The following is a 111,702-nucleotide window of genomic DNA, read 5'->3' as shown; positions in this document are numbered from 1 at the left end:
TGGACGCAGGCCCGCGCGGAGTGCCACCGGTAACCCGTCACGCATCCCAACGGTCCGCAGCGCAGGCTCCGGCACTGCGGACCGTTGGGCGTTTTCCCTTCGGCGGGTGCGTCGCAGCCGGAAGCGAACACATGACCTCCGGTTCATATGGACATGGATTTCATTTTCATCTACGGTGGGGTCATACCGAAGCGGCGCCGGCCACAGGGGGTGATGCGCCATGGGCGGCCGGAGGACCCGGCAGCAGAAGGCGGTCCGGCAGATACTCGCGGGCTGTCAGGACTTCGTGTCGGCCCAGGAGTTGTACGCCCTTCTGATGGCCGACGGCCAGGCGATCGGCCTGACCACCGTCTACCGCGCCCTGCGCGAGCTGGAGGCGGACGGGGGGGTCGACGTCGTACGCGACGACAGCGGCGGGCGACTGTACCGGCTGCGCCCCGCCGAAGGACACCGCCACTACCTGATCTGCCGCGACTGCGGCCACAGCCGCCCGGTGGATTCCGAAGTCGTCGAGGAGTGGGCGGGCCGGATCGCCGCCGACGCCGGATTCGCCGAAGTGGAGCACACCGTCGAACTCACCGGTGTCTGCACCGACTGTCTGCCCCGCACAGATGGAGGCCGGCCGCCCGAGGACGAAGGAGAAAAACCGCCATGCCACTGGGATCGCGCCCGGGACCCCCGGGACCCGGCCCGCAGCTGCGCGAGCTGAAGGTCAGCGTGCGCGCCCTGCTCGGTCTCGACGACGACACCGCCGTCCTGATCCGCCAGCTCGCCTGCACCGAACCGGGCTGCCCGCCGCTGGAGACGGTCGTCGTCGTGCTGCCGATGGAGGGCCAGGCCCGCCGCTGGACTCTGCACCGCCCGGCCGACCACATCACCGAGGACGACCTGCGAGCCGTCCTCCTCGCCGCTGAACAGCACGACTAGGAGACTGACTTGACCACCCCCGAATCCAGCGAGCCGCGCGACGAGCGCGTTCCCGTCACCGTCCTGACCGGCTTCCTCGGCTCCGGCAAGACCACCCTGCTCAACCGCATCCTCACGGAGAACCACGGCCTGAGGATCGCCGTCATCGAGAACGAGTTCGGCGAGGTCGGCATCGACGACGCCCTCGTCCTCGACGCCGAGGAAGAGATCTTCGAGATGAACAACGGCTGCATCTGCTGCACCGTGCGCGGAGATCTCATCCGCATCCTCGGCGCGCTGATGCGCCGGCGCGAGAAGTTCGACCACATCCTCATCGAGACCACCGGTCTGGCCGACCCGGCGCCCGTCGCGCAGACCTTCTTCATGGACGACGAGATCGCCTCCCAGCTGCGTCTGGACGCCATCGTCACACTTGTCGACGCCGCGCATGTCCTCCAGCACCTGGACGAGGTCAAGCCGGCGGGCGTGGAGAACGAGGCCGTCGAGCAGATCGCCTTCGCCGACCGAATCGTCCTCAACAAGACCGACCTGGCCGACGAGAAGACGATCGCCGAGATCGAGACCCGTGTACGGTCGATCAACGCACCGGTGCAGATCCTGCGCGCCCAGCACGCCCGCATCGACCTGCACGAGGTGATGGACGTGGGCGCGTTCGACCTGGAGCGGGTGCTCGCCGACGACCCCGCCTTCCTCACCGAGACAGAGCACCAGCACGACACCACCGTCACCTCCGTCGGCATCGAGCTGGACGGCGAGCTCGACGAGGACCGACTCAACGCCTGGCTCGGCACCCTGCTGCGGACCAAGGGCGTCGACCTCTTCCGCTCCAAGGGCATCCTCGCCATCGCCGGGGCTCCCAGGCAGTACGTCTTCCAGGGCGTGCACATGCTGCTCGACGGCACCTTCGCACGCGACTGGCGCGAGGGCGAAACCCGCACGAACAAGCTGGTGTTCATCGGCCGCGACCTCGACCGTGAGGCCCTCGAACGCGGCTTCGCCGACTGCCTGGCCACGGCGGGAGCGGTCGCGTGAGCACGACGGTGGAGTCCCCGCTCGCCTGGGAAATCGGAGTCGACGACGCACCCGTCGCCATCAGTGCCCGGGGCGATCTGGTCGCGATCGCGGGGGCCGAGGGGACCGTGAAGGTCTTCGACGCGGCGATGGGTGCCGAGATCGGGTCGTTCGACCTTCCCGGAGGTGCACTCAAGGTCGCGCTCTCCCCGGATGCCGGGCACTTGGTGGCGACCGGCCCCACGGGATACGCGCTGTGGCGTCGTTCCGGCGGACGGACGACCGTACGGGAGACCGGTGCCTGGTCGGCCGCCACTGCCTGGGCGGACGGCGTGGGGGTCCCTCCGGCCGAGCGAAGCCGAGGCGGGGGGAGGGTCGCCGTCGCCTCCGGCCGTCGCGCGCTCGTACTCGACACGGACGGCGGCGAGTTGTGGCGCACGGAGCCCGCCGCGTCCACCGTCACCGACCTCGCCTGGATGCGGCAGGGGCGGCGCCTGGCCGTGGCGGCGTACGGAGCCGTGCGCTGTCACGAACGGCACACCGGGAAGCCGGTCGCCACCTACCCCTACGTCGGCTCGCACCTCGCCCTCGCCGTCGCGCCCACCGGCCGGTGGATCTGCAGCGGGAACCAGGACGCCTCCATCCACATCTGGAGAGCGCGCGACGGCGGTGAACTGACCATGTCCGGCTACCCGGAGAAGGTCTCCCGCCTCGCCTTCGACGACACCGGCTTCTGGCTGGCCGCCGACGGCGCACCCGACGTGACCGTGTGGGACTTCTCCGGAAAAGGCCCGGAGGGAACCGCCCCGCGCTCGCTGCGCTGCCACGAGACGGTCACCGCGCTCGCCTGGCGTCCCGGCGCCGCCGGGCACCTCGCCAGCGGCGGAGCGGACGGGACCGTAGCACTGTGGCACGCCACCGCCGGGCGGCCGCAGGCACGCCTGCGACCCGCACGCGAGCTGGCCGGCACCGGGGCTGCGGTCGCGGCACTGGCCTGGGCAGGCCCCCACCTGCTGGCTGTCGCCTGGCGGGACGGCCGGATCAGGACGTACGGCCTACCGTCCCGGACCGCACTGTGAACCGGTCCGTCGGGAACCGCTCGATGATCCAAGCGGCAGCGCCCCGGCCCTGCGCCCTGGTCGTGTGTCGGGGCTGCTGCTGCGGCAACCCGCGCAAGCACCCCGGCGCCGACCACGCCTGGCAGCTCGACCGGCTGCGCGCCGGCGCGGCGGAACACGGCTTCCAGGTCCGTACGACCGACTGCCTCGGCCCGTGCGACCAGGCCAACGTCATCGTCGTCCAGCCCTCCACCGCCGGTCGCCGGGCCGGGGCCCGCGCCGTCTGGGTCGGCTTCGCCATGGACGACGACTGCACCGATGAGCTGCTGCGCTGGGCGGCCGAGGGCGGCCCCGGCGTCGCCGCACCGCCGGCCACGCTGGAACTCCAGTTCATCCGCCCACCACGCGAGGCCCGCACCCGTGCACGCCGATGACGTCGAGACAGGCGGCGGCGTCCTCGCGGCCGCCTGCCTCGACGAGGCCACCGCCGCCTCCGTCGCCACCACTCTCCAGGCCCTCGCCACACCGTCGCGTCTGCTGATCCTCACCACTTTGCGGCAGCGCCCGTACCCGGTCGGCGAACTCGCCGCCGCCGTCGGCATGGAACAGTCCGCCGTCTCGCACCAACTGCGCCTGCTGCGCGCCCTCGGCCTGGTCACCGGTCGCCGCGACGGCCGCCGCATCGTCTACCGCCTCTACGACGACCACGTCGCCCAACTCCTCGACCAGGCCGTCCACCACATCGAGCACCTGCGCCTCGGCGTCCGCGACCTGAGCTGACGGCGCGTCCCGCCCGTCACGGAGGCCCCCTCCACGCCACACATGCAAGGATTGCTATATATTAACTTCGACGTGCATGGCCTGCGTCGCACTGACCGTAGGCCACCGACGAGCACACCCGGGAGCAGGACATGCCCACTGCCACCGAGCACCGCACGCACAACGACCACACCCACACCCACGGGGAGGGCTGCGGCCACGTCGCAGTCCCGCACGGCGACCACACCGACTACGTTCACGACGGCCACCTGCACAAGGTCCACGAGGGGCACGTCGACGAGTGCGCGAGCGCCGACCACGCCGCCCACGAGGGCCACGACCACCAGCACGGCGAAGGGTGCGGCCACGTGGCCGTGCCGCACGAGGGCCACGTCGACTACGTGCACGACGGCCACCGTCACGCCGCTCACGAGGGACACTGGGACGACCACTGACCCAGACCCCGCTGTACGGCTCCACGAAGCAGCTTCAGAAACCGACAATCATTTTCACATGCTAAGGTATGCATGTGACCATCCCTCCTCGCTCGGCGGCTTCGACGGACGAGCCGATGCACGCACTCCAGGCGGCTAGTGACCTTCTTCGGGCACTGGCCTCGCCCGTCCGTATCGGCATCGTGCGCGAGCTGTCCGAAGGCGGGAAGTACGTCCACGAACTGGTCGTCGCCCTCGGAGTGAGTCAGCCGCTCGTCTCCCAGCACCTCCGCGTCCTGCGCACCTCCCGCATCGTGACAGCGCGACGCAAGGCCCGGGAGATCCAGTACGTCCTCACCGACGACCACATCGCACACATCGCGCTGGACGCCATCCGGCACGCGCAGGAGTAGCCCGTCAGTTGAAGCCGGCGACCTGCCTGGCACGGAAGCCGCGCGGAGCGGGTCGGGCAGCGTACCGTCGTCGGGCATTCCGACCCGCGGCCGCGCCCCGACCACCTCGACATCAGCTTCGGTGACGAGCGGACCCAGGCCTGCGGCAGCCTCAGTGGCCCGCCTTCCCGGATACGGCTTCCTCACCCTCGCCGGGATCAGCGCCGCCGAGGCCACCCAGGCGGTCGGGTCCTTGCTCCTGCCCGGCCTGCTCGCCTCCCCCGCAGGCGCCGCGATCCGCCTGACCGACCGCCCGCACCGGGCATTCGCCCTCTCCGCCGGGCTGGCGGTACTGGAGATGTGGGCAGGGTTGCTGGTTTGGTAACGGAATTCGTTTTCATATAGCCTTCACTTCCGTTACCCCATCCAGGAGGACCCATGGCTGTTCCCAAGCGGAAGATGTCCCGCAGCAACACCCGCCACCGCCGCGCTCAGTGGAAGGCGGCCACGCCCACGCTTGTGCCGATCACCGTCGACGGAGTCTCGTACCTGGTGCCGCAGCACCTGGTGAAGGCGTACGAGCGCGGGCTGCTGCGCCCCAAGGGCTGACCGCCCATGTCGTACGCCCGATCCGACCGTCTGCCCGTCACCGTCCTGTCCGGATTCCTCGGCGCCGGCAAGACCACGCTCCTCAACCATGTCCTCGGCAACCGCGAGGGCCTGCGCGTCGCGGTCATCGTCAACGACATGAGCGAGGTCAACATCGACGCCGCCCTGGTGCGCGGCGGCGAGGCGGCCCTGTCGCGCACCGAGGAACGCCTGATCGAGATGACCAACGGCTGTATCTGCTGCACCCTCCGCGACGACCTGCTGGAAGAGGTCGACCGGCTGGCCCGCGAGGACCGCTTCGACTACCTGCTCATCGAGTCGTCCGGCATCTCCGAGCCCATGCCGGTGGCCGCGACCTTCGCGTTCGCCCGGGACGACGGGGCCACACTGGGCGATCTGGCCCGGCTGGACACCATGGTCACGGTCGTCGACGCGGCGAACTTTCTGACCGAGCTCGCGAGCGGGGACGAGCTGGTCGAGCGTGGCCTCGACCAGTACGAGGACGACGAACGCACGGTCAGTGACCTATTGATGGACCAGATCGAGTTCGCCGACGTCATCGTCCTCAACAAACTCGACCTGGTCGACGCGGTGGCCGCCGACCGGCTCCGGGCGACGCTCACCCGCCTCAACCCGGCCGCACGAATCGTCCCCGCCATCCACGGCCGCGTCCATGTCGGCGATGTCCTCGGCACCCGGCTCTTCGACCTGGAGCGGGCCCAACAGGCCCCGGGCTGGGTCATGGAGCTCAACGGCGACCACGTGCCCGAGACGGAGGAGTACGGCATCTCCTCCACCGTCTTCCGCTCCGACGTGCCCTTCCACCCCGGGAGGCTGTGGACCTTCGTGACCGAGCAGCTGGACAGTGGGGCCTACGGGCAGATCCTGCGCTCCAAGGGCTTCTTCACCCTGGCCAGCCGCCCGCACGTGACCGGCCTGTGGTCGCAGGCCGGGTCCGTGGCCCGCTTCGAACCGTCCGCCGCCCGCAACGCGGAGAGCCCCGACAGCCAGGAACTGGTCTTCATCGGAACTCACTTGCACGCGCACGCCTTGCAAACAGCCCTGAACGACTGCCTCATGGCGGACGGCGAAGACCGGCCTGCGACCGACCCGTTCCCCGCCTGGGACACCTACGGCGTCGACGACTCCTGCGAACACGAGCAGGCCACACTCGTGGCAGGGCCCTGAAGACCCCGGGTCGGGCGGTGGTCGCAGCCACGGCACCGCCCGGCCCGGTACGGGACCCAATCCGGGCGGCCGGCATCGCGAAGCACGATGTACAGCTGGCACGGTCCAGGAGACCGTGCTCATCCCGCTGTACGGGCGCGCGATGGAGAGCCGCAAGGAGCAGCCCGCTGCGCGATACCCGGGCCGGGGAGATCGTCGCGGCGATCGACAACGCCCGCGCCCGTTGGTTCGACCTCGACCTGCCCGAGGTGATCGGCCTGCGCAGAGCCGTTGTCCGGGAGCGCGAGGAGGACGTGCACCGGGCCCGACGAGCGGCGCAGGGAGAGCAGGTCCTGGCGCAGGATGACGACCGGATCGCCGGTCGCACCCTGCAACGCCCCGCCAGGCACCGCCGTCCCGGTGCCGGAGAGGCAGCGCTGGACGATGGGGTATCCCGTGTCCTGCGCCTGGATCGACACCGCGAGGACCACGGCACCTGGAGCAAGCCCCAGCAACTGGTCGACCACAGCACCGCGAACGCCGGGAGTGTTGCCGGTCACCACGCTCAGCAACCCCTTACTCACACCCTCAGTTGAGGTGGGCGACATGCCGCGGGGCCGGCGCCGACCGCAATCTGTCGGGCAGTGTGCCGTCGTCCGGCATTCCGGCCCGCAGCCACGCTCCGACCGCTGCGGCGTCGGCCACAGTGACAAGCGGCCCAAGACGCACGGCAGTTCCGGTGGGGCTTCGATCCGCCGTGCACGGCTGTACCGCAGCGCGCAGCCCGCGTCGGCCCGCGCAGTCGAGGACCTTCCGCAGGCATCCTGTGGAGATCATGACCCCATGGGGGCTGTCACGGACCACCCGGCGCAGCTCGTCCATCACCTGATCGGTGGCGGCCTCACACGAGGCGCAGACGGCAAGGGTGAAGGGATGGCCCCGACGGTTGCGTGCGGCGTCACTCATGCGTGCTCTCCTGCCGGATTTCGCGGTGGACGGCTTCCACTTCGGGCCCCATCTCTCGCATACGCACAGACGGCGTCCACGAGCACGCGGGGCTTTTGGGGCGTGGTCGTGCCGCCTTGAGCGAGGGGCACGGCTCAACGTGAGACGTGCCCCCCTGGCGCCCCTCCGTCAGCTCGGAGGCACTGGCGTCACCAGGACGACTTCGTGACACCGGGCAGGAAGCCCGCGTGCGCCTGCTCCCTCACTCGGACACGGGAAAGCCCGAACTTGCGCAGATGCCCCCGGGGGCGGCCGTCGACGCTGTCACGGTTGCGGACTCGGGTGGCGCTGGCGTCGCGCGGCTGCCGACGCAGTTCGGCGATCGCGGCACCGCGCTCCGCGTCCGTCGAAGAAGGACGTCGAATGATCTCCTTGAGTTCGGCACGCCGGGCGGCGTACCGCTCGACGACGGCCTTGCGCTTCTCGTTCTTCGCGATCTTGCTCCGCTTGGCCATCAGACCTTCCCTCCCCGGGCGCGGATGCGCGCGACAGCCCCTTCTACGCCGATGGTGTCGACGGTCTTGATTCCACGGGCGCTCAGCGTCAGCCGGACGTACCGGCCCTCGCTGGGCCGCCAGTACCGCTTGTGCTGGATGTTCGGGTTGAAGCGGCGAGAGGTGCGCCGGTGCGAGTGGGAGATGCGGTTGCCGAATACCGGTTGGGCGCCGGTCAGTTGACAGTGGCCGGACACGGGATGACCTGCCTCTCATGGAAGGGAGGTTATCGGTAATGGAAATCGTTCCTATATAGTAGCGCGTACGGCTCGTACCGACTCCCGACTCGGGACGCCAGCCAGGGACTCTCCGTGAGGATCTCCACTTGATCTGACTGTCCGTCAGTTACACTGGCGCCGTCACACACCGTGAGGGATCCTGTGATCAGCGTGAACGAATTCAATCGAAGGCCGCGACGTCACCTCGTGCTCGGTGCAGCACTGATCGCCGCGCTCGTCGTGCAGTCCTTTGCGCTCATCTCCGAGCAGGCGCAGATCGACGATCTGCAGGCTCATCAGATCGACGTCGGCCCCTCGGGACCGGCCGGCCCGACCGGGCCGGCCGGTCCCGAGGGCCTGCAGGGCAAGGACGGGAAAGACGGCAAGGACGGAAGAGACGGACACGACGGCCAGGACGGCCAGGACGGTCAGGACGGCCGAGAGGGCAGGGACGGAACGGCCGGCCGGGAGGGCAAGGACGGCACGGACGGCAAGGACGGGCAGAACGGGCAGAACGGCCAGAACGCCAGCGGCTCCCCGAGGCCGTCCGAGTCCCACAGACACCACAGGCACAGCTCCACCAGGGTGCTCCCGAACGACGTGCCGTCACCCCTGCCGTCTCCCTACCTCGACTCGGATCCCTTGCCGCCTGCCGCCACCCCGGCCGACGGCCCCCCTCCCCAGGGTCCCGACACCCCGCCGCCCGGCGGGACGCCGTGGGGCGACTTCGGGGCCCCGGGTGCGTGACGTCGAGGTGCGACGGGAGAGCCGGCGGGAGGCACGGGGCGCGTAGTCGTGGGGCGTCGCCCCGCGCCTCCCGCCTCCCCCGTCTCGCCCGCCTCCCCGCCTCCCCGTCCCGCCTGACCCGCCCGTCTCGCCCGTCTCGCCCGTCTCGCCCGTCTCGCCCCGGCAGCTTCCGCCCCAGCACCCGCGTCACCTCGCCCGCTGCCGCCCGGACGCCTTCTTTGCGGTCGTCTTCTTGGCTGCTGCATCCCTGCCCGCCAGTAGACCCCCCGGGCCCCACGGCCCGAGGGTGCGCGCGGGAGTGGGTGACGTCACACGGCGCGACCTTCGCCGAGCACGCTGATCCGCAAGGGACCTTGAGATTTGCCGGAGTCACGGGACGCGGGAGCCACTGGCGGGGACGGGTTGACACTCAAAAGTGTGAGTGGTTGAGTACTCACATGAGTAGCGCACGTCCCCGCCGGCTGTCCACCGCCGAAGAGCGCCGCGAGACGGTGCTGCGCACTGCGATCGGCGCCTTCGCCGCCCGGGGCTACTGGGGCACCACCACGACCGAGGTGGCGAAGGCGGCGGGCATCTCGCAGGCGTACGTCTACCGCCTGTTCCCGAACAAGGAGTTGCTGTTCACGGCGGTGGTCGAGCACTGCTTCGTACAGGTGAAGGCCGCCCTGGAGCGGGCCGCGGCCGACGCGAAGGGCAGTTCGGCGGAGGTGGTCCTGAAGGCCATGGGGGACGCGTACGCGAAGCTGATCAGCGACAACGACCTGATGCTGATCCAGCTCCACGCCCAGGCGGCGGCGGTGTCCGAGTCGGCGGTGCGCGAGGCGGTCCGCCAGGGGTACGCCCGACTGGTGGAGTACGTGCGCGGCGCCTCGGGCGGGACGGAGGCGCAGGTCCAGGAGTTCTTCGCGCGCGGCATGCTGTGCCACCTCATCGTCGCGATGGGCGCCGACGAGGTGGACGCCTCCTGGATCCGGACACTGTCGACCGGTATCAGGCACTACTGACGCCCGTCGCGACCGAGCGACCGGGCCGGCAGGCGGGGCGCACAGCCCCGCCGTACTTGGACCTTTGATGTGAATGGTTAACCACACAGGGAGCGCTGTGAAATCCACCGACGCCAGCTGCAGTCCCGGAGCCGCGCTCGTGGCCCTGGCCGGGGCGCAGTTCACCGTCATGCTGGCCACCTCGATCGTGAACGTGGCCCTGCCCCAGATCCGCGCCGGCTTGGGACTGTCGGACGGCGGCACCACCTGGGTCGTCAACGCCTACGGACTCGCCTTCGGGGCGCTGCTGCTGGCGGGCGGCCGGGCGGCGGACCTGCTGGGCCGCCGCAGAGTGCTGCTGGCCGGACTCGCGGTGTTCGGGGTCTCCTCGCTGATGGCGGGCCTGGCCACCTCGTCCACCGTGCTGATCGCGGCCCGGGCGGTACAGGGACTGGGCGCCGCGGCGATCGCCCCCGCCGCCCTGGCCCTGGTGATGGGACTGTTCCCGCCCGGTCCCGGCCGGGGCCGCGCACTGGGGGTGTGGGGGGCGGTGTCCGGGGCGGGAGGCGCGGCCGGAGTCCTCCTCTGCGGTGTCCTGACCCAGGCATGGGGCTGGTCGTGGATCTTCTACGTGGTCGCGATCGGTGCCTTCGCGGTCCTGGCCGCCGCTGCAGCGAGCGTGCCGAAGGCGGAGGTCACCGAGCGGGGGCGGTTCGACGCGCTGGGCACCGCCACCGTGACCCTGGCGCTCACCGCCCTGGTGTGGGGCCTGACGTCGGCCCGCAGCTCGGGCTGGACCGACACCAGGGTTCTCGGGGCCTTCGCCGTCACCGCTGTACTGCTGACCGGGTTCGTCCTGGTCGAGCGCCGCCACCCGAACCCGCTGCTGCCGCCCCGCCTGTTCCGCACCGGACGGGTCACCGTCGGCAACGTACTGATGGCGCTGCTGGGCTCGGTGTGGATCGCCCTGTTCTTCTTCCTGCCCCTCTACCAGCAACAGGTCCTCGGCCTGAGTCCGCTGGTCACCGGACTCGGCCAACTCCCGCTGGCCTTCGCCAACATGCTCGGCTCCACGCTGGCACCGCGGATCTCCCGTCGTATCGGCTCCACCGCGACCGTCACCGGCGCGCTGCTGACCGAGGGCGCCGGACTGCTCTGGCTAGCCGGCATCAGCGCTCACGGCAGCTACCTCACCGATGTACTCGGCCCCAGCGTCCTGATCGGCCTGGGCCTGAGCATCGCCTTCGTCCAGCTGACCGCCCTGTCCGTCGAGGGCGTCCCCCAGCAGGACGCCGGGCTGGCCGGCGGCCTGGTCAACACCACGCGGCAGGTCGGCGGCGCGATCGGACTGGCGGTGCTGGCCACCCTCGCCGGCACCACCACCGCCCATGCAGCCAACCACCACACGCACCTGGAAGCACTCACCGTTGGCTACCGCACCGCCTTCGGCATCTCCGCCGCCGTCCTCGTCGCCGCCGCCGCGCTCGCCCTGCTCCTCACCCGCCGCGCCGCGACCGGCCCTGCCGACGCAAGCCCGCGGCCGACCCCACAGCCCGCAGCCCGCGACCACCACTAACCGCCCGACCGAAACGCATCCGACAGCGCATCAACCAGCACAGCAACCGAGAGGAAACCCCGCCATGTTCACCATCGACGAGGCCGCCCCCGTCATCGTCCGTCTGTCCACCGTGATCGACGCCCCGCTGGAGCGGGTCTGGGCCCTGCACACCGACATCGACGCCTGGGCTGACTGGAACGCGGACGTCGAGCAGGCCAAGCTCGACGGCCCGCTGCTGCCCGGCACCTCCTTCCACTGGAAGACCCACGGCCTGGACATCACCTCCACCATCAGCGAGATCGTCCCCGGCGAGCGCCTGGTCTGGGGCGGCCCCGCGAACGGCATCGAGGGCGTCCACGTGTGGACCTTCGAGCGGACCGGCGACCAGGTCACCGTGCACACCGAGGAGTCCTGGAGCGGCGCCCCCGTCGAGGCCGCAGCCGCCGAACTCGGCCAGGCCCTGAACTCCTCCCTGACCACCTGGCTCGTCGCCCTCAAGTCCCGCGCCGAGCAGACCCACTGAATCCGCTCACCCTTCACGGAAACGAGGTTCCCGCCATGACCAGCACCGAGAAGCCCTACCTGATCGGCCACTACACCCCGGCCGTCGACGAGATCACCGCCACCGAGCTCACCGTCGAGGGCGCCCTGCCGCCGGAGCTGACCGGCCGGCTGATCCGCAACAGCCACAACCCCAAGCCCGGCGTCACCCCCACCCACTGGTTCAAGGGCAGCGGCATGGTCCACGGCATCCGCCTGTGCGAGGGCCGCGCCGAGTGGTACCGCAACCGCTGGGTGCGCACCCCCGCCCTGGACGGCGCCCCCTACATGACCGAGTACGGCCCGGACCTGACCGCCAGCACGGCCGGCACCCACGTCATCGAGCATGCCGGACGCCTGCTCGCCCTGTGCGAGGCAAACTTCCCCTTCGAGCTCACCCGGGACCTGGACACCGTCGGCGCCTACGACTTCGACGGCAAGCTGCGCAGCGCGATGACCGCGCACCCCAAGACCGATCCGGTCACCGGGGAGCTGCACTTCTTCGGCTCCTCGCCGTTCCCGCCGTACCTGATGTACTACGTCGCCGACGCCAAGGGCCAGGTCACGCACAGCGGCGAGGTGCCCGGGGCGACCGCCTCCCTCAAACACGACTTCGCCATCACGCGCCACTACGTGGTCTTCGTCGAGGGCACGGTCACCTTCGACCCGAACGAGCACTCCGGCATCCCCTACGGCTGGAACGACGCACAGCCCGCCCGGATCGGCGTGATGCCCCGCGCCCCGCAGGGCGCCGAGAAGATCCGCTGGTTCTCCATCGAGCCGGGCAACATGCTGCACGCCGGCAACGCCTACGAGGACGCCCAGGGCCGCATCGTCCTTGAGGGCCCTACCGTGGACAAGGAGGGCTTCCAGCTGTCCTGGAACTGGTGGGTCGGTGCCCCCGGCCGCGGCACCGAGCCCAACACCCGCTCCTACAACCGCCGTTGGGTCATCGACCTGAACTCCGGCAGCGTCGGGGAGCAGATCATCGACGACCTCGCCGTCGAATTCCCCACCCTCAACGAGGACTTCCTCGGCGCCGAGAACCGATACCAGTACGCGGTCTCCTTTCCCGACCAGGACGGCTACGGCGGCTACGGCATCGTCAAGTACGACCGCACGACCGGCACCCGCCGCATCCACCAGGCCGGCGACGCCCGCCTGCCCAGCGAAGCCGTGTTCGTGCCCGCCATCGGCGCCACCCGCGAGGACGACGGCTACCTGCTCACCGTCGTCTCCGACCTGAAGCAGGACGCCTCACAGCTTCTGGTCCTGGACGCCTCGGGCCTCGACCGGATCGCCACCGTCCACCTCCCGCGCCGCGTCACCGGCGGCATCCACGGCTCCTGGATCCCCGACGTCGACGCCGACGCCGCCAACAACTGAACCCCAGCGTCCGGGTACGGGGGACTCCACTCCCCCGGCCCGGCCGGCCCCGCACCGAACCATCTGCTCCCTGATATCACTGAAAGGCCAAGCGTCATGCGTTCGTTGACCGTGGCGAAGTTCGCCGCCACCACCACCGCCCTCCTCGTCTCCGTCGCCGTCTCCGTCTCCGTCTCCGTCTCCGCCACGGCCTACGCCCTCACCGACGACAAGCCCACCACCAAGGGCACCGTCCACGCCCTGCACACCGGCGATGTGCAGATCGACGAGACCGCGCCGGTCATCACCCGCGAGAACATCCTCATCCACGCCCCCCTGCACACCATCTGGAAGATCGAGACCGACGTCGAGAAGTGGCCCACCTGGCAGCCCGACGTCGAGACGGTCGTCAAGGACACCCCCGGCCCCCTGCGCCCCGGCTCCGTCTTCCGGTGGAGCACGGAGGGGCTGGACATCACCTCCACCGTCAGGCAGGTCGACCACGGCAGACGCCTGGCCTGGGGCGGCCCCGCCCAGGGAATCACCGCGATCCACGTGTGGACCTTCGCCCCGACCCGCGACGGCGTCCTCGTCCACACCGAGGAGTCCTGGACGGGAACGCCCGTCGTCGCCAACCAGGCCGCCCTACAGGCCGCCCTCGACAACTCCCTCCACAACTGGGTCAACAACCTCAAGGACCAGGCCGAGACCCAGGCCGCCAAGTAGCCCGCCCGGGTTCACCTGGCAGCAGGTCCGGAACCCGGACCTCCCCGGAAGGCAAGCACCCGATGTCGGTGGAAAAGGGCTCCTCACGGTCCGCGTCCTGGCTGTCCTGACGATGGTGGCCGGCCTGGCAACCGACTGGATCGGCGTCCTGCGCCTGCGCCACGCCACCAACCTCGCCGAGGCCCGCAGGGGCATCAACAGCCTCGAGACATCGGCCGCCTGACCGTACTGGCCACCGGACTACGGCTGGCCATCGACGCCCGGCCCTGGCGGGGCTGGATCGTCGCCGGCCTCGTCGACCGGACCGCGCTCGTCGCCCTCGGCGAACCTCTGACCGGCAAGGACCTCCGCAAGTTGGACGGTAGTACCTGTCTGGCTCCCCTCGACCGGTTCAGCAAAAGCGTGTTGCACCACTGCCTGGGCTTTTCGCCCACGCGGCGGTGCCGGATCGGTGTCCGACACCGCCGGGTTCGTCCTTCAGCCGCTGCTCTGGCCGCTTCCGCTCGCCTCGCTGATCTCGATGCGGCGCGGTTTCGTGACCTCTGCCTTGGGGACGGTGATCGTGAGGATGCCGTCCCGCATGTCGGCCGTGATCTTGTCCGTGTCGACCTCTCCGGGCAACTGGAGCCGGTATTCGAAGGATCCGGTGCGGCGGGTGCTGCGGCGCAGGACGCCCTTGCGTTCCTTTTCCTTGATCTCTCCGGTGACCACCAGTTCCTGGCCGTTGGCCTCGACGTCGACGTCCTTGCTCTTGATGCCCGGGAGTTCGATTTCGACGTGGAAGGCGTCGTCGGATTCCGTGACGTCCGCGAGGGGGGCCCACGCGGCGGCGGGCGCTGCGGTGCCGACCGTGGATTCGAGCAGCCCGCTCATCTCACCGAGCAGTTGGTCGAACTCGGTCAGGGGGTTGCGTGTCCAGCCGACGGGCCTGCCCTGTATCGCGCCACCGCCGTGACGCCGGACGGGCGTGGTCATGTCCATCGCCTCCTTCTCTCTTTTTGGCGATCTCATCGGCCGCCCTTTCAGGCGAGCCATGCGGACTCCTTGGGGCGGGTTCGAGGTGAACTGTCCGAGCCGCCGGGTGTGGCCGTGCGGCTCAGGTACCGGTGGACGAGGTGGATGGCCATCGCGCCCTCGCCGACCGCGGACGCCACCCGTTTAACCGAGCCGCTGCGGACGTCGCCGGCCGCGAAGACACCAGGCAGGCTGGTCTCCAGGGTCAGGCAGTTGCGGCCCTGGCTCTGCCACAGTCCCGGGACGGAGCAGGTCTGGGCCTCGGACCCGGTGAGCACGAATCCCTGCGCGTCAAGGCCGAGCGTGCCGGACAGCCACTTGGTGTTGGGGTCCGCCCCGGTGAAGACGAACAGGGCACGAGCTGGGATGCGGTCGTGCTCACCTGACCGGTGGTCGACCACCTCGACCGCGTCCAGCACCTGGTCGCCGATCGCCCGGGTGACCTCGCTGTGCAGCAGCACCTGCACTCGTGGGTGGCGCTCGATCTGGTCGATCAGGTAGCGGGACATGTGGATGGCGAGATCGGGCCCGCGCACGAGCAGGTACACCTTTGGCGCGTAACCGGCGAGGAACAGTACGGCCTGGCCCGCGGAGTTGCCGCCGCCGACCACCGCCACGGGGTCGGTGCGGCACTGCTGCGCTTCGTAGACGGTCGCCGAGTAGTGGACGCTTGTACCCTCCAGTCGTTCGATGCCAGGCGCGCGGAGGCGGCGGTAGCGGGCTCCGGTGGCCAGCAGGACGGTGCGGGCGGCGATCTCGGTGCCGTCGGCGAACGTCACCGTGTAGTGGCCGTCATGCGGCTCGAGCCGGGTCGCTTCCGCCGGTACGGTGATCCGGGCTCCGAACTTGTTCGCCTGAAGCACTCCGCGCTCGGTGAGTTCGGCGCCGGAGATACCCGAGGGGAAGCCGAAGCAGTTGTCGATGCGCGAGGACGTCCCGGCCTGGCCGCCGGTGGCGATCGCTTCGACCACGGTCGTGCTGAGGCCCTCGGAGGCGGCGTTCACCGCGGCGGCGAGGCCGGCGGGGCCGGAGCCGACGATGAGGAGGTCGCCGAAGCCCTTTTGGGCGGGCAACGGCGGCAGGCCGATGAGCCGGGCGAGTTCGGCGTTGCTGGGGTTGCGCAGCAGGGTGGTGTCCCGCCAGATGACCAGGGGTGTCTCCTCCGGTCCGATGCCGAAGCGGCGCAGCAGCGCCTCGGCCTCCTCGTCCGTCTCCAGGTCGATCCAGCGGTGCGGCAGCCGGTTGCGGGAGGCGAACTCGCGCAGCCGCCGGGTGTCGGCCGAGTAGCGCGAGCCGATGATGCGGAATCCGGCGCCTTGCCCGACGAGCAGGGCCCGGCGGCCCAGACAGGCACGCAGCACCAGATCGCCGATGGTGGAGTCCCGGGTCACCAGGTCGCGCAGCTGGTCCATGGACAGGACGAGGACTTCTCCGGGGTCCCTGACCACAGCCGTGTAGAAGGCCACCTGTCCGTGCAGGAGACCGAGTTCGCCGATGAAGCGGCCGGGGCCGTGCACGCGCAGCAGGTGTTCGTCGGGCGTGCCGTAGTCCTCGACGATGGCGACGGAGCCCGTGAGGACGACGTAGAACGTCTCGCAGCGTTCCCCTTCCCGGATCAGCACCTCATCGGATTCCACCGCACGCCGCCTGCCGCGCTCGGCCAGGCGGGCGATCTGGTCGTCCGACAGGCGGGGGTAGGCGCCGTAGACGTCCGGGCTCTCGAACGGGACGGCCTCTCCCGCATCGTCCGGCGCCGATGTGCCGCGCGGCCGTGTCTCGTCGCCGGACATCAGACGAACGCCTCGTGGACGAAGCACCACCGCCAGTCCTCGCCGGGCTCCATGGACGCCACGATCGGGTGGCCGTCGTCGCCGGCGTGGCGGCGTGCGTGGCGGTTGGGGGAGGAGTCGCAGCAGCCGACGTGCCCGCAGGTCAGGCAGAGTCTCAGGTGGACCCAGGGGGAGCCGAGGCGGAGGCACTCCTCGCAGCCCTCGAGGGTGTGCGGCCGGACGGGCCGTACGAGGGCGAGGTGGGGGTCGGCGCGCAGGGTCATCGGGCATCACCCTTCCCGGGCCGGCTCGCGGCCCGCGATCGACTGTTCCACCCACTGGCGCAGGACGGGGGCGGGCGCGGCCCCCGCCTGCCGGGCGACGGTCTCCCCGTGGTCGAGGACCAGCAGCGTCGGCACGGCCTGGACCTCGAATCTCCGTGCCAGCTGTGGGTTTCTGTCGATGTCGACCTTGGCCAGCTTGATCCGTCCGGCGAGGTCGGTGGCGACCTGCTCCAGGGCGGGGCTGACCATCCGGCAGGGTCCGCACCAGGTGGCCCAGAGGTCGACCACGACGGGCACGGAGGCCTTCTCGACCACGTCCGTGAAGTCGTTGTCCCCCGCGTCGACCACCCAGGGCAGGGGCTGCTTGCAGTGACCGCACCTCGGGCGGCCCTCGGCGGCCACGGGCACGCGGTTGGCGCGCCCGCAGTGAGGGCAGCTGACGGTCGTCGCTCGCGCGGTGCTCATGCGGCCCTCGCCTCTTCCACGACCGCGGGCTGGTCGTACGTGACGACCAGTTCGCCATCCCGGGCGTCGACACGGACGGTGGCGCCGTCCTGGACGTCACCGCGCAACAGGGCTCGTCCGACGAGGGTTTCGACCTCGTGGGAGATGTAGCGGCGCAGCGGGCGTGCCCCGTAGACCGGGTCGTAGCCCTGCCGGGCGATGAATTCCCGTGCGGCACCGGTGAGTTCCACGGTGATGCGGCGTTCGGCCAGCCGCCTGCGCAGCTCGTCGAACTGCAGCTCCACGATCCGCTCGATCTGGGCCTCGCCGAGCGGCTTGAACAGCACGATGTCGTCCACACGATTGAGGAACTCCGGCCGGAAGTGACTGCGCAGCTCGCCCATCACCAGTCCCCGGGCATCCGGCTTGATCTCCCCCTCGGCGGTCACGCCGTCCAGGAGGTACTGCGACCCGATGTTGGACGTCATGATGATCACGGTGTTGCGGAAGTCGACCGTACGGCCCTGGGCGTCGGTGATCCGTCCGTCGTCGAGGACCTGCAGCAGCGTGTTGAAGACATCGGTGTGCGCCTTCTCGATCTCGTCGAACAGCACGACCGAGTAGGGCTTGCGGCGCACGGCCTCGGTGAGCTGGCCGCCCTCCTCATAGCCGATATAACCGGGCGGCGCGCCGACCAGTCGGCTGACGGTGTGCCGCTCCTGGTACTCGCTCATGTCGAGGCGGATCATGTTCTCCTCGGAGTCGAAGAGGGCCGCCGCGAGCGTCTTGGCGAGCTCGGTCTTTCCGACGCCGGTGGGGCCGAGGAAGATGAACGAGCCGATCGGCCGGCGCGGGTCGCGGATTCCGGAGCGGGCGCGGATGATGGCGTCGGCGACCAGTTTGACCGCCTCGTCCTGGCCGATGACCCGTTCGCGCAGGATCTCGTCCAGGCGCAGCAGCTTCTCCCGCTCGCCTTCCTGGAGGCGGGCGACGGGGATGCCGGTCCACGCGGCGACGATCTCGGCGATCTCCTCCTCGGTGACGACTTCCCGCAGCAGCCGGTTCCCGCCCTGTTTGGCGGCCAGTTGCTCCTCCTCGGCCGTCAGTCGGCGCTCCAGTTCCTGGAGTTTGCCGTACCGCAGTTCGGCGGCCCGGTTCAGGTCGTAGCTGCGCTCGGCCTCGTCCGCCTCGTGGCGGACCTGCTCCAGTTCCTGGCGCAGTTCCTGCACGCGGCGGATGGCCTGGCGTTCGGCCTCCCACTGGGCGTGTTTGGCGTCGGCCTCGGCGCGCAGGTCGGCCAGTTCCTTGCGCAGTTCCTCCAAGCGGGCCTTGCTGGCGGGATCGGTCTCCTTGGACAGTGCCGCCTCCTCGATCTCCAGCCGGGTCACCCGGCGGGTGATCTCGTCGAGCTCGGCGGGCATGGAGTCGATCTCGGTGCGCAGCCGGGCGCATGCCTCGTCGACGAGGTCGATGGCCTTGTCGGGCAGGAAGCGGTCGGTGATGTAGCGGTGGGAGAGGGTCGCCGCGGCGACCAGCGCGGTGTCCTGGATCTTGACGCCGTGGAAGACCTCAAGGCGTTCGCGCAGGCCGCGCAGGATGGAGATGGTGTCCTCCACGGTGGGCTCGTCGACCAGGACCTGCTGGAAGCGGCGTTCGAGGGCGGCGTCCTTCTCGATGTGCTGCCGGTACTCGTCGAGGGTGGTCGCCCCGATCATGTGCAGTTCGCCACGCGCGAGCATGGGCTTGAGCATGTTGCCGGCGTCCATGGCGCCTTCGGCGGCGCCCGCGCCGACGACGGTGTGCAGTTCGTCGACGAAGAGCAGGATCCTGCCCTGGGCGGCCTTGACCTCGCCGAGGACGGCCTTGAGTCGTTCCTCGAACTCGCCGCGGTACTTGGCGCCGGCCACCAGCGAACCCATGTCGAGGGCGAACACCGTCTTGTCGCGCAGGCCCTCGGGTACGTCGCCGCGCACGATGCGCTGGGCCAGGCCCTCGACGATGGCGGTCTTGCCGACGCCGGGGTCGCCGATGAGGACGGGGTTGTTCTTGGTCTTGCGGCTGAGGATCTGGGTGACCCGGCGGATCTCGGCGTCCCGGCCGATGACCGGGTCGAGGCGGCCCGAACGCGCCTCGGCGACCAGGTCGCGGCCGTACTTCTCCAGCGCCTCGTAGGCCACCTCGGGGTTGGCAGAGGTGACGCGTTGATGGCCGCGGACCTGGGTGAGCGCGCTCAGGAAGGACTCACGGGTCACGCCGTGCTCCTTGAGCAGGCGCCCGGCGGTGGTCGCCGAGCCCTCCTCGGCCAGGGCGAGCAGCAGGTGCTCCACGGACACGTACTCGTCCTTGAGGCGTTTGGCCTCCCGCTCGGCCGCGTCCAGCAGCCGGGACAGGCGCTGGGTGACGAAGACCTGACCGGGCGCCGCGCCGGGTCCGGTGACCCGGGGCCGACGGGAGAGCTCCTCTCGTACGGCGGTACGCAGTTCCTCGGCCTCGGCGCCCGTCTGTTGCAGCAGCCGTGGGATCAGGCCCTCCTCCTGGTCGAGGAGGGCGAGCAGCAGATGTTCTCCGTCGACCTCGGTCTGGCCCATGCGGATGGCGGCGGTCTGGGCTTCCTGGAGTGCTTCCTGGGACTTCTGGGTCAGGCGGTTCATGTCCATGGTGGTGGATCACTCCTTGTGCCGGCGCGGCGCAGCGCGGCTTCGAGCAGGCTGATGCGGTCGAGCAGGTCGAGCACCAGGCCGATGGACGCGTAGTTGAGGCAGAGCCCGGTGCGCAGCCGCTGGACGCGGGCGAGGGCGGCCGGTGCCGTGGGAGCGAACACAAGTCGCCCCGCGGCGTCGCGTTCGGCGTCCACCAGTCCGAGGGCCACGAACCGGCGGACGAGATCGGGATGGAGGCCGGAGCGGCGTGCGACGGTGTCCAGGGACAGCCTGGGCACCGGCACGATCGCGTACTGGACGCGTGCCGCGGCCGGTGCCGTCCACGCGGGTGCCCGGCGCGTGTGGGGCGGTCGGTCGCTCATCATGTCCTCCTGGGGTCGAACGAGGAGACGGCGGCGAGTTCCTCGAACAGCCGTCGTTCCTGGTCACTGAGCCGGGGCGGCACCACGATGCGGAGCTCCGCGTAGAGGTCTCCGTTGTCGCCCCGCGGGCCCGGCATGCCCTCACCGCGCAGTCGCAGCCGACGCCCGCTGGAGGAACCGGCGGGCACGGTCACCTTCGCTGTGGCGCCGCTCGGGGTGGGTACGGGCACGGTCGCACCCAGCGCCGCCTCCCAGGGGGTGACCGGAAGCTGCACGTGCACGTCCCGGCCGTCGACGCGGAACACCGGGTGCGGCAGGATCCGCACCCGCAGGTACAGGTCCCCGGCGGGGGCGTCGCCGCTGCCGCGGCCGCCCTCGCCCGCCAGCCGGATACGCTGCCCGTCCGTGACGCCGGGCGGCACATCGACCTCGTAGCGCCGCTGCCCGGAGGGCCCGCCGAGGGTTACGGTGCGGCGGCCGCCGCGGTAGGCCTCCTCCACGGTGAGCGGCAGCTCGGCCTCCTGGTCCGCCCCGGGCACGCGCATACGCCCGGCACCGCCGAACAACGATCCGAACAGGTCCTCGAAGTCGACGCCCTCCCCGCCGAAGCCGGTGGTGGTGTAGCGCCCCCGGGGGCCGCCCTCCCCGGTGGACCAGCGGAAGCCGCCGCCGGCTCCCGCACCTGCGCCGACCCGTTCCTCCCAGTCCTCGGGAATCTTGCGGAAGTCCTCGCCGAAGCGGTCGTAGCGGGCCCGCTGGTCGGGATCCGACAGCACGCTGAAGGCCTCGTTGATCTCCTTGAACCGCTCCTCCGCCGCGGGGTCCTTGTTGACGTCGGGGTGGTACTTGCGGGCCAGGGAGCGGTAGGCCCGCTGGAGCTCGTCCCGGTCGGCGTTCCGCGGGACTCCGAGCACCTCGTAGAAGTCGCGTGCCATCGGCGGTCACTCCCGCTTGGCGACGGTGACGGCGGCCGGCCTCAACTGCCGCTCGCCTTCGCCGTAACCGGGGCGCAGCACTTGCACCACGGTGTTGGGTTCGGCGTCCGGATCCTGGACCACGCCGACGACCTCGTGCCGGGCGGGGTCGAACTTCACCCCGGTCTCGGCGTGGGGCGGATAGCCCAGGCCTTCCAGGATGTTCACGGCCTGGTCACGGACAGCCCGGACGCCCTCCACGATCGCGCCGGGATCGGCGCCCGCGTGGCTCAGGGCGAGTTCGAGGTTGTCGATGACGGGCAGGAAGGCCGCAGCCGTGCGGGCGCGTTGGGCCGACCGTTCCCGCTCCAGCTCCCTGCTGTGGCGCTTGCGCAGGTTGTCGAGATCGGCCAGAGCGCGCCGCCAGCGGTCCTCGACGTCCTTGAGCGCGTCCGTGTACTCGTCTTCCGCCGCAGCCGGGCCGGTCGCCGCGTCCGGCCCGGGTTCGGCCTCCGCCGTCGGCGAGCCGGGCTCGGGAAGGTGCCCGGACGGCGGCTGGACGGCGCCTTCCGGCGGCGGTTCGGGGACACGGTCCTGGGAAGGGACAGGCATTGCGGTTACCTCAGCCCTTGTCGAACTCGGCATCTATGACGTCGTCCCCGCCGCCGCCCGTGGCTGCACCACCCGGTGCTCCGGCGTCCGTCGGGCCACCGGTCGTGGCGCCGGCCTGGTGGGCCGCGAGTCCCGCGAGGATCTGCTGCAGCTCGGAGATCAGCGGCCGGACCTTGTCCAGGCCGGCCTCGTTCTTCACCGCCTCGCGGGCCTCGGTCACCAGCATCTCTGCGCGGGCCTTCTCGTGCGCGGGCGCGGCATCGCCCAGCTCGCCCAGTCGCTTTTCGACCTGGTAGGCAATCGCGTCCAGCTCGTTGCGGGCGTCGACGGCCTCGCGCAGCGCCTGGTCCTCGCTCCGGTGGCGTTCGGCCTCCTCAACCATGCGCTCGACCTCGCTCCGGTCGAGGTTGGAGGTGTCGCTGATGGTGATGCCCTGCTCCTTGCCGGTGTCCTTGTCACGCGCGGTGACGTGGAGGATGCCGTTGGCGTCGATGTCGAAGGTGACCTCGATCTGGGGCTCGCCGCGGGGCGCCTGGCGGATGTCGGTGAGCTGGAAGCGGCCGAGGACCCGGTTGTCGGCCGCGAGCTCACGCTCGCCCTGGAGGACGACGATGTCGACGGCGGGCTGGTTGTCGGCGGCCGTGGTGAAGGTCTCGGTACGGCGGACCGGGATGGTGGTGTTCCGCTCGATGATCTTCGTCATCACGCCACCGGCGGTTTCCACGCCGAGGGACAGCGGCGTGACGTCGAGCAGCAGGACGTCCTTGACCTCGCCCTTGAGGACCCCGGCCTGGATCGCGGCGCCCAACGCCACGACCTCGTCCGGGTTGACGGTCATGTTCGGGTCCTTGCCGCCGGTGAGCCGGCGCACCAGCGTCTGGACGGCGGGGATGCGGGTGGAGCCGCCGACGAGGATGACCTCGTCGATGTCGTTCTCGCCGACCTTGGCGTCCTCCATGGCCTGCTTGACCGGGCCGAGGCACCGCTCCACCAGGTCGCCGGTGATCTGCTCGAAGGTGGACCGCATGACCGTCGTCGTCAGGTGCTTGGGCCCGGAGGCATCGGCCGTGATGAACGGCAGGCTCACCTGCGTCTGCGTCACGGAGCTGAGCTCGGTCTTCGCCTTCTCCGCCGCCTCGAACAGACGCTGCAACGCCTGCGGGTCCTGGCGCAGGTCGATGCCGTTGTCCTTCTGGAAGCCGTCGGCGAGGTGGTCGACCAGTCGGCGGTCGAAGTCGTCGCCGCCCAGGTGGCTGTCCCCCGCCGTGGACCGTACCTCGACCACGCCGTCTCCGACGTCGAGGATGCTCACGTCGAAGGTGCCGCCGCCGAGATCGAAGACCAGCACCGTCTCGTGATTCTTCTTGTCCATGCCGTACGCGAGGGCGGCCGCGGTCGGCTCGTTGATGATCCGCAGCACCTCGAGGCCGGCGATCCGGCCGGCGTCGCGGGTGGCGGTGCGCTGAGCGTCGTTGAAGTAGGCGGGTACGGTGATGACGGCCTCGGTGACGCGCTCGCCCAGTTGTTTGGAGGCGTCGTCGGCGAGCTTGCGCAGCACGAGGGCGCTGATCTCCTCGGGCGAGTAGAGCTTGTCGCGCACCTTGAAGCGGGCGGCCCCGCCCTCCCCCTCTACGACGTCGTAGGCGACGGCCTTGGCCTCCTCGGAGATCTCGTCATAGCGCCGCCCGATGAACCGCTTGGCCGAGTAGATGGTGCCCTTGGGGTTGAGGATCGCCTGGCGCCGGGCCAGCTGGCCCACCAGGCGCTCTCCGGCGTCGGTGAAGGCCACCACGGACGGTGTCGTGCGGTTGCCCTCGCTGTTCGGCACCACCGTCGGCTCGCCCCCCTCCCACACCGCGATCACCGAGTTCGTGGTGCCCAGGTCGATTCCGACTGCCTTGGCCATGAGGGGACTCCTTTCGCAGCGCGGGCCGACGTTCGTCGGCGACCGTTCGTCCTCCGAGGGCTGTTCCGCGCTCGTTCAGGTGGGGGCGGGACCGTCGTGTGGCCGCCCGCTGCGCCAGGCCCCGCTCTGCGTGCGCGCCCCGACGCTCCTAAGCGGTCCGACGAGCAGCCGGGCCACCTCCTCCGTGACGTCTTCGTCCGTGACGAGGACGTACCTGCTGGGCTGCATGGACGGTACCGAAGCGAACTTTCGGCGGCCGCCCTGCGCTGCAAGAAGCAGCAGGCGAAGAAGGCGCCGACGACCGCTCCGAAGATCAGCCCGTACACGGCGACGAGGGCCCGAGGCCGCCGGGTTCGGCCAGTTCGGCGATCCGAAGAACCAACCGATGAGCACCTCGGGCACTGCACCGCTGGCCGCGCCTTGCAGCGCCGCCCTGCCATATCCCATCTGGCCGATCACCTGTGCGATCAGGCGGAGGTCCTGGCCAATAGGCGCCACCCTTTCCACGGGAAAGCCCTGGTCGGACAGGCGGTCTACGGCGTGTTCGGCTTCCTGACGGCTCAGGCACGAGGCGATGGTCCTGCTGGCCTGTTCGTTCATCGCCCAGTCCTTCGTGCCCCTCGGTCCGCCGAGCGGTTTCCCGCGTACCCACCATGGCCACCGGGCGGGGCGCCGCGCCTGCGCCCGGTGGAGTGAAAAGTCGTGTGCCTGGTCGATCCGCGAGGACGAGGGCGCGGCTGCGAGCCGGCGAGATGGGCTCCCATGCAGCGGGGTACTCGAGGACCGGGTCAGCTCGTTCTCCGACGCCGGTGCGAACGGAGTGATCTCATGGCCGACTATGCCGCGCATGGACGTCTCTCCGGCCGAGAGGAGAGCCGTTCCGCCGGTGGCGTTGCTCGCCGGGAAGACGAGCAGCACGAGTGTCGTCGGCTGCCCCGGGACCTCGACCCGCAGGGGCTGCTGGCGCTGTCCCTGCAGCTGTTCGGCAGCACGGACGGCAACCAGATCCTGTGCCTGGCCATGGCCCACGTCAGTTCCCTCGGCCCGTTCAGGGCCGAGGCCGGCTACCTCATGGCCGGTGACAAACTCGTCCGGACACCGTCGAACGATGAACAGGTCGGCGAGCCAGTCGACCGATCAGTGGGTGAGCTGGCCGAGCACGACGGCCCCGTGACGTTCCCCGAGCGCCGCTGGGGCTGGGCCTTCGGTCTGCGGGAAGCCGACGGTCTGCTCGGTTACCTGGTGCTGTCGTCCCGGCTGCGGCCCGGCCGACGGGACTGCCTGTTGATCACCACGCTGGTACGGCTCACCTCGGCGGCTCTGTCCCTGGCGGCCGCGCGGCGCCGACAGCACGAGGACGCCCGGGAACTGAGTCGGTTGCGGGACGAGCGTGCGGCGGTGCTGCGGGAGGCGCACTGCCTGCGATCCAAGCTGCACCAACAGCGATTCGTTCACGGCGCGCTCGGCGGGGGCGAGGACGCTCTCACCCGTGTCCTGCACGAGCTCACCGGTCTCCCGGCGCTGGTCGAGGACCGGTTCGGGAACCTGCGGTCCTGGGCCGGCCCGGGACGGCCGTGCCCCTATCCGAGGCCGACCCCGGAGCGCCGGGAGGAAATGCTGCGGCAGGTCGCTCGTGCGGCGGGGCCGGTCCGGGTCGGGGACCGCCTGGTGGTGCTGGCTCGGCCGCGTGGGGAGGTTCTCGGTGTGCTTTGCATCGTGGACCCTGACAAGACCGCGGACGAGCGCACCGAATTCGTGCTGGCCCACGCGGCGCGTTCGCTCGCCTCGGAGCTGGCTCATCAGCGCGACCTGACCGAGGTCGAGGTGCGGCTGCGCGGAGAGCTCCTCGACGACCTGCTGGTGTGCACCGATGAGGCCAGGGCCTACGCCAGGGCCGCGGCCGTCGGCCACGACCTGCACCGTGCGCACTACGTCGTGGTGGTGAGCCGGCGAAGCGGGGCAGCCGACTACTCCTTCACGCGGGTTGTCGAACGAGCGGCGACCACGGCGGGCCTGCGACCGCTGGTGACCTGCCGCGACGACCGGGTGGTGTTGCTGACGGAGGCCAGTCCGAACGGTGACGCTCTGTATGCGGCATTGACTCGAGAGCTTGGCACACCCTGTGGAGCGATCGGAGTGAGTCCGCGCTGCGATTCCCCGGGCAGCATTCCTCGCCGCTACCAGGAGGCGCTGCGGGCGCTCGAGGTGCGGCAGCACTCGCGAGAACGGGAGGGGACGACGTTCTTCGAGGATCTGGGGTTGTACCGGATCCTCGGGCCCGGCAGCGATTACCGGGAACTCGAAGGGTTCGTGCGGGAGTGGCTCGGCCGGCTCATCGACTACGACGCACGGCACGGTTCGGGCATGGTGGCGACGCTCGCGCAGTACTTCGACTGCGGCGGTAACTACGACGAGACCGCTGCCGCGTTGGCCGTCCACCGCAGCACCCTGCGCTACCGGCTCCAGCGCATCCGCGAGATCGGTGGCCGTGATCTCGCCGACGTGGACACTCGGCTCAACCTCCAAGTGGCAACACGGGTGTGGAAGATCATGCTGGGCGGGCAGAGGTGACTGCACACCGAAGGCCGACGGCCAGGTCGATGGCGCTGTCCATCCCGCTCGGATACATGTCTTCTCCTCGCCCAACGGGGCATGCTCACGGGGAGAGATGACGCTGGAACCACTCCACGCCGAGCGCGCCACCCCCTCCAGGGCGCCCGGCTCCTCGAACAGGTGCGTTGTCCCCGGCACCAACTCCAGCCGGGTCTCGCCGGGGATCCGCCGCATGGCCTCACCGTTCAGTTCGATCGCCTCCCGGCCCAGGGACTTGACAGATCAGCAGAGCAGATCTGTACCTTGAAGTCCGCCCACGAGACCGACCCGACGGAACTCTCCACGAATACCAACGTGCTGCTTGACCAGCCCAGATGATTAATCGGCAACCGCACTGCCGCCCACTTCCGGGCGGGCCCTACGGCCGTCCGGGCCTGCCACAGGCTGCGGAAGCCCCCGAAACGGGCCCGACCGAACACCGCCAGTCCGGTCGCCACTCACAGCAGGAGGTCGAAGACGGCTCGGGCCTCGTCCCAGTGCTGAGTCTGGGGGTTCTTCAGGTCGGGGTGGAGGATCTTGAAGCTTTGGGCAAGGGCCAGGCTGAGACCGCCGACGATGTCCGGATAGGCCGCCTCGGTCTCCTCGTCGGGTGTGCGGTCCAAAACGGGGTGGGTGGCGAGCTGTTCCAGGATCGGCTTGAGTTCTATTTCTTGGTCGATCTTCTGAAAGTGGTGAATGCTCTCCTGCAGGCCTTTCGTGATCGGTAGGTCGCAGGTCCGGATGATGTCGCGCCCGTTGGCCTTGGCTGTGGCCTGGGCGACAGTTAGCAGATCGTAGAGCTTGGTGTCGACGAAGTCGCTGTAGCGCTTGAGATCGTTCTTGTCGACATCTAGCCCCGCGGCTGCGCGGAAAAACCTCTCGAACCTGGCGATGGACATCACGGTCATGACGGCAACCTCCGACTGCGGGCGCCGGGGCGGCTCCCGGCCCCTTGGCTTCCCAGTCAGCCTGGCCGACGGGGCGCGGGAACGCATGGGGCCATTTAGCCCCCTTGTCAGCCCCTCAATTGCCCCTGCCAGGCCCAGGCGCCCGACGCCCGTGGGTCGGACGGGCGTGCGATCCGTCGATCCAGTCCGGCCCGGCCCGATAGAGCTGGACCCATACAGCGTTGCGGTCAGGCGCCGCTTGTGCCGCTGGGGAAGAAAAGTAAGGTATTACGCGTTCTTCGCCAAAATACCACTCACCCGTGCCCGCGGCGGCCCAATTGCCGTTTGTCTGTGCTGGCAGGCCAAGGCGGCGGGGTGAATTTAGGCCCGGCAGGCGCAGGCCGCATGAACCCTGGCGCCGTGACGCTGGACCGATCGGAGCGCTCAAAGGAAAGCCTGTCTCCACCCGTTCTGCTCCGGGCCGCCGGTCTGGCCATCGCTGCCGCGCGGCTCTGTGGGCCCATCCCTCGAGCCGTCGTCCGCACGTCGCAGGAGTTTCGGCGCAGGAGGACTTCTATGGCCAAGACAGTCGGAATCGCGACCGATTCCGTGATCGCCGCGTGCGAGGGCCGCGGTCCTCCCCAACCCCGAGGGCAGCCGTCCCCCGTCCGGCGTCGCCTTCACCGACAGTGGCGAACCGCTTGTCGGCCAACTCGCCCACCGGCAGGCGATCCCCAACTCCCAGGGGGACCGTCTACTCCGCCAGGCGTTTCATCCCCGACGCTTCGGCGAGATCCCCGACGAGGCCAAGGCCGTCGGCTTGGACGTCGCTCCCCACGACCGCGGCAACACCACTGCAAGATCTGCGGCAAGCTACGCGCCGGAGAAGATCAGCGGGCTGGACGAGCTTTCCGATCCTTTGGCGCACTATCACCTGGTGACGCCGCGTACCCCGAAGCGTTGCGAGGAGTGCCTCATGGAGCGTTCCCTGTGTGTGCACCTGCGGCTCTGCCTCACCGGCGGGCACGTCGGCTGCTGCAATTCCTCGCGCCTCAAGTTCGCCAGGCGGCAAGCGGGCAGCGCCGGCCACCCCCGCGTGCAGTCCTTCCAGCCGGGAGAGAGCTGGCGCTGGTGCTACGTCCACGAGGCCCTGGTCTGATGGACGCGGCCGAGCACGAGCAGAGTGCGGTCCGCGAGACACCCGACCGATACGGCGCGTTCCCGCGCCTGACGCCGGAGCAGATTGAGGACCTGATCGCACACGGTGAGCGCCGCGGGACCGCCGAGGGCGAGGTGCTGTACCGCGAGGGCGAACCGTTCCGGGATTTCCTTGCGATCCTCAGGGGGACCGTAGAGATCCTCCACGACCACGGCGGGCCCGACGAGCGCACGGTGGCAGTGCACGGACCCGGCAGGTTCCTCGGTGAGCTCGGGCTGTTGGAGGGCCAGGCGGCGTTCGACACCGCCGTGGTGCGCGAAGCGGGCGAGATCCTGGCTGTAGCGGTGGAGCGGCAACGCGCCCTGGTCGGCCGCGACCCCGTCCTCGGCGACCTGATCCTCCGTGCCTACCTGGGCCGCCGGTATCTGCTCATCGGCCTCGGCGCCGGCTTCCGGATCCTCGGGTCGTGCTATTCACCGGACACGCTGCGGCTGCGCGAGTTCGCCGCCCGCAACCGGTTGCCCCACCGCTGGGTGGACCTGGAGAAGGACAAGGAGGCGGAGGCGCTGCTGCGCCGGTTCTCCGTCGGCCCCGAGGAGACTCCGGTGGTCATCTGGAAGGGCGAGCGCGTGCTGCGCAATCCGAGCAACGCCGAACTCGCCCGGCTCATCGGGCTGCCCACCCCCTCGCCAGAGACCGAGCGGTGCGACGTGATGGTGGTAGGCGCGGGCCCCGCGGGACTCGCCGCCGCCGTCTACGGAGCCTCCGACGGCCTGACCACGGTCACGGTCGACGCTGTGGCTACCGGAGGCCAGGCCGGTACCTCGTCGCGCATCGAGAACTACCTTGGTTTCCCGTCGGGCATCTCCGGGGGCGAGCTCATCGAACGCGCGGTGCTTCAGGCCCACAAGTTCGGTGCCCGCCTCATGGTGCCGGCCGAGGTCAGCGAGCTGACTCCGCAGGACGATGGGTACCTCGTCTCCTTCTCGGACGGCTCCCGGGCCCGGGCCGGAGCCGTGGTGCTTGCCTCGGGCGTGCGGTACCGCAGGCTCGAGGTGCCCGGCATCGACCGCCTGGAGGGCAACAGCGTCTACTACGCGGCGACGGTCCACGAGGCCGGCCTCTGCGAGGCCGATCCGGTGGCCGTGGTCGGCGGCGGGAACTCCGCCGGGCAGGCGGCGCTGTTCCTCGCGGGCTTCGCGTCCAGAGTCCACCTCCTCGTCCGGAGCGGTGACCTCAACGCCAACATGTCTCGCTACCTGGTGGACCAGGTGGACCGGCACCCGAAGATCGAGGTGCTGCTCCACACCGAAGTTCGGGGCGTCTCCGGGGAGGAGACGTTGGAGTCGCTGACGGTGGAGGACAACGCAAGTGGTGAGCGGCGGGAGCTGCGGGCCGCGGCGCTGTTCGTGTTCATCGGAGCCCGGCCGCGCACGGAGTGGCTCAGGGGCGTGTTGGCCCTGGACGAGAAGGGCTTCGTCCTCACCGGCGCCGACGCCCAGGCGGCGGCCGACGAGACTCGGTGGGCCTCGCTCGGCCGTGGCCCGTTCCTGCTTGAGACCACCCTCCCCGGGGTCTTCGCCGCCGGCGACGTCAGGAGCGGCTCGGTCAAACGGGTGGCCTCGGCGACCGGTGAGGGAGCCATGGCGATCCGCCTCGTGCACGAGCACCGGGAGCAGCGGGGCAACCTGGTCCAGGCCGCGGGCCCCGAAGGGCGTTAGCCGGCGCCGAGCCAGTCCGTGTCCTGGCGCTGACCCTCCCCCCTGACGGACCCTGTAGGCGGCCGGCGAACCACATGGCCGCCGTCCTCCCAGCCGACGCCCAGCGCACCGCAGACGGTTCCCATGAACGTGATGAGCCAGGCGAGAGAGAGGCTTCTTAAGCCGCTGCGCGACCTCCGTCGCTCATCCGGAATCGGCTACGCGGACGGCGTCGAGGCGCGGCCGCTGGGGCTGTACAGGAGGCGCTGGGGTGTGGTCATCGATCGCCCTGTACGCGAGGGGTGTGGGCGTGTGAATGCAGGTCGGCCCCGAGGCCGCGCGCCCGCCGAGCGCGCCGCCGCCAGGTGGTGGTGGCGCGGCCGACGCGACCCGGCAGCGCGTTCCGCCTAGGCTCACACCCGTGACGTGGCTGCGGACCTTCGGAGAGGTCGTGCGATCCGGGCTCACGATCGAGGAGACGCGGCTGGAGCCCCTCCTCGCGCTGCGCACGGCCGCTGGAGTGGCGATCGTCATCGGGCCGGCGCTGTGGCTGGTCTCCCCCGCGTACGCCGCGTCCGCCGCCCTCGGCGCCTTCTCCGCGGGTGGGGCCACCTTCCAGCGCACCTGGCGTCCGCGCAAGGTGATCGCGCTCGGCGCGGGCGCGAGTCTGGCGCTCAGCACCTTCGTGGGCTACCTGGCGGCGGGGCGACTCGCGACGTTCCTCCCGCTGCTGGCCGTCTGGGCCTTTGCCGCGGGGATGGCGTGGGCCGTCGGGTCGACCGCCGGGATCGTCGCGGCGACGACGGTCGGCAGCATGCTGGTGACCATCACCCTGCCCACGAGCGTCGGGCGAGCCCTGGAGCACACCGGGGTCATCGCGCTCGGAGGCGTGGTGCAGGCCGTGCTGATCCTGCTGTTCCCGATTCGCCGTTGGGGGAGGCATCGTGACGCGCTCGCCGACGCCCTGGCCGCCGTGGCGGACTACGCCCGCCGGCTACGGCACGACCCCACCGCCCCGTTCGACCCGGAGCCGTTGATGACGGCCCGGGACGCGGCCGCCGTGACGCCGTCACAGGCCCGCACCCGTCCCCCCGTCCTCCACGGCCCCCGGGGCCTCGCCGAGCGCATCCGGCCGGTCGTCGCCGCCCTCGCCGACCCGGATGTCGGCGCCCCGGCGGAGGGACCCGGGCGGGACCGCGCGCGAGAGTTGCTCGCCGCGGCCGCCGACGTGCTGGACGCGGCCGCCCGTTCGATCCGCCGTGGTGCTCCCGCCGAGGTTCCGCCCCGCAGCGCGGATGTCCTGCGCGTCGACAAGGAGCACGAAGTGCTGGAGGGGCCCGCGTTGCAGTCCGCCGAGCGGCTCGTGGAACTGCTCGGAGAGGCGTTGGAGATCGCCGGGAGCGGCGGCGCGCGCAGGAAGACGCCCATGCCGCCCGGCCTCGCGGGCACCCAGTTCCTGGTGCGCCCGACAATGTTCCGGCTGATCCCGGTCGTTGTCGGGGCGGTCCGCCGTGAGCTTCGCCGGGACTCGCCCGTGTTCCGGCACGCCGTCCGTTTGGCGGCAGTGGCCACGCTCGGCTATCTGATCGCCGCCCGGCTACCCCTGGGCCACGGCTACTGGGCGCCCATCGCCTCGGTGATGGTGATGCGGCCGGACTTCCACCGGACGTTTGCGCGTGCGGTGGCCCGTCTCGCCGGGACCCTCGCGGGGGTCGCGCTCGCCACCGGGATGGTTCAGGCCCTGGGGCCGGACGCTTATGTGTCCGGCGCACTGGCGGTGGTCTCGGCGGGCCTGTCGTACACGCTCATCCGTACCGGCTACGCCTACTCCCAGTGCTTCACTGCGGCGTATGTCGTCTTCCTGCTCGGCATGGGCGGCCAGGCGTGGGAGCAGGCGGTCCCGGAGCGGGTGGTGCTCACCCTGCTCGGCGGGGCCCTGGCGATGCTGGCGTACATGGTGTACCCCGCGTGGGAGACGCCCCGGCTGCCGGACCGGCTCGCGGATTGGCTCACCGCCAGCGGCCGCTACGCGGCCGCTGTGCTCCGCAGCTACGCCGAACCGACCCGGGAACATCGCATCGACATGCGCAGGGCCTTGCTGGCGAGCAGGGAGGCGCGTGCCGCCTGGCAGGATGCCTACGACCGGGCAAGGCAGGAACCGGTCCGCCCCAGGGGCCTGACGTTGCGCGAGGCTGAGGAGGCGCAGGAGGCGCTCAAGGGATTCGGCCGGGCGACGATGCTCATGGAGAGCCATGTCCCGCAGGCCGACCACCCTTTCGTCCCCGAGGCGGAGCGGTTCGCCGAGGCTTTGGAGGCGGACACCGCGCAGGCGGCAGCCGACGTGCGCGAGCACAAGAATCCGAACTGGGGGCGCGTGGAAGGGGCGCTGAACGCGTGGCAGGGGGCCGCCGGGGACCGGAGCCCGGTGCTGCGGCGCGGGGCGGAACTGCAGAAGCGTGCCTTGGAGGACCTCACGGCGGCCGTGAGCCGCACACCTCTGGAACGGGACGTCGGATCCGTCCGCGAGGAGCAGCGGCTGTGCGGGGAGGTGGCGGATGGTGACGGATCAGGACCCACGCACCGAGGTGGGTGACGGCGTCGGCGCCGGGGGGCGCCGCTCCTCCTGGAGCGGGAAGTAGTCTCCCGGCCGCGTCGAGCGCCGCCACACGTACCCCGCTGTCGCCATCACGAGGATCAGCGCCGCCAGGATGAGCAGCTCGATCCCCTCGACGTTCCACCGGAAGGACTTCTCCGCCTCGGCCGTCACGATGAGCACCTTGCGGATGCCGGCAATCAGGCCGACGACGAGGAACGGCTCCGCATCGAGGGTCTGGTTTCTGATGGTGAGGCGGACGGTGTGGAGCAGCTCGGCCACGATGAACAGCACAAGGCCGTTGTCCAGGGCGGAGAGAACGACCGTCTCCTCGCGATACGGCCCCTGGGCCGACCTGATGACCTCGTGGAGGACCCCAGCGGTCAGGAACCCCGCGAGCAGTACGAGGAACGCCGCGACGACGAGGTGGATGCCGTCCTCGATGAACTGCAGGAGGCCCTGCACCCGGCCGCCCTCGATCTTCGGGAGAATGGGTCGCACATTCAGCATGCTAGGCGTGCCCCCGCCCGCGGGCGCGGCGTGCTGCCGAACGGGTGGACGGGCGCAGCCCAGGCGCAGTTGCAGGACCAGCATCACCAGTGCCGGTACGGCGGCCGCGCCGATCGCCGTCCGCCACGACACCGACTCGGTCGCGCCCACGAGCGTCGCGATGACGATGCCGACGCCGATGGCGAGCTGGAAGCAGAGCACTAGGCGCCCACGGATCCTCTTGGGGGCCAGCACTGCCATGTACATGGGCACGGTCTGGGTCGCGCCGCCGACGGCGAAGCCGAGCAGCACCCGGCACAGGGCCAGGGTGATCGCCGTAGGGGCGAGCGAGCAGGCACACTGCCGAGAATGAACACCGTGCAGATCAACAGGATCGTGCGGTGCCGGCCGATGCGCTCGGACAGCACGCTGCAGGTGAGCGCGCCGATCACGGCGCCCAGCAGGATACCGGCCGCGATGACCTGTTTCATGCCGTTCCCGATGTGGAATTCCCGGGAGATCTGCAGCAGCGCACCGGAGATGATGCCGGTGTCGTAGCCGTACAGCATTCCGCTGACCGCAGATACCACGGCCGTCATCAGCATCCGCCCGTTCAGCTCCTTGATCGGCGGCGCCTTCGCTGTGGCAAGAGCTGAGGACATAGTTCCCCCGGAGCGGCGAACGCCCCTCCTAGATCCTTGCACCTGGAGGAGCCGGGGGCCCAAGCGAAGGGCTCTCCCCGCCTGTGGCTGCCCCGTTCCGTCCCTCGGCAGCACGGTGGGGATGGCTGCGCGGCGCAACTTCAGCGCCGTCTTCCGGGCAGGTCTACGCCTGCTGCATCGCGACCAACCGCTGCCGGGTCTGCTGATGGCTCCGTCACCGCCGCGACCTGCACCGACCCGAACAGCGCCGCCGCCGCCGCCATCGTCACCGACACCACGCTCCGGCAGTACCGCCGGAACCCGTCCCGCCCGTCCCCACGCCCCACCGTGGCACCTTGGATGCTTGGCCTTGCATGCGGCCTGGTCGGTCGGCCAAGAGGCCGCGTACAGCGGGCAGGCCGCGTTGGAACCGCTTTAGGCTGAGAGGACGGCGTATACGCCCCTGGCGACGACGCTACGCCCATGGCGGGCAGCCGCTCGTTCGGCCGCCTGCCGACGAGGCGGGGGACGGCCCGGCTGTCTACACCATTCTGTCAGCGGCCTGTTCCTGGGCCGGCGGTTGCTGGCGAATCGGACTCCGAAGCCGGCGCTCAGCCCGCTTCCCGCGGCCCAGACGGTCGGCCCGTTCCTCCGTGCGCGCGGGCTGACGCAGAGGCGGCCAGTGCTGTGTCGGCGCTCCGACGCGGGCGCGTCCCTTTGATCGAGGCCGCTTCCTTCCTGGTTTGACCGCGTGGGCCTGGTGGCAGAGGAAGGATCATGAAGGCCGTGCCGACCACAGGCTGTCTGACACCCCTGGGGACGACGACGCAGCCACCGGGCAGTGCTTTGGCCGCGCCTGTCGTCGACTCCCCATCGCGGAGATGCACACGAGCAGCCCCGCATATCCGATGTGCCGGACGATGACGCCGCCGCCACCCGGCCCGCAACGTGTGGTCCTTGTAGCCGACCCCGGCGTGCCCTCAGAGGTCGCTCGGGCTCTGGCTCCCCGTCTGCCCCGACACCTCACCCGGGCCGTGAGCAGCCGGGTTGAGTGGGTGGTGGACGCCTTCACCACTCCGCTGGTCGGTGCCGAGCAGGTTGACGTCTCCGACATCGCGAACGCCGTCAGGCACCACCTACAAGGCATCAAGTGGGACATCGCCGTCTTCATCACGGACCTCCCACGGCAAGCGAGGCTGCACCCGATCAGCGTAGAAGTCGACCCTCGACACCGTGCCGCGGTGATCTCCCTACCCGCCCTGGGGTCTCGCCGGCTCCGTCGCCGGGTTCGGCAGGCGATCGTGGACATCATCCGGCAGCTCGTCACACAGGAAGACGCCCCGCAGCACCCGGAGGTCATCGGCCGCCTGCCTCAGCAGCCGAGCGCCGACACCGGTGACGCCACTGACACGCCAAGGCGCTACGTTGTACCCGGTCTGCGTGGGCACGTTCGCCTCGTCGCCGGGATGGTGCACGCGAACCGTCCCTGGCGGCTGTTCGGCTCCCTGTCACGCGGGCTGGCGGGTGTGTTTGCCACGGCGACGGTGCTGTTCATGAATACCGCCACCTGGAATCTCGCTACCGCGCTGGGTGCCTGGCAGCACGCAGTCGTCACGGCGCTGGCAGCGTTGGCACTCACCGCATGGATCATCATCGACCATGAACTGTGGGAGCGGGCCGGTGACCTGCCTGCCCGCCACCATCCTTTCTACCCCTACAATCTGGTCACTCTGATCACGATCGCCCTCGCGGTTGTCGTTTTGGCCACTGTCCTCTTCGGGGCTCTAGTCGCCGTATCGTTCCTGTTGCTGGACGCATCCGTCCTGCACAAATTCATCGGACGCCCAGTGGGTGCGGGCGATTACCTCTACTTGGCCTGGTTCATCACCGCCATCGCGATGGTCGGCGGCGCCTTCGGCACCAGTTTGGAAACGGACGACCAGGTACGTGACGCGGCCTACGGACGACGACAACTCGCCCGTCAGCGGCAGCTCAAGGAGATGGCGGCACGGCCGGACAAAGACGTGGACACGCCGCCGGGCAGCCCTGGTCGATAATGCCAACAGGCCTCGGCAGCGGTGACCTCCTCACCCGGAACGCCGCGGTCAGCCAAGTCAATCTGTGCTTGCTCTTCGGCGTCGGCCTCGTCATCTACTTGGCCGTCCGGGGGAGCGCCGTGGCCGTGCTGCCGTCGATGAAACACTGGCCCCATCCGCGCTCGGTGGCGTGCCCCATCCGCGCTCGGTGGCGTGCCGGCAGTCCTTGTGTGCGCCCACTTGGCCGCCATCTACCTCCACGGTGCACGTCTTCGGTCACAGTGGTGCTGTCGCCACGGAACCGGGCCCTCTGGCTGCGTTGTCACCGGGACCGTGAGCGTTGCAGGCATCTTCGTCCTGACGCGGGGCGCGCCCCTTCTGGCGAGATCGCTCAGTGCCTCTGCCTGCCCTCCCCAACCGTCAACGGCCCCAGCTTGACCCCGTCGAAGGCGGCGCTGAAGGTCTGGTCCGCGTCGAGCCGGTCGATGGAGTTGGCGTAGCAGGACTTACCGAGCACGGTCCGGGCCTCGTCCGGATCCACGGTGGTCGATCCGCCCGGGCGGCACAGTAGGCTCAGGCTCGGGGGTCACGGTCAGCTCCGCCCGCTCAGCATGATCCGCCACACCCTCGTCGCCACCTGGAGATTGAGCCGGGTGTCCACGTCCGCGAGGTCGCGGTCACTGATTTCACGGATCCGCTGGAGCCGGTAGCGCAGCGTGCTGCGGTGGATGGACAGTGCGCTGGCGGTCTCGTCATAGTTGCCACCGCAGTCGAAGTACTGCGCCAGTGTCTGGACCATGTCCGTGCCGTGCTCTGCGTCGTAGTCGAGGAGTCGGCCGAGCCATTCCCGCAGGAACGCCTCCAGCTCCCTGCGGTCCTGACCGGGTCCGAGGAGGCGGAACAGGCCCAGGTCGTCGTAGAAGGTCGTACCGTGCTGATCCTGCGAGTGTCGGCGCACTTCCAGGGCCCGTTGCGCCTCCTCGTAACAGCGGGGTATGCAGCGGGGAGAGGAGCAGCAGGTGCTCACGCCGATCGCCCCACCTTGCATTCCCAGTTCCCGGGCCAGCGCCGCATGCAGGGCGGAGCCCTGAGGTCGCTCCTCGGCCAGCAGTGCCATCCGGTCTCCGCGTCGGGTCACCAGCGGCCGTATGCCCAGCGTCGCCGCAGCTCGTTCCACGGCGTGGACGAACGAGTCGTCCGCCGGCCTGCCCTGCCAATGCACGACGATCACGTGGTGGGGACGGTGCAGGTCGTGGCCGACGGCCTCCGACCGGGCATAGGCGCTGGCCTCGTCCGTGCCCTCCAGCAGGTCGTCGACCAGCTGGCGGCGCAGCCGCAACTCGACCTCGGCCAGGCTGCGCAGATGCATCAGCTCCAGGGTGAGTGCCCGCACCGCGTGCTCCAGGGCGAAAACGTCACGCTCCCCGGCCCTGGCGTCGGGGTCCACCAGGGCCAGTACGCCGAGGACGTCACCGCGCGACCGCGCGAGAGCGACCAGCCGGTCTCTGATGCGCACCGGTTCCGGCGCTCGGGCGACCTGCCGCAGCATGTCCTCCTGCCGCGGTGGAGTCCGCATCGGATAGGAGTCCGGCCGGTCCGGCCCCGCCCAGGAGCGGAGGTTGCCGAACCGGTCCTCGACCAGCGCCGTAAGGCCGGTCAGCTCATGCAGGGCACGGGCGATGCCTGCTTCGCCGCCGCCCGAGGCTGCGACTTCCCCAAGCACTCCATGCACGCGCCGCCGGTAGTCGAGCTCGGATCTCAGAGCGCACTGCTCTCCGTGCGCGACGTCCTGTTCGCTGCGCAGTCGGTTCAGCTCACGGGTTTCGGCATACTGGCGGTGCTGTGCTGCGGCGAGGGACAGGGCCGCCGAGGTGAACCCAATGAGCGTTACGAGCAGCGACTGGTCCTCCTCGGTGGGCGCGGAGGAGGACGACACCACCAGCGCTCCCAGCAGGTGGCCGAACAGGCGCAGACCGAACGCCCGGCTCCACAGCCGCCCGGCCAGGGCTACGGGGCCGTCCGCCCCGCCGAGCTTCCGGACCTGGAGGTCGAGGGATGTCCCACTGCCGTCGCCCAACTGTGGCAATGTGCGGGTCAGATCATCCCCGACCATGAGATAGGCGCCTTCGGCGCGGAACGGTCCCAGCCCGCCGACGTGGGACATGGAGAGACGAAGGATCTCTTTCTCGTCCTCGGTGCCGAACAAGGTGCGGGACAGCGCGAGCAGCCCGAACGGATCCCGCGCGTCCTGGGCCGGAGCCGGCCCTGGGGGGGGGCAGCAGACCTTGTGGCGATGGGGGCGGTGCGCACATCCCCTGCGGCAATCGCCTACCCGATCGGGCAAGTGACGAGACACCTGCCGCTTCGGACTGTCCGCCACGAGATCGCTCCGTTCTCCCCAGCCCCGGAGTGGCGATCGAGCGAGCCTTGGAGGGCCCACACGAAACAATCCCCGAATCTCAAGTACCCGGCCAATCCGGTTTCACCCGGTTTACTCACAGTTACACCTCCTTCACCCGATAGACCAATCGGCACTCCTGCTTTTCGACCTGCCAGGCGCAGACGAGTCGCCCACTGAATCGCAAGGCTGGGCGTATTGGCATTGCTGGGCGAACCGCCGGCAGGAAGGACTGGCCGATGAACGCGCCGCCCCGGAGGGTCATGGCTTCGTACCCGACCTACCAGGACGCCGAACACGCGGTCGATCACCTGACCGGCAAGGGTTTCCCGGTCCAGAAGGTCGCCATCAGCGGCCAGAATGTCCAACCCGTCGAACGGGTGATCGACAGGATGGGATTCAGTGAGGCTGCGGTGCGTGGCGCGGCGAGCGGCGCGCTGCCCGGCGCTCTGATCGGGTGGATCTTCGGTTGCTGAACTGGGGGCGAGGAGATCACACAAGGAACAGGAGGCAGCGGCAATGACGACACCTGTTCGGCGTCACCCTGGTGGCCGAATCCAGGAGCGGCCCATCGGCTGGGCAAGCAACCCCCTGGCCGAGTTCGACGAGCTGCTCAACAACATGAGCGGGCTGCTCGAATCGACGGTGGGCAGCGCGGCGCCGGTGGCCGCGTGGATCCCCTCCGCGGACGTCACGGAATCCGATGACGCTTTCCACGTCGAGATCGAACTCCCCGGCGTAAAGGCCAATGACATCGGCATCGAGGCCAACGGACAGGAGCTGGTGGTCACCGGAGAGATCAAGGACAAGGAACGCAAGGGCGTCCTGCGCCGCAGCACGCGCCGCACCGGATCCTTCGAGTACCGGCTGCAGCTGCCCGGAGAAGTGGACACAGACAAGATCACAGCCGAAATGAAGGACGGCGTGCTCACCGTCGCCGTCCCCAAGGCCGAGGTCGCCAAGCCGCGCCACATCGAGATCAAGGAACACGGCGAGAGCAGCGGCTGAGGCTTGCCAGACCCGACCGGTGCCGGGCATATGTGTCCGGCACCGCGGCGAAGCGATACCGCGAGCGCCCACGGGATTGACACCCGTTGCGCGCCACCCCGCAGCACCCATGCCGGGCCCTCCGGGCCGCGATCGGCTCCGTCGAGAGCGCAAGGTGAGGCCATGAGCGACAGCCCACACGACACCTCAGTGCGCCGGAGGCTCGGCGGCAGGTTCCCTACCTGCTCCCTACGCCCGTCGCATGCGTCGGGCGCGCGGCATCCACAACGGAAACGTTCCCAGCGGCGCGCGCCGGCCCAGATCGTCCGGGTCCTCACGGTCGGCCTGCGTGCACGCGAGCGGGCGCAGCAGATCACCGACCGCACGGCCCACCGCGGGGAACGGGAGCGCTCCGGGCCCCGAAAGTACCGCCCCGGCACCGGCGCGGGCAGTCCCTTCCACTTCCTGGGCACCGTCGGCACCACGGGCACGGCGAGCCGTACGCCCGCGATGACTGAGCAGCGCCTGGACGACGAGATCGAACAGGTCGCCCAACCTCCCGAACACAATGGCCCCACAAGCCGTGACCGGCTGGAAACGACCGTCTGCGGCCCATCCTGGGGCCCGCTCGCCTCCGCCGGGAACTACGGGAGGCGGACAGGGAATCCCACGCGGGGCGCCTGCCGAACGATGGCTGCGCCCCGACAGACCAATCCCACGGATCCGGTTCCCGAGCGGGGAACGGAGGGAAGCGAAGGCGACCATGAAATACGACGAGTTCCTCGCCCGGGTACGCGAGCGCGGGGAGTACACCGACCAGGACGAGGCAGCGAATGTCACCGACGAGGTCCTGGGTGTGTTGGCGGGACGGATCAGCCCGGGGGAGGTCGACGACCTCGCCTCACAGATGCCCGGCCCGCTCCAGCAGGTCCTGACCAGCGCCAAACGGCAGCAGGCCGAAAGCTACGGAATAGAGGAGTTCTACCGCCGGGTTGCGGAGCGCACCGGCGCCCGGCCCCGTACCGCCCTGTGGGACGCCAGCGCCGTGCTGACCACCGTGGCCGACGCCGTCTCCGGCGGCGAGCTCAACCAGGTCATCAGCCAGCTCCCCTCCAGTTACGCCGTCCTGTTCGGCAAGGCCGACCTCGCCGACTGAGACACTGCGACGCCGAGCGCACAGGGAGCGAGCCGTGCGCACTCAGTGCGGGGATGGCTGCGCCGGTCTCGCCGATTGCGCGCGGCGCCACCGGCGAAGGCAACGATCATGGCGCGCCGGCTCTGGATCGCGCCCGCGCGCCCCGTTGCCGCACTGGTCGGGCGCCGTGCGGAGGGCTGTCACGGTCACCAGTAGTGGCGGCGGCCGGCGACTGCGTGGCCCATGGATCCCAAGATCCACAAGACGGCGCCGACCACGGCCAGGATGATGCCGATGGTCCACAAGATCGATATGCCGGTCAGGAAACCGACGATAAGCAGGATAATGCCGAGGGCGATCATGACATACCTCCTGGCGATGACGGCTATTTTCTGAGTACCCCGAAACATCCGCGTCACGCCGCCACAGGCACGTGCGACCTCCAGGGATGGGTTGCCAGTCCTGGCCCCCGGTGCCGCCTTCGGCCCGCGTCGTGTTCGTCGGTACGCGCTCGTCCTCATCCGGCCGTCGGGATGGTGGACCGGTCGGGCCGCCGGACCGGGCGCTCGACCACGGTGTGCCGGTACGGCAGCCCGGGAGCGCGGCGCCGATCGGCGCCGACAGGCTCCTCGGGGATGCGTGCGGGGCCGGTGAGCGACGCCCGCACCGCGCAATCAGCGGCCCGGCTGCGGGGAGCGGCGGGCAAGCACCACCTCCTCCGGTCCTCTTCACAGGTCGGCGTCTGCGTGGACAACCTGGACAAGTTACCCGCACCGCGCAATCAGCGGCCCGGCTGCGGGGAGCGGCGGGCAAGCACCACCTCCTCCGGTCCTCTTCACAGGTCGGCGTCTGCGTGGACGACCTGGACAAGTTCGGCGGCGACCTGATCATCCCGCTGGTCAAGGCATACCCGCGGGTCTGGCTCACCGGCATGGTTTGGAGAACCGGTACCGCCTGGAGCCGGGCGAGGTGGCCGGGGTACTCGGCCGGGGACCGCCCACATGAATTGAGCACGGCGGAGAAGGAGGCGGCGATGAGTCCCGCCCGGTCTTCCGACCCTTCCCGCTGGAGCGTCCTGGTCCTCGACGCCGGATCCTCCAGCCTGCGCATCACCCTCTTCTCGGCCGACGGCACCCCGATCGCGGACAGGGACTCGTCCGAGCCGCCCGGTCCCGAGTCCGCCAGGAACCTGCGGGACTTCCTGGCCACCGTGCCCCCGCCCACCGCCGTGGGACACCGTCTCGTCCACGGCGGGCCGTGTCTGACGCACCACACGATGATCGATGGACGGGTCCGCCAACTGCTGGAAGAGATCAGGAACCTGGCACCGCTGCACCTGCCGCCCGCTCTCGCCATGGTGGACACGGCTCGGGAGCTGCTGCCGGACGTGCCCCACGTGGCGTGCTTCGACACCGTATTCCACCGCGACCTGCCGGCCGCCGCGCGTGAGTACGCCGTGCCGGAACGGTGGCGTACCGAGCACGGGATACGACGCTACGGCTTCCACGGACTGTCCTACGCATGGTGCCTGGAACGGGCCGCCGAGGTGCTGGAACGGCCTGCCGACGGTCTCCAGGCCGTGCTTGTCCACCTGGGCGGCGGCTGCTCCGCGTGCGCCGTTCGTGAGGGCCGCAGCATGGACACCACCATGGGCTTTACTCCCCTGGAGGGACTCGTGATGAGCCGCCGCAGCGGCAGCGTCGATCCCGGAGCCCTGTTGTGGCTGCAGCGCCGCAACGGCCTGACCGCTCGTGAGTTGGAGGAGGATCTCCACCGGCGGTCCGGTCTTCTCGGCCTCTCCGGCACGTCCGGGGACACCCGGGACCTGGTGCGGGCACGCAAGCGGGGGGACGCCGCCGCCAAGGCAGCGCTCGCCGTGTTCGTGCACAGCTGCCGGCGCGGCATCGCCGCCATGGCGGCCTCGCTGGACCGCCTCGACGTGCTGGTTTTCACCGGCGAGATCAGCGAGGACCGGCCCGAGGTGCGCGAGGAGGTGTGCATGGGGCTTCGGGTTCTGGGCGTGCGGGCCGGTCTAGCCGTTCCCCCGCTGGAGGAGCTGTTCGAGGAGGGCGTACGCAGGATCGACGGCCCGGGCGCAGGCGTGCCTGTGGTCGTCGTCGCGACCGGTGAGACGCAGCAGATCGCCGTCGAGACCCGGCGCGTCCTCGAGTCGACGGACGTGTGATCCGGCGGCGTCGCACGGCTCGGCACGCTGTGACGAGCCGTCCCTGGGTGCCGTCGTGGAGGGTCCTGATTACGAACACCGAACAGCCCAAGATCGCCTCGCGCGACCGACCCGACACCTCACGAAGACCGTAGCGGCGCGAGGTCGGGCGTGAGCAGCAGGGCGGGCCGAGAAAGGCTCGGAAGCCACAGCACAAGAACAGTAAATGTCCTGCTCACCCGGACAACCGGTCTTGCGCACTACGGATGTTGGCCCTGGTGCAGGGCCCGGCCGACGCCGCCGAGGATGCAATCGCCTTTTACCCACCGCGACGTTGAAGGCGATGAACCCTGTCAACCATGGGTCCGGTTCTTCCGTCGCTTGGTTTCACAGGCCCACCCGGTACCTTTCGGGAACCTCGCCCTCCTCCCCTCGCCGTGCGCTCCAGCGACTCGACAGCCCGACTCTCGTCGACGTGGATGACCGCGTCGAACTCGGTCGGGCACCCGCGCCCGGAAGTAGTGGCTCGGCCATTCGGTGTCCGGACGGTAGATGAGTCCGATCGCCCGCTCCAGATGCGCCGAGCGCAGGTCCTCGGCGGCGCGCGGGGCATGCGCGAACAGGAGCAGGAACTCTTGCAGGCACACCTCGTGGAACAGTTCCTCGACGCTGTCGGCGAGCGTCGGGCGGACGCGCTTGCGTTCGCCGGCGCCTCCCCCAGTCGTCGGCCGCCGTGACCGTGCCGGTGCAGGTGGTGAAGCCGAGCAGACGGCAGTTGTCCGGGTATGCCTCGCGGACGCCAGCGTCGGACTTCCCGCGCCCCGCCCACTCGGTGGCCCGGACGTCCCCGAGGTGCGAGTTGTGCTCCCAAACGACGAACTTCGCCGGCTCACCCCGCTGCCGACCGAGGTGGTTCGTCGAGGGTCTCCACCATGCACCGGTCGCGCAGGTTCCAGGAGGAGACCTGCCCACCGAACATCGCGCGGTAGTACTCCGCCGCGTTCTTTACCGTGCGGGCGTTCTCGTGGGCGAAGAACTGCTCGTCCTCGGGCATCGCCCCGGCGCGGAGGACCGCGACGTTCGACGGGCCCCGGCGGCCGACGCGGTGGCTCACCGGGCCGCACGCAGCAAGTCGCGGACCTCCTCGTCCCTGGTCTGGGTGAAGTCCCCCGTAGGCCTCCCCCACGTCGAGGAACGGGGACGGCGTCGTGGCGCGGACGACCCGGTCCACTCCGGACTTCAGCTCCCGGCAAGTGGACTCGGGTGCCGCGGGGATGGCCACCACGACGCGCACGGGTCGCTGGCCCCGCAGCGCCTCAACGGCGGCGCGCATACTCGCACCGGTGGCGAGGCCGTCGTCCACCAGGATGACCGTTCTGCCCATCAGATCCGGGGACGGCCGCCCCTCCCGGTAGGCTGATTTCACCACGCAGTATGCCTGTTCGCGCCGCATCATCTCGCGGCTCTCGCGCTCAGCGACGCCCCGGAACACCTCGCTGAGGACGGTCAGGCCTCGGATGACATCCTCGTCGACAACCACCAGACCACCGTCGGCGATCGCCCCCGTGGCCACTTCGTCGCGGCCCGGCACCCCGAGCTTGCGGACGAGGAACACGCCGAGCCGGGCGCCGAGGTGCACGGCGACCTCGTTAGGCCACGGGAACGCCGCCGCGCGGCAGTCCTGGGTCTGCCCCCGCGCGGCAGACCCAGATCGATCACTCCCGGCGGTCCCAGTAGTGCTCGCGCATGCGGGCCAACACCCGTCCTGCATTCCCTCCGGTCTCGAAACCTTCGCCCGGCATCGTGCAGGCTCCTGCGCGCCGAACCGAACCCGCATTCCTCACGGGACTAATGCCCGCTGCAGCACAGCGAGAGCATCTCCGCGCGGGAGGGGGCCTCAGTTCCAGTGGCCCGCGGCGGCGGTCTCCCTGACGAAGGTCTCGAAAGCCCTCGGGGGTCGGCCAAGGGCTCGTTCCACGTCGTCGCAGATCGCGGCACCCGAGCCGTTGCCGACGGCCACCAGGAGGCCTGTGAGCAGTCGGGCGACGTCGGGTGAGGCGCCGGCGGCAACCTGTCGCTCGACAAAGGCCTGTGGATCGATGTCAACATGACGGATCGTACGGCCGGTCGCCCGGGCGATGAGGTCGGTCGCGTCGGCGAAACTGATCGCCCGTGGGCCGGTCAGGTCGTAGACCTGTCCGCTGTGGCGGTCATCGGTCAGCGCGGCCACGGCGACCTCGGCGATGTCCTGTGCGTCGATGAACGGCGTGCGCCCGTCACCGGTGGGCACGGCCAGGGCACCGGCGAGGATCCCGGCCCGCCAGGGGCCCTCGCTGAAGTTCTGCGCGAACCACTGCGGGCGCAGGATGGTCCAGTCGACGCCCGAGCCGCGTACGGCCTGTTCCGCGGCATGGAGAGGATGGCCGTCCTCGCCCGCTCGGGGGGCGGACAGCAGCACCAGGCGGCGTACGCCCGCGGCGACCGCCTCGGTCACCAACCGAGGAATGCGCGCGCGGTGGTCCGTGCTCGTGGACAGGCTGGGCTCCACGAGGTAGGCGGCCGTGACGCCGTCGAGCGCGGGCGTCCAGGTCGCCGGATCGTCCAGGTCGAAACGGCCGTCGCCGCCGGTGCGAGACGCCGTGCGGACCGGCAGACCTGAGGCTTGGAGGCACCGGACGATGCGGCTGCCGGTCTTGCCGGTACCGCCGAGGACAAGGATGGTTTTCATGCCGTCCAGACAAGCCGAAGAGTCCTGGACGAACCATAGGAGATCATCCCTACTTCCTTTGTGATCGTCTAGCCTGGCAGCGTGGACGTCCTCAGCGATCTGCTGCACCGGGCCCAGGCCAGGAACGCCTGGGTCAGACAACTGATTCAGCGGCCCCCGTGGTCGCTGACCTTCACCGATCCGCCACCGCTCACGGTCGTGACCACACTCGCCGGCCACGCCTGGGTGCGGATCGAGGACGCGGGCACCGCACCCGTACGAGTCGCGGCGGGCGACATCGCTCTCATCACCCTCCCCGGCGAGTACACGATCTCCGACGAGCCCAGCACCCCGGCTCAGGTCGTGATCCACGGGCATACGAAACGCGTCATCGACGGCTCCGCGGAAGCAGCAAACACGCAGCGGAACCTCGCTCCCCGCACCTACGGCGACGGCCTGCCCGGGGCCACGACCATGCTCCGCGGCGCCTATGACGTCCGCGGCGACGTCGGCGACCGCCTACTCGGCATGCTGCCGCCGCTGGCAGCCGTCCCCGCCGGGCCTGCGACCAAGTCGGCACTGGACCTGCTCGCCGCCGAGGCCACTCACGACGAACCCGGTCAAGATGCCGTTCTCGACCGGCTCCTCGACCTTGTGCTCGTGCTGGCGCTGCGGACCTGGTGTGCCGGAGCGGATACGGCGCCCGCCTGGTACCAGGCGCTGGCCGATCCGGCGATCGGCCAGGCAGTAAGACTTCTGCACGAGGAGCCCGGCCGTCGGTGGACGGTCGCCGAACTGGCCACCCACGTCGGCATGTCACGTGCGGCCTTCGCGGCCCGCTTCACCGCCCTGGTCGGCGAACCCCCGCTCACCTACCTGACCGGCTGGCGAATGACAATGGCAGCGGACCTGCTCCGGGACAGCGAGACGACCGTGACCGCCGTGGCCCATGAAGTCGGCTACGAAGACCCCTTCGCCTTCAGTGTGGCGTTCAAACGCGCCCGCGGCGTCAGCCCCTCGATCTGGCGCCGGCAAGCACACTGATCCCGCTGTGAAGAGGTCGCCGCCAAATAATGTCTCCACTGCGCTCATACGATTCCCGGGGAGGCGTCATCGTGCGTGCCGTGCGGTATGAACGGTTCGGTGGACCGGAGGTCCTGGAGACTAGCTCAGCATGATCACTTCGCCGCCGTCAGTCGGCCAGTGCGCACCACGCGGCGGTCCACCTTTCGCCAGATCGAGTTTCTACGGCTCGTCTGCCGTCGATCGTGGTCTCGTACGTGAGATGCACAACGCCTGGCGCCAAGGCAATGCCTTCATATCAGCAGGCACGTATTGCGGGCCGGCTTCGGCTCCACCCTGCATGTCCGGCAGCTCAGAGAGCATCGCCTGGCGGTCCCACCTGCGGCCGGAGGCGCCTACCTCCACGAACTGCGGATCGAGGAGTTGGTCTGCCGGCGCCCTCGATGTTCGCACGGCCGGACTCATCAACTGCAGCTCTCGAGTGATCACCTCGGCCGCGTAAAGCCCTTCCCCTCGGGTGCGTCATAAGTCTGCTGGCCGTCTTCTGGCCAACACTGCTCTTCACTGTCCTGATCGTTGCCCCGCACTTGTAGTCGAGCAAGATGGGGATTTTCACTGCGCGAGAGTGCCCACCGGGCCAGCCAACTCGTGCACCTCTGCCCGCGTTTCAGGGCAAACCTCGGCCAGCGCCTCCCAATCGGAGACATCCCGCCCCACGAGCACGAAACCAACTACTGAGCTCAGCACCAGCCCTGACCGGCGGCTGCAGTCAACGCATGGAGCTCCACCGATCCCGGAGGGCTTCACACAGTGCCCGGAGCGGCCACCGGACGACACACCCGCACGAACAACTGCCGCAGCGGCGCCACACCCAACCGAGACATGGCTTTCCAGATCGCCGCCGTCACTCAGCACCGCCCACGACGCACGCCGCCGCTCACCCTGCAAACCTACGGTGGGCAGCCGGGCGACCTCCTCATAGCTCTGCCCGGAGAACAGGCACATCGCCAACACGAAGTAGGTAGACCACCAACCCCGCGGCAGCAGTCGGTTCCGCTGCACGCGGCCCGGTCTCCGCCAGCACCTCGTCCACCAGCGACTGAGGAAACGCCTGTAGCGGCACCGCGAGCGCGACGCGATCCGACAGTCGCTCACCAGATGACTTCAGTTGATCCTGCTCTTGACACATCAACAACATACGACCGGATTGCCCCTAAGTTACTGGCATTGAGGCTAGTCCTGGGCGGTCCATCCGGATACTGTCCCGGGAGTACCTCCTGGATATCTTCGAGAGACCAGGCAGGGCAAATCTTCAGTAAGGCTTGTTAAGAGCAGGGGGTGCTTTTTCAGATTTTGGTAAGCCTCTTTAGGTAATTCCTTTAGATCTCAGCTCGATAAAGAAAAGCTCCCTGCGGACAGTCGGATGGAGCCGTTGGCGGTCCGGTGGGGGTGGACCGGCAGGACCTCGGCCATGTGCGGTGCATACGGCTGTGCCGGAAGCGCGGGAAGACACCCGCTGCGGTGTCCAGGACTCCCGCGGGCATGCAGGCCCCGGCGATCAGTGCGGGGGCGGCTTCCGGGCGAGGGCCGCGGAATATGCGCCGCACCACAGATTGTTTCGGAACCTGACTCGGCTTTTCCCCGTCTATCCTGACGGACATCACATCCCGTAGTTATGCGAGTGGCCTTGCGTCCAGTGCTTATCCGGACATCGGCCACATTGCGCACTCCAGGACGGTGTCTTGGGGAGTGAGGTTCACTCCCCAATCACAAAGCCGGTTCAAAACCGAAGGAAAGTCCGGGGCAAACCCGCGCGAAGGCGTGAGTGCGCTCCAGGGGACGGAAAGCGCAGTCAGGGAAAGAGCCCATGGGTCTCACAAGCAACAAAGTGCTGGTGCTGGCGCTGATGCTGGCCGTGCTGCTGTTCGTAGGCACGGTCTGGTACTGGCCGAAGCTGGCGCGGCGCAACTGGCAGGCCGTCGGCGGACGGGTCGGCCTGCTGTTCGCCACCCAGCTCACCGTTTTCGCGTCGGTCGGGCTGGCCGCCAACCAGGCCTTCGGGTTCTACGCCAGTTGGTCCGATCTGTTCGGTCAGGAGAACGGGCAGGGCGTGGTCGTCGACAACGGCGCCGCGGGATCGAGCGGCGGCCCCGTCCAGGTGGTCGGCACGCAGACGGTGAACGTCTCGGGCGGCGCGCAGCCGCAGATCGGCGGCCAGATTCAGAGAGTCACCATATTCGGACCGAAGACCCATATCGCCACGCCCGCGTACGTCTACCTGCCGCCGGAGTACTTCCAGCCGGCGTTCCGCACGCGGTCGTTCCCGGTGGGCGTCGTCCTCACCGGCTACCCCGGTACGGCAGCGGCGCTCGTCAAAGGGCTGAAATACCCGCAGACAGCGCATGAGCTGTCAAAGCAGGGCAAGATGCAGCCGATGATCCTGGTGATGCTGCGGCCGACCGTGGTGCCGCCACGGGACACGGAGTGCGTGGACGTGCCAGGCGGGCCGCAGGTGGAGACGTTCTTCACGAAGGACCTCCCCGACGCCGTCCGGTCCCACTACAGGAGGGTGGGCGTGAGTCCCGTCGGCTGGGGCGTCATCGGTGACTCCACGGGTGGCTACTGCGCGCTGAAGTTCGCGATGCACCACCCGGAGGTCTATGCCGCCGCGGTGGGTCTGTCGCCGTTCTACAAGGCGCCGATCGACCCGACCACAGGCGACCTCTTCCACGGGAACAAGCAGTTGAAGAACCGCGCCGACCTGATGTGGTACCTCAAGCACCTGCCGGCGCCCAACACCTCGCTGCTCGTCACGAGCAGCAAGCACGGCGAGTACCACTACAAGGACACGCTCAAGTTCATCCAGCAGGTGCGGGCCAACCAGGTGACCAGGATCTCGTCGCTCATCCTCGACAGCGGCGGTCACAACTTCAACACCTGGCTCCGGGAGATCCCGGGCGCGCTGCAGTGGATGAGCGGTCGGCTCAGCGACCGCTGAGCGGGCGAATACGCGGCGCCGCCGCACGGTCTCGGGGTGTGGCGGCGGCGAGCGTGGCGAAACCGAGCGGGGCGACCAGGCCGGTGCCGGCGCCGATGAGGCCAGCGGCTGGCAGGAGCCCGGCTAGCTGTTGCCCACGTCTAGGCCTTCTCTCGGATCACTGTCACGGGCCTCGGACTCGCAGAGCACGAGCCGTTCGGTCCTTGTCGGGGCAGGTGGCCAGGCGACGGGTCGAGTCCAGTCATGGCGGGCAACCTCGCTCATCAGGCCCTCGAATGCCTCCTGCCAGCGGGCAGGGTTTACGCTGTGACCTGCGGCCACCGCATGATCTTCAGTCTTCACACACCGATGATCAACGGTGGCCGCGCCCGTCTCCACAGCGCGTCAGGGTCGCGCAGCGTCTGTCTGACGGCTATGTCTGGAGGACTTGTGCAACGTGGCGAAGTCTGGTGGGTCCAGTTCGACGAGCGGAGGTTGGTCGTACTGCTGTCGGGAGACGACGCGTCCGGGATCCGGGTGATGCAGGTCGTCGCTCCGGCGGGCGTCGACATCAGCGGTCTGGGCATCGAAGTGATGGTGGGCGCCGGTGAAGGGGTGCCGTTCGAAGGCGTGCTACGGCTCGCGTTCCCGCGTCCAGGCTTCACTCCTTGCACGTGGCTGACCACTGTGTCACGCGACGACCTGATAGAGCGCGCGGCCGTCCTGTCCTCCGCGAAGCTCAGCGAGATCGACGATGCCCTCCGACTCACCGAACAAGCGCAGGAGCAGACCCCGGCGACGACCGCGAAGCTCAGCGAGATAAGGGACGCCCTCTGTCTCGGCGAACTCGGGTAGAGGGAGAAGGAGCCGACGCCCGCGACGTGGACGAGCCAGTGTGGGTCCTGCCAGGCGTGGAAACCGGGGGTGCGGCGGGTGACGTGCTCCAACCGAGGCCTGAGCGGCTCAGAGCGCGTTGATCGCAGAGGGCGCGCGCTCCGCTCGAGCCAAAGCGCGCAGCAACGCTGCTTGGCCGTGTCGGCGGGCGGCGAGTCTGGCCAGCAACGTCAGCACAGGATGAAATGCCGCAGCCGAGAGTTCCGGCGCAGCGATTCCCACGCTGACCGCCAGGTCGTCCATGTGAACGGCGAGCTCCATCATTCGCGTCACAAGGAAGTCGTCCAGGCTCAGCGCCCACCCCGTCTGGGGCATGAACACGACCCAGCCACCCCGAACCCTCGGAAGGGCAACGTTCTGTTCGGCAAGCGCCGCACGGGCGCGCTCCAGCAGCACTTGGGCCCCCTCGGACGCGATGTCCTCACCCTTCGCCCGAATGCCGGCGTTCACCTCACCGTCGAGTGGTGCATCGATCCAAGCGGCGCGGGCGTAGTGCTCGAGAAGCGGGATCGGCGCCTCGTGCGACGTGGGTTCCTGCAGGGCTGGAGTCACGCTGAAGACCTGGTACGCGAGATGACCAGCCAAGCCGCCGACCGTCATGTCCGTCAACGCGCTGGCCTTCTCCCAGGAGGCAGCGACTTCCGGCGCACCCAGCAATGCCACCGCCTGAGCCGCGCTATCCAGATACGCATCCGTGAGACTCATCAGACCCCCGTGATCGACTGGCCCCAGTATGCGGGCAGGCAACGGGGCGGCACAGCCCATGAGACGTCACCCCGACCGGAACCCGCGTCCCAGTTCGCCAAGATCTCCTTGGGGTCCCGATTCCGGCGCCCCTCGGCGGTCCGTCGTACGTCCCCTTCGGGTCACGTCCGTTTCAGAGAAAACCCAAGACGAGCGCCCGGGCGAGCGCTTGGTGATGAGCCGCGCGTCCTCCCGGCCCCGAGGCGAGGCGGTCCCGTGCAACGTGCGAAGGGAGCACGGGGCCGCCGGCCCACACTTGCCCGGTCTGAAGCGGGGCTTGCCACTGACGACCGTACGCGCCCGGCCGAGTGATTCCTGTATGCCGCTCGGGCTGCAGGCCAACGTGCCGCCCGAGAACGGTGGCGTCCGTTCACTACCGTCGAAGAACGCCGGCGGTTGCAGATACCGGTAGCGGTCCTGTCCGGGAAGCCGTGAGGAGTTGAGCGTCCATGGCCGTGTGTGAGGTCTGCGGCAACGACTACGAGATGTCATTCGAAGTGCACGCCAAGGGCGCGGTCCACACCTTCGACAGCCTTGAGTGTGCCGCCCAGAAGATGGCGCCGATCTGCGACAATTGCCAATGTCGCATCCTCGGTCACGGCCTTCAGGCCGATGGGCAGTTCTTCTGCTGTGCGCACTGCGCCCGCCAGCAGGGCAGGGCGGAGCTCGTCGACCACGCCTGACCTTGCACGAGCGGACCTGGCGTTCCCTGACCGCCACCTGAACCGAGCACACGGCGGGCCCCCGGCATCGGGTGCCTTCAGATGCCCGGCCGCCTGCTCCCGCTCTTTCCCACGCCTCACTTCGAGTTGCCCGTAGGGCAGACGTATGCGTCCTTCGGCGATGTCCTCGTAGAGCAGCCACGGCCGGCCCGCACCGCGCCGCTACGGCGGCCCAGCACCGCCGCCCCGGGTCTGGTGATGGAGGTTCTTCCCGGCGCCGGCAGCCGGGGGGCCCACCGGTCCTCCCACCAGCCGAGCCGGTGCTCGCACCCCTGAGGGAAGACCCACAGCGCCGTTTCCGTCACGCTCAGCCCCAAACGGAGCACGATGGCCCACCACTAACCGGCCGTGGGGCCGTCTACCGTAGAGGCATGGGCGCAATTGTTGTGGTGTACGAGCTCGACAGGCCGGTGGGCACGCGCACCTCCCCGGGCGGGGCACGGACGGTCCGCCGGGTGCATGCGGCGCCCACCGCCCCGGGGACGCCCACCGCGACGGGACCGCGGACTCTGTGCGGCAAGGACACCTTCGCCATGGAGACGGACTGCCGGAAGCCATCCGAGCACCCTGAGGCGCCTTGGTACCCCGCAGAGTACGCGTCCGTGATTTGCCCCGACTGCGATGCCGTGATGACGACCTGACGGTCGTCACCGGCTGCCCCGCCGACGATGCGTCGCCAGGGGGACCGCCGCGGCATGCCGTGGCACCCGGTCGCGGACGGCTACTTCGGCGGGGCCAGTTCACGGCCGCGGTAGAACCCTTCCCGCTCCTCGACGACGTACGGGGCCATGGCCGTACGCCGGCTGGCCTCCGGCTCGGAATTCCGCCAGGAGTCACATGCCTCTTGTGAGTCCCAGAAGGACACCCCGGTGATCTCCTGTCCGTCCTCGGACCAGTACGCGAAGGCGCGGCGCAGACCCCGCGGATAGGGGGCGGGACGCCATGCCCTCTCGAACTCCTCGAAGGTGCCCGGCTGAAGCCGGCGCGTCGTCACCCAGACGAAGTGCTCCTCCATCGCAGCCTCCTGCGCAACGCCAGTTCGGCTTGTCGGCCCCTGTCAGACCACCGTAGGTCCACAGCACTGCTTCTGCCTCGGCGGCGATCGCGGCGCAGCCGGGGGAGCTGGGCGCGGTTGCGGACCGCACCGGCCTGGTGTCGTGGGACGGCTTTCGATCGTGAGGCGCCGGACGGACCATGGAAGCGGGCCCCGGAGCGCGTTCGCGGCTTCGCCCCGTGTGTCGGTCAGGGGTAAGAGCGACGAAGGGTCCGATCCGTATCAGGAGTGTGCGCGGGGTGGCGGTGTGGGCGCACTGGAATGCGCCGTTGATCATGCTGTTGTTCGCATACGGTCTGGTCAGCCGGACACTGCCCGGGGACACGCCGGGCCTGGCGCCGGCCGCGTGCGCGATCGCCGGAGTGGCCGACGCTCTGCTGTGCTGGTGGGCTTGGACGGCACCTCGCTGGATGAGCTGGTCCCAGCGCCCTACGTCCCCTGGGCGAAGAAGGCCATGGCCCACTTCACGGGCCAGCCGGCAGCCCCGGCCAACGGTCCCCATCGGGCAACATCCCCATCGGGCAACACGCCCGCAGCACTGCCGTTGACCGGGCCCACGGTCGGGCCGACCATGCGATGCTCGGCATGCCTTTCCACGCGCGGCAGCGCGGCCTCGCGTTGCGCATACGAGAAAGGCGGCGTGCGCATCGAGGCTGCACAACCTGCCGAAGGCCCTGCGCAGACGAGTACTGAGAGCTGATGCGCCCCCGCTCCGTCTGCTGCGCACACCCGGATTGCCGCCGTGCGCAGTCCCGCAAGAGGAGCTGTCTCCGGTTGCGGACGCGATGCGTGGGCCCGGCAGCCTGGGAGGCATGCGCCGGCCAGTCCCGTCCGCGGCCGCGGATACAGGGCCGGGCAGCCGGCCTGTCGCCGCCCCATGGTGGGGCCCGCGGTCGGGCCGACCACGACCGCTGCCACCGGTTCCGTATCCCCGCCGCGAGCATGGTCAGGGCCTGACGGTCGATGGTCAGGTCGGGGCCCGCGGGTGTGGCGGCGAACGGGTACTCGTCGCGCTCCAGGCCGTCGGAGGGGGCGGGGGCGAATCTGCGTGCAGACGCTCTGCGTTACCAGGCGGTTGTTGCTGCGGTCGGTGGTGGTCCCGGCGTCGAGGATCTGCCGTGCCACCGCCCCGCTTCCGACACTGCTGGTCCTGGCCGGGGTGGAGGTCGCCCGATGGGACAGGGTCGAGACGCGTGATCACGGCCGGCGGCAAAGCCACTCATGCCGAACCACCACCAGCCAAACCCTGCTCGACCTGCGAATTCAGGATGGACGCTCCCCATTCAGGCTCATGGCGCGCTCCCTCTTGACAATCTATTCAGCATCAAGAACTCTGCATGCCGTTATGCAGACCCGGCAGCCCGAGGTCCGCAGACAACGGGACCGAGGAGGGACAACGGATCATGGCAGAGGCTCTTGTCGAGCAACGCTCCATCGACGTCGTGCCGGACGAGGAACGACACGGCACCGCCTTCTCACAGTTCACACTCTGGCTCGGTGCCAACCTCCAGATCACCGCCGTGGTGACCGGCGCACTCGCCGTCGTCTTCGGCGGGGACGTCCTCTGGTCGCTGGTCGGCCTGGTGGTGGGCAACGTGCTGGGCGGCGCTGTGATGGCACTGCACTCCGCGCAGGGCCCCAAGCTCGGCCTCCCGCAAATGATCCAGTCGCGCGCCCAGTTCGGCGTGCGCGGCGCGGTGGTCCCGCTGCTGCTCGTGATCCTGATGTACGTCGGGTTCTTCGCGAGCGGCTCCGTGCTCGCGGGCCAGGCGGTCGGCCAGCTCACCCACACCAGCCACACCACGGGCATCGTGGTCTTCGCCGTGGTCACGGCGGTCATGGCGGCCGTCGGCTACCGCGTCATCCACGCCCTCGGCCGGTTCGCGAGCGTCATCTGCGCGCTCGCCTTCGTCTACCTGGGCATACGCCTGCTCGACCACGCCGACCTGTCGACGCTGCTGAAGAACGCGCACTTCTCGCTGCCGATGTTCCTGCTCGCCATGTCGCTGTCGGCGTCCTGGCAGCTCGCGTTCGGGCCGTACGTCGCGGACTACTCCCGCTATCTGCCCCGCACCACCTCCGGCCGGGCCACCTTCTGGTGGACCCTGTCGGGCTCCGCGCTCGGCTCGCAGTGGTCGATGACGTTCGGCGTGCTGGTGGCGGCGACGGCGGGCGAAAAGTTCCTCGCGAACCAGGTCGGCTACGTCGTCGGCCTCGGTGGCGCGGGCCTGATCGCGTCGTTCCTCTACTTCGTGATCGCGCTCGGCAAGCTGACCGTCAACGTGCTCAACACCTACGGCGGCTTCATGTCGATGGTCACCAGCGTCAGCGGATTCCGCGGCCAGCGCGTACTCTCGCAGCGCGGCCGGGCCGCATACATCGCGCTGATCATGATTGCGGGCACGGCGGTCGCGCTCCTGGGCAAGGACAGCTTCCTGGCATCGTTCAAGGACTTCCTGCTCTTCCTGCTGACCTTCTTCACGCCGTGGTCGGCGATCAACCTCGTCGACTACTACCTGATCTCGAAGGAGCGGTACGACATCCCGGCGCTCTTCGACCCTCAGGGCCGCTACGGGGCCTGGCGCTGGGACGCGCTCGCGGTCTACGCAGTAGGTCTGCTCGCCCAACTGCCGTTCCTCGCCACGGCCTTCTACACGGGCCCGCTGGTCGCCCCGCTGGGCGGCGCGGACATCTCCTGGATCGTCGGGCTCGTGGCGACCGCGCTGCTGTACTGGCTGCTCGCCCGACGAAGCCCAGCACAGCCCGCAGGGACGGAACCCACCTCCAGGACCGGAGCCAGCCTCAAAGCCGAAGCCGACCACGTATGACACCACGTCCCACGCGGTGAAGCAGACGAAGCCCCTGCAGAAGCACAGCGCCACAGCACACCGACAAACGCAGCACAAGCTCTGTGGGCCGGCCCCCTGGCCGCCAGGGCTTGTCATCAGAGCCCCGCACACCGGCGCAACCGCGTCGCTGTGCCTACCCGCCGGTCATCGCAACAGGGACCACTTCCTCACCACTGCCCCATACGCCTCCCAAGACGCGCTGGCAGTGGGCCAGGGTGGCTGCGATGAGCGGAACGCACGAATCAAGTTGGGTGTGGTTCTCCGGAAGTGACCGCCCTGGTCCGCTCCGCACGATGGCCTGTCAGCAGCTCAGGGGCTCACTGGAGAAGAGCCGCACCCGACGGACATCCCACGACCTCACCGAAGCCCTGCCTTCGAACCCGTCGACCGAATCAGCCTGGTCTCCCCCGTGTCCGACGGGCATCACAACCTCCCCACCTTCCTCGCTTCCCGACTGGTCCGGCGGCTGTGCTCGTTCCGGCTGGTCGATCCGGACGAACTGATGCATCACCTGAAGCGGACCGAACAATCCCCGTCCGGCTGCCCGGACGTTCCCAGGCCCTGGCCAGACAATGGGCGGGGCTTCCTGGGCCACAGCGGTTCTCCCTCGCAGGCCGTTCATGCCGCCAGCGAGACGGGGATGTCTTGCTCGGTCCAGATGCATTTGCCGTCGCGGAGGTAGCGGGCGCCCCAACGTCTGGAAAGGGCGGCGACGAGTTGCAGGCCGCGGCCGCCCTCGTCGGTGTAGGCGGCATGGCGGATGCGCGGGGTGCTGAGGCTGCCGTCGTAGACCTCACAGGTCAGGGAGCGGCTGCGCAGCAGACGCAGACGGATGGGGCCCTTGGCGTGCCGGATCACGTTGCCGATCAGCTCGCTGGCCAGCAGCTCGGTGGTAGTCGCGAGATCGTCCAGTCCCCAGGCGGTGAGTTGCTCGCGGACGAATTCGCGGGCCTGTCCGGCCGCGCGGGGATCCTCCGGGAGAATGAAAGAGGCGACATCACCGGCGTCGCTGCCCCGCGTGTGGGCGATCAGCAGCGCTGCGTCGTCGTTCGTCCGGCCGTGTTCGGGCAGCAGGGCCGAGACCACCGTGTTGCACAGGTCGTCGAGGTGCCGGACGTCGTCGGCCTCGTCCCGCACCGTGAAGGTGGACGCCGCATGCTGGGCGAGGATCTGTTGCAGGCGGGCCAGTCCTTGGTCGATGTCCTGAGTGGCGGATTCGAGAAGCCCGTCGGTGCACAGGACCAGCAGGCTCTCCTCAGGCAGAAGCACTTGGTGCGTTTCGAACGGTGGCTCGGCGGCCCCGAGCGGCGGGTCGGCGACCAGGTCGGGCCTGTGGACGGTGCCATCGGGATGGACGATGACCGGCGGGGGATGACCGGCCAGGGAGAACGAGCAGATCCGGGTGATCGGGTCGAAGACGGCGTACAGACAGGTGGCGTAGCGGTCCTCGCCCAGCTCGCTGACCAGGTCATTGAGACGGCTGAGCAGCTCGGCCGGGGGTATGTCCAGGTCGGCAAGGGTACGCACCGCGGTGCGCAGCTGGCCCATGGTGGCGGCTTCGGGAATGCCGTGGCCCATGACGTCGCCGATCACCATGACGACCCTGTCCGCGGACAGCGGGATCACGTCGTACCAGTCGCCACCGACTTGCCCGCCCCGGCCCGCGGGCAGGTAGCGTGCGGCGGCGCAAGCGGCGGGCAGGCAGGGCAGCGTTCGGGGAAGCAAGCCACGCTGCAGTCCCTGTGCCCGGGCGTGCTCCACGTCGTACAACCGGGCCCGCGCCAGCGACTGGCCGGCCAGACCACTCACCGCGGTCAGTAGCGTGCGCTCCTCGTCGCTGAAGGAACGCGGCTGGACGAATGACACCAAACACATGCCGATGGAGTGCCCGGAGGCGATCAGGGGCAGGAACGCCCACGCGTTCTTCTGGGCCGGTGAGGGGATGTGCTCCAGCGCTGGATAGCGTCGACAGTACTCTGCGGCTGATTCGATGAACCGGGGAGTACCAGTCCCCAACACGTCGGCTGCCACGGGGTAGTCGGCTACCGGGATCCCGTCGAGCAGGCTGAGAAATTCCTGTGTGTATCCGGCGGAGCCGACCACACGCTGTCGACCGCCTTCGAAGACCCAGAATATGAGCCCGTCGGCGCCGAACGGGGGCAGGACGTGCGCCGCGACGGCCTGTACGACTTCCTGGGAGGTGACGGCCTCGGCGAGGGCCGAGGTCAACTTGCTCATCCGGACCGTCTGCTCAGAGCCGGCCGCCGAACCACAGACGGGCAGCCTGCCAGGCAAGTCCTCCAGGCACGCTGCGGCCCATCCCGCCACCGAATGCAGAAAGGATCGCTTCACCTCATCCGGTTCGCCGGCTCCTGCCATGATCACGGACAGCACACCTGTCGGGCCATCGGCGCCGAGGAGGGGCACCGCCGCCGTGCCGACTGCCCCAATGCCCAGGCTGTCCCCGCCCACCCAGGCATAGTTACCGCGCCGCATGGCGCGTACAGGCGCCACGTCCTGCTCATCGGAAAGATCCGCCCACGCCTCGGTGCTCTCCGCGGCCAACCCGCTGGCCGCAACCAGATGCAGTCGGCGAGCAGCAGGATCGCACCAGTGCAGGAACGCGCCCCGGCCGTCCAGGCACTCCGTGGCCCTGAGGGCCAGCGTCAGCATCTCCGCACCTCGCAGCGCTTTGTACGAGGCGGCCGGAATGCCCTGCCCTGGCTGCTGGGGGTGACTCCCGGCTTTGGCTGTCTCAGGTGCCAACTCGCCTCCTACCGACTCCTGAGCCACGGATCTGCACATACGATGACGGACGCTATGCAAATCGGACAAATACCCCCTAGATACACTACCTTGCCGTCGGTCCATAACCCTCTGGGCAACGGCACAGGCACGAGACCAGTGATCATCAGGGTGTATACGCCAGCTGCCCACATTGAGGTCCCGTGCCTGCCGCTCCGCCCTCCCGGATCCCTGCCGGCCTGGCGATACGACCCCCCACCAGCACGATGGCGGCCGTCCGTGTGACCGCCTCCGGGTATCCCCTGGCCGGCTTGCTGATCTACGCCCGCGCAGTCGCCTCCGGCGCCCGGACCGTCACCGAGATCACCGAGCGGGGACAGCGCGCCGGCACCGCGGCGCTGAGACAACTCGGCATCCGCCGCCACCTGCCCGAACGTCGCCGCGCCCCCCATGCCACCCTCGCCCGGCTCCTACCCGCCCTCGACGGCGATGCACTGGACGCCGCGATCGGGGCCTACCTGGCCGAACGCGGCCGCACCGACGTCACCACCACCGGCAGGCTTGCCCCAGCCAGTCCGTAAGTCTTAACTTACGTAAGTGGCGACTTACATAGATGCCTTGTCTGCACTTGCCGACCCGACCCGTCGGGCCATCTTCGAGCGTCTCGCTGACGGCCCCAAGGCGGTGGGCCAGCTGGCAGAGGGCCTGCCGGTGAGCCGCCCCGCGGTCTCCCAGCACCTGAGGGTGCTCAAGGAGGCCGGGCTGGTAGTGGACCGAGCCGTCGGTACGCGGCGCCTCTACCAACTCAATCCGGCCGGGCTGGGCGCCCTGCGCGCCTGGCTGGATCGGTTCTGGGACCAGACACTGGCCGCCTTCGCTGCGGCCGCCGAAAGCGAAAGTGAGCAAGCAGATGACTGATGCGTCCGTCCGCAGGAGCGTGACCGTCCAGGCGCCGATCGAGAAGGCGTTCGCCGTCTTCACCCAGGGCTTCGACGGCTGGTGGCCGCGTAACCACAAGATCGGAGAGAACGACCTGAAGCAGGCGGTGCTCGAAGGCAAGGAAGGTGGTCGCTGGTACGAGATCGACGCCGACGGCAGCGAGTGCGATTGGGGCCGCGTGCTGGCGTGGGAGCCACCCACGCGTCTGGTGCTGGCCTGGCAGATCGACGCCACCTGGAAATTCGACCCGGAGCTGGTGACCGAAGTGGAGATCCGCTTCGTCTCCGAGGGGCCGGGCCGCACCCGCGTGGAACTCGAACACCGTGACCTGGACCGCTTCGGCGAGGCCCAGGAGCAGGCCCGTGCCGCGTTCGACTCGCCGGGAGGCTGGGCCGGGCTGCTGGAGGCATTCGCCGAGGCAGCAGCGGCATAGTCCGGGGTTGTTGCAGACGTCTACGACGTCCGGTACCGCCGATGCGTCGCCGCCGTACCAGGCTTCGCCTCGGCGGCCCGCTCCCGGTCCCCCGGGCCCACCGCACCGACCGGGCGGATCGCGGCGGCGTGCTCTGGTGCGGGCCGGGCGGCTCCTTCGTTGTCCTTTCGGCCCAGCGTGTCGTCGGTCGGCCCAAAGCCCCGTGGTCGGGCATCCGCCGGGTGTGACAGGGCGAAGATCTCTCCCGGGCGTGGTTCCGAACAAGTTTCCGCGGGCCTGGTTACTCAGGAGTGTTTCACCGTCGCTGCATGTGCTGTACGGCTGCGACCGCGCCGCCGCCGCACCGTCGTCGCCCGACGTGGCGTCAGCACCGACGCACTGGTCTGAGTGGTGGAATCGCCGGGGACTCGAACATGCTGAACAGGCGGGTACTCCTTCGCTGGGGGAAGCTGAAAGCGTGAGCATCAGTAGCGAGCGCCCGGTAAGTGCTGACCAGATCTACGCAGCGCTGGCCGCTCTGGCGGCTGAGCCGGTGGCAGATCCGAAGAAGCGCCCCAGAGGGCCTCAGGAAGAGGACCGTCTGCAGTTGCTGGGCAGCCTGCTGGCGAAAACTGAGCTCGAGATCACCGCCGCAACCCGTCTGACCGAGGAAGGGGAGATCGAGGACGTCCTTGAGACGCTGCTCGGCTGGGGGGAACAGATAGGAGCGGATTCCGGCCTGGCGCTGGACGTCCTGACGAACCGGCTGCAGCGCACCGCGGTGCAGGTCTCCGAACCCGAGGCGGAAGAACTGCCACCGGGCCGGGAGGCCGCCTTCGCCGCCGTCATGACAGCGGTGTACGCGCTGGGCGCCCAGCTGCACGCCGAGCGCGGCGATACGGAGGGAACCCGAAGCGCTCTGAGCGGGGCGGAGGAGGCCCTCATCGACATCCTGCAAGGTATACATGACCTGCGCGTCTCCATCGGCGACGCGCCCGGGCCGGAGGCCGAAGCCGCCGGCTGACCGGCTCCACGCCCGACCTGCGAGCCCCGCAGGACGGCAGTCGGCACAAAACCACAGCCTCTCCCCGGCGGACTGCGACCGCCGAGGAGATCAGCTGCCGCAAAAACAAGTCAGCGAGCGTCGGCGAGTTCTTCGATCTGGTCGAGCCGATTGCCCATTGAGGTCACGACGGAGGCGCGCCCCTCCGTCTGCCGGTCCTGGCAGGAGCGCACGGCGTCGCGCAGGGCGATGGCTACGGCCTCGTATTCCCTGGCGTCGGCGCCGGACTCCGAGAGATCGACTGCCGCCCACGGGACGTCCCGAATTGGCGCATGCATGCGAGCAGGCGGACCGTCTCCGCAAACAACCAGTCCTGCGCTTGCCAACCGAAGCGCTCGGTCACACCTGACTGTGGCTGAGCACTCGAGTTGGCACCGTTCGCCAACCACGGCAGATACGGCAGCGGCGCGCGCCTACGAGCGCCCCGCCCGGCTGGCGGGCCGGGAGGCCTCGTCCTGAACGACCGTCCCCTTCGCGCTCGTGGGGGACGCCGCCCGAGTCACCTGCCATTCACGTCACCGGTCGCCCCTGGCGTCGGGCCAGCGACGCGCGCTGGGGTGGGGGTGAGCACGACGATGTCGTCCTCGTGGAGGCCGCCGGCAACCACCGTTCCGCGCTGCTCGGCGACGCTGGTTACGAAGCCATAGTTGGCTTCATCCGTGCGTAGGTCGTGGACGAGGCGGCCGGAGAGGTCGAAGGCCATGACCCAGGCGACGGGGGTGGGCTTGGGGCGTACGGCCTCGGGCAGGTTCCACAGCAGCACCCGCAGGAATCCCGGCAGGGGAAGCAGCTTGTCGAGAAGTGTGTTGCGGGGCGCGGCGATCGCCACCCACACCAGCCCGTCGCTGCCGAGACTCATGTTGTCCGGCAGGCCTGCGAGGTTCTCGGCGAACGGCTCGAACGTGCCGACCTTCGGGCCGCTCAGCCAGTAGCGGCTCACCCGGTACCCGGCGCTCTCGGCCACGAGCAGGTGCGAGGCGTCCGGCGCGAGCACGAGGCCGTTGGCGAACTTGAGACTGTCATGCAGTACGGTCACGGTGCCGTCGGGGTCGCGTCGGACGAGCATTCCGGTGCAGGAGTGCTCGACGATGTCGCCGAGATGGTGTTCAAGGTCCCAGCGGCGGGTGGACACGGTGAACCAGACGGTTCCGTCGTGGCTCTCCACCACGTTGCTGGCGAAGGTGAGCCGACGGCCCGCTACGGTGTCGACGAGCACCTCGACCGAACCGTCGGCGGACATGCGCAGCAGCCCGCGGTCGTGGTCGCAGACCAGGACGCTGCCGTCGCCGGACGGTTCGAGTCCCAGTGGTCGGCCGCCGGTGTTGCCCAGCACCGTGCGGGCGCCGCTGGCTAGGTCGAGGCGAATGACGTTGCCGTCGCCGAGACCGGCCAGTACACGGCCCTGCCGGTCGAAGATCACGTCTTCGGGACCGTGACCGCCGCTCGCGAACCGGCGGGCGATGGTGAAGCGGCCCGTGACAGGGCTGCGCCCTGCGTCGTCGGGGGCCGGGGGCGGGGTCCAGCGGCGGGGTGAGATGAGGCGGCGGGTCATAGTCACGGCACCAGTGTGCGCCAGCGTTCGCAAGTGTTGGCAGATTGCAGGACACCGCCGCAACGCACCTGTGGAAATCGGGGCATTCGCGCCTGCGGTTGCCGGGGAACCCGCGAGGCGTCGTCGTGGACGCGGCCGCTGTCGAGGAGGACAAGCGCCCTCTCCCGTCCCGGCGCGCCCACCTCGAAGACGCCCTAGGCGCACCCGTCACCGACACGGTCCCCCCCCCAGCGGCGGCTCCGGCCACCAACTCGCCGCGGCCCTCCGCCTGGCCGACGGCCGACGGGCCTTCGTCAAAGCGGTCCCGACGACGACCCGCTCACCGCTGCGAACGTCCACGAGGCCGCTGTCCTGGACGTGCTGCCGCCCGGCGCCCCGGCCCTGGAACTGCTGGACATCCACCGAGCCGCGGACTGGACCGGCGTCGTCATCGCCCACCTGGACGGCCCGCATCGCACCCCCACCTCTCCCCGGCCTCCGCCGACGCCGAACAGATCTGGGCCCTGCTGGACAAGCTCACCTCCAGCTCTGCCCCTGCCCCGTACGCCGCGGCGGTGAGCACCAAGCCGTCCACGGCGGCGGCCCTGCACGGCTGGGACGAGCTGCTCTCCGATCCGCCGGCCGACCTCGCCCCCGCCGCCCGCGACCGCCTGCCGCAGCTCGCCGAACGGGAGGTCTCCCGGACCAAACGGGTTTGTCCGTTGCCGACGCCACAACGGCGCGCCCGCGCCGTGCTGCTCCAGGAGCACGGCGCGGGCGGCGTCCGGAGCCGGCGGGGAGCGCAGGACGGCCGGCTACGGGCATCCCACCGGCGGCAGGGGCCGGCGGGCCGGAGGCCCGCCCCCGTCAGTAGCCGCGCGAACCGCAATGGGCATACTGTCCGCTGAGCGCTTGCTCGCCGCGCAGTCACCGTCCCGGGACCGGCGGGGGAGCGGCGGTCTCCGGAGACGCAGGGAGTGGGGGTTGTCGTGGGGCTGATGGACCGCATCCGCGGTGAGTTCATCGACATCATCGAGTGGACCGACGACGGCCGGGACACCATCGTGTGGCGCTTTCCGCGCCACGGCAACGAGATCAAGATGGGCGCCCGGCTCGTGGTGCGCGAGTCGCAGGTGGCCGTCTTCGTCAACGAGGGCCGGCTGGCCGACGTCTACCAGCCCGGCACGTACACCCTCACGACCCAGAACATGCCGGTCCTGTCCACACTGAAGGGCTGGAAGCACGGCTTCGAGTCGCCGTTCAAGGCCGAGGTCTACTTCGTCACCACCCGGCAGTTCACCGACTTCAAGTGGGGCACCCAGAACCCGGTGATCCTGCGGGACGCAGACTTCGGCATGGTCCGGGTCCGTGCCTTCGGCACCTTCGCCGCCCAGGTGGTGGACGCCGCCGCGCTGCTGCGCGAACTGGTCGGCACCGACCCGCAGTTCCGCACCGAGGAGGTCGGCGAGCACCTGCGGCAGCTGATCGTCTCCAAGCTGGGCTCCGCGCTGGGCTCGTCCGGCGTGCCGCTGCTGGACCTCGCCGCCCGGCAGGACGGCATCGGGCAGCAGCTGGCCAAGGCGCTGACCCTGGAGCTGTCCTCCACCGGCATCGCCATCCCCCGGTTCTACATCGAGAACATCAGCGTCCCACCGGAGATCGAGGCGGCGATCGACACCCGCTCCCGGATGACGATCACCGGCAACCTGGACGACTACGCCAAGCTCCAGGCGGCCGACGCGATCCCGATCGCCGCCGCCAACCCCGGCACCGGCGGCGACGCTCTCGGGCTGGGCGTGGGCATGGCACTGGGCCAGCGGATCGTGCAGAGCACGTCCGGTGCGGCTACTGCCTCGGTCCCGGTGACACAGGCCCCGGCACAGCCCGCCCCTGCCGACGTCCCGCCTCCGCTGCCGACCGCGCCGCGCTGGTTCCTCGCGGTCGGCGGACAGCAGCAGGGCCCGTACGACCAGAGCGCGCTGGCCGGGCAGGTGGCGGCCGGCAACCTGACCCGTACCACTCTGGTCTGGCGCAGCGGGCAGGCCGCCTGGCAGCCCGCGGACCAGGTCCCGGAGCTCACGCCGCTGCTCGCCGACGTCCCGCCGCCGCTGCCCCCTCAGGGCTGAGATCCGCCACCCGGAACCCCCGGCAACAGGTCATCAAGGAGAGTTGAGTTGACGGACAGGGACGTCGCGCCGGCGCCCGACCGGGCGTTCCAGTGCGAGGCGTGCGGCGGGGTCAGCGAGTACGCGCCCGGGACGTACGCGCTGCGCTGCCCGTACTGCAAGCACGAGCAGGACATCACGCCGATACCGCGGCAGGTGACCGAGCACCCCATCGAGGAGCTGGCCGTGCTGCCCCGCCGGGCATCCGCGCCGGACCGGGTGAAGGTGTACACCTGCCCCGGCTGCCACGCGGTGACCGAGAGCGACACGCTCAGTGACAAGTGCCAGTTCTGCGCCACCCCGCTGGTCGCGGACGCCTCCGGCACCGAGCGCGTGGTACCCGAGGCGGTACTTCCCTTCGGGGTGGGCCGCGAGCAGGCCCGCGACGCACTGGCGAAGTGGACCAGGTCTCGCTGGTTCGCGCCCAACGAGCTCAAGAACGTCACCGAGGCGGAGACCTTCCGGGGCAGCTACCTGCCGCACTGGACGTACGACGCGCAGACCACCACCCAGTACACCGGCGAACGCGGCGAGCACTACTGGGTGGAGGAGGAGGACTCCGAGGGCCGCACCCGGCAGGTGCGGCACACCCGCTGGCACCACACGTCCGGGACGGTCGGCCGGTTCTTCGACGACGTGCTGGTGCCCGGCAGCGGCCAGGTGCCGGCGAAGGAACTGGACAAGCTGGCCCCCTGGCCGCTGGAGGAGACGGTTCCCTACCAAGAGGAGTACCTGGCGGGCTTCCGCACCCTCCGTTACGACATCGAGCCGGAGGCCGGCCTGGAATCGGCGAAGGCACGGATGGCGCCGGTGATCCGCGCCGACTGCAAGCGGGACATCGGCGGCGACGAGCAGCGGGTGCACTCGATGTCCACCCTCTACAGCGGCCTCACCTACAAACTGGTGCTACTGCCCGTCTGGTTCCTGACCTACCTCCACGCCGGCAGGGCATGGCCGGTGATGGTCAACGCCCGCACCGGCGAAGTCATCGGCGAGCGGCCGTTCAGCGCAGTGAAGATCGCCCTGGCGTCGGTGGGCGGCGCACTGCTGATCGCCCTGATCGTGCTCCTCGTGGTGATGCTGCGCAACTGAGAACGCCGTCCCCGGTCGATACTCCGGACAGGCCCCCGTCGCCGAGCGTGCGGACAAGCCCCAGTCCACGACCCGTACCCCGCCACCGACAGAATCCGCCCCCGTTCCCGCCGTCACCACAGGCCAGAGGCAGCTGCCAGAATCGTCGACCACCCGCGGAGGCAGCGCCTTTGACCCTCCTTCTTGAGCGCAAGCCCGGGCGTTCATGCCCGGGTTGGCTCATTCTCGATTCGGAGTCGCGCAGCGGCGGAGAACGCTCCAGCGCCACATCACCGATGCAGGCGCAGTCCACGCCGTCGCGAGGGGCCGGCCCGCACCCACGAGTGCACCGTCGGAGTAGACAAAGCAGGCGAACATGCTGTTGCCGAACACCGTTGCCAGCGCCTCGGGAGACTTGTTGCCCAACGGCGCTATCCGGTAAAGATGCGCCAGCTCATCCAAGTCCACGTCATCGGCGCGGTGCACCCGGGAATAGTCACCCACTGCTCGATCCCCACCTCGGCCGAGCCCTCCGGTCCCGGCGTGCACGGACACCAACTGGCTCACCGGGGGCGGACTTCCGTCGGCCCTCCGGCCCGCCGCCCTGGCCACTCACTCGAAGCGCTGGTTGCCCGTCCGTTCCCGCTTCAGCTCGAAGAAGTCCGGGTGCGCCGAGAGGGTCCGCGCCGCGTCGAAGAGCCGCGCCGCCTCCTCGCCCCGCGGGATGCTGTTCATCACCGGGCCGAAGAAGGCCGTTCCGTCGATGTGCATCGTGGGCGTGCCCACGTAACCGCGCGACCTGCGCCCCGGCAGCCCCGATGTCTCGGCCTTCCCCACCGCCGCCTGGCTGCGCGCCACCCGGCGCGCGCTGGCCGGCGCGCCGCCCCACACCTACGGGTACGGTGACCCGCGCGGCCGACCGGAGCTGCCCACCGCGATCGCCGAGTACCTGGGACGGACACGTGGCGTCCTCGCGCGGCCGGAACAGGTCGTCATCACCACCGGATATGTCCAGGCCCTCGCCCTGGTCACCCGAGTGCTCGCCGAACTCGGCTCGCCCGCGACCGCAATGGAGGACCCCTGCCTCGGCTTCCACCGGGAAGTGGTCCGCCGCCACGGCTCCACGGTCGTTGCCCTGCCGGTCGACGAGCACGGCGCCCGCACGGGCCTGCTCTCCGACAGTGGATTTCCCACGGTCGGCGCAGCCGTAGTGACCCCGGCCCACCAGTACGCGACCGGGGTGACCCTCCACGCGGCACGCCGCCACTCCGTGCTCGACTGGGCGCGGTCAACGGGCGGCCTGATCATCGAGGACGACTACGACGGGGAGTTCCGCCACGACCGGCGGCCAGTGGGCGCCCTTCAGGGCATGGCACCCGGCCATGTCGCCTACGTGGGCACCGCGTCCAAGACCCTTGGTCCCGCCTTGCGGCTCGCCTGGCTGGTGCTGCCCCCGCACCTGGTGGATCCTGTGGTGGACCACAAGCGCCACAGCGACCACCATAGCGAGACCATCGGCCAGCTGACCCTCGCCGACCTGATCAGCGAGCACGAGTACGACCGGCACGTCCGCGCCTGCCGACTGCGCTACCAGCGCCGCCGCGACCTCCTGCTCACCCGGCTCCAACCCGCGCCAGGCCGGATCGCCTCCGGCTTCGCGATCCAGGGCATCGCCGCGGGACTCCATGCCCTGATCACCCTGCCCGCCGACCAACTGACGGAGCAGGACGTACTGCGTCGCGCCGCCGCCCACAGCCTGGCTTTGGAGCCCCTCGGCGACCACTGGCACACCGCCGGCGACCATCCGCAGGGCATCGTCGTCGGCTACACCACCCAACCCGAACACAGCTACCCCGCCGCGCTGGACGCTCTCGCACAGGCCGTCGACGGCGCAACCAGCCGCCAAAAGACTGAAGTTGAGCACCATCAGGTCCAGGACCTCGCGGGCCGACACGGAGCCGAATGAAGACTGCTGTCCGAGGACCTGACGGCCGCTGCTGCCAAATGTCGGCACTGCGGCAACGAGCAGCCGCCAGCGACCGGAACGCCACGCCCCTGATCGGGCAGGGAGACCACGACTGATTCCTCGTGCGGTCACAACCTGGAGCACTAGTTCGGAAGACGCCGTATGTGGATGACGGCTGACCTGGCAGCTCCCTGACCTGGGTCCGAGCGTGGTTGGCACCGCTGTTCCCCGTGAGTCCATGTCTCGCCGGAACGGGCACGGGTAAGGCGACGCCGATCAGCGGGGCGGGAAAGAGGCCAATCCAAGGTCCCACTGATCTGCCGCGTGAAGCAGTGCGGCCGTTTCGACTCGCACTTCCACGACGTACTGGTAAATATCCGTCTTGTCACCGCCCTGCCGCCATGGGGGCAACGCCTCGAGAGACAGGTGCACGCGAACCACTGCCCCGCCGTTGTTTCGGTCGGCGAGGCTGAAGGCCAGGACCGGCTCGACGAACCACGTGTCCGGGTCCAACCGGCCCTCGGCATCAGGCCCGGTCACGGCCACCGTTCCTGCGGCCACCGAACGCAGCCAAGAGCTGGCCTCGCGAGCTTCGTGGGTCAGCAGACTGGGGTCGGTGAAGCGCCAACTGCCCTCGGGAGTGGTCACCGCGCCACCGATAACCAGCCAGTTGTCGTCGTAGGAGTTGTCGCCGGCCGCAGGGCACTGATAGCCCACCGGCCAAAGCTCGACACTGCTCGCGTGGTCACTCAGAAGCACTACCGCAGGATGCCATAACGCCCGACCTGCGCAGATCGGCGAACGGCCACGGTACCAGCCCGTGTCCCCGTGGTCGGAAGGAGCACGTAGCAGGCGCGAGGCCTCTTCGTCCCGAAAGAACTTGGCCGGACGCTCGACCTTGGCCGACTGTCCCTCTCGCCTGCGGCGCTGGTGCACAGGCGTCCGCGCTTGTCCGCCGCTGTACGTCTGCGTTGTCACGCAGTTAGGCACTCATCCAGGATGCGATCTGCATTTAGAAGATGTGGGCACACCCCAAGAGCCTGGCCCCGCGGGCCCGCACCGCCTCTGGAAGGAGCTGCCGAGTGTCGTCGTCGATGCTCATTGCCATTAACGCCCCGTGCGTGGCTACTGCTTGCGCTGCGGAATCGCCGTCTGCGCAGGCAGCCATTCGGACCAACAGTGGGCGACTTCGCTCGGAAGCATCGAGGGTGAGTCCTAACTACTAGCTGCATCGCAGTTCCGCGATGGTTCTCACGGTCGCCAGGAGGACAAGCGTGGCACTCAGCGAGACGGATCTGCTCAAGACCGGCGATGCCGGGCTGGTAGAACTGTTCCGCAGCAGTCCGCCTGGTGAGATTCCGAAGGGGCGGCCGGAGGGTCTTCAACCGGATCGAGGAAGGCCGACACGTCGATGACCGCACCCGAACGGACGGTGGACCGGCGCGCCCAGGACCGTTACTGAGATTCCGGGCGTGATGTCGCGTGGCAGCATGGGACCTGAACTGCTGCCTTGTCTGACCGATCGGCGACACCACGTAAAGATCATCAGTAGAGGCCCTACAGGCCCGCCGTGCACGCCCATCCCCGCCGGATGGGGCGGCAGGCCGGTGACGCGCTCCGACGCAAGCTACGGCGGCTCGACCGTTCTCCGCTCGCATCGAGCGCGTCCCGCAGCCGACGTGCCGTACAGAGGGTGGCGAAGCCTTCACGGCTCCCGCAACACCGTGCCTGTCGCAGGCACGGTGCCGCCTCGTTGCACGATCAGGCAGGGGTGATGTTCTCCGCCTGCGGGCCCTTCTGCCCCTGGGTGATGTCGAAGGTGACCGCCTGGCCTTCCTGGAGCTCACGGAAGCCACTGGCGTTGATGTTGGAGTAGTGCGCGAAGACGTCGGGGCCGCCCCCGTCCTGCGCGATGAAGCCGAAGCCCTTTTCCGCGTTGAACCATTTGACGGTTCCGCTGGCCATGCTGGTGCCTCTCAGTCGATATCGGATCCGCACCGCGCGAATCCGGAGGTGATCGTCCTGGTTCACGGGCACCGCACAACAAAACGCCCGCACCACGGCGCGGGCGGGTACTGCGAACCACGACATCTGCCAGCGACGCTACACGGCGAATCCGCCCGTCACCAGAGAACAACACGTTGTGGTACCCCACAACGGGCGTGTGGTGCCCATCGCCGTCGCACCGGCGGGTCCCGCTCTCCTTCTGGCCGGTGTCCCGATTCCAGACCGTCCGCCTGCCCGCCGCCTGTGCGGCCGCAGTTGGTCTGCGGCCGTTAGGCGCGGGTGAGTTTGCCGACCGCGCCGAGGTCGGCCAGTGGCTGCCGCCAGGCGAAGCACTGCGGTAGGGCCAGGCATTGTCGGTCAGGACCCGCTCGACGCGGTCGATGCCGCAGGTGGCGAAGAACGCCGCGGTGCGGCGCAGGAAGCCGGCGCAGGTGGCTGCCTTCTCGTCGCCGTGGATCTCGCTGTAGGCCAGGCGGGAGTGGTCGTCGACGGCGGAGTGGACGTAGTCGAAGCCCACCCCGCTCCGGGTGGCTCGGCCGGCCTGGCGGCACAGGACCTTGTGGCCGCCGCCGTCGGGGATGCGGCCGAGCACTACCCGCCCAAGGTCCAGGTCTCCAAGCTGGTCAACTCCCTCAAGGGCGTCTCCGCCCGGCTGCTGCGCAAGGAGTACGACGCGCACGTGCACCGGCACCTGTGGGGCGGGCACTTCTGGTCGGGCCGGGCCGTACTTCGCCGGAAGCTGCGGCGGAGCGCCGCTGACCGTCGTACGCCAGTACATCGAGAACCAGCAGCGCCCCCTGTGATCGTGCCCGGCCTCAACAGCGCAGAGCCATGCACACAGCCCTGGACGGAGCAGCATTGAGGTGCGCTTCACCACCCCGGTGAACGGGGGTGCGCTGCGTAAGATCAGAGGTGGATGGACAGAGATGGGACAAGAGGTCAATCCGAGCGGTGCGAACGACCGGATGCGCCCTGTTTCGTATCCTGGCGACATGCGCATGCGCCCCACTCTGAGCTGGACCCCTACCGAGGATGTGCCGCCGGGCACCACGAATCTCGAGCCGGTCGCCGAGGCACTGAGCACCGGCGGTGTGCTGGTACTCAGCGGGGCGGGCATCTCCACGGAATCGGGCATCCCCGACTACCGGGGCAAGGGCGGGAGCCTGAGCCGGCACACCCCGATGACCTATCAGGACTTCACCGCCAGCGCCCAGGCCCGGCGCAGGTACTGGGCGCGTAGTCACCTCGGCTGGCGCACCTTCGGCCGCGCCCGCCCCAACGCCGGACACCGGGCCGTCGCCGCGTTCGGACGGCACGGCCTGCTCTCGGGTGTGATCACCCAGAACGTCGACGGCCTGCACCAGGCCGCCGGCAGCCAGGGCACCGTGGAACTCCACGGAAGCCTGGACCGGGTCGTCTGCCTTTCCTGCGGCGCCTTCAGCCAACGCCGCGAACTCGCCCGGCGGCTGGAGGAGGCCAACCCAGACTTCGAGCCGGTGGCCGCAGGAATCAACCCGGACGGTGACGCCGACATCACCGACGAACAGGCCGCGGACTTCCGCGTGCTGCCCTGCACCGTCTGCGGCGGCATCCTCAAACCGGACGTGGTGTTCTTCGGTGAAGCCGTTCCGCCGCAGCGGGTCGAGCACTGCCGCAGGCTGGTTCGTGCGGCGGCCTCGCTGCTGGTGCTGGGCTCCTCACTGACAGTGATGTCCGGGCTCCGATTCGTCCGCCAGGCGGCTCAGGCGGAAAAGCCGGTGCTGATCGTCAACCAGGATCCGACCCGAGGCGACCGGCACGCCCTCACCCGGGTCGCGCTCCCGCTGGGAACGGCCCTCACCACCGTGGCCGACCGGCTGCGCATCCCTATCGACGACGAGACGGCGGCCTCGGTGACGTCGTGACGGTAGTGGGGCATCACCGCAGGGTCATCCTCAACGACCGCATTGACCCGGGCTGTCATCGGAAAATGAGGCCCGGCCTCGCGACGGCCACTTGGTCCCGAGTGCCACGTCGCAGGGGTCAATCCGCCACAGTTCGCCTGCGTCTGGGGCGGCCGCTCCGGGTCGGCACGCCGTTCGGAACGGTCGGCGAGACCCGGTTCTCCCTCGGTCCGCCAGCGGCTGATCCTCTTGTGGGCCGTGGCGCGTGGCATACCCATTTCCGCGATCACACGAGCGACGGGGTGCCCGGCGCGGACACGTTCGACGAGCAGCCGTCTGCCATCAACGGTCAGCGTCGGCGTACGTCAACTGGCAGGTCGGTCCGCAGCCGACTCGGCTCCGCACCGAGCGTGCCGTCTGCTACACCTCTGGTTCGGCGGCCTATGCCTCCGCGACGACCTCGTCCGCCTGCATGCCCTTCTGGCCCTGCACCGCAATGAAGGTCACCTTCTGGCCTTCCTTGAGGCTCTTGAATCCTGAACCCTGGATCGCCCTGAAGTGCACGAAGAGGTCAGGGCCGCCTTACCGGGGTGATGAAGCCGAACCCCTTCTCTTCGTTGAGCCCCTTGACGGTACCGCTCCGTCGCTGAGACATATCCACTCGTCGATTCACATGGATCGGTCGGGCGTAGAGGGCGCCCAACGAGTTGATCATCTCTGCTGCGGAAAGACCGAGGGCGCCGGCGGGGTCCACCGGTGGGTGCGGGACACCGTGCTGGAGATGCCGTAGTCCTTCTTCAACGTGTCGGGGATCGCGTAGTGCATGACGCGTCCACGGGTGAGGGAGGACAGCTCGAAGACGGCGGTGAGGTGGCCGAGGCGGTCCAGGGCCCAGGCGCCGAGCGGGGAGCGGTCCTCGATGCTCTCCAGGACGCCGAGGAGGTGGGGAACGGCCTTGACCACGGCGTCCCACGGCGTGCGCGGCACATGGAGCCAGTCGGCGCAGGTGTCGCCGATGAGGTGGCGGATGAGGGCGGAGACAATCGGGTCGAAGAAGGTGCCGGGCACCACCTCCTCATAGAGGTCGATCAGCTGCCGGGTCAGGTGCGCGCCCTCCAGGGAAGGCCCCATGTGCCGGACCATGTACAGGTCGAGGAACCGGCGCGCCTCGTCGAGAGTCCTGGGGACGGCGTCCTGGTCGACGCCGAGCATGGCACCGACGACGCGCCACGCGTAGTAGTAGGCTTCCGCGCCCTCTGTCGACACGTGAATGCCGAGGCGATGCAGGCTGTCCAGCACGAGCAGGGAGAAGAACATCTGGCCGCCGATCATGTCCTCCTGGCAGATCGGCGTCCCATGGGCTTCGGGGTCCCAGCGGTTCTCGCGCCCCAAGTGGTGGCGGATGGAGGCGTGCAGGAGGCGGACCTTCTGAGCGGCGGGGATGAAACGGCTACCGGCCTCGAAGGCGTCGGGCTGCATCAGGTAGACGGTGAACTGGCCGGTCTCCGCCATCCGTTTGGAGGGGTACTTCAGCCCGTGGGTGGCCGACAGCAGCTTCGCCACGTGCGGAACGACGTAGCAGGCGGGCATGGAGGCGAAGGACAGCGCGGTGGAGATGTGCACGTTGTTGTCGATGAAGAACAGCCGGGCCTTCTCCATCTCCGACCAGTCCACCCAGGCCGGCGGGACGCGAGTGGCCTCCAGGTACTCGCGCGCGACGTCGGGCAGCCCGTCCGGCAGGGGAGCGCCGGCGGTGGAGACGTAGCGCATCAGGGTGTTGAACTTGCCCACCTCCCCGCGTTCGAAGAGTGCGGCGACGGTGGCGTCGGCGAGTTCGTCACCGGCCTGCCGCAGGGCGTCCATCGATGCCTCGGCGTAGATCATGGCAAGGCTCCTTGTCTTCCACGGGATCGTCCACGACAGGCGGCAGGGCCAGCTGCCCGGGAGCTGCGCCACCCCGGTGTGAGGGTCAGAACAGGCGGACCGCCGCCGAATGCGCCAGCGCGGTCAGAGCAGTGGTGGCGTGCGCTGGTACATCCAGCTCGTGGATGGCATCGAGGGCCTCCTCGACTCGTGCCCTGATCATGTCCTCGATGCGGTTGGGCGCCCCCAGTCGGCGCATCATCTCGCGCACCGCGTCCAGCCCCTTCCCGTCCAGGTCACCTCGGCCCAGCAGGGCGCTCAGCAGCTCCCGCTCGCCGTCGCCGGCGAGGCGCCACGTCTCTGCCAGCAGCGCCGTGGGCCGCCGGCCGCGCACATCGTCGGCGTTGTCCTTGCCGGTGCGCTCGGGGTCTCCGAACAGGCCGAGCAGGTCGTCCCGAAGCTGGAACGCCTCGCCCAGCGGCAGCCCGTACGCGGAGTAGCCCTCGCGCAGCCGCGCGCCCGCCCCGGCCAGAGCACCGCCGATCAGCAGGGGCTGCTCGGCGGTGTACTTGGCGGTCTTGTAGCGGATCACCTTCATCGACGCCTCAAGGTCCGGACCGGCTCCGGTACACAGGATCTCCAGGCACTCGCCTGCGATCAGCTCGCGAGCCATCACCGACCACAACGGGCGGGCCCGGACGAGATACGCGGCGGGCAGTCCGCTGGTGGCGAACAACTGCCCAGCCAGCGCCATCAGCAGGTCCCCGACCAGCATCGCCAGCGACCTCCCGGCAGCATCGGCGTCCGGGCGACGCCCTACAGCACCGCGCAGGACGACATGTGCAGTGGGGCGCCCGTGCCGCAGCGGGCTGTCGTCGATGAGGTCGTCGTGCACGACCGCGGCGGCGTGCACCAACTCCATGGAGGCCGCCGCCCGCACCAGCGCGTCGCTGTCCGGCTGTCCCGCCGCACGCCATCCCCAGTAGCAGAACGCCGCCCGCAGCCGCTTGCCGTCCGCGACCGCCGCCTCCAGCTGCTCGGTCACAGCACCCAAAATCGGATCGATCGCCGCGAACTCGTCGGCCTCCTGGGCGATGAACCGGTGCAGTACCTCATCGATGCGGGCCTTGAACGCGGCCGGCTCCCACCGGTCAGACGTCATCAGCGTCCCGCCGAGCCAGTGCGTGCCGGGCGAGGATCTCCAAGTGGGCCGGGGACACGGCCACGTACCGGTCCAGCACCAGGTGCCCACGCGCCATGAGGTCGTGCTCGGCCTCCGCAGCCAGCTCCGCGGCGTCCGAGCGGCGCAGCAGCCCCCGCACCGTCCCCAGAGCCGCCCCCAGAGTGCTCACCGCCAGATCGGCCAGCCCGGCCGCCAGCAGCAGCGCCTGTCCGTCCAGGCCCCCGCACCGTCCCACGTCTTGCGTCATGCCATCTCCCCCACCCGCTGCGCATCCAGGCTGCGCCGGTCACGCGCCGCCCTTCCGAGCATCGCGTCGCACCGGGCGCGAGTGCGGAAGAACTCACGATCGAGTGATCACATCGCTCGACCGTACGGGCAGAAGCCGGGTGACGTCCTCACACCGCACGTGGCGCGACGGTGCCTACCCCACCGCCGGTCACCTCGCCGCCTACGCCGGTCTCGCCCCGGCGATCCGGAGCCCGGGCTCCTCGATCCGCGGCGAACAGCCGTCCCGGAGGGGAAACAAGCAGCTCAAACGTGCCTTCTTCTTGTCCGTGTTCGCGGCGCTCGGCGACCTGCCCTCGCAGGCCTGCTACGGCAAGAAGATCGCGCAGGGAAGGCACCGCACCCAGGCCCTGCTCTGCCTCGCCCGGCGCCGGGCCGACGTCCTCTTCGCGATGCTCCGCGCCCGGACCTTCTACGAGTCCCGGCGTGCCACCTGACGCTGATCCGCATCAGGCACGCCGCACACCGGACAGTCCCATTCGTCGAGCGAGTCGATCACAACAGGGTGACTGCAAAAGACGCACGTCGCATGCCCTCCCCGACTGGCTCCTCCACACACGCTTCATCGCTCACGGCAGACAGAGTGCCAAGTGGCCTCGGCCCGGCAGCAACCCACCACCTTGACCAAAGAGACAGGGGCACCCTGCACTCATGGTCGAAGAAGCCCTTCACGTCATCCCACAGCAACTCAGCAACCTGGCAATGTTGACCGCACCTCGGACACAGCGCACCCGGATTTCCTTGACGAACCCATAGGGCACCCCCGACCACGCCCCCAGACCAGTGGTGGCCGGGGCAAACTACAGGGCGACGGGAAGACTCGCGCAACAGATGGCGCAACAGTAGACGCAACCGTTGGCGCAACGGACGTCGCTACCAGGCACTCCGGCAGAGCCGCGTCAGACGGTCTTGACGACGGTACCAGCGCCTTCCAACGCGGCCACCTCGTCGGTGGGCGCCGCGGTGTCGGTGACGAGGGTGTGCAGGACGGTGGAGGGGCCGACGTAGGCGTGGGCCGTGCGGCCTAGCTTGGTGCCGTCCGCGGCGACGATGATGCGACGGCTGGAAGCGATGCTCGCTTTCTTCACGGCGGCGTCCTCGAGGTCGTAGGCGGTCAGGCCCTGGGCCGCGCTGAGGCCGCAGCAGCCGATGACCGCGGTGTCGAAACGCAATGCCGCCAGAGAGGCGAGGGCGAGAGGGCCGGTGAGGGCTCCTTCGGCAGCGCGGGGCCGTCCGCCGGGCACCATCAGCGTGGCCGGGCCCGGGGGGTCGCTGAGCAGGTGGATGGCCTGCAGCGACAAGGGCATGACCGTGACTGGCCGCCGGCGCAGCAGATGGGCGACCTCCACGCAGGTGGTGCCGCTGTCCAGGAGGACGGTCTCGCCGTCGGCGATGAGCGAGGAGACCTCGGCCGCGATCCGGCGCTTGGCGTCGACGGCCTCGCGGGCGCGCAGCGCGAAGGGCGGTTCCTCGCCCCGGAGCAGCAGGGTGCGCGCGCCGCCGCGGACGCGTTCGAGGACGCCCTGGGCGGCGAGTGTGTCGAGGTCGCGGCGGATGGTCATCTCCGAGGCCCCGGTCAGCTCGGCGAGCTCTTGCACGGTGGCGCTGCCCGACTCCCTGACGGCCTGCGCGATCAGCCCGTGTCGGTCTGCGTTGCTCATGACGCGATTGAACACCACCCCGAAACGAACACGCAAGCCGTTCATAGAACGGCCTTTCAAACACTACTTTTGTTCGTTACGGTGTTCGGCATGGAACGTTCGCTTCGATCCGCCCGCGTGGCGACCTTCGTCTACTTCGTCCTGTGCGGCACCCTGATGGGCACCTGGGTGGTGAACATCCCCGCCATCGAGGAACGCGTCGGCATCAGCCACGCGACACTGGGCGGCCTCCTGGTCCTGCTCGGCTTGGGGGCTTTCACCGGTATGCAGGTGGCCGGCCGCCTGTCGGACCGCCTCGGGGCGCGCGTCGTGCTCCCGGCCTCCGGAGTTCTCTCCGGCACGGCCCTGGCGCTACCCGGCTTGCCTCGGGATGCCTGGTCGCTGGCCGGTGCCCTGCTGGTCTTCGGGTTCTTCAACGGCTGCCTCGACGTGACCATGAACGCCCATGCCGTGCACGTGGAGAAGGCATACGGCCGGCCCGTCATGTCCGCCTTCCACGCCACGTTCTCCGTCGGCGGAGTCATCGCCTCGCTCGTCGCAGCGGGCGCCGCGAGCGCCGGAATGAGCCCGGCCGTCACGCTCGGCGCCTCGGGAGCGGTGGGCATCGTGATCGCGCTGGTGTCCGCACGCAGTCTGCTGCCGGCCACCCCCGCGCCCGCCACCGTCGCGGAGGGCGAGGAGATGCAGGCCCCGAAACGACGGACAGCGACCGGACGTATCTGGATCCTCGCCGCCCTGGCCGCGATGGTCATGCTTGCCGAGGGAGCCGCCAACGACTGGAGCGCCCTGCACCTGAAGGACGTCCTCGGCACACCCGCGAGCACTGCCGCCTTCGGATACGGCACCTACGCGGCTGCCATGACCATCGGTCGGCTGCTCGCCGACCGCGTCTCCAGCCGATACGGACCCCTGGCCGTCCTGCGCTACGGCGCGATCACGGCCGCCGCCGGGATCACGATAGTGGCCGTCTCGCCGTGGGTGTGGGCCGCGTTCGCGGGCTGGGCGCTGTTCGGCCTGGGGCTGTCCGGGTGTGTCCCCCAGTTGTTCAGCGCGGCCGGGCACGCCGACGCCTCGACCGCCGGCGCGAACGTCTCCCGTGTCGCCGGGATCGGCTACCTCGGCATGCTCTCCGGCCCCGCCGTCATCGGCTGGATGACCCACCTCACGGCACTGAACCACACCTTCCTGCTCCTGACCCTGCTGTGCGTGATCGCCGCCGCGGCCGCCGGAGTCCTGCGCACCGGACCCGACCGCAGGCGCGCGGTGACACGCAGCAGTCACCGACAGCCTGTGCGGCACGACTCCTGACACCGTGCCGCGCAGGCCACCCGCCCGCCCCTCGCCGGCCGCCCGATCCGTGAGGCACCACCCGCCCCGCCAAGAGAGCCCCGATGCCCCAGACATCCGTCCCCGCCCGTGGAGAGGTGCGGCATCCGCCCCGTAGCGATACGAGACTCAACCGTCAGCCGGGCACAACACGATTCGGCCGCCTGCCATGAGCCCTGCTACGGCAACCGCCTGAGCCACAACACAGCAAGGCCGTAGGCGACAGCCGATACAGCTAGTCCCGCGAGGACCGTAGCCGTGTGCGCCCAGCCGGGTAGCGTCTGGCTGAAGAACCCGAACGTGACGTCGCCAGTGATGGCGAACGCTGCGACGGCGGCGAAGGTCGCACCCGCTGACTGCTTGGTCCACCGCCCCGTCTTCGAGGCGACGCGGCCGTCTGGGCGGGGAGCAAGAGGTTCTGTCACTCGTCACTTGTACCGGTAACCGATGCGACTCATCGATGGCCGCCGGCCCATCCAAGCCTGCACGCCGCAGAGCTTCGGTGTAGCTGCAAGATCACGAACCAGACATCATGCGACAACGCCGAAGCCCTGGCCATCGGGGTGCATCCGGGGGCAGCGGCGTCGCGGTCAGCACCGGGCAACCGCCGTTACCCGACGGCGCGATACAGTACGCCTTCCCCTCAAGTCATCTCAGGAACTCCGCGAGCGGGAACGAGCGGCGGTTCCGCGGTGGAATCAGGAAGTTCTGGCGGTGCGTGGTGTGAACCACCGAGTTCAGGCCGGCCTTGGGCGAGCGCGGAGAGACGTCAACTCTTTTGCCATGGGGATAGTAGCCGTCCATCGCCAGGCGAATACGGTTGAACGTCTCGGTCGTCGGCACGAAGATCAGGAAGTGCAACCCCGCGGCTTTCTGGGCGCTGTAGTGGTCACCGACCGGGTCAGAGGTGTAGTGGAACGGGTTGTCCAGCGTCGCAAAATCACCGCGATTGGACACAGGTGTACCAACCGGGTAGGTCTCGCCATAGTTACTGGTTGTCGCCTCCTGCAGGCGGTTCGTCGGCTGCATGCTTCCATTGTGACCGTAGCCACCGGTTTTCCCGACTCGCTGAAAGATGTCGTCCTGACTTTCGACAGGAGGGTCCACGGTCACCGTTCCCTCAGGGACCGAGAGTCCAGGCCGGTACATCGCGCGAAGTCGGTCGGCATACGCCGGAAAGTCCTGAGATCTCGTTCGTCCTTCCCCATACCAGGTGGCCAGGTCCGAGTACAGGTGCGACAGAGGCATGATGGTCCCGTACTTGAAGTAGCCATTGGGCCATTGGTCGGTCCAGCCGGGAAGCGTCTCCAGATTCGAAACGGGCGTGGAGCTCTCCGCGGACTTGATCGTGGTGGTGAAGCCGAGAAAGATGGGCGCATGCACGGGGATGGACTTCGCTCCGGGCAGGCCGGCCGCAAGGGCCAGTTTGCTGGCAAGTGACTGCTGCCCCGTGTGACCGCCACCCGTGAAGCCCCTTCGGATGCTGGTCACTTTGAAGAGGTCGCCGGCCTGGTCGCTTCCCGTCCCGAAGAGGACGTTGGTGGCCTCCATGATGTTGTCGAGCGAGTCACTGCGCAGGAGCACGGCCACATGGTTCTGCTCCAGTCGGACCGGTCCGAAGCCAGCAGGCGGTTGGTCACTGGGATACGTTCTGGCGTCCTGGAGCGCATAGACCGTGTGGCCCCGCTCTTTGGACGTCATCAGGTCCACCGGCAAGTAGTCCGGATAGCGCGTCCCCGCCTTGAAGAAGCCGGACCCTCTGCCGAGGCTGGGGATGTATTGCTGGAAGTAGGGAATTCCCCAGGCGATGACGACGCCCAGGCCGCCGGGAGGGGGAGGGAAGCGTTTCTCCAGGCTCTGGATGACAGACTCCAGATGGTGCTGTGCCTCCTGCAGAGCATTCGCGTTCGCCGGAACCTTCAACGTCGCGGTGATGACGTGATTGTGCAATGGTGGAATCAGAACGGGGATCGTGCCGTTGCTGCCCGCGACGCCTGTGCCGTTGTCCATGATGAGCCGCGGTGTGGGAATGGCATATTGTTCCGGCGGCAGGGGTTTGCCAGCGTCGCTGACTACTCGCTCGGGCGGAGTGACCAGCTTGTCGATGACCTCATAGACGCCTGCCGAAGCGAGAGCCACGCCAAGAGTTGCCCCTGCGACAAAGCCTCGCCTGCTCGGGTTCGCGAATCCCTCAGGGTCGGACAAGCCTTTTTCGGCTTCTCCGTTCATGGGCTCCATCCTCTCCACGTGACACACGCGTCCTTCGCCACCGTGACCAGGATCGCGGGATTCGACGCCCCTCGCCCCCAGTGACGGCCTCCGATCTCGGCTCCGGTCGTTCCAAGGCAGCAAGGTCACTTAATTCGCCCATGAAGGCCCACCGCCAGCCAGTCTTGGCGGGCCATTTGGGGTTCAGGCCGGTCTGGGTCCACATGACGTGATCGGGTGTGTGGGAAATGATCACGATGGTCGCGGGAAACGATCTTCACTGGCGGGGCCCCTGATCAGCGGCTCCGGCTTCGGGGCTCGTGCCCCCGGCAAATCCGAAGCCGATTTCGGCGACCGGAATGACGGTGATTTTCTGCTCGTTCGCCGCCTCGGCAAGCGCCGCCCTCGCTGAACAGCTGCACCGACGAACCAGCCATCAACTCACGTACCGCCCTCTCACGGCACAGGGTCTCGTAACCCAGCTGGTGGCGTACTTGAGATACAGCAGGCGCAACAGCGTCTCCACCGGCGCCGACGGCCGCCCCAGCCGCTCGGAGAACACCGCCCGCCATGGAGCGATGAATCGCTCGTCGCCCAAGAACGCATCCACCAGGGCCAGTTCGGCGGGTGGCCGTCGTGCTTGCTCCGGCAGCGCCACCCACCAGGCGCCCTGCACTGCAGCGACACGCAACACAGCCGCATCCCCCGGCCACAACGACCCGCCTCCGACGTCGCAGCCACGGCCCTGCCCTCACCGCCTCTCCCCAGAGGACGACCCAGAGGTAGTCCCGGACTTCTCCCGAGGCAAGTAGCTGGTGCTCTGACCGCATACGTTCGCCGGGTTGGTCGGGCTGTGGCGCGTTCTGCTCCAGTGGACGCGTTGCTCACCGCCTAATCTGGCTCCGTGACGCAGCAAATGGGCACGGTGGTGCTGATGTGTGGCCTTCCGGGAGCGGGCAAGACCACCTACGCGACGGAACTGGTGCGACGCGGTTACGTTCGACTTTCCATCGACGAGGCGGTCTGGCAACGACTCGGGCAGCGCGATGCCGGCCTGGTACTCGAGGCGGAAGCGTTCGACCGGCTCAAGGAAGAGGTCCGCCGCGAGCAGCGGCAGGAGCTGGTCGAGCTGATGCTGGCCGGGCGTGATGTGGTGGTGGACTACAGCTTCTGGAGCCGCGCCGCCCGCGATGACTACAAGGCCCTGATTGAGCGCCACGGCTGCCGGTGGGAGCTGGTCCACCTCAAGGCCGACCGGACCACGCTGGAGCATCGTCTCAAGGCCCGCAACGGCGAGGAAGGCGCCAACTCCGTCACCGTGGACGAGAAGCTGTTCCTCCGCTACCTGGCCAACTTCGAGGAACCGAACGGAGAGGGCGAGCAGGTCTTCATACAGTCCTCGACCTGAGGGCTTGGTGCGGCGTGGCGAAGGGCCGTCCGCCCCAGCGGATGCCCTTCTCGCTGCGGATGCGGGCACGTTCGCGGCGTTGGGCTGCGAGTACGTCGGAGTGGCGGGCGTTGGTGTTGCGCCAGCGCACGTATGCGTGCAGGGCCCGGGTCTGGACGGTGTGGTTGCGGTGGTTGGAGTTGGCGATGGTGAACTGCCGCAGCGGCCCGAAGTGGGCCTCGATCGGGTTGGCCCAGGAAGCGTAGGTCGGCGTGAAGCACAGATCGACCCGGTTCTTCTTCGCCCAGCTGCGGATCTGGGAGAACGCCGTTGCGCGGACCCGGCCGGGCAGGAGACGGTACGAAGCCATGCACTGTCCTCGCCGTCTGCCAGGAAGCACCTCATGAGCGAACCGATCCGTTGGACGTACGCCTTCGCCGACCGACCCGCCGAGCGGTTCGGCACGGCCTGTGAATTCTGGACAGCCGTCACAGGGACCAAGCTGTCCGAGCCCAGGGGCGAACGGGGCAAGTTCGTGACCCTGATGCCGGACGCGGGCGACGCGTGTGTGAAGGCGCAGGCCGTGCTCGCGGGCGGCGGCGCCCATCTCGACCTCGCCGTGGAGGACGTGGCCGCGCTCGTGGCCGCGGCTCGGCGGCTCGGCGCGGCCGTCATCGCCGACCACGCCGGATGGGCTGTGCTCCGCTCTCCCGGTGGCCAGTTGTTCTGCGCGGTTCCCTGGCAGGGAGAGTCGGTGCGGCCGCCCGTCGTCGATGGTCCCGACGGGGCGGCGAGCCGGCTCGACCAGCTGTGCCTCGATCTCGCCCCGGCCGTGTTCGACGCCGAGGTCACCTTCTGGAGCGATCTGACCGGTTGGGAGTCGCACCCCGGCTCCCGCCCAGAGTTCCATGTCGTCCGGCCGACAGCCGACCTGCCCGTCCGCATCCTGCTGCAACGCCTCGGGAGCGACCGCCCCGCTTCGGCCCACCTCGACGTCGCTTGCGCGGACGTCGACGCGACCCGGTCCTGGCACGAGCGGCACGGCGCCACGTTCATCGAGCGCGGCGCCCGCTGGACGGTGATGCGCGACCCGGCGGGCGGCACCTACTGTCTGACCGGCCGCGACCCTTGGACGGGCGGTCTGCCCCGACAGTCAGTCCCACTGCGCTAGTCTTCTGAGTCGGGAATCTGACCTTGCCGGAGCAGACGGTGGTGTGCGGCTTCGTCTCCACCGGGTCCTTCTTGCTGTCGATCCCGCCGCCCGGCCTGTGGCCCGGTTCGGCCGGGTCCACCCACAAGTTGCAGGCGGCGTCGTTCGGGTCACCTCGAGCTGCAGAGAAATCAGATGGTCGCACTCGGCGTCCCCGACGCTGCCCGTGTAGCCGTACGAGGCGTCGTTCACCCGCTTCTCCTTGCCGGTGACCGCCTCCGGCGGCCGAATGTTCTTGGTGTAGCCGCCCTTGCGGCATATCGTCGTGGCCAGGTTCACCTGCGTCACCGCCGGAGAGATCGTCCCTGGGTGCATGCCAGGTCCTCGAGGGGCTCGCCGTGCTCGTACCCGTAGTGACAACTGCCCGCGGGCGGCTGCCGCTGCACCGTGTATGTCGTCTGCGACCCCGCACCCGCCGGAATCTTCCCCATTCCTGCAGGCACGGCACCCCCCGACGGCCCCTGCGCTGACGCACCGCCCTTCCCCGAGGCAACCGCCCCGGACTGCGAACCGGACGAACAGCCCGCCAGCAGTCAGCGAGAGCAGCACCGACGGTGCCGCACGGCGAACGGAACCCATGACGACCCCTCACGAACGACGACTGCGCACATGCTCCCCCACACGGACGCCCTCCTGTCGCTCACCGCCGGGCGCACAAGTGCATGGCCGGCCACCCAAGCACCGAGGGGGAAGCCGTTTCGCGCCGATGCTGGAAGCGTTTGAGGCATGCCAGCAGCCAGGAACTCAGTGTGATGTCCGCGGGGCTGCACGTACCCGACGCCGCGGCGGGGTGCCAAGCCATCCGAGTGAAGCTGGCGGAGTTGCCTGTCCCATACAGTGATCTGCTGGATGACGGTCTGAAGTCAAACCCACTGGACCGTCGAGGGCTGATTAGGTATGGGTGTGGCGAGGCGTCCCCGCCCTCCAAAGAGAGGGTGCATAAAGTTGCTCTTTGGGTATAGGTCAGTTGTTGCGGAATCGGGGCGCGGATGGACCCACTCTCCACAAGGCGGCCCCGGTACTTCTCATTCATACCAAGCGCCCTGTTCATCATCGGGACCGTCTGGAACGCTTACTATCCGCGTGAATTTTGGGGCGATTACCTGCTGGGCGCCGCTGTCATGGTGGCGGCGGCACTCCTCTCGCTACGGCACACGATCGCGGTAGGAGCGGCCCTCGTTTCGGTCGATCTGGCGCTCTTGATCGAGGTCGGTTACCTCGGCTATATCGGCGGCACATTCGAACTGACCAGCGCTGTGTTCACCGCGCTCGTCGGCGTTGGGGTGAACCGGGTGGTCGCTCGCCATGAGCGGCGTCTGGAAGCAGTGCGTTCCATCGCGGCAGCCGCCCAACGGGCCGTACTGCCCTCGCCGCCAGCATGTCTCGGCCCGTTGGCCATTGCCGCCGTTTACAAGGCTGCGCACATCGAGGCGTTGATCGGCGGCGACGCATACGGCGTTCAGGACACGCCGTACGGCGTCAGGCTGCTGATCGCGGATGTACGGGGCAAGGGCCTGGGCGCGGTCGGCGTGGTGTCCGTACTGCTGGGCACGTTCCGGGAGGCGGCAGATCAGGCACCCAGCCTTGTGGTGCTGGCCGAGCGCCTGGAGCGCGCACTGGTCAAAGATGCCTCGTGGCGCGAGGAGGTCATCCGGACAGAGGGGTTTGTCACGGCGCTGCTAGGTGAGATCACACCGGGCGCGGACCATGTGCGGCTGTTGAACTGCGGCCACCCCTCGCCGTATCTGATCGAGGGGGACACGGTGTCCTCGCTGGATCCGGCCGAGCCGAGCCTTCCACTGGGCATGAGGGACCTGGGCGGACCGCAGGCGGAGCCCGGGGACTGGCCCTTCCCGGTCGGCGGCACGCTTTTGCTGGTCACCGATGGAGTGACAGAGGCCCGGGATCCTTCCGGGGCTTTCTACGAACCGGTGACCCGACTCGGCGGCCGGGGCCCCTTCCGGCGGCCGGACGAGGTGATTCAGGTCCTGGTACGCGATGTCGAGCACTGGAGCGGCGGTCCACGCGATGACGACATGGCGATCCTGGCGATCACGCGCTACGCCAGCAGACCGGTCAGCCCGTGAATCCGATTGCTACCGAGGGCGGCGCGGCCCCAGTGCACGCCGCCGCAACACCAGGCTTGGGCATCGCCAAACTTTCAGGTGCAACGAACGGCTCGGGAATTTCCGTTCAACCGTCTCCGCGCGTTCTACCAGTACCAGCCGTTCCGAGGTGACCGTCATGCCGACCGAGCCCCTGGAAGCCGGGCACGCTGCCCTCGGCTTGCCAGCCACCGCGAGCCCATTGTCGGGCAGCGGCCGTACCTGAAGCTTGCCCTGGCCGGCGTCCGTCAATGGCTCGACGACACCCCTACGCCGGACGGCATGTCCACCACCGACCTCGACCAGCAGCTACGCGAGCGCGGCATCACGCACCCCGGTCATCGCCGTGGTGGACGCACATCTGGTGATCGGCACCTCTACTCCGCAGCGGCTCTACCGCATCGTGCAGATGAACAACCGGCGCGATCGCGTCCACCCGCCACTGGAGTTCGACGCTCTCTACCGTCCGCGCGCGCTAGGCGTTTTGATCACGAGCGTTGTTGACACTGGCCGGGCTTGATCATGGCGAAGACCTTCGGTGTGGTGGAGCTGTCCAGGAACGCACCACACAGAGGTCTTCGTGTCCCACCGTAATGCCCGGCTGACCGTTCACGGCAGGCGGCTCAGGGCTGATGCGTTCTCAGGTGGCGAGATGAAGGGTCACCGGGTTCGGTTGGGACGGGGGCCAACCTCGTCGTGCCCAACCGGGGTCGCGCCCGCCCCGGAGCCAACAGAGAAGCAACCGTGTGCAGCTCGGCATCGAGGAGTGGATGGGCCCCACGTGTCACCCGCGGTGGGGCGGCCCCGCTTCTTCAGGAACTGCTCGGCGCGCAGCCGCTGGCCCTCCGCCGCCGTACCGTGAGCGCTGATACCGCCGCCGACCTCCTCGTCATTCGCCGGTCACGGCTACGCCCTCATCGGGCGGTTCGCTGCTGTCGAAGTAGACGACCAGTGTCTGCTCCGGTTGTTCGGCCAGGTGAAAAGCGGTGTACGCATAATCGATCGCTCCCCGTTGCGGGTGTCGTAGCCGTTTCCGACCGCTGTGCCGGGCCTGCACCTCGTACCGCGGCCACCAGTCCCGCACCTCCGGGCTGCCCTCGTTCAGGTCCTCGATCAATCGGGTGTACCGCGGGTCGCCGAAATGGCGTGTCGCTAGCGTGCGAAGTCGGCCGAGCAGGCCGCGTGCCTCGGTTTCCCAGTCGACTAGAACGTCCCGGGCCACCGGCTCGAGAAACACCCAGCGGACGAAGTTGGCGGGCCGGTCCGCCTCAGTGATGAGCCTCGGGAACAACTCGTCGGCTGCCTGGTTGTGACTGAGGACGTCATAGTTGCCGCCGATGATGTACGCCGGGTTCGGCTGGAGCAACAGGGGGACGGCGCCCGCCTCGGCCGTGAGCGGCTCGCGTTCCTCGGCTTCGGCTGCGGGCACGTGACCGGCAAGCTGGAGAAGATGATCGCGCTCGTGCCGGTCCAGCCGCAGCGCCGCGGCGAGGGCGTTGAGCACCTGTTCGGAGACGCCGATCCCCCGCCCCTGTTCCAGGTACGTGTACCAGGTGGCGCTGATCCCGGCCAGCAGTGCCAGTTCCTCTCGGCGAAGTCCCGGAGTCCGACGGCGGCCGGTCCTGGGCAGGCCCACCTCCTCAGGGGTCAGGCGCTCTCTCCGGCTGCGGAGGAATTCACTCAGCTGACGGCGTTGGTCCGACTGCGTGGGCATGACTGGTGGTGTCTCCAGTTCCAGAATAAAGACATTCTGGATGCCAGGCTAAACCGGGCGGAGACTGAGGTGCGAGCACGGGCCGAGGCACTGCCGACGGCCTCACACGGTCACACCGGCACCCGGCCGTCCGGTGCGCAACGGCTTCCGCCACGCTCCTCCAGGACCCGCTGCCGCTCGGCACCTCGGCCCCGGTGCCCAGGATGGAGAGGGCAACTCATGTCCGGAATCAAGGGCAAAGTGGTGGCGATCACGGGAGCCAGCAGCGGCATCGGCGAGGCGACGGCGCTGCTGCTCGCCGAACGCGGCGCGCGACTCGTCCTCGGCGCACGCCGGTCCGAGCGCCTGGCGGAACTGGTGGCCCGGATCGAGAAGGCAGGTGGCACGGCCGTGCAGATCCGCACCGACGTGATCCGGCGGCACGACCTGCAGGCCCTGGTCGCGCTGGCCAGTGAGTGCTTCGGCCGACTCGACGTACTCGTCAGCAACGCCGGAGTCGGCACCATCTCGCCTCTCGACGATCTGCGCGTCGACGAGTGGGACCACATGGTCGATGTCAACGTGAAGGGTGTCCTGCACGGGATCGGCGCCGCGCTGCCGGTCTTCCGGGCGCAGGGAACCGGCCACTTCATCACCACCGCCTCCACGGCCGCGTTTCGCATCGTGCCGACCATGGCCGTCTACGCCGGCACCAAGTTCGCGGTCCGGGCCATCTGCGAAGGGCTGCGCCAGGAAGCCGGCGACTCTCTTCGGGTGACCACCGTCTCACCTGGTGCGACTGCGACCGACTTCGCCGAGGCGTCAACCAACAGCCAGGTCAGAGCGGAGATCACAAAGATGCGGGACGACATCGCGATCCCGCCCGACGCGATCGCCCGGGCCATCGCTTTCGCGATCGAACAGCCTGCCGCGGTCGACGTGAACGAGATCGTCGTCCGGCCAACCGCCCAGAGCTGACCTCCCCCGCCCTTCCGATTCGGACACCCGCACCCGCCGGGCTGTTCCACAGGTCACATGGCAACACAGGCCCGCCGGCCGGTGGGGTGGGTGGCATGCCTGAGTGGAAACGACGGGCGCGACGCCAGATGACCAAGGTTGCTTGGACCGAAGATCGACCTGGAGCCGCGTCCGCGTGCGACCTTCCCTGATCAGCGTCCTCACGCGCCACTTCGAGGATGCAGCCGCGCCATGTCCACCCACGGGCCCCTCTGAACTGCCACGCCGACCGAGGTGTTCGAGCGTCTCCCAAGCCACGCCGGGTACGAGGACGCTCCTACCGGCTCGGCTCACTGCTGGGGCTGTGCCTGGTCGCCGTGCTCAGTGGCGCACGGTCGCTTGCACAGATCGCCCGCTTCGCGGCCGACGCGGCACCTGAGGTGCACGACCAGTTGGGGCTCAACCGGGCCACCCCGCACGCCTCCACCCTCGGACGCCTACGGGCGCGGCTGGACGGGGACACGGTCGACAATGCGGTGGGCGCCTGGCCGGCCCGCCACGCCACCGACCCGGTCGACGAACCCGACGGCTGACCGGGCTGGCCGTCGACGGCAAGACAGTCCGCGGATCGCGCACCGACGGCCACGCCGTGCACCTGCTGGCCGCAGCCCTCCACGACAGCCAGACCGTCATCGCCCAGCGCCAGGTCGCAGCCAAGAGGAACGAACTCCCCGCCTTCATCCCACTGCTGGAGAATCTGGACCTGCGCGGCGTCGTCGTCACCGCCGACGCCATGCACACCCAGGGCGTGAGAGCCGCCGGCTCAAGGCATGCACCATCGCGCCTGGACTGCGCTTCCCGCACGCCGTCCAGGCCATACAGATCAAACGCCGCCGCGTGAATCATCAGACCGGCAGGGTCCAGACGAAGACCGTCTACGCCGTCACCAGCCTCACCCCAGAGCAGGCAGGCCCCGCACGTCAGGCCGAACTCGTCCAGGACCACTGGGCGTGGAAGCTCTACACCACGTGCGAGACGTCACCTACGGCGAAGACGCCTCCCGGATCCGCACCGGCACAGCACCTCGCTCTCCCGGGCCCCGGTCTGACAGACGGATCAGCGCAGTCCGGCGAAGAGATCGTTCTCGGGTACGGCCGCGCCGGTGGCGTCCTGGACACGTACGAAGGTCTCCATGCCCATCAATTCGCCGAACCTCTCCTTGCCCATCTTGAGGAAGAAGATGTTCTCGCCCTGACTGGCGTGCGCGGCCAGCGCGTCGAACTTCTGACCGCTGAACGCGGTGGTGTCCACCCACGTGGTGACCTCCTCGTCGGGGAGGCCGATCTCGGCCATCGCGGCGGCCTCGGCAGGATCCGGCTCCGGCATGTCGTCATGAAACTCGCGCACGATCTCACCGAACCGCTGCATCATCGAGCGGGGCATCGTCGTCCAGTACACCTTCGGTGTCAGCGCGGTCATCTCCAGCGCCGCCATCGTGATGCGGTGGGCCTGGATGTGGTCGGGGTGACCGTAGAAGCCGTTCTCGTCATAGGTGACGACCACATCGGGACGGTAGTGCCGCATAAGTTCCGCAAGTCGGGCGGCGCCTTCATCCACGGGGGTCCGCCAGAAGGATCCGGGGGCGTCGTTGCTCGGCCAGCCCATCATCCCGGAGTCGGCATAGCCCAGCATCTCCAGATCGCTGACCTTCAGGACGTCACAGCTCGCCTCGAGTTCTTGACGGCGCATCAAAGCGACGGCCGCCGAATCGTGCCCGGGATCGCCCGGCTTGACACCTCCCGGTCCATCACCGCAACCGCCATCGGTACACGTCACGAGAACCGTACGGATGCCCTCCGCCGCGTAACGCGCGAGGACCCCTCCGGTTCCGGTGGCCTCGTCGTCGGGGTGGGCGTGCACAGCCATGAGCGTCAAGGGCCGGTCAATCATGAAACAGTCCTCCTGCAGAAATACGTCTCGGTCCGAGTGCGCGGCGGGCGTACCGCGATCCTGAGGGCTCGGATCCTGTCGGGGCGACGACCCTGTGGTCTCCGTGTTCCCCGCCCGTGCGGCGCCGGTCCCTCGGTCGATGCAACACTGCCGGCCGGACCGGCTGTTCCCGGCGCGCACCGAACACCTCGACACCTCGGGCCGCAGGGCGGTCCGGGGCACCGGGATCAGAGGGTGAGCTCCAGGCCGATGACGGGATGCCTGACATGGCGGTGAGCGAGCGCAAAGTACCAGACGCCGAGCCGGGACACCACGTACTTCCGGCGGCGCAGGGCGCCCGCCTTGCGAACGAGGTACAGGTGCGACCCGCATGTCTCTGCGCCATGTCGGATCCGACTTCCATCCGGCACCGGCCATGAGATTCCGATACGAAATTTGAGACCCTGCAAAGACGTCTGCTACATCTGGGCCATGTCGACGAAGCGGGAGTAGTACCCCTGAAAGGCGACCGTGATGGTTGCGGTGGGGCCGTTCCGGTGTTTGGCCACGATCAGGTCGGCTTCGCCGGCTCCGGGAGATTCTCGGTCTTATGCGTCGTCGCAGTGGATGAGGATGACGACGTCCGTGTCGTCCTCCACGGCACCGGAGTCGCGCAGGTCGCTGAGCATGGGCTTCTTGTCGAAGCGCCGTTCGGCTCCGCGGTTGAGGGTGGAGACGGCGATGACCGGGATCTCGAGTTCCTTGACCAAGAGCTTCAGGCAGCGGGAGATTCCGGAGATTTCCTCGTAGCGCGAGCCGAGCTGGCGGGTGGCGTAGTTGAGGCAGGTGCCGGGCGTCAACGACAATGAGCAGAGGCTCCGCCTGGCTCGCCGAAGAGACCGCCTGGGGACCATCCCCGCGGGTGCGGGGAGTAGGACAGGTGTGCTCACCCGGCCCTTCCGGTGTGCCGACCGAGGCCTACGACACCGTCCCCCGGCAGCTTCACGGTCGATCATCCAGGGAACCGGGAGGCGCTCTACCGGCGGACCGCCGAGATCAGTCCGCCGGGCCGCTCCTCGCGCTGCGGCGGGGTGCTGATCGGGCGGCCGTAGGCGGCAGCGCGCTCGCGCAGGGTGTGGCTGCTGGCCGCCCAGCCGTGCCCGGCCAGCCAATCCACCGGGTCGTCGGGCATCTCCGAAACCCACATGGATGCCGCCGATCCCGGCACGGCGTCCGCGCCGAAGCGCTCGATCACGCCGCGCGAGCCCAAGGTCAGCCCCATCCGACTGCCTGTCGCCGACTGCGCGCTGATCCGGGCCAGCAGCAGCTCCACCGCGTCCTCGGGCAGATAGATCAGCAGTCCTTCGGCGATCCACACGGTCGGCACGGCCGGGTCATGCCCTGCGGCGGCCAGCGCGCCTGGCCAGTCCTCACGCAGATCCACCGCGACGGTGATCCGCTCGCAGCGTGCGACGGCCCGCTCCTGGCGCAGCACAGAAGCTTTGAAGTCCAGTGGCGCGGCGGTGTCGACCTCGAACAGCCGGGTGCCCTCGGGCCAGTCCATCCGGAAGGCCCGGCTGTCCATGCCGGCACCGAGCAGCACGACCTGCCGGACCCCGGACGCGGAGGCCTGCTGCAACAGATCGTCGAGGAACTTCGTCCTGATGACGATGGAGTACGACACGGCCAGTCGGCGGCGTCGCGCGGCCTCGTCACCGGGCGGCGGCGAGGAGGGCCATAGGCCGCCGGCGGTGGCGAAGGCCTGTGCCAGTGGGTCGCGGAACAGCGCGCTCTCCCGCTCGGTCTCCAGCGCCCGTACCCTGGCCACCCCCACAGCCGTGGCCCACACTCCCGACGGCTGCACCCGCTCCTGCTCATCAGTCACCGCGCCAGCCTAGAGGATCGATTCCAAGGGGCCTGATGAGTGGATCCAGGTTCATGCGCGTAATTTGCGGCCGCTTTCCAACACCCTGCCCGCCGGGGGGCAGCGCACCGCCGTGGTGGTGAGCAAATCCACGGGCGCCACCCGTACCCGGGCTGCCAGGAAAGAGTTTCTGCAGGCCGAGCTTTGAGAACTCCCGCTTGTCGAAAGCAACACGGGAGGCCAGGTCCGCGCCCTTGTTGCACGTGTGCAGCGTCGCCGGCAGCCGCAGCGCCTCTTCGGCACTCGGCAGCAACTTGGCCTGCACGACCATCTTCACACGCAAACGCTAACCTCTCGAACCGACAACGCGGCCCGTCCTGGGCGGCAGTTGACAGCCTGCTCTCCGGGCCGTCGACGGCAATCACGTCCGCAGGCAATGCATGCCGCTGCGCGCCCGCGTATATGCACAGATCCCGGACGCTGCACGGCCGAGTGCTGAAGAGCCGGTCCCTCCCCGGGCTGAAGCCCGGGGCATCCTCGGCAGATAGAGGTGCGGCGATGTCCCAGGCGCTGCTGGAGCACGGCCGGGCCGGCCGATTCGCCTTCCCGCCGCCGATCGGGCGCTGCTGGACGTGGACCTCGATGGCGGCATCGCCTTGCGTGTCCACATGGACGGCTCGGTGCCGCCCGACTGGGAAGGCGGCCGCATCCCCGTCCTGGGCTCCGGAGTGGCGTCGGACCCGGGCGTGCTCTCCCGCTGCCCGCACGTGTACCGGGTGCGGTGCGAGAGCGACGGCGTCCGCCGCCGGGTCTGGATCGGCACCCAGAGCCTGGCCCGCCCCACCGAGTGGGTCCCCCTCGCCGACTGTTCCTGGACCGATGACAGTCTGATCACCCCAGCCGCTACCGAGATCCTGCGAAGGCGCCCCTCCGCCACGAGCTCTGCACCGACCGAGGCGGCGCCTCTCGGGATCTTTGCCTGGGAACGTCACCCGGTTCATCCGCGGACTGGAGGCAGCCCAGCGCGCCGGAACCGTCGAACACGTACGGCGCCTCTGCGCCGACAGCGGCCCCTTCTCGAAAGCCTGGACGCCGCAAGCCCGCACCGAAGCAGAACAGGCACTTGAGGAGGCCCGGGCATGGCTGACCGGCCATGAGGCCTACCAGCAGCGGGCCTTCACCGACCTCGCCAAGGCAGTCACCGAGAAGCGGGCCTGGGACGTCCGCGCCCAGCTGCAGACCGCCACGACACTCACCCGGCGCGGTGCCAGCGCCTCCGAACAGCGGGTCCTGGCCACGGCCTGTGCCTTCGTCCGCCAGCAGGACCACCTCCTCGCCGCCGGATCGGGCCGGATCGTACTCAACCCCCTCCCCCTGCCGCGGCGCCCCAAGCGCAAGCGCTCCAAGCCGCAGGAGACACCGAAGTGGTGGAAGCGGCTGGTGACTGGCTATCCGACAGTGAGCGGCAGGAGGCCAGGTTCTAGGTCAGGAAAATGTTCCGCCGGAAAACGTCCCAGTGGTGGCAGCAGTACGGCGGTTGGTACGAGCAGCAACAGACCAGCAGCTCGGGGTGGGCCCCGGTCGAGGAGCAGCGCAAGCCGGTCTTCGAGTTGGGGCATCCCCGCGGGCGAGGGGATGGTCCCGCTGGGGAGGCGCACTCGGGGCACAGGACGGGGTGCTCCCCGCGCGTGCGGGGATGGTCCCCCTCGACATTTCCGAGCGACTGTCTGTCCCATCAAGCCATGGCTCCGCCATGCGGGCGGGACGCTATAGCTTCCAGCTCCGCAATTGTTCGGCGACGTCCTGCACGCTGATGCGGGTGTCGCGGATCTTGCGGACCAGGTCGGAGAGGGCACCGTAGGGGGGATCGATGCCTTCGCCGGACTGGTCCATGTACTGGGCGGCGATGAACGCCGCGTACAGGCTGGTGCGGTGCGGGAGGGGCTCCAGTCGCACGATGGTGTGCATCAGGGCGGCCGCGCGCCAGGCGGTGTCCGGGTCGGCGGCGGCGAGGGTGGGAAGCCGGGTCTTGTGGCGGGCGACGGCGGCGACCAGGGCGGAATAGTCCAAGACCGTGAGGTCGTCGTGCCCGAGTGCAGCCTCCTGAACGTCGAGAAGCCAGGAGACGTCGATGTAGAGGTGCATCAGGCGGCAGCGGCTCCGTTGCCGCGCTGGGTGGGGGGCACCTCGTCGGGGAAGGCCTCGTCGAACTCCTCGCGCAGCCGGTCTGCCCATCCGGTGGCGCCGGCGATGAACTGCTTGCGCTGCATCTCGCGGACGCCAAGGTCGTGGAGGTACTGCTTGAGGCTCTTGCCCTCGGCAGCGGCCGCGGCCCGTACGCCCTCGAGCTCTTCGTCGGTGAAAGAAACGTTCAGGGATGGCATACGGTCGATGGTACCTACTAGGTGCCTACCATGCGAGCATCTTTCCGGTGATCTCGCGGTGGGCCGGCCACCGGAGTCGTCACAGCACGGGCGCACATCCGCACGTGGTCGCGACGGGCCGCCCTTGACGTTTGCTGCTTCCCACGTCCAGGAGGGGATCCTCCACCGCAGCAGGGTCTGTCCAGCAGGACGCGGGGTGCTCTCCGCTGGAGAGGCAAGGGCGGTGCTCCCCGCGCATGCGGAGATGGTCCAAGCCGCCGATGACCAAACGGCAGACGGACGACGTGCTCCCCGCGCATGCGGGGATGGTCCCCCATCTGCTGAGAGAGCGTCGTGAGCCTGGAGCTGCGCTCTCCGACGGCTCCCGGAGCCGTCCGCTGCTGCACGGCTGACGGGAGAGCGAGAAGACCCGCGCAGCGCGGGTGGTCCACCCACGTGGGTCAGGAGAACGGTGAAAGCCTCACCGCCGAACCGGTACCGCGCGCAGCGCCACCGGACGGCCGGACGAGCTGGACATCACCGCGGCACGCGCCCTGACCACCGGGCAACCGGCTTACCGAGTCGGCATCGGCCTCACCCATGAGCAGAGACTGAGCGGCACCCTCCGGCTCGGCGCAGAGGGTGGTTGTGCAGGTCTCAACCGGAGGCGTTTGTTGCCCACTTCGGCAGGCAGGCGCCGTCGAACCGGCCTATGCGTCCTCGGCGAACATGCGGTTCAGGAAGCGGTCAGGGTGGTTGACGAACGCGCGGGTCAAGGCGACAGGCTCGGCCTGTTCGTATGCCACCTGTTCGATGGTGCCGCCGGTCTCGATCTGCAGGATCCGTGCGCCGGGCATGGCCAGCAGGATCGGCGAATGCGTGGCCACCACGAACTGGCACCCTTGCTGGAGAAGCTCCCGGATCCGGACCATCATCGCCAGGCATCCCTGCACCGACAGGGCTGCCTCCGGTTCGTCCAGTATGTACAGACCGTTCGGGCCGAAACGGTGGTGTGCCAGGTCCAGGAACGACTGGCCGTGGGAGCGTTCGTGCGGGGACCGGCCGCCGTAGGCGCGCAGCAGTTCCCCCGAGCCTTCGTCGAGCCGCTCGATCTCGGTGGCCACGTTGTAGAAACTCTCCGCGCGCAGGAAGAATCCCGTGCGGGGTCTGCGGTTCCAGCACAATGTCAGGTGATCGCCCAGATCGGACTGGGAAGCCCGGCTGGCGAACCGGAAGGACCGCGAGCCGCCCTCGGCGTTGAAGCCGGCGGCCGTGGCCAGCGCCTCGATCAAGGTGGACTTGCCCGAGCCGTTGTCGCCGACCACGAACGTCACTGCGGGGTCGAGATCGAGCCGGTCCATGCCGGCGAGGTGGGTGACGACCGGCAGGCTGAAGGGATAGCGGTCAGTGTCCACGCACGAGTCGAGCTGGACATGCCGGACGAAGCCCTGGCTGCGGCGGGTCATCGGCCGCCCCTCCCGGTCCGGTCCGGTGCAGCGGCATCTGTCGCAGTCATGTCCTGACCATAGATCCGGGCACTGACATCGACAGGGCAGGCAGGTTTCGGTGGTGGTGGCTTCGGCACGGGCTCAAGGCCGTGCCGGACGCCGTCCCTTGAGGTGTCCTTGAGGTGTCCTTGTGCTGTCCGGTCGCCGGGGCTCGTGCTCGGGTGGGCCCTGCCCGTGCGACGTCCAAGGGCGGCACCCTTGCGGGTGCCGCCCTTGGTGGTCACGAGTGTGAAGAGGCCCGCGCCTGCCTCAGTACGCGCTGTTGACGTTGTCCATCGAACCGTAGCGGTGCCCGGCGTAGTTGCACGCGGCGGTGATGTTCGCGACCGGGTCGTAGATGTTCCACGAGGTGCCGGGCACGTGGTAGGCGCGGAAGGTCGGGTCGATCACCTGCAGCAGGCCCTTGGAGGGGATGCCGTTGACCGCGTTGACGTCCCACTTGTTGATGGCCATCGGGTTGCCCGAGGACTCACGCATCACGTTGCGGTAGATGCCGCTGTAGGAGCCCGGGATACCGTTCTGCTTCATGATCGCAAGGGACTGGCGGATCCAGCCGTCGAGGTTGCTGCCGGAGGCCTTGGCAGTGCTCTGCCGTACCTGCGGGCGCGCGGCGGACCGGCCGGCGGTCTGCGGCGCCTCGTGCTGCACGGCCTTGTGCACCCGGGCGGCCGAGGCGGCGGCGGGAGCGTCGTGGGCAGGGGTCTGCGCCTGGCTGGGAGCGGCGCTCAGCACCATCGCGCAGCAGCCGAAGGCGGCCACACCGGCGGTCGTGAGTTTCTGGGTCTTGGTCAGAGCACGAGCACGGGCACGAATGGTGGTGTTCTTGAGCATTGACTAAAGGGACCTCTTCGTAGAGCGCGGAATATCGCCCGGATGCCTTCGGCGGACTGGTGTTTCCAGCAACAAACGCCGTGATCCGAGGACCGCGGCGCCGAGCAACGAAAGCAATTCTTAGCGACCGCAAAAACCTCTGGCAAAGGTGTGACGTACTATCCCGGGTAGTCGCAACGGCCGGGGCAAGATGGGGTAAACCGTGACATCTGCCCGCTCACGGACACCGCACCCTGCCCTAAGCACCTTCGTATGTGACCTGCACCCTGTGCGGGCCCTCACACCAGGAGCGAAGAGATGTCACACTGAGTCGCGAACGCAAACCCCTCGTGAAGCGCTCTCCCAGGGAACCCCCACGCCGCAACCACCACCGGCCAGTGCCGACCCAACACTCACCCCTGGGCATCCCGGGCAGCACAAACACGGCAGCTGTAGTTCGTGATCGTGCCGGCCGTGTCACGCCGCAGCGGCGGCGGTGACGTTGTTCCAGCGGCGGTGTGCTTCGGCCGCGCTGTACTGGTGTTCGCGGCGCCAGGCGGACCGGTGCAGCAGGTGACCGCGGTCGCGGCGGGGCGAGGGCAGCACGGTGGCCCGCCGCAGGCGGCGCGGTTCGCGGGCGCTGACCGGGACGAGTCGGCCGTGGGTGGTCTGGGCGGTGGCGCGCAAGCGGGTGACGGCGAGGACGGCGGCGTCGGACATGCTGATGAAGGTCCAGCGCATCCAGGAGTTCCAGCAGGCGGTCTGGCCCTGGTCGAGGCCGCAGGCACTTTTGCCGAGCTGGAAGTCCTCTTCGATCGCCCAGCGGCAGCAGATCACGTCGACCGGTGTGGCCAGGGCGACGGAGCGGCGGAATGACAGCGGTAGGGGGAGCGTCCCCGGTGTAGCGGCGACGGCGGATGACCAGGTGGGAGTGCCCAACTGCGTGTCCGGCGGGGGTGTCGTCGGCGGGCACGTCGAGCAGGGCCCAGTCGTAGTGGCGGTCGCCCTTGAGCCCGTGCCGGTGCGCATGCGTGCCCGGGCATTCTTGGGAACCCGCCGGGCGAGTCCGGCGGAGGTGAAGGCGCCGGCGGCGGTGGTCACTCGGTGATCGGTCCTGACGGCTACGGCGTAGTCGAAGCCCAGGCGGCGGGCGGCCACCGCGCAGTTCACTTCCGTCGTACACCTCGTCGGCGGCCATCCAGCGGGCGTGGATGCCCAGGGCGCGGGCGCGCTCGAGCGTGCCGGCGGCCAGCTGAGGCTTGGTGGCGAACTCCCGTTCGCCGGGGACCTGGGTGAGCAGGCGCCGCTCTTCGCCGGCGGCCCAGGCGGCGGGCAGGTACGGCTCCCGGTCGATCATCGCGTGGCCGAGCCGAAAGGCATAGGTGAGGTGGACGGCGACCTGACATAGGGTCCACTCCGCTCAGGGCCCCGGCGTACTGGTGGGCCGCTCCGACGGCATCGGTGGAGGACTTCTCGTCGCCTGTCTCATACGCCACCAGCACGGCCTGGTCATCGGCGAGTTCACTCGTGATCCACTCAGTGAGGCGTTCGCGGGCCAGGTCATGTCGACGCGCGCGCGGGCGAGGTAGTGCTGCTGGCGGTGCGGACCGGAGTGGCTCAGGGCCTCGGCGAGCGTCCAGCAGTTGCGGGTGTCCGGCTCCATCAGCATCACCTCGCACATCTGCCCTGCCGACAGGCGGGGTTCACGCCGGGTGAAGCAGTCCGGCACCGCGGCCATCGCCGCCCCCACCGCGTCCGTCCACTCACGCTCGGCTATCGCGGCCTCCGCGGCCTCCTGGTCCTTGATCGTCGTTACAAACGCTCACGATCATGGTGGTCGCTCCTCTGCCCGCAGCGCCCCGACACTCGCCCTGACCACCCATCAACCGGCCGTCCCTGCCCGCAAGAACGGCTGCCCGGAGCGACCTCAATGCGCCGGCTGGGCAGGCCCATGCTCGGGGCTTCCAGCCGCAGGCTGCCGACGAGACCAACCAGCCCCAGGAGCCCTCACTCACGCGGCTCAGCCCCCAGAAGGGCTACGAAACCCGGCAACGCGCTGCGTCTGCACATGTCGCGGGCTGTGACAACGGTGGCTGGTAGGGGCGCCTGCGCTGCCCGCGGAAGGTTGCGAGGACACAGGATAACGACTGCGGGCGGCGCGAGGCCCTGTGTGTCCAGAAGGACGGTGGCCGCCACAACCGGGTTTGAGCTGGGCACACCGACAGCGCCATGATGGGGCCGTTCGAGTGACCCCGGTGCGGTGGAGCAAACGATGCGGCGAGACGGGAAGACGGCCCCGTCCGATCTCCAGCTGAAGATCGTGCTGCGCGGCACGAGACCGCCCCTGTGGCGGCGCCTCGTGCTGCCGTCCGACACCTCGCTCGGGACGCTGCACGACGCCATCCAGGTCGCCTTCGGATGGCACGGTGGCCATCTGCACCTTTTCACCGACGAGTTCGACCGAGGGTACGGCGATGCGGCCCGGCTCACCGGCATCGATCTCGGCTTCGGCCGCGAGGTCGGGGACGAGGACGCCACCGCGGTCGGCGACGTGCTGGACGAGGAGGGAGCACGGCTGCGCTACGTCTACGACTTCGGCGACGACTGGGAGCACGGGATCACGCTCGAGAAGACACTGCCGCGCCCGGTCGGCGCGGAGCGGGCGGTGCGCTGCGTCGGCGGGCGTCGCGCCGATGTACCCGCCGAGGACATCGGCGGCGTGTGGGGGCTGGCCGAGGTGCTGGAGTTCCTCGACCCCCCGGACGGGGCCGGGCATGGCCCGTACGGCGAGCTTGTCGCCGAGCTGCGGGCAGCCGGTTACGACCCGGCGGCCTTCGACCGGGACGGGATTACCACGCGGCTGGCCCAGTTGACGCCGGACACGGTGTCCGGTGGAGCGAAGCCGCCGACCGGTGATCGGGCCGGGCGCGGCGGTGTCGGTCGGCTGACCGCCGAGGACGTGGCGTTGTGTGCCTGCGGGCAGTGCGGGACGCGCGATCCGGTCGATGGCGGAGCCGACGGACCGGACGAGGATGTGCCTGTGCTGCGCCCGGTGACCCTGGCTCCGCAGGACGACCTTGTCGCCGCCGTGCACGGTGTTCCGCTCTTCGACGCGGCGCTGCGGCTCGCCATCTGGTGCCGCGAGGGACGCCAGGTCACCGCCGGCCGGGTGCTGCGGCCCGCGCTCGCCCGTGAGGCCGTCGAGGAGCTCCAGCTGTGGAAGCTGGCCGGCGACGACTCTCCGTATGCCGATGCCGTCGCGCGGGCTCGTACGTTGAAATCCCTGCGCAGCGCCAAGGACGTGGCCGTTCTCGACGATCCGTGGTGGCTCGCCGTGGACGGCGGGATGATCAAGATCACCGGGGGCCGCGCGTGGGGTGGCGCGGCAACCGACTTCACCGGTGAGGACCTTCTGGAGTTCTGGGCCGCCACGATCGGTGATCTGCTGGAGGAGATCGGTGAGACGGGAGTGCCGAACGGGTGGCACGGTGAGCTCGGCGAGCTGACGGCCGAGATCGCCGACGGACTGGTCGGCCTGCTGTACGACGCCCCGGACGACGCCTGGGTGGATGTCGACGACCTGCGTGCGAAGGCCCGTGAGATCGGCGAGGACGGGCCGGAGTTCGATCTCTTCCAGGCGCTGTTCGCGGCGTCCTTCCAGTGGCTCGGGGAAGAGCTCGCCCTGCTGGGCGCGGTGGAGTACGAGCCCGGCGACGGTTCGGCCGAGGAGACGCTGCACACGCTCCTGAACGCCATGGGCGGACAGGAGCCGGGCGTCGGTTCGGGAACCTCGTCGGCGGGGTCGGAGCAGTCGTGGGACGACAGGCGCGGCCACCGCATGCGGCTCACCCCACTCGGCCGCTACGGGCTCCGCGCCTACCTGATGGAGTGCGGTGTGCCCGCGCCCCTGCTCGGTGAGTTGGCCGAAGCGGACGCCGACGCTCTGCTCCAGGGGCTCCTGGGCTACTCCCCCGAGGAAATGCGCCGGGAGGTCCAAGGGTGGCTGGGACACCGCTCGGCGGCGGATGCCGCGGTAGGGCTGCTCGACGCATGCGCGGGAGACGGCCCCGAGGCAGCAGCGAAACGCGCCGTCGCCCAACTGGTGCTGGCCGACCTCGATGACCCCCGGGCACTGTGCGTGCTGCGCAAAGCAGCAGCCTCCGACGTCGAGGGGTGCCGCCAAGTGGCCACCACGACCCTGGTCGCACGCCTTGGGGCAGAAGCACGTGTGGACCCGGCGCAGACGGATGAGGCCGGCCTGTGGCTACTCATCGACGGACTGTCCATCCTCGCCGGTGCTCAGGAGAGCGAGGGGCTGACCCGGGGCTTCCTGAAGACCTGGAACACCGCGCCAGAGGCGCTCGAACAGCAGGTGGACGAGCTGTGGCGAGTGGAACACCCAGCCACCGCCCACGTGCTCGCCGAACTGGGTGAGGGCCTGCGGGGCGTCGACAAGCGGCTGGCCAAACGCATGCGTACCGCGGCGAACAAGGCCCACTCCCGCTGGTGACAGCAGGTGGACAAAGGCGCGGTGAAGACCGTCTGGACGACAGTAAGGCGAAAGAGTGGCACGAGTCCTCGTACGGGAGCAGGGCACGGGAAGCGTGCCGCCATTGGCCGTACCGGAGTCGGCTGCCTGGGCGCGGAGTCTGCTCAACGACGGCTGGGCGGCGGTGTTCCTGCCCGGCGAGCCTGCCCGCCTCGGCCGGCTGCTGCTATGGCAGCCCGACGGGGCAGCAGCCGCGGACGGCATGGTGCCTGCGGGCGTCTTGACCAAGGCGGTGGAGCTGGCGCTGCCGCACGGCCGCTGGGTCAGACGGCGCAAGGCTGAGGGTTACGCGCTGCCCGTCGCCCTCGCCGTTGCCGCCCTGGCCGGGGCACAGCCACCGAACCCGTCCGCCGCCGCCTGGCAGGCCGCCGCCCGCTTCGCGCTCCGGCTGCTCGCCGACGGCCGTCTCCACCCGGCCCTCACCCCCGCCGGCTACGACACCTGGCAGGCGGGCCCGTTCACCGCTGTCCAGCGGCAGACGCTGGATGCCCTCGCCGCTGCCTTCCCGCCCCACGCCCACTGCCTGCCGCAACCGGGTCCGGCCCCGCTGCGGATTGCGGAACCGGCCGCGCTGGTACGCCGGTTCTGCGACGCGGTGGCCGACGAACTGGTCCGCACCCCCGCCGCTCCGCTCGCCATGGGAGCCCTGCCGTACGCCTGGCGCGAGACGCGTCCCGTGCCCGACCTGCGCGAGTGGGCCGAGGAGACCGCCGACGCGTTCACCGCCGACGTCAGGATCTCGCTGCGGGTGGACGTACCCGCGGAGCGGCGTCGGCAGTTCCGGGCCGTACTGCAGTTGCACGCCGCGGCGGATCCGGCCCTCGTCGTGGAGGCCGCACGGCTGTGGAGCGAACCGGCCGAAGTGGAGCGGTTGCTCGGCCCGCGCGCCGAGACCGAGACACTGCTCGCCCTGCGCCGCGGAGCCCGCGTCTGGCCCCCACTCGACCGGCTGCTGAAGGATGCGGCTCCGGACCAGCTGCGGCTGACCGACGACGAGGCCCTCGACCTGCTGGGCGACGCCACCGACACACTGCGCGCTGCCGGTGTCGACGTGCACTGGCCGCGCGAGCTGGTCAAGGCACTCACCGCGACCGCGGAGATCGGGCAACGCACCGCGCCTGGCTCCAGCGCGGGCGGCATGCTCGACGCCGACAGCCTCCTCGACTTCCGCTGGCAACTCTCGCTGGGCGGCGACCCGCTCACCGAGGCCGAGATGGACGCCCTCGCCGAGGCGCGCCGCCCCCTCGTCCGGCTGCGCGACCAATGGGTGGTCGCCGACCCCAAGCTGGTGGCCCGCGCAAAGCGCCGCCGGATGGAGCCGCTCACTCCCATGGAGGCACTGGGCGCCGCGCTGACCGGCGAGGTGGAGCGGGACGGGGAAACTCTTCACTGTGCGGCGGTGGGGGCGCTCGGCGACCTCGTCGCCCGTATCCGCGACCCCGAATCCCGCACCCCCGCCGCCCAGCCCGCCGCACTGAAGGCCACGCTGCGCGACTACCAGAAGCGGGGCCTGGCCTGGCTGGCCGAGATGTGCGAGCTCGGTCTCGGCGGTTGTCTCGCCGACGACATGGGCCTGGGCAAGACCGTCACCCTGCTCGCTCTGCACCTCCACCGCCAGACCGACCCCGCCACCGCGGGCCCCACGCTCGTCGTCTGCCCCGCCTCACTGCTCGGCAACTGGCAACGCGAGGCGGCCCGGTTCGCGCCGGCCACGCCGGTGCGCCGCTACCACGGCGGCGACCGCCACCTGAAGGACCTGGCCATGGACGAGATCGTGCTGGTCACCTACGGAGTGCTGCGCCGCGACCGGGACGCCCTCGCCGAGAACGCCTGGTCGCTGATCGCCGCCGACGAGGCCCAGCACGTCAAGAACCCCTACGCCGTCACCGCCCGCGAGCTGCGCGCCCTGCCCGCCCGCGCCCGCGTCGCTCTCACCGGCACCCCCGTGGAGAACAACCTCTCCGAACTGTGGGCGCTACTCGACTGGACCACCCCCGGACTCCTCGGACCGCTCACCGCCTTCCGCGAGCGCCATGCGCGCGCGATCGAGTCCGGCGAAGACCCGGAGGTCGCCGAACGGCTGTCCCGGCTCGTCCGCCCGTTCCTGCTGCGCCGCAGGAAGTCCGATCCGGGCATCGCCCCCGAACTGCCCGCCAAGACCGAGACCGACCGTGTCGTTCCCCTGACGGCTGAGCAGGCAACCCTGTACGAGGCGGTGGTCCGCGAAACCATGGCGAAGATCGCAGAAGCCGAGGGCATCGCCCGACGCGGCCTGATCCTGAAGCTCCTCACCGCGCTGAAGCAGATCTGCAACCACCCCGCCCAGTACCTGCGCCAATCCACACCGTTGCAAGGCCGATCCGGCAAGCTCGACCTGCTCGACGAACTGATCGACACCATCACCGCCGAAGGCGAGTCGGTGCTGGTCTTCACCCAGTACAAACAGATGGCGACCCTGCTGGAGAAGCACCTCGCGCAACGAGGCGTCCCCACCCTCTTCCTGCACGGCGGCACCCCCGTCACCGCGCGCGAGGAGATGGTCGATCGCTTCCAGCGCGGCGAGGTGCCGGTGTTCCTGCTCTCCCTCAAAGCCGCAGGCACCGGCCTCAACCTCACCCGCGCCACCCACGTCGTGCACTACGACCGCTGGTGGAACCCGGCCGTCGAGGACCAGGCCACCGACCGCGCCTACCGCATCGGCCAGGACAAACCCGTCCAGATCCACAAACTCCTCGCCGAGGGAACCGTGGAGGACAAGGTGGCGAAGCTCCTCGAATCCAAGCGCGCGCTCGCCGACGCCGTGGTCGGCTCCGGGGAGGCCGCTCTCACCGAACTGTCCGACGACGATCTCGACGAACTCGTCGCCCTGGGGAGGCAGTCATGAGCTCCTCGGTCCCCGGCCCGCGCCGCGCGCCCACCCGCGGCAGGCGTGCTTTCGCCGCGACCTGGTGGGGCCAGGCATGGGTGACGGCCCTGGAGGACTCCACCCTGGACTCGGGGCGCCTGTCCCGCGGACGCACCTACGCCCGCCAGGGCATGGTCGGCCCTGTCACCATCGCCCCCGGCCTGATCAAAGCCGCCGTCCAGGGCAGCATGCCCCGCCCCTACCGCTCCGCGGTCCACCTGCCCGTTCTCACCGACGCCCAGTGGGACACCCTCCTCGACACCGTCGCGGCCCGGGCCGGGCATCTCGCCGCACTCCTCGACGGCGAGATGCCCGCCGAACTCGTGGACGACGCCCGCCACGCCAGCGTCCCCCTGCTCCCGCAGCCCACCGAGCTCGACCCCGAATGCTCCTGCCCCGACTGGGGCTACCCCTGCAAACACGCCGCCGCGCTCTGCTACGCCATCGCCTCCACCATCGACACCGACCCCTTCGCAGTGTTCGCCCTGCGCGGCCGGGGACGGGAGGAGGTCCTCGCCCAGCTGCGCACACGCCGTACAGCCGCCCAGGCGACCTCCGCCCCACCGACCCCAGCAGGCCTCCCGGCCGCCGACGCCTACGCAGCCTGGGCCGCCCTGGCCGAACACACTCCGCCCCTTCCCGAACTCCCCACCCCGGCCCCCCACACCGCCGCACTGTCCGTCGCCCCACCACGCGGCACCGGCCTGTCGGAAACGGACCTCGAACGCCTCATGGCGGACACCGCCGCACGCGCCGCCCGGCTGCTCACGGGCGACACCACCAGCCTGCACCTGTCCCAGTACGAGGACGCGGCACGGATCGCCGCGAGCAACTGCAGCCCCGAGTGGTTCCACGGCCTCATCCAGAACACCGGTGCCAAACCGACCGCGTTCGCCCGCCTCACCCGCGCCTGGCGGTATGGCGGCCCAACCGGCATCACCGTCGCCGAACACCCCCACGCCCCCGACCCGACGGCGATGACAGCCGCCCGCGCCGCCCTGACCGAGGCGCTCACCGAAATGACCCCCACCCCGGTCGCCCTCAGGGCCTGGCGCAACCGCCTCACCCTCACCGACCACCGCATCCAGCTGCGCCTGGGCCCCGACACCCGCTGGTACCCCTACCTCCAGCACGACGACGGCGACTGGTGGCCGGCAGCGCCGGCCGATTTCGACCCCGTCACGGCGCTCACCTCCGTCTGGCAACAGACCGAGAGGTGACACGTACGACAGACCCGAGGCCTGAGAGGCCGGGCCCCAACTCGGTCACGTCCCGGGGGCACAGCTCGTACAGGACCTCTTCGCCGACCTCGGTGATCCGTCGCACCGAGCCGCGCCGGGCCTCGGGCGCGGGCCGCGGAGTGCGAGTCGGCCAGGCCTCCTTGCACAGACACGCGTGGCATGACTGTTTCGCCCTGACGGTGAGGATGTCGTGGAGGACGGGCAACAGGCTTCCGGGCCCCCGGAACCCTCCCTACCCTCCCGGAATCATGGCAACAGAACACGCGCAGCAGCCCCAGCCCACCGCCGGACATTCCCGCAGACGGTTCCTCACGGCCGCCGGCGGCGCGGTCGGCGCGACCGCGTTACGGCCCGGAGCGCGGGCAGCCGCGGCCACGCCCTCCCGCCGGCGCGTCGCCGTCCTCGGCGGCGGCGTCTCCGGGCTCAGCGCCGCCCACGAACTCGCCGAACGCGGCTACGCCGTCACCGTCTACGAGTACCACGACACCCTCGGCGGCAAGGCCCGCTCGATGGACGTCCCCGGCACGGGCGCCGGCGGCCGCAAGCCCCTGCCCGGCGAGCACGGCTTCCGCTTCTTCCCCGGCTTCTACCGGAACCTGCCCGACACGATGCGCCGCATCCCCTTCCCCGGCAACGCCGACGGCGTCCACGGCAACCTCCGCAATGCCACCGAGGAACTGTTCGCCCGCAGCACGGGCCGCCCCGACCTGCACTTCCCGCTGCGCCGGATCACGACCCCGCCGGCGCCCGGCGACATCACCGCGTCCTGGATCCGCGACCAGATCCTGTCCGCCCTGGATGTGGGCACCCGCCTGCCCGCCGACGAGGTCGCCTACTTCGCCGACCGTCTCCTTGTCCACCTCACCAGTTGCGACGCACGCCGCGAGGGCCAGTGGGAGAAGGTCGCCTGGTGGGACTTCATCCGTGCCGGGGAGATGAGCAGGGAGTACCAGACACTCCTCGGCATCGGGCAGACCCGCAACCTCGTCGCCACCCGCGCCGAGGTGGCGTCGACCAGGACCGTCGGCCGCGTCATCATCGAGGCCCTGATCCTGTGGGGCCTGCTCGGCCGCGGGATGGACGGCGACGCCGACATCGACCGCGTCCTGAACGCTCCCACCAGCGAGGCCTGGATCGACCCCTGGGAGGCGCATCTACGCTCGCTCGGCGTCGACTTCGTAACCGGCACGCAGGTACTGGAGGTCGGGTACGAGGGCGGGCGGGTGGCCGGCGTCCGCGTCGGGGCCCGCGACGGCGGCCACGAGCGCACGGTGACCGCCGACCACTACGTCTCCGCAATGCCCGTCGAGCACGCCCGCGCCACCTGGGGCAGGGCCCTGCGCGCCGCCGACCCACAACTCGGCCGGTGCGACGCGCTCAAGACGGACTGGATGACCGGCGTGATGTTCTACCTGCGCACGCCCACACCCGTCGTGCACGGCCACATCAACTGCCTCGACTCACCCTGGTCGGTGACAGCCGTCGGCCAGGCGCAGTTCTGGGACGTACGGGACTTCCACCGCGACTACGGCGACGGGCGGGCCCACGACTGCCTCTCCGCGATCATCTCGGAGTGGGACAAGCCCGGCATCCTGTACGGCAAGACGGCCAAGGAGTGCACCAGGGACGAGATCGTCGCCGAGCTGTGGGCGCAGTTGAAGGACGGGCTGAACGACGCGGGCAAGACCACGCTCAGGGACGAGGACCGCCTCGGCTGGTTCATGGACCCGGCGGTGACGGGCCTGGGCGGCCCTGACCCGCACAACCGCGAACAGCTCCTCATCCACCCCACGGGCACGCTCTATCACCGTCCCTCGGCGCGGACGGCGATCCCGAACTTCTTCCTCGCGGGCGACTATGTCCGCACCGACGTCGACCTCGCGACCATGGAAGGCGCCAACGAGTCCGCACGGCGAGCCGTCAACGCCCTGCTCGACGCGGACCGTTCGAACGCCGAGCGGTGCCGTGTGTGGGAGCTGTATCGGCCGCCGGAGATGGAGCCCCTCAAGCGGATCGACGAGGTGCGCTACCGGCTGGGTCTGCCCAACACCTTCGACCTGGGGTGAGCCGGAAGGGCCGCTGCCCCGGCGAGAGCGGCGGGATCGAATCGACCATGCGAGGACCTCCGCGCTTCGGTGGGTTCTCTCCCCCGCGCCCTCTCCCCGTGCGTCAGCTTCGCGGTGTGTACCAGGGCACCGGACACCGGAGAAGGTCGAGGGTGTGGCGGACGGCTGTGCGGCCAGTCATCGCTGCCCCCGACCTGCCCGCTACACGCGCGCGGCAGCCGGTTCCGGTGCGGCGGCGGGCCCGTGCACACGCCGGACGTCCGCTTTGGTCACCCTCAGGTAGGCGACCACCAGGACGATCAGGGCAAGCAGGACCAGAGTCACGGGCCCGTCGCCGAGGCAGAGGCCTCCGACGGAGCGAGGCTTGCCCAGGCCGTCGGCGATCGACGCGCCGAGGGGACGGGTGATCACGAGATCAGCACCGCGAAAACGGCCGCGGAGGTGAAGTAGCCCAGGTGCGGGGTGAACGCGGTGAAGTCGCCCAGCGCCGTGCCCAGAGCGAAGGTGGCGACGACGGTCGCCCAGTAGAACGCCTCACCGCGGAGGGAGTCGATGGTGTGAATCGACAGGGTGCCCTCGGTTCACCGCCACAACCAGAACACAGCCAGCAGCAGCACCACCCGTGTCCGTGAACTGCTCTACTGGCTCGCGGTCCTGGTCACTTGCGCTCTCGGCACCGCGACCGGCGACTGGACCCTGGATCTGACCGGCCAGACCCCTGGTGTCTCCGTGCTGTTCGCGCCCGGGGTGATCGTCTCGATCGTCTTCGCATGGCGCCTCGGCGCCGACGCGGTGCTCTCCTTCTGGCTGGCCCACATCCTCACTCGCCCGCTCGGCGCCGATCTCGGCGACTGGCTCGGCTCGACCACCGGCGATGGCGGACTGGGCCTTGGTGCCGCGGTGACCAGCGTGATCTTCCTGGCCGCGATCCTCGCTACGGTTCTGTGGCTCACGTTCAGCCGCAGCGATGTCGTCGAGACCTCCGACCCGACCCCACGGGCGGTGCACCCGGCGCGCGAGCGGATCATGCTCGGTTACACGCCGTCGTAGCGGTCGCGACTGCGGCGCTTCTCGTCTGGGCACACCAGCGGCCCGACGCGGCGGCGGCCGGCAAGGACCACACCCCCGCGCCCACGACCGTCCATCTCACCCGAAGCAGGCAACGTCGTCGTTCGAGAGCGAGCCCTCTGGGGCGGGCTGCGCACCGTGGCATTGGACGGCACACATCGCCGGCTGCCGACGGACGCCCATGCCGGATTCCAGCCGCGCAGCTCAGGTACCGGATGCAGTCGGCGAGGAGCCCCGACCCTGGATCGACCATAGACTGAAATTCGAGGGGGTCGCGCTCGCGGACCCTGGAGAGCGCATATGTCACTAGACATCGATTTCACAGCCTTCAGTGACGCCGCGCCGAGCCCGTATCTGGTGCTGGACAAGGACCTGGTGATCCGCTACGTCAACCCGGCATGCCTGGAGATCACCGGGCGAACCAGGGAAGCGCTCATCGGGAAGTACTTCTTCGACGCCCTACCAGGAAACCCCGACGCCCCCGAGGAGGACGCAGAGTACCTGAAGGCATCATTGCTGAAGGTCCTGGAAACCGGGAAGGCGGACAGCGCGGCGCTGCAGCGGTACGACATGTCCGTCCCCGACCGGCCGGACAAGTTCGAGGAGCGGTGGTGGTCGGTAATCCACACCCCGATCCCCGGGCCGGACGGCAGCGTGAAGTGGATCATCCAACGGGCCGACGACGTCACCGCCTTCGTCCACTCGCCCAGGGCGCGTCAGCTCACTGCGCGCGAGAAAGGCATAGCCGCCGAGCTCTATGTGAGAGCGCGCGAGCTACAGCGGCTGAACCAGGAACTGCGCCAAGCCCACGCCCGCGAACGCCAGGTCGCCGTCACCTTGCAGGAAGCCATGCTCGACGACCCTGACCTGCTGCGATTCGAAAACATTGCCGTGCGGTACCTGCCCGCGACCACCTCACTCAACGTGTGCGGCGACTGGTACGACATCGTCGACCTGCCACCCGACCTCTACTCGGTGGCCGTCGGAGACGTCGTCGGCCATGGCCTGCACGCCGCGGCCGTCATGGGCATGCTCCGCAGCGCCCTGAGCGCAGCCATCCGGGCCCTCCCAAGCCCCGCCCAGGCCCTGGAGATCCTCGGTCTGTACGCCCGCTCCATCGAAGGCGCGACGGCCGCAACTGCGGTAAAGGTACTCATCGACCCCCGCACCAGACTGATCATCTACAGCAGCGCCGGGCACCCACCGCCCGTCCTGCTCCACCGCGACGGGACCTGCCACCTGCTGGACCAGGCCACCGATCCGCCGCTCGGCGCCCGCCCGCATCATGTCCCCCGCCCCCAGGCCAGCATGTCCTACACCCGGGGTGACACGCTCGTGCTCTACACCGACGGGCTCATCGAGCGCCGCGACGAGGACATCTATACCGGCCTGGCCCACCTGACCAAAGCCCTGGCCCAGGACACCACCCTCGCCCCTGACCAGCTGGCCGACTCCCTGCTGGCCCGCCTCGGCGTCGCCGACGGCGCCAGCGACGACATAGCCTTGATCGTCATCCGCCTTTAACTTTGAGCGACGAAACTCACGCCGTACGTCACCGTACCCCCTGCGTGCCCGATCGGATGGCGAGTGGCGGGGAGCGAGGGAGAACGTCGGCAATCGTTCCAGGAACGCGCAGGTCAGCGCCTCGCCAGCTCCGCCCTGATGCGCATACGCCGCCTTTCACACTGGTGCTGTGTGTCACCCCGAAGCCGTGTGCCCGGGCAGTCCGCGCAATTGACGTGCTCCCTGGCCTGAAGTCCGGAGACTCCGGCCTGGGGCGTCTGACCCTTCCGGGGGCTTACTGCCTCACCGCGCTGAGCAGGCACGTGTGCCCGTCTTACCAGCGCTCCACAGGCGTTTCGCGTCTCCACCCGTCCGGCGGCGACGATCCGGCGTCCCTCGAAGGGGATGTGGTCGCGGTCGTGCACGGTGCCGCGCTCCCCGCACATCCACTTCCGGACGTGGAGGGACTCGGGGCCGTCCCGGAGTCCGCAGGGCGAGCAGACCTGAGAGGACGGGAAAGCAGGGTCCACCTTGGCGAAGGTGCGGCCGTGCCTGACCCCCTCGTACTCCAGCATGCGACGCACGCGGACCGTCCCGCGTCCTGCACGGACTTGGCGAGCCCGGTGCAGCCGAGGCCGACACCGGGAGGTCTTCCACGTACACCGCATGGTTGTAGCGGATGAGGCGGTGCCCTGTTGCCGATCTCGCTCCGGGAGAGGGTCGGGTGCGAGAGGGGTCGGTCCCGGGTCCTGGGGTGTGGCCAGGGTGGCGGGGCGGGTGGCCCCGTTCTCTTGTGGCTACGACGAACGGACCTGTAGCAGCATCCACTCACTGACCTCACGGCCCGGGACCCGCCACAGACGTCAGACAAGCGCGGCCCGCCGCCACCCGTGGCTCCGGTCAGCGTGTGCTGCAGGACGCTTGAGGACCATCGCAGGGCGTGTCCCGCGGACGCATCTACTGCGTCAGCGCTGTGTAGCCCCGCCCCGTCCATGACGACGCCGGCGGTTTCCGCCGGGGCCGCGGCGCTTGAGCCCGGCGTCCGGCGCGTCGACGGATCCGAACGCCGACGGCGCGCTGAACCCGCCAGGAACCACGGACCTCACGACGGACGACTGCGCTTGCCCAGGCTCTCGCAGGTCTTTCTGCGCCGAGGCCGCGCCTGGAGCAGCATGGCCGACGATCCGGGCGTGCGTCATGAGCGACGCGCAGCAAGCGCAGACCTCGGACAAGGTCCACAGCTGTCCGACCGCCGGATTGTGACGCAGTACCAGGACGACATTGCCGGCGCAGGGGACCTGGGTGTCTTCGTGGGCGGTGCACTGCTGCTGCCGGCAGGCGCAGGCGGCGTCCGGTCGCACGCTGGCCGCGCGGGCGTGAGCGGTGGCGTGGGCTTCAGCGAAACGGCGCAACGCCGCCACGTCCCGCGAGCGGGACGGCATGCTGCACGAGGACGAGCAGGTCACGGACGCGGTGCGGTCACTGTGACCGGTCATCCGAATCGTCCAGATGCGGCCGGGGCGACGCGATGAGGGCACTTCCAGGTCCAACGAGTAATCCTTCAAAGTTGAGAGCGGCACGCATCTGCGCACGCCTCCAGTGTGTACCCCCTTCGGTCGTCCGGCGCGACCGGGAAATGCTGCGGCCGCGCCGGACGGGGCAGGAGCCGTCACCACGTGAGCCCAAAGCGCTTCCCCGTAAACGGAGGTGACGCGGTTCAGGTCGTCTGTGGGACAGCGCCGACAGTACCGAAGCGAGTGGCCCAGAGCACCGGTGAGAATGCGGGGGTGTCGCCACCATCAGACGTCGGGATACGGCACCCTTGCCGTGCCGCCCCTCGTTCGACATGGCCTACTCAGGCTGCGAGCCTGCTTGCGAACCCGGTGGCGTCGCGGGGCGTTACACGGAGACGCCTTGAATGTGAACGCCTGTGGCGATAGGCCGGTTCCTCCCGCTGACGCGGGAGGAACCCAAGGAGACAGTCGCCTCCGTCACCGGGCGGACCCCGCGCAACATCACCGGCACGGCGGCCGGGTCATGCCCTGCCGGGTCCCATCCATCGGCCGGTTCAACCTCAGCCGCCGCTCTTTCGTCGGAACGAGCGCTGGCTCGCAGCCGGGCCGTGCGCGCTGCGGACCTTCGACGCATCGGTGTTCGCCGCGCGGGCGGCGGCCTCCGCCTGCAGGCCGCGCTTGCGCGCCAGGGCCTCCCGGAACTTGCCCTTCAGGTCATACTGGCCCTCTTCGTCGGGTGCCAGTGCAGGACTTTCGGCGTCAGCCGACTCCGAACCTTCTTGCGATGGAGACTCTGCGGTCATGGTGACCTCCTGGGTTCGGGCAGTGGGAAGCACAGCTTGTCATGCCAGGCGCCCCGCGGGGCAGGCGCACACGTCCGGCGACGCGTGGCTGTCCGGCGCACCGAGGAGCACAACGGTCAGCCCAGGAGCGTGAGCGAAGCGGCAGGCCGGTGTTCAGGCGGACGGTGAGCTACTGATCGGCCAGGTGTCCGATGCGGCGCAAGCCGTTCA

At 69.5% G+C, this 111,702-nt stretch carries 105 protein-coding genes and 15 pseudogenes (1 of these 120 cut by a window edge); 58 read left to right on the top strand and 62 right to left on the bottom strand.

The window, feature by feature from the left end; genetic code table 11:
• The 12 genes from ACFY2Z_RS17665 to ACFY2Z_RS17610 form a co-directional block, all read left to right on the top strand.
• Window positions 1-33, top strand: the end of a protein-coding gene (locus tag ACFY2Z_RS17665; RefSeq protein WP_390745052.1) for a heavy metal translocating P-type ATPase. 1,947 nt of this gene lie to the left of the window's left edge; 33 of the gene's 1,980 nt are visible here — the last part of the coding sequence; the start codon falls outside the window, past its left edge; the stop codon is at window positions 31-33.
• Between the two features lie 187 nt (window positions 34-220).
• On the top strand, window positions 221-709 hold the full coding sequence (locus ACFY2Z_RS17660) for a Fur family transcriptional regulator (RefSeq protein ID WP_390745051.1): 489 nt from the start codon (window positions 221-223) through the stop codon (window positions 707-709).
• Window positions 652-927, top strand: a complete 276-nt coding sequence (locus ACFY2Z_RS17655; RefSeq protein WP_390745050.1) for a hypothetical protein — start codon at window positions 652-654, stop codon at window positions 925-927. The genes ACFY2Z_RS17660 and ACFY2Z_RS17655 overlap by 58 nt, the downstream gene beginning before the upstream one ends.
• A gap of 9 nt (window positions 928-936) precedes the next feature.
• Window positions 937-1,959, top strand: a complete 1,023-nt coding sequence (locus tag ACFY2Z_RS17650; protein ID WP_390745049.1) for a CobW family GTP-binding protein — start codon at window positions 937-939, stop codon at window positions 1,957-1,959.
• Window positions 1,956-3,017: a WD40 repeat domain-containing protein gene (locus ACFY2Z_RS17645; RefSeq protein ID WP_390745048.1), complete on the top strand. Its 1,062-nt coding sequence runs from the start codon at window positions 1,956-1,958 to the stop codon at window positions 3,015-3,017. The genes ACFY2Z_RS17650 and ACFY2Z_RS17645 overlap by 4 nt, the downstream gene beginning before the upstream one ends.
• 23 nt (window positions 3,018-3,040) lie before the next feature.
• Window positions 3,041-3,430, top strand: coding sequence for a (2Fe-2S) ferredoxin domain-containing protein (locus tag ACFY2Z_RS17640; protein ID WP_390745047.1), 390 nt, complete (start codon window positions 3,041-3,043; stop codon window positions 3,428-3,430).
• Window positions 3,417-3,776, top strand: coding sequence for an ArsR/SmtB family transcription factor (locus ACFY2Z_RS17635; RefSeq protein ID WP_390745046.1), 360 nt, complete (start codon window positions 3,417-3,419; stop codon window positions 3,774-3,776). Before ACFY2Z_RS17640 ends, ACFY2Z_RS17635 begins: the two co-directional genes overlap by 14 nt.
• A 131-nt stretch (window positions 3,777-3,907) precedes the next feature.
• Entirely contained in the window at window positions 3,908-4,210 is a 303-nt protein-coding gene (locus tag ACFY2Z_RS17630; RefSeq protein ID WP_390745045.1) for a hypothetical protein, read from the top strand.
• Window positions 4,211-4,278: 68 nt separating this feature from the next.
• Window positions 4,279-4,602, top strand: a complete 324-nt coding sequence (locus ACFY2Z_RS17625) for an ArsR/SmtB family transcription factor (protein WP_390745044.1) — start codon at window positions 4,279-4,281, stop codon at window positions 4,600-4,602.
• A gap of 154 nt (window positions 4,603-4,756) precedes the next feature.
• Window positions 4,757-4,966 (top strand): metal ABC transporter permease, encoded by a 210-nt coding sequence (locus ACFY2Z_RS17620; RefSeq protein WP_390745043.1) that lies wholly within the window; start codon window positions 4,757-4,759, stop codon window positions 4,964-4,966.
• A gap of 53 nt (window positions 4,967-5,019) precedes the next feature.
• Window positions 5,020-5,190: a 50S ribosomal protein L32 gene (gene rpmF / locus ACFY2Z_RS17615; protein WP_390745042.1), complete on the top strand. Its 171-nt coding sequence runs from the start codon at window positions 5,020-5,022 to the stop codon at window positions 5,188-5,190.
• Between the two features lie 6 nt (window positions 5,191-5,196).
• Entirely contained in the window at window positions 5,197-6,378 is a 1,182-nt protein-coding gene (locus tag ACFY2Z_RS17610; protein WP_390745041.1) for a GTP-binding protein, read from the top strand.
• Window positions 6,379-6,497: 119 nt separating this feature from the next.
• Here ACFY2Z_RS17610 and ACFY2Z_RS17605 read toward each other — a convergent pair whose 3' ends face one another.
• From ACFY2Z_RS17605 to rpmB, 3 genes are all read right to left on the bottom strand, one after another.
• The gene (locus tag ACFY2Z_RS17605; protein WP_390745040.1) at window positions 6,498-6,920 is read right to left on the bottom strand and encodes a hypothetical protein; all 423 of its coding nucleotides are present in this window, start codon (window positions 6,918-6,920) and stop codon (window positions 6,498-6,500) included.
• Between the two features lie 591 nt (window positions 6,921-7,511).
• A complete protein-coding gene (rpsN, locus tag ACFY2Z_RS17600; RefSeq protein WP_390745039.1) occupies window positions 7,512-7,817 on the bottom strand; it encodes a 30S ribosomal protein S14 in 306 nt (101 codons plus the stop codon).
• Window positions 7,817-8,053, bottom strand: a complete 237-nt coding sequence (rpmB, locus tag ACFY2Z_RS17595; RefSeq protein ID WP_390745038.1) for a 50S ribosomal protein L28 — start codon at window positions 8,051-8,053, stop codon at window positions 7,817-7,819. The genes rpsN and rpmB overlap by 1 nt, the downstream gene beginning before the upstream one ends.
• Before the next feature lie 228 nt (window positions 8,054-8,281).
• Between rpmB and ACFY2Z_RS17590 the strand changes: the two genes are divergently transcribed.
• From ACFY2Z_RS17590 to ACFY2Z_RS17565, 6 genes are all read left to right on the top strand, one after another.
• The gene (locus ACFY2Z_RS17590) at window positions 8,282-8,821 is read left to right on the top strand and encodes a hypothetical protein (protein ID WP_390745037.1); all 540 of its coding nucleotides are present in this window, start codon (window positions 8,282-8,284) and stop codon (window positions 8,819-8,821) included.
• 437 nt (window positions 8,822-9,258) lie between these two features.
• Entirely contained in the window at window positions 9,259-9,825 is a 567-nt protein-coding gene (locus ACFY2Z_RS17585) for a TetR/AcrR family transcriptional regulator (RefSeq protein ID WP_390745036.1), read from the top strand.
• Window positions 9,826-9,922: 97 nt separating this feature from the next.
• Window positions 9,923-11,380: a DHA2 family efflux MFS transporter permease subunit gene (locus ACFY2Z_RS17580; RefSeq protein WP_390745035.1), complete on the top strand. Its 1,458-nt coding sequence runs from the start codon at window positions 9,923-9,925 to the stop codon at window positions 11,378-11,380.
• A 64-nt stretch (window positions 11,381-11,444) separates the two neighbouring features.
• Window positions 11,445-11,885, top strand: a complete 441-nt coding sequence (locus tag ACFY2Z_RS17575; RefSeq protein WP_390745034.1) for an SRPBCC family protein — start codon at window positions 11,445-11,447, stop codon at window positions 11,883-11,885.
• Window positions 11,886-11,920: 35 nt separating this feature from the next.
• Window positions 11,921-13,288: a carotenoid oxygenase family protein gene (locus tag ACFY2Z_RS17570; RefSeq protein WP_390745033.1), complete on the top strand. Its 1,368-nt coding sequence runs from the start codon at window positions 11,921-11,923 to the stop codon at window positions 13,286-13,288.
• 96 nt (window positions 13,289-13,384) lie between these two features.
• Window positions 13,385-13,993, top strand: coding sequence for an SRPBCC family protein (locus ACFY2Z_RS17565; RefSeq protein WP_390745032.1), 609 nt, complete (start codon window positions 13,385-13,387; stop codon window positions 13,991-13,993).
• A gap of 477 nt (window positions 13,994-14,470) precedes the next feature.
• Here ACFY2Z_RS17565 and ACFY2Z_RS17560 read toward each other — a convergent pair whose 3' ends face one another.
• From ACFY2Z_RS17560 to ACFY2Z_RS17515, 10 genes are all read right to left on the bottom strand, one after another.
• Window positions 14,471-14,968: an Hsp20/alpha crystallin family protein gene (locus tag ACFY2Z_RS17560; protein WP_390745031.1), complete on the bottom strand. Its 498-nt coding sequence runs from the start codon at window positions 14,966-14,968 to the stop codon at window positions 14,471-14,473.
• A 47-nt stretch (window positions 14,969-15,015) separates the two neighbouring features.
• The gene (locus ACFY2Z_RS17555; protein ID WP_390745030.1) at window positions 15,016-16,797 is read right to left on the bottom strand and encodes an FAD-dependent oxidoreductase; all 1,782 of its coding nucleotides are present in this window, start codon (window positions 16,795-16,797) and stop codon (window positions 15,016-15,018) included.
• Window positions 16,797-17,060, bottom strand: coding sequence for a UBP-type zinc finger domain-containing protein (locus ACFY2Z_RS17550; protein WP_390745029.1), 264 nt, complete (start codon window positions 17,058-17,060; stop codon window positions 16,797-16,799). The genes ACFY2Z_RS17555 and ACFY2Z_RS17550 overlap by 1 nt, the downstream gene beginning before the upstream one ends.
• 6 nt (window positions 17,061-17,066) lie before the next feature.
• Window positions 17,067-17,525, bottom strand: coding sequence for a thioredoxin (gene trxA / locus ACFY2Z_RS17545; RefSeq protein ID WP_390745028.1), 459 nt, complete (start codon window positions 17,523-17,525; stop codon window positions 17,067-17,069).
• Entirely contained in the window at window positions 17,522-20,161 is a 2,640-nt protein-coding gene (gene clpB, locus ACFY2Z_RS17540; RefSeq protein WP_390745027.1) for an ATP-dependent chaperone ClpB, read from the bottom strand. Before clpB ends, trxA begins: the two co-directional genes overlap by 4 nt.
• Window positions 20,152-20,526 carry a chaperone modulator CbpM gene (locus ACFY2Z_RS17535; protein ID WP_390745026.1) on the bottom strand — a complete coding sequence of 125 codons (375 nt, stop codon included), beginning with the start codon at window positions 20,524-20,526 and terminating at the stop codon, window positions 20,152-20,154. The genes clpB and ACFY2Z_RS17535 overlap by 10 nt, the downstream gene beginning before the upstream one ends.
• Window positions 20,526-21,461 (bottom strand): DnaJ C-terminal domain-containing protein, encoded by a 936-nt coding sequence (locus ACFY2Z_RS17530; protein WP_390745025.1) that lies wholly within the window; start codon window positions 21,459-21,461, stop codon window positions 20,526-20,528. Before ACFY2Z_RS17530 ends, ACFY2Z_RS17535 begins: the two co-directional genes overlap by 1 nt.
• 6 nt (window positions 21,462-21,467) lie before the next feature.
• Window positions 21,468-22,052, bottom strand: a complete 585-nt coding sequence (gene grpE, locus ACFY2Z_RS17525; RefSeq protein WP_390745024.1) for a nucleotide exchange factor GrpE — start codon at window positions 22,050-22,052, stop codon at window positions 21,468-21,470.
• 10 nt (window positions 22,053-22,062) lie between these two features.
• Entirely contained in the window at window positions 22,063-23,958 is a 1,896-nt protein-coding gene (gene dnaK / locus ACFY2Z_RS17520) for a molecular chaperone DnaK (RefSeq protein ID WP_390745023.1), read from the bottom strand.
• Between the two features lie 75 nt (window positions 23,959-24,033).
• Entirely contained in the window at window positions 24,034-24,558 is a 525-nt protein-coding gene (locus tag ACFY2Z_RS17515) for a general stress protein (RefSeq protein WP_390745022.1), read from the bottom strand.
• A 228-nt stretch (window positions 24,559-24,786) separates the two neighbouring features.
• Between ACFY2Z_RS17515 and ACFY2Z_RS17510 the strand changes: the two genes are divergently transcribed.
• Window positions 24,787-26,529 carry a PucR family transcriptional regulator gene (locus ACFY2Z_RS17510; RefSeq protein ID WP_390745021.1) on the top strand — a complete coding sequence of 581 codons (1,743 nt, stop codon included), beginning with the start codon at window positions 24,787-24,789 and terminating at the stop codon, window positions 26,527-26,529.
• Window positions 26,530-27,008: 479 nt separating this feature from the next.
• On the opposite strand, the gene ACFY2Z_RS17505 is transcribed toward ACFY2Z_RS17510, so the two are convergent.
• Window positions 27,009-27,458 carry a DUF1931 family protein gene (locus tag ACFY2Z_RS17505; RefSeq protein WP_390745020.1) on the bottom strand — a complete coding sequence of 150 codons (450 nt, stop codon included), beginning with the start codon at window positions 27,456-27,458 and terminating at the stop codon, window positions 27,009-27,011.
• A 664-nt stretch (window positions 27,459-28,122) separates the two neighbouring features.
• Here ACFY2Z_RS17505 and ACFY2Z_RS17500 point away from each other — a divergent pair.
• From ACFY2Z_RS17500 to ACFY2Z_RS17485, 4 genes and pseudogenes are all read left to right on the top strand, one after another.
• Window positions 28,123-28,275: pseudogene (locus ACFY2Z_RS17500) on the top strand (hypothetical protein); the annotation flags it as partial.
• 60 nt (window positions 28,276-28,335) lie between these two features.
• Window positions 28,336-28,596: a UBP-type zinc finger domain-containing protein gene (locus ACFY2Z_RS17495; RefSeq protein ID WP_390745118.1), complete on the top strand. Its 261-nt coding sequence runs from the start codon at window positions 28,336-28,338 to the stop codon at window positions 28,594-28,596.
• A complete protein-coding gene (locus ACFY2Z_RS17490) occupies window positions 28,596-30,317 on the top strand; it encodes an FAD-dependent oxidoreductase (RefSeq protein WP_390745019.1) in 1,722 nt (573 codons plus the stop codon). Before ACFY2Z_RS17495 ends, ACFY2Z_RS17490 begins: the two co-directional genes overlap by 1 nt.
• Window positions 30,318-30,717: 400 nt before the next feature.
• A complete protein-coding gene (locus ACFY2Z_RS17485) occupies window positions 30,718-32,889 on the top strand; it encodes an FUSC family protein (RefSeq protein WP_390745018.1) in 2,172 nt (723 codons plus the stop codon).
• Here ACFY2Z_RS17485 and ACFY2Z_RS17480 read toward each other — a convergent pair.
• Both ACFY2Z_RS17480 and ACFY2Z_RS17475 read right to left on the bottom strand, forming a co-directional pair.
• Window positions 32,863-33,690, bottom strand: a complete 828-nt coding sequence (locus tag ACFY2Z_RS17480; protein WP_390745017.1) for a phosphate-starvation-inducible PsiE family protein — start codon at window positions 33,688-33,690, stop codon at window positions 32,863-32,865. The genes ACFY2Z_RS17485 and ACFY2Z_RS17480 overlap by 27 nt on opposite strands.
• Complete coding sequence (locus ACFY2Z_RS17475; RefSeq protein ID WP_390745117.1) at window positions 33,600-33,947, bottom strand: MFS transporter; 348 nt, start codon at window positions 33,945-33,947, stop codon at window positions 33,600-33,602. Before ACFY2Z_RS17475 ends, ACFY2Z_RS17480 begins: the two co-directional genes overlap by 91 nt.
• 1,130 nt (window positions 33,948-35,077) lie before the next feature.
• Between ACFY2Z_RS17475 and ACFY2Z_RS17470 the strand changes: the two genes are divergently transcribed.
• Window positions 35,078-36,076 (top strand): hypothetical protein, encoded by a 999-nt coding sequence (locus ACFY2Z_RS17470; RefSeq protein WP_390745016.1) that lies wholly within the window; start codon window positions 35,078-35,080, stop codon window positions 36,074-36,076.
• A gap of 370 nt (window positions 36,077-36,446) precedes the next feature.
• Here ACFY2Z_RS17470 and ACFY2Z_RS17465 read toward each other — a convergent pair whose 3' ends face one another.
• Together ACFY2Z_RS17465 and ACFY2Z_RS17460 are read right to left on the bottom strand one after the other, a co-directional pair.
• Window positions 36,447-36,596, bottom strand: coding sequence for a hypothetical protein (locus ACFY2Z_RS17465; RefSeq protein WP_390745015.1), 150 nt, complete (start codon window positions 36,594-36,596; stop codon window positions 36,447-36,449).
• Window positions 36,597-36,647: 51 nt separating this feature from the next.
• Window positions 36,648-38,219, bottom strand: coding sequence for a PucR family transcriptional regulator (locus tag ACFY2Z_RS17460; protein WP_390745014.1), 1,572 nt, complete (start codon window positions 38,217-38,219; stop codon window positions 36,648-36,650).
• A gap of 473 nt (window positions 38,220-38,692) precedes the next feature.
• Between ACFY2Z_RS17460 and ACFY2Z_RS17455 the strand changes: the two genes are divergently transcribed.
• From ACFY2Z_RS17455 to ACFY2Z_RS17445, 3 genes are all read left to right on the top strand, one after another.
• Window positions 38,693-38,929 carry a general stress protein gene (locus ACFY2Z_RS17455; RefSeq protein WP_390745013.1) on the top strand — a complete coding sequence of 79 codons (237 nt, stop codon included), beginning with the start codon at window positions 38,693-38,695 and terminating at the stop codon, window positions 38,927-38,929.
• Window positions 38,930-38,972: 43 nt separating this feature from the next.
• The gene (locus ACFY2Z_RS17450; RefSeq protein WP_390745012.1) at window positions 38,973-39,461 is read left to right on the top strand and encodes an Hsp20/alpha crystallin family protein; all 489 of its coding nucleotides are present in this window, start codon (window positions 38,973-38,975) and stop codon (window positions 39,459-39,461) included.
• A gap of 742 nt (window positions 39,462-40,203) precedes the next feature.
• Window positions 40,204-40,596, top strand: coding sequence for a DUF2267 domain-containing protein (locus ACFY2Z_RS17445; protein WP_390745011.1), 393 nt, complete (start codon window positions 40,204-40,206; stop codon window positions 40,594-40,596).
• Between the two features lie 185 nt (window positions 40,597-40,781).
• On the opposite strand, the gene ACFY2Z_RS17440 is transcribed toward ACFY2Z_RS17445, so the two are convergent.
• Window positions 40,782-40,937 carry a DUF6131 family protein gene (locus tag ACFY2Z_RS17440; protein WP_390745010.1) on the bottom strand — a complete coding sequence of 52 codons (156 nt, stop codon included), beginning with the start codon at window positions 40,935-40,937 and terminating at the stop codon, window positions 40,782-40,784.
• 155 nt (window positions 40,938-41,092) lie between these two features.
• Window positions 41,093-41,281, bottom strand: a complete 189-nt coding sequence (locus ACFY2Z_RS17435) for a hypothetical protein (protein WP_390745009.1) — start codon at window positions 41,279-41,281, stop codon at window positions 41,093-41,095.
• A gap of 147 nt (window positions 41,282-41,428) precedes the next feature.
• Between ACFY2Z_RS17435 and ACFY2Z_RS17430 the strand changes: the two genes are divergently transcribed.
• Complete coding sequence (locus ACFY2Z_RS17430; protein ID WP_390745008.1) at window positions 41,429-42,760, top strand: acetate/propionate family kinase; 1,332 nt, start codon at window positions 41,429-41,431, stop codon at window positions 42,758-42,760.
• A 332-nt stretch (window positions 42,761-43,092) separates the two neighbouring features.
• Here the strand turns inward: ACFY2Z_RS17430 and ACFY2Z_RS17425 are convergent, their stop codons facing one another.
• The 4 genes and pseudogenes from ACFY2Z_RS17425 to ACFY2Z_RS17410 form a co-directional block, all read right to left on the bottom strand.
• The gene (locus ACFY2Z_RS17425) at window positions 43,093-43,398 is read right to left on the bottom strand and encodes an erythromycin esterase family protein (RefSeq protein ID WP_390745116.1); all 306 of its coding nucleotides are present in this window, start codon (window positions 43,396-43,398) and stop codon (window positions 43,093-43,095) included.
• 121 nt (window positions 43,399-43,519) lie between these two features.
• Window positions 43,520-43,711: pseudogene (locus tag ACFY2Z_RS17420) on the bottom strand (erythromycin esterase family protein); the annotation flags it as partial.
• Window positions 43,629-44,378: an erythromycin esterase family protein gene (locus ACFY2Z_RS17415; protein WP_390745007.1), complete on the bottom strand. Its 750-nt coding sequence runs from the start codon at window positions 44,376-44,378 to the stop codon at window positions 43,629-43,631. The gene ACFY2Z_RS17415 and the pseudogene ACFY2Z_RS17420, both read right to left, overlap by 83 nt.
• Window positions 44,379-44,636: 258 nt before the next feature.
• Entirely contained in the window at window positions 44,637-45,467 is an 831-nt protein-coding gene (locus ACFY2Z_RS17410; RefSeq protein WP_390745006.1) for an NAD(P)H-binding protein, read from the bottom strand.
• A gap of 81 nt (window positions 45,468-45,548) precedes the next feature.
• Between ACFY2Z_RS17410 and ACFY2Z_RS17405 the strand changes: the two genes are divergently transcribed.
• The gene (locus tag ACFY2Z_RS17405) at window positions 45,549-46,490 is read left to right on the top strand and encodes an AraC family transcriptional regulator (RefSeq protein WP_390745005.1); all 942 of its coding nucleotides are present in this window, start codon (window positions 45,549-45,551) and stop codon (window positions 46,488-46,490) included.
• 201 nt (window positions 46,491-46,691) lie between these two features.
• On the opposite strand, the gene ACFY2Z_RS17400 is transcribed toward ACFY2Z_RS17405, so the two are convergent.
• Window positions 46,692-46,934: a hypothetical protein gene (locus tag ACFY2Z_RS17400; protein ID WP_390745115.1), complete on the bottom strand. Its 243-nt coding sequence runs from the start codon at window positions 46,932-46,934 to the stop codon at window positions 46,692-46,694.
• A gap of 147 nt (window positions 46,935-47,081) precedes the next feature.
• A complete protein-coding gene (locus ACFY2Z_RS17395) occupies window positions 47,082-47,474 on the bottom strand; it encodes a hypothetical protein (protein WP_390745004.1) in 393 nt (130 codons plus the stop codon).
• 862 nt (window positions 47,475-48,336) lie between these two features.
• Between ACFY2Z_RS17395 and ACFY2Z_RS17390 the strand changes: the two genes are divergently transcribed.
• On the top strand, window positions 48,337-49,467 hold the full coding sequence (locus tag ACFY2Z_RS17390; protein ID WP_390745003.1) for an alpha/beta hydrolase: 1,131 nt from the start codon (window positions 48,337-48,339) through the stop codon (window positions 49,465-49,467).
• Between the two features lie 162 nt (window positions 49,468-49,629).
• On the opposite strand, the pseudogene ACFY2Z_RS17385 reads toward ACFY2Z_RS17390, so the two are convergent.
• Window positions 49,630-49,712: pseudogene (locus tag ACFY2Z_RS17385) on the bottom strand (GNAT family N-acetyltransferase); the annotation flags it as partial.
• Window positions 49,713-49,896: 184 nt separating this feature from the next.
• Here ACFY2Z_RS17385 and ACFY2Z_RS17380 point away from each other — a divergent pair.
• Complete coding sequence (locus ACFY2Z_RS17380; RefSeq protein WP_390745002.1) at window positions 49,897-50,301, top strand: type II toxin-antitoxin system PemK/MazF family toxin; 405 nt, start codon at window positions 49,897-49,899, stop codon at window positions 50,299-50,301.
• 108 nt (window positions 50,302-50,409) lie between these two features.
• Here ACFY2Z_RS17380 and ACFY2Z_RS17375 read toward each other — a convergent pair whose 3' ends face one another.
• Entirely contained in the window at window positions 50,410-51,045 is a 636-nt protein-coding gene (locus ACFY2Z_RS17375) for a maleylpyruvate isomerase N-terminal domain-containing protein (RefSeq protein WP_390745001.1), read from the bottom strand.
• Between the two features lie 488 nt (window positions 51,046-51,533).
• Here ACFY2Z_RS17375 and ACFY2Z_RS17370 point away from each other — a divergent pair, with 488 nt between their 5' ends.
• Window positions 51,534-51,767, top strand: coding sequence for a hypothetical protein (locus tag ACFY2Z_RS17370; RefSeq protein ID WP_365779166.1), 234 nt, complete (start codon window positions 51,534-51,536; stop codon window positions 51,765-51,767).
• A 760-nt stretch (window positions 51,768-52,527) separates the two neighbouring features.
• On the opposite strand, the gene ACFY2Z_RS17365 is transcribed toward ACFY2Z_RS17370, so the two are convergent.
• Window positions 52,528-52,821, bottom strand: coding sequence for a hypothetical protein (locus ACFY2Z_RS17365; protein WP_390745000.1), 294 nt, complete (start codon window positions 52,819-52,821; stop codon window positions 52,528-52,530).
• 1,442 nt (window positions 52,822-54,263) lie between these two features.
• Here ACFY2Z_RS17365 and ACFY2Z_RS17360 point away from each other — a divergent pair.
• Complete coding sequence (locus ACFY2Z_RS17360) at window positions 54,264-55,688, top strand: purine-cytosine permease family protein (RefSeq protein WP_390744999.1); 1,425 nt, start codon at window positions 54,264-54,266, stop codon at window positions 55,686-55,688.
• A 639-nt stretch (window positions 55,689-56,327) separates the two neighbouring features.
• Here the strand turns inward: ACFY2Z_RS17360 and ACFY2Z_RS17355 are convergent.
• Window positions 56,328-58,382 carry a SpoIIE family protein phosphatase gene (locus ACFY2Z_RS17355; RefSeq protein WP_390744998.1) on the bottom strand — a complete coding sequence of 685 codons (2,055 nt, stop codon included), beginning with the start codon at window positions 58,380-58,382 and terminating at the stop codon, window positions 56,328-56,330.
• A 353-nt stretch (window positions 58,383-58,735) separates the two neighbouring features.
• Here ACFY2Z_RS17355 and ACFY2Z_RS17350 point away from each other — a divergent pair, with 353 nt between their 5' ends.
• The 4 genes from ACFY2Z_RS17350 to ACFY2Z_RS17335 all read left to right on the top strand — a co-directional run bounded on the left by ACFY2Z_RS17350 (window position 58,736) and on the right by ACFY2Z_RS17335 (window position 60,829).
• The gene (locus tag ACFY2Z_RS17350; protein WP_390744997.1) at window positions 58,736-59,035 is read left to right on the top strand and encodes a hypothetical protein; all 300 of its coding nucleotides are present in this window, start codon (window positions 58,736-58,738) and stop codon (window positions 59,033-59,035) included.
• A 16-nt stretch (window positions 59,036-59,051) separates the two neighbouring features.
• On the top strand, window positions 59,052-59,372 hold the full coding sequence (locus ACFY2Z_RS17345; RefSeq protein ID WP_390744996.1) for an ArsR/SmtB family transcription factor: 321 nt from the start codon (window positions 59,052-59,054) through the stop codon (window positions 59,370-59,372).
• A complete protein-coding gene (locus ACFY2Z_RS17340; protein WP_390744995.1) occupies window positions 59,365-59,826 on the top strand; it encodes an SRPBCC family protein in 462 nt (153 codons plus the stop codon). Before ACFY2Z_RS17345 ends, ACFY2Z_RS17340 begins: the two co-directional genes overlap by 8 nt.
• Before the next feature lie 457 nt (window positions 59,827-60,283).
• The gene (locus tag ACFY2Z_RS17335) at window positions 60,284-60,829 is read left to right on the top strand and encodes a hypothetical protein (protein WP_390744994.1); all 546 of its coding nucleotides are present in this window, start codon (window positions 60,284-60,286) and stop codon (window positions 60,827-60,829) included.
• Between the two features lie 110 nt (window positions 60,830-60,939).
• On the opposite strand, the gene ACFY2Z_RS17330 is transcribed toward ACFY2Z_RS17335, so the two are convergent.
• Window positions 60,940-61,146, bottom strand: a complete 207-nt coding sequence (locus tag ACFY2Z_RS17330) for a hypothetical protein (RefSeq protein WP_390744993.1) — start codon at window positions 61,144-61,146, stop codon at window positions 60,940-60,942.
• Between the two features lie 221 nt (window positions 61,147-61,367).
• Entirely contained in the window at window positions 61,368-62,420 is a 1,053-nt protein-coding gene (locus ACFY2Z_RS17325) for an SMP-30/gluconolactonase/LRE family protein (protein ID WP_390745114.1), read from the bottom strand.
• A gap of 554 nt (window positions 62,421-62,974) precedes the next feature.
• On the opposite strand from ACFY2Z_RS17325, the gene ACFY2Z_RS17320 reads away from it, so the two are divergent.
• The 3 genes from ACFY2Z_RS17320 to ACFY2Z_RS17310 all read left to right on the top strand — a co-directional run bounded on the left by ACFY2Z_RS17320 (window position 62,975) and on the right by ACFY2Z_RS17310 (window position 65,656).
• Window positions 62,975-63,307: a hypothetical protein gene (locus tag ACFY2Z_RS17320; RefSeq protein ID WP_390744992.1), complete on the top strand. Its 333-nt coding sequence runs from the start codon at window positions 62,975-62,977 to the stop codon at window positions 63,305-63,307.
• A gap of 90 nt (window positions 63,308-63,397) precedes the next feature.
• Window positions 63,398-64,525, top strand: a complete 1,128-nt coding sequence (locus ACFY2Z_RS17315) for an SPFH domain-containing protein (protein ID WP_390745113.1) — start codon at window positions 63,398-63,400, stop codon at window positions 64,523-64,525.
• A gap of 48 nt (window positions 64,526-64,573) precedes the next feature.
• A complete protein-coding gene (locus tag ACFY2Z_RS17310; RefSeq protein ID WP_390744991.1) occupies window positions 64,574-65,656 on the top strand; it encodes a hypothetical protein in 1,083 nt (360 codons plus the stop codon).
• Window positions 65,657-65,875: 219 nt separating this feature from the next.
• On the opposite strand, the gene ACFY2Z_RS17305 is transcribed toward ACFY2Z_RS17310, so the two are convergent.
• Both ACFY2Z_RS17305 and ACFY2Z_RS17300 read right to left on the bottom strand, forming a co-directional pair.
• Window positions 65,876-66,139 carry a hypothetical protein gene (locus ACFY2Z_RS17305; RefSeq protein WP_390744990.1) on the bottom strand — a complete coding sequence of 88 codons (264 nt, stop codon included), beginning with the start codon at window positions 66,137-66,139 and terminating at the stop codon, window positions 65,876-65,878.
• 108 nt (window positions 66,140-66,247) lie between these two features.
• Window positions 66,248-66,427, bottom strand: a pseudogene (locus tag ACFY2Z_RS17300) (disulfide bond formation protein DsbA); the annotation flags it as partial.
• Window positions 66,428-66,431: 4 nt separating this feature from the next.
• Between ACFY2Z_RS17300 and ACFY2Z_RS17295 the strand changes: the two are divergent.
• Window positions 66,432-67,601: pseudogene (locus tag ACFY2Z_RS17295) on the top strand (PLP-dependent aminotransferase family protein); the annotation flags it as partial.
• Between the two features lie 276 nt (window positions 67,602-67,877).
• Here ACFY2Z_RS17295 and ACFY2Z_RS17290 read toward each other — a convergent pair.
• From ACFY2Z_RS17290 to ACFY2Z_RS17280, 3 genes and pseudogenes are all read right to left on the bottom strand, one after another.
• Window positions 67,878-68,360 (bottom strand): hypothetical protein, encoded by a 483-nt coding sequence (locus tag ACFY2Z_RS17290; protein WP_390744989.1) that lies wholly within the window; start codon window positions 68,358-68,360, stop codon window positions 67,878-67,880.
• Between the two features lie 1,002 nt (window positions 68,361-69,362).
• Window positions 69,363-69,566 carry a cold-shock protein gene (locus ACFY2Z_RS17285; RefSeq protein ID WP_037751662.1) on the bottom strand — a complete coding sequence of 68 codons (204 nt, stop codon included), beginning with the start codon at window positions 69,564-69,566 and terminating at the stop codon, window positions 69,363-69,365.
• Between the two features lie 376 nt (window positions 69,567-69,942).
• Window positions 69,943-70,197, bottom strand: a pseudogene (locus ACFY2Z_RS17280) (IS481 family transposase); the annotation flags it as partial.
• A gap of 3 nt (window positions 70,198-70,200) precedes the next feature.
• On the opposite strand from ACFY2Z_RS17280, the pseudogene tnpA reads away from it, so the two are divergent.
• A pseudogene (gene tnpA, locus ACFY2Z_RS17275) lies at window positions 70,201-70,411 on the top strand (IS200/IS605 family transposase); the annotation flags it as partial.
• 189 nt (window positions 70,412-70,600) lie between these two features.
• Window positions 70,601-71,512 carry an NAD-dependent protein deacetylase gene (locus ACFY2Z_RS17270; protein ID WP_390744988.1) on the top strand — a complete coding sequence of 304 codons (912 nt, stop codon included), beginning with the start codon at window positions 70,601-70,603 and terminating at the stop codon, window positions 71,510-71,512.
• Between the two features lie 170 nt (window positions 71,513-71,682).
• Here the strand turns inward: ACFY2Z_RS17270 and ACFY2Z_RS17265 are convergent.
• From ACFY2Z_RS17265 to ACFY2Z_RS17245, 5 genes and pseudogenes are all read right to left on the bottom strand, one after another.
• A pseudogene (locus ACFY2Z_RS17265) lies at window positions 71,683-71,844 on the bottom strand (helix-turn-helix domain-containing protein); the annotation flags it as partial.
• Window positions 71,845-71,932: 88 nt separating this feature from the next.
• Window positions 71,933-72,146, bottom strand: a pseudogene (locus ACFY2Z_RS17260) (cold-shock protein).
• Between the two features lie 56 nt (window positions 72,147-72,202).
• Complete coding sequence (locus ACFY2Z_RS17255; protein WP_390744987.1) at window positions 72,203-73,375, bottom strand: oxygenase MpaB family protein; 1,173 nt, start codon at window positions 73,373-73,375, stop codon at window positions 72,203-72,205.
• A gap of 85 nt (window positions 73,376-73,460) precedes the next feature.
• The gene (locus tag ACFY2Z_RS17250) at window positions 73,461-74,516 is read right to left on the bottom strand and encodes a polyprenyl synthetase family protein (RefSeq protein ID WP_390744986.1); all 1,056 of its coding nucleotides are present in this window, start codon (window positions 74,514-74,516) and stop codon (window positions 73,461-73,463) included.
• The gene (locus ACFY2Z_RS17245; protein WP_390744985.1) at window positions 74,506-74,784 is read right to left on the bottom strand and encodes a polyprenyl synthetase; all 279 of its coding nucleotides are present in this window, start codon (window positions 74,782-74,784) and stop codon (window positions 74,506-74,508) included. The genes ACFY2Z_RS17250 and ACFY2Z_RS17245 overlap by 11 nt, the downstream gene beginning before the upstream one ends.
• Before the next feature lie 172 nt (window positions 74,785-74,956).
• On the opposite strand from ACFY2Z_RS17245, the pseudogene ACFY2Z_RS17240 reads away from it, so the two are divergent.
• Window positions 74,957-75,259: pseudogene (locus ACFY2Z_RS17240) on the top strand (transposase); the annotation flags it as partial.
• Between the two features lie 462 nt (window positions 75,260-75,721).
• Here ACFY2Z_RS17240 and ACFY2Z_RS17235 read toward each other — a convergent pair.
• Window positions 75,722-76,483, bottom strand: coding sequence for a DeoR/GlpR family DNA-binding transcription regulator (locus ACFY2Z_RS17235; protein WP_390744984.1), 762 nt, complete (start codon window positions 76,481-76,483; stop codon window positions 75,722-75,724).
• A 90-nt stretch (window positions 76,484-76,573) separates the two neighbouring features.
• On the opposite strand from ACFY2Z_RS17235, the gene ACFY2Z_RS17230 reads away from it, so the two are divergent.
• Window positions 76,574-77,791 (top strand): MFS transporter, encoded by a 1,218-nt coding sequence (locus tag ACFY2Z_RS17230; RefSeq protein ID WP_390744983.1) that lies wholly within the window; start codon window positions 76,574-76,576, stop codon window positions 77,789-77,791.
• Between the two features lie 666 nt (window positions 77,792-78,457).
• Here ACFY2Z_RS17230 and ACFY2Z_RS17225 read toward each other — a convergent pair.
• Complete coding sequence (locus ACFY2Z_RS17225; protein ID WP_390744982.1) at window positions 78,458-80,038, bottom strand: hypothetical protein; 1,581 nt, start codon at window positions 80,036-80,038, stop codon at window positions 78,458-78,460.
• A gap of 428 nt (window positions 80,039-80,466) precedes the next feature.
• Window positions 80,467-80,711: pseudogene (locus ACFY2Z_RS17220) on the bottom strand (ISNCY family transposase); the annotation flags it as partial.
• 210 nt (window positions 80,712-80,921) lie between these two features.
• Between ACFY2Z_RS17220 and ACFY2Z_RS17215 the strand changes: the two are divergent.
• Window positions 80,922-81,425, top strand: a complete 504-nt coding sequence (locus ACFY2Z_RS17215) for an AAA family ATPase (protein WP_390744981.1) — start codon at window positions 80,922-80,924, stop codon at window positions 81,423-81,425.
• Here the strand turns inward: ACFY2Z_RS17215 and ACFY2Z_RS17210 are convergent.
• Window positions 81,406-81,723: pseudogene (locus tag ACFY2Z_RS17210) on the bottom strand (hypothetical protein); the annotation flags it as partial. The gene ACFY2Z_RS17215 and the pseudogene ACFY2Z_RS17210 sit on opposite strands and share 20 nt — an antisense overlap.
• Before the next feature lie 84 nt (window positions 81,724-81,807).
• On the opposite strand from ACFY2Z_RS17210, the gene ACFY2Z_RS17205 reads away from it, so the two are divergent.
• The 3 genes from ACFY2Z_RS17205 to ACFY2Z_RS17195 all read left to right on the top strand — a co-directional run bounded on the left by ACFY2Z_RS17205 (window position 81,808) and on the right by ACFY2Z_RS17195 (window position 85,239).
• Window positions 81,808-82,575 carry a VOC family protein gene (locus tag ACFY2Z_RS17205; RefSeq protein ID WP_390744980.1) on the top strand — a complete coding sequence of 256 codons (768 nt, stop codon included), beginning with the start codon at window positions 81,808-81,810 and terminating at the stop codon, window positions 82,573-82,575.
• A 1,028-nt stretch (window positions 82,576-83,603) separates the two neighbouring features.
• Window positions 83,604-84,701, top strand: a complete 1,098-nt coding sequence (locus ACFY2Z_RS17200) for a PP2C family protein-serine/threonine phosphatase (RefSeq protein ID WP_390744979.1) — start codon at window positions 83,604-83,606, stop codon at window positions 84,699-84,701.
• A 367-nt stretch (window positions 84,702-85,068) separates the two neighbouring features.
• Window positions 85,069-85,239 carry a hypothetical protein gene (locus ACFY2Z_RS17195; protein WP_390744978.1) on the top strand — a complete coding sequence of 57 codons (171 nt, stop codon included), beginning with the start codon at window positions 85,069-85,071 and terminating at the stop codon, window positions 85,237-85,239.
• 369 nt (window positions 85,240-85,608) lie between these two features.
• Here the strand turns inward: ACFY2Z_RS17195 and ACFY2Z_RS17190 are convergent, their stop codons facing one another.
• The gene (locus ACFY2Z_RS17190) at window positions 85,609-86,433 is read right to left on the bottom strand and encodes a helix-turn-helix transcriptional regulator (RefSeq protein ID WP_390744977.1); all 825 of its coding nucleotides are present in this window, start codon (window positions 86,431-86,433) and stop codon (window positions 85,609-85,611) included.
• Window positions 86,434-86,652: 219 nt separating this feature from the next.
• Here ACFY2Z_RS17190 and ACFY2Z_RS17185 point away from each other — a divergent pair, with 219 nt between their 5' ends.
• From ACFY2Z_RS17185 to ACFY2Z_RS17175, 3 genes are all read left to right on the top strand, one after another.
• Window positions 86,653-87,390: an SDR family oxidoreductase gene (locus ACFY2Z_RS17185; RefSeq protein ID WP_390744976.1), complete on the top strand. Its 738-nt coding sequence runs from the start codon at window positions 86,653-86,655 to the stop codon at window positions 87,388-87,390.
• A gap of 218 nt (window positions 87,391-87,608) precedes the next feature.
• Window positions 87,609-87,962 carry a transposase family protein gene (locus ACFY2Z_RS17180; RefSeq protein WP_390744975.1) on the top strand — a complete coding sequence of 118 codons (354 nt, stop codon included), beginning with the start codon at window positions 87,609-87,611 and terminating at the stop codon, window positions 87,960-87,962.
• A complete protein-coding gene (locus ACFY2Z_RS17175; RefSeq protein ID WP_390745112.1) occupies window positions 87,914-88,270 on the top strand; it encodes a transposase in 357 nt (118 codons plus the stop codon). Before ACFY2Z_RS17180 ends, ACFY2Z_RS17175 begins: the two co-directional genes overlap by 49 nt.
• A 215-nt stretch (window positions 88,271-88,485) precedes the next feature.
• On the opposite strand, the gene ACFY2Z_RS17170 is transcribed toward ACFY2Z_RS17175, so the two are convergent.
• The 10 genes and pseudogenes from ACFY2Z_RS17170 to ACFY2Z_RS17125 form a co-directional block, all read right to left on the bottom strand.
• Window positions 88,486-89,319 (bottom strand): PIG-L family deacetylase, encoded by an 834-nt coding sequence (locus ACFY2Z_RS17170; protein WP_390744974.1) that lies wholly within the window; start codon window positions 89,317-89,319, stop codon window positions 88,486-88,488.
• Between the two features lie 458 nt (window positions 89,320-89,777).
• Window positions 89,778-90,128, bottom strand: a pseudogene (locus ACFY2Z_RS17165) (DnaB-like helicase C-terminal domain-containing protein); the annotation flags it as partial.
• Window positions 90,129-90,334: 206 nt separating this feature from the next.
• Window positions 90,335-91,183, bottom strand: coding sequence for a class I SAM-dependent methyltransferase (locus ACFY2Z_RS17160; RefSeq protein ID WP_390744973.1), 849 nt, complete (start codon window positions 91,181-91,183; stop codon window positions 90,335-90,337).
• A complete protein-coding gene (locus tag ACFY2Z_RS17155) occupies window positions 91,176-91,499 on the bottom strand; it encodes a hypothetical protein (RefSeq protein WP_390744972.1) in 324 nt (107 codons plus the stop codon). The genes ACFY2Z_RS17160 and ACFY2Z_RS17155 overlap by 8 nt, the downstream gene beginning before the upstream one ends.
• A 1,430-nt stretch (window positions 91,500-92,929) precedes the next feature.
• The gene (locus ACFY2Z_RS17150) at window positions 92,930-93,307 is read right to left on the bottom strand and encodes a toxin Doc (RefSeq protein ID WP_390744971.1); all 378 of its coding nucleotides are present in this window, start codon (window positions 93,305-93,307) and stop codon (window positions 92,930-92,932) included.
• Entirely contained in the window at window positions 93,307-93,546 is a 240-nt protein-coding gene (locus ACFY2Z_RS17145; RefSeq protein WP_390744970.1) for a hypothetical protein, read from the bottom strand. Before ACFY2Z_RS17145 ends, ACFY2Z_RS17150 begins: the two co-directional genes overlap by 1 nt.
• Window positions 93,547-94,235: 689 nt before the next feature.
• Window positions 94,236-94,991 (bottom strand): AAA family ATPase, encoded by a 756-nt coding sequence (locus ACFY2Z_RS17140; RefSeq protein ID WP_390744969.1) that lies wholly within the window; start codon window positions 94,989-94,991, stop codon window positions 94,236-94,238.
• 291 nt (window positions 94,992-95,282) lie between these two features.
• Window positions 95,283-95,864: a transglycosylase SLT domain-containing protein gene (locus ACFY2Z_RS17135; RefSeq protein ID WP_390744968.1), complete on the bottom strand. Its 582-nt coding sequence runs from the start codon at window positions 95,862-95,864 to the stop codon at window positions 95,283-95,285.
• Window positions 95,865-96,320: 456 nt separating this feature from the next.
• On the bottom strand, window positions 96,321-96,782 hold the full coding sequence (locus tag ACFY2Z_RS17130; protein ID WP_390745121.1) for a hypothetical protein: 462 nt from the start codon (window positions 96,780-96,782) through the stop codon (window positions 96,321-96,323).
• A 274-nt stretch (window positions 96,783-97,056) separates the two neighbouring features.
• Window positions 97,057-97,200 (bottom strand): annotated as a pseudogene (locus ACFY2Z_RS17125) (IS701 family transposase); the annotation flags it as partial.
• A 915-nt stretch (window positions 97,201-98,115) separates the two neighbouring features.
• Here ACFY2Z_RS17125 and ACFY2Z_RS17120 point away from each other — a divergent pair.
• From ACFY2Z_RS17120 to ACFY2Z_RS17110, 3 genes are all read left to right on the top strand, one after another.
• Window positions 98,116-100,353 (top strand): hypothetical protein, encoded by a 2,238-nt coding sequence (locus tag ACFY2Z_RS17120; protein ID WP_390744967.1) that lies wholly within the window; start codon window positions 98,116-98,118, stop codon window positions 100,351-100,353.
• Between the two features lie 103 nt (window positions 100,354-100,456).
• Entirely contained in the window at window positions 100,457-103,276 is a 2,820-nt protein-coding gene (locus tag ACFY2Z_RS17115) for a DEAD/DEAH box helicase (RefSeq protein ID WP_390745111.1), read from the top strand.
• Window positions 103,273-104,517, top strand: a complete 1,245-nt coding sequence (locus ACFY2Z_RS17110) for an SWIM zinc finger family protein (RefSeq protein WP_390744966.1) — start codon at window positions 103,273-103,275, stop codon at window positions 104,515-104,517. The genes ACFY2Z_RS17115 and ACFY2Z_RS17110 overlap by 4 nt, the downstream gene beginning before the upstream one ends.
• A 16-nt stretch (window positions 104,518-104,533) precedes the next feature.
• On the opposite strand, the pseudogene ACFY2Z_RS17105 reads toward ACFY2Z_RS17110, so the two are convergent.
• A pseudogene (locus ACFY2Z_RS17105) lies at window positions 104,534-104,699 on the bottom strand (peptide deformylase); the annotation flags it as partial.
• A gap of 87 nt (window positions 104,700-104,786) precedes the next feature.
• On the opposite strand from ACFY2Z_RS17105, the gene ACFY2Z_RS17100 reads away from it, so the two are divergent.
• Window positions 104,787-106,604 carry an FAD-dependent oxidoreductase gene (locus ACFY2Z_RS17100; RefSeq protein ID WP_390744965.1) on the top strand — a complete coding sequence of 606 codons (1,818 nt, stop codon included), beginning with the start codon at window positions 104,787-104,789 and terminating at the stop codon, window positions 106,602-106,604.
• A 201-nt stretch (window positions 106,605-106,805) separates the two neighbouring features.
• Here the strand turns inward: ACFY2Z_RS17100 and ACFY2Z_RS17095 are convergent, their stop codons facing one another.
• Both ACFY2Z_RS17095 and ACFY2Z_RS17090 read right to left on the bottom strand, forming a co-directional pair.
• A complete protein-coding gene (locus tag ACFY2Z_RS17095) occupies window positions 106,806-107,015 on the bottom strand; it encodes a hypothetical protein (RefSeq protein ID WP_390744964.1) in 210 nt (69 codons plus the stop codon).
• Entirely contained in the window at window positions 107,012-107,089 is a 78-nt protein-coding gene (locus tag ACFY2Z_RS17090) for a hypothetical protein (RefSeq protein WP_390745110.1), read from the bottom strand. The genes ACFY2Z_RS17095 and ACFY2Z_RS17090 overlap by 4 nt, the downstream gene beginning before the upstream one ends.
• Window positions 107,090-107,174: 85 nt before the next feature.
• Between ACFY2Z_RS17090 and ACFY2Z_RS17085 the strand changes: the two genes are divergently transcribed.
• Together ACFY2Z_RS17085 and ACFY2Z_RS17080 are read left to right on the top strand one after the other, a co-directional pair.
• Window positions 107,175-107,654: a hypothetical protein gene (locus ACFY2Z_RS17085; protein ID WP_390744963.1), complete on the top strand. Its 480-nt coding sequence runs from the start codon at window positions 107,175-107,177 to the stop codon at window positions 107,652-107,654.
• Between the two features lie 318 nt (window positions 107,655-107,972).
• On the top strand, window positions 107,973-109,196 hold the full coding sequence (locus tag ACFY2Z_RS17080; RefSeq protein ID WP_390744962.1) for a PP2C family protein-serine/threonine phosphatase: 1,224 nt from the start codon (window positions 107,973-107,975) through the stop codon (window positions 109,194-109,196).
• Window positions 109,197-109,309: 113 nt separating this feature from the next.
• Here the strand turns inward: ACFY2Z_RS17080 and ACFY2Z_RS17075 are convergent, their stop codons facing one another.
• Window positions 109,310-109,750 carry a zinc ribbon domain-containing protein gene (locus tag ACFY2Z_RS17075; RefSeq protein WP_390744961.1) on the bottom strand — a complete coding sequence of 147 codons (441 nt, stop codon included), beginning with the start codon at window positions 109,748-109,750 and terminating at the stop codon, window positions 109,310-109,312.
• Between the two features lie 1,499 nt (window positions 109,751-111,249).
• Complete coding sequence (locus ACFY2Z_RS17070; RefSeq protein WP_390744960.1) at window positions 111,250-111,492, bottom strand: DUF5302 domain-containing protein; 243 nt, start codon at window positions 111,490-111,492, stop codon at window positions 111,250-111,252.
• Window positions 111,493-111,702 lie beyond the last annotated feature (210 nt).

It is taken from the genome of Streptomyces sp. NPDC001222 (genome assembly GCF_042896945.1).
GTDB classification, from domain to species: Bacteria; Actinomycetota; Actinomycetes; order Streptomycetales; family Streptomycetaceae; genus Streptomyces; species Streptomyces gibsoniae.
The sequence above is the reverse complement of the archived record's forward strand: the minus strand, read 5'-3'. Positions and strand labels throughout refer to the sequence as shown.

Bases quoted from the DNA above. Each gene is read 5' to 3' on its own strand.
- ACFY2Z_RS17660 (WP_390745051.1), top strand. From the start codon at position 221: ATGGGCGGCCGGAGGACCCGGCAGCAGAAGGCGGTCCGGCAGATACTC.
- ACFY2Z_RS17655 (WP_390745050.1), top strand. From the start codon at position 652: ATGCCACTGGGATCGCGCCCGGGACCCCCGGGACCCGGCCCGCAGCTG.
- ACFY2Z_RS17640 (WP_390745047.1), top strand. From the start codon at position 3,041: ATGATCCAAGCGGCAGCGCCCCGGCCCTGCGCCCTGGTCGTGTGTCGG.
- ACFY2Z_RS17630 (WP_390745045.1), top strand. From the start codon at position 3,908: ATGCCCACTGCCACCGAGCACCGCACGCACAACGACCACACCCACACC.
- ACFY2Z_RS17625 (WP_390745044.1), top strand. From the start codon at position 4,279: ATGCATGTGACCATCCCTCCTCGCTCGGCGGCTTCGACGGACGAGCCG.
- rpmF (WP_390745042.1), top strand. From the start codon at position 5,020: ATGGCTGTTCCCAAGCGGAAGATGTCCCGCAGCAACACCCGCCACCGC.
- ACFY2Z_RS17610 (WP_390745041.1), top strand. From the start codon at position 5,197: ATGTCGTACGCCCGATCCGACCGTCTGCCCGTCACCGTCCTGTCCGGA.
- rpsN (WP_390745039.1), bottom strand. From the start codon at position 7,817: ATGGCCAAGCGGAGCAAGATCGCGAAGAACGAGAAGCGCAAGGCCGTC.
- ACFY2Z_RS17585 (WP_390745036.1), top strand. From the start codon at position 9,259: ATGAGTAGCGCACGTCCCCGCCGGCTGTCCACCGCCGAAGAGCGCCGC.
- ACFY2Z_RS17575 (WP_390745034.1), top strand. From the start codon at position 11,445: ATGTTCACCATCGACGAGGCCGCCCCCGTCATCGTCCGTCTGTCCACC.
- ACFY2Z_RS17570 (WP_390745033.1), top strand. From the start codon at position 11,921: ATGACCAGCACCGAGAAGCCCTACCTGATCGGCCACTACACCCCGGCC.
- ACFY2Z_RS17565 (WP_390745032.1), top strand. From the start codon at position 13,385: ATGCGTTCGTTGACCGTGGCGAAGTTCGCCGCCACCACCACCGCCCTC.
- ACFY2Z_RS17560 (WP_390745031.1), bottom strand. From the start codon at position 14,968: ATGACCACGCCCGTCCGGCGTCACGGCGGTGGCGCGATACAGGGCAGG.
- ACFY2Z_RS17555 (WP_390745030.1), bottom strand. From the start codon at position 16,797: ATGTCCGGCGACGAGACACGGCCGCGCGGCACATCGGCGCCGGACGAT.
- ACFY2Z_RS17550 (WP_390745029.1), bottom strand. From the start codon at position 17,060: ATGACCCTGCGCGCCGACCCCCACCTCGCCCTCGTACGGCCCGTCCGG.
- trxA (WP_390745028.1), bottom strand. From the start codon at position 17,525: ATGAGCACCGCGCGAGCGACGACCGTCAGCTGCCCTCACTGCGGGCGC.
- clpB (WP_390745027.1), bottom strand. From the start codon at position 20,161: ATGGACATGAACCGCCTGACCCAGAAGTCCCAGGAAGCACTCCAGGAA.
- ACFY2Z_RS17535 (WP_390745026.1), bottom strand. From the start codon at position 20,526: ATGAGCGACCGACCGCCCCACACGCGCCGGGCACCCGCGTGGACGGCA.
- ACFY2Z_RS17530 (WP_390745025.1), bottom strand. From the start codon at position 21,461: ATGGCACGCGACTTCTACGAGGTGCTCGGAGTCCCGCGGAACGCCGAC.
- grpE (WP_390745024.1), bottom strand. From the start codon at position 22,052: ATGCCTGTCCCTTCCCAGGACCGTGTCCCCGAACCGCCGCCGGAAGGC.
- dnaK (WP_390745023.1), bottom strand. From the start codon at position 23,958: ATGGCCAAGGCAGTCGGAATCGACCTGGGCACCACGAACTCGGTGATC.
- ACFY2Z_RS17515 (WP_390745022.1), bottom strand. From the start codon at position 24,558: ATGAACGAACAGGCCAGCAGGACCATCGCCTCGTGCCTGAGCCGTCAG.
- ACFY2Z_RS17510 (WP_390745021.1), top strand. From the start codon at position 24,787: ATGGCCGACTATGCCGCGCATGGACGTCTCTCCGGCCGAGAGGAGAGC.
- ACFY2Z_RS17505 (WP_390745020.1), bottom strand. From the start codon at position 27,458: ATGACCGTGATGTCCATCGCCAGGTTCGAGAGGTTTTTCCGCGCAGCC.
- ACFY2Z_RS17490 (WP_390745019.1), top strand. From the start codon at position 28,596: ATGGACGCGGCCGAGCACGAGCAGAGTGCGGTCCGCGAGACACCCGAC.
- ACFY2Z_RS17475 (WP_390745117.1), bottom strand. From the start codon at position 33,947: ATGCTGTACGGCTACGACACCGGCATCATCTCCGGTGCGCTGCTGCAG.
- ACFY2Z_RS17460 (WP_390745014.1), bottom strand. From the start codon at position 38,219: ATGTCCCACGTCGGCGGGCTGGGACCGTTCCGCGCCGAAGGCGCCTAT.
- ACFY2Z_RS17455 (WP_390745013.1), top strand. From the start codon at position 38,693: ATGAACGCGCCGCCCCGGAGGGTCATGGCTTCGTACCCGACCTACCAG.
- ACFY2Z_RS17450 (WP_390745012.1), top strand. From the start codon at position 38,973: ATGACGACACCTGTTCGGCGTCACCCTGGTGGCCGAATCCAGGAGCGG.
- ACFY2Z_RS17445 (WP_390745011.1), top strand. From the start codon at position 40,204: ATGAAATACGACGAGTTCCTCGCCCGGGTACGCGAGCGCGGGGAGTAC.
- ACFY2Z_RS17440 (WP_390745010.1), bottom strand. From the start codon at position 40,937: ATGATCGCCCTCGGCATTATCCTGCTTATCGTCGGTTTCCTGACCGGC.
- ACFY2Z_RS17410 (WP_390745006.1), bottom strand. From the start codon at position 45,467: ATGAAAACCATCCTTGTCCTCGGCGGTACCGGCAAGACCGGCAGCCGC.
- ACFY2Z_RS17400 (WP_390745115.1), bottom strand. From the start codon at position 46,934: ATGAGTCCGGCCGTGCGAACATCGAGGGCGCCGGCAGACCAACTCCTC.
- ACFY2Z_RS17395 (WP_390745004.1), bottom strand. From the start codon at position 47,474: ATGTGCCTGTTCTCCGGGCAGAGCTATGAGGAGGTCGCCCGGCTGCCC.
- ACFY2Z_RS17390 (WP_390745003.1), top strand. From the start codon at position 48,337: ATGGGTCTCACAAGCAACAAAGTGCTGGTGCTGGCGCTGATGCTGGCC.
- ACFY2Z_RS17375 (WP_390745001.1), bottom strand. From the start codon at position 51,045: ATGAGTCTCACGGATGCGTATCTGGATAGCGCGGCTCAGGCGGTGGCA.
- ACFY2Z_RS17370 (WP_365779166.1), top strand. From the start codon at position 51,534: ATGGCCGTGTGTGAGGTCTGCGGCAACGACTACGAGATGTCATTCGAA.
- ACFY2Z_RS17365 (WP_390745000.1), bottom strand. From the start codon at position 52,821: ATGGAGGAGCACTTCGTCTGGGTGACGACGCGCCGGCTTCAGCCGGGC.
- ACFY2Z_RS17360 (WP_390744999.1), top strand. From the start codon at position 54,264: ATGGCAGAGGCTCTTGTCGAGCAACGCTCCATCGACGTCGTGCCGGAC.
- ACFY2Z_RS17355 (WP_390744998.1), bottom strand. From the start codon at position 58,382: ATGCTGACGCTGGCCCTCAGGGCCACGGAGTGCCTGGACGGCCGGGGC.
- ACFY2Z_RS17340 (WP_390744995.1), top strand. From the start codon at position 59,365: ATGACTGATGCGTCCGTCCGCAGGAGCGTGACCGTCCAGGCGCCGATC.
- ACFY2Z_RS17330 (WP_390744993.1), bottom strand. From the start codon at position 61,146: ATGCATGCGCCAATTCGGGACGTCCCGTGGGCGGCAGTCGATCTCTCG.
- ACFY2Z_RS17325 (WP_390745114.1), bottom strand. From the start codon at position 62,420: ATGACCCGCCGCCTCATCTCACCCCGCCGCTGGACCCCGCCCCCGGCC.
- ACFY2Z_RS17315 (WP_390745113.1), top strand. From the start codon at position 63,398: ATGGACCGCATCCGCGGTGAGTTCATCGACATCATCGAGTGGACCGAC.
- ACFY2Z_RS17285 (WP_037751662.1), bottom strand. From the start codon at position 69,566: ATGGCCAGCGGAACCGTCAAATGGTTCAACGCGGAAAAGGGCTTCGGC.
- ACFY2Z_RS17270 (WP_390744988.1), top strand. From the start codon at position 70,601: ATGCGCATGCGCCCCACTCTGAGCTGGACCCCTACCGAGGATGTGCCG.
- ACFY2Z_RS17255 (WP_390744987.1), bottom strand. From the start codon at position 73,375: ATGATCTACGCCGAGGCATCGATGGACGCCCTGCGGCAGGCCGGTGAC.
- ACFY2Z_RS17250 (WP_390744986.1), bottom strand. From the start codon at position 74,516: ATGACGTCTGACCGGTGGGAGCCGGCCGCGTTCAAGGCCCGCATCGAT.
- ACFY2Z_RS17245 (WP_390744985.1), bottom strand. From the start codon at position 74,784: ATGACGCAAGACGTGGGACGGTGCGGGGGCCTGGACGGACAGGCGCTG.
- ACFY2Z_RS17235 (WP_390744984.1), bottom strand. From the start codon at position 76,483: ATGAGCAACGCAGACCGACACGGGCTGATCGCGCAGGCCGTCAGGGAG.
- ACFY2Z_RS17230 (WP_390744983.1), top strand. From the start codon at position 76,574: ATGGAACGTTCGCTTCGATCCGCCCGCGTGGCGACCTTCGTCTACTTC.
- ACFY2Z_RS17225 (WP_390744982.1), bottom strand. From the start codon at position 80,038: ATGAACGGAGAAGCCGAAAAAGGCTTGTCCGACCCTGAGGGATTCGCG.
- ACFY2Z_RS17205 (WP_390744980.1), top strand. From the start codon at position 81,808: ATGAGCGAACCGATCCGTTGGACGTACGCCTTCGCCGACCGACCCGCC.
- ACFY2Z_RS17200 (WP_390744979.1), top strand. From the start codon at position 83,604: ATGGACCCACTCTCCACAAGGCGGCCCCGGTACTTCTCATTCATACCA.
- ACFY2Z_RS17190 (WP_390744977.1), bottom strand. From the start codon at position 86,433: ATGCCCACGCAGTCGGACCAACGCCGTCAGCTGAGTGAATTCCTCCGC.
- ACFY2Z_RS17185 (WP_390744976.1), top strand. From the start codon at position 86,653: ATGTCCGGAATCAAGGGCAAAGTGGTGGCGATCACGGGAGCCAGCAGC.
- ACFY2Z_RS17180 (WP_390744975.1), top strand. From the start codon at position 87,609: ATGCAGCCGCGCCATGTCCACCCACGGGCCCCTCTGAACTGCCACGCC.
- ACFY2Z_RS17170 (WP_390744974.1), bottom strand. From the start codon at position 89,319: ATGATTGACCGGCCCTTGACGCTCATGGCTGTGCACGCCCACCCCGAC.
- ACFY2Z_RS17150 (WP_390744971.1), bottom strand. From the start codon at position 93,307: ATGCACCTCTACATCGACGTCTCCTGGCTTCTCGACGTTCAGGAGGCT.
- ACFY2Z_RS17145 (WP_390744970.1), bottom strand. From the start codon at position 93,546: ATGCCATCCCTGAACGTTTCTTTCACCGACGAAGAGCTCGAGGGCGTA.
- ACFY2Z_RS17140 (WP_390744969.1), bottom strand. From the start codon at position 94,991: ATGACCCGCCGCAGCCAGGGCTTCGTCCGGCATGTCCAGCTCGACTCG.
- ACFY2Z_RS17135 (WP_390744968.1), bottom strand. From the start codon at position 95,864: ATGCTCAAGAACACCACCATTCGTGCCCGTGCTCGTGCTCTGACCAAG.
- ACFY2Z_RS17120 (WP_390744967.1), top strand. From the start codon at position 98,116: ATGCGGCGAGACGGGAAGACGGCCCCGTCCGATCTCCAGCTGAAGATC.
- ACFY2Z_RS17110 (WP_390744966.1), top strand. From the start codon at position 103,273: ATGAGCTCCTCGGTCCCCGGCCCGCGCCGCGCGCCCACCCGCGGCAGG.
- ACFY2Z_RS17100 (WP_390744965.1), top strand. From the start codon at position 104,787: ATGGCAACAGAACACGCGCAGCAGCCCCAGCCCACCGCCGGACATTCC.
- ACFY2Z_RS17080 (WP_390744962.1), top strand. From the start codon at position 107,973: ATGTCACTAGACATCGATTTCACAGCCTTCAGTGACGCCGCGCCGAGC.
- ACFY2Z_RS17075 (WP_390744961.1), bottom strand. From the start codon at position 109,750: ATGCTGGAGTACGAGGGGGTCAGGCACGGCCGCACCTTCGCCAAGGTG.
- ACFY2Z_RS17070 (WP_390744960.1), bottom strand. From the start codon at position 111,492: ATGACCGCAGAGTCTCCATCGCAAGAAGGTTCGGAGTCGGCTGACGCC.